79 protein-coding genes and 15 pseudogenes are annotated in these 83,033 nt (G+C 65.7%); 54 read left to right on the forward strand and 40 right to left on the reverse strand.

Annotated elements, in window-relative coordinates; genetic code table 11:
- From ACNQVK_RS03300 to ACNQVK_RS03310, 3 genes and pseudogenes are all read left to right on the forward strand, one after another.
- Positions 1-196 (forward strand): annotated as a pseudogene (locus ACNQVK_RS03300) (dihydrolipoamide dehydrogenase); the annotation flags it as partial.
- Between the two features lie 117 nt (positions 197-313).
- Positions 314-1,267, forward strand: a complete 954-nt coding sequence (locus ACNQVK_RS03305; RefSeq protein WP_017682183.1) for a tyrosine-type recombinase/integrase — start codon at positions 314-316, stop codon at positions 1,265-1,267.
- A gap of 77 nt (positions 1,268-1,344) precedes the next feature.
- Positions 1,345-2,082: pseudogene (locus tag ACNQVK_RS03310) on the forward strand (transposase); the annotation flags it as partial.
- Positions 2,083-2,304: 222 nt separating this feature from the next.
- Here the strand turns inward: ACNQVK_RS03310 and ACNQVK_RS03315 are convergent.
- Positions 2,305-2,544, reverse strand: coding sequence for a hypothetical protein (locus ACNQVK_RS03315; protein WP_224866092.1), 240 nt, complete (start codon positions 2,542-2,544; stop codon positions 2,305-2,307).
- On the opposite strand from ACNQVK_RS03315, the pseudogene ACNQVK_RS03320 reads away from it, so the two are divergent.
- Positions 2,434-3,686 (forward strand): annotated as a pseudogene (locus ACNQVK_RS03320) (IS256 family transposase). The gene ACNQVK_RS03315 and the pseudogene ACNQVK_RS03320 sit on opposite strands and share 111 nt — an antisense overlap.
- Positions 3,687-3,977: 291 nt before the next feature.
- Here ACNQVK_RS03320 and ACNQVK_RS03325 read toward each other — a convergent pair.
- Positions 3,978-4,727: an IclR family transcriptional regulator gene (locus ACNQVK_RS03325; protein ID WP_047040843.1), complete on the reverse strand. Its 750-nt coding sequence runs from the start codon at positions 4,725-4,727 to the stop codon at positions 3,978-3,980.
- Positions 4,728-4,797: 70 nt separating this feature from the next.
- On the opposite strand from ACNQVK_RS03325, the gene pcaH reads away from it, so the two are divergent.
- The 7 genes from pcaH to ACNQVK_RS03360 all read left to right on the forward strand — a co-directional run bounded on the left by pcaH (position 4,798) and on the right by ACNQVK_RS03360 (position 10,485).
- Positions 4,798-5,595, forward strand: coding sequence for a protocatechuate 3,4-dioxygenase subunit beta (gene pcaH, locus ACNQVK_RS03330; protein ID WP_043416460.1), 798 nt, complete (start codon positions 4,798-4,800; stop codon positions 5,593-5,595).
- The gene (gene pcaG / locus ACNQVK_RS03335; protein WP_043416462.1) at positions 5,595-6,164 is read left to right on the forward strand and encodes a protocatechuate 3,4-dioxygenase subunit alpha; all 570 of its coding nucleotides are present in this window, start codon (positions 5,595-5,597) and stop codon (positions 6,162-6,164) included. The genes pcaH and pcaG overlap by 1 nt, the downstream gene beginning before the upstream one ends.
- Positions 6,161-7,366, forward strand: a complete 1,206-nt coding sequence (locus ACNQVK_RS03340) for a lyase family protein (RefSeq protein ID WP_043416463.1) — start codon at positions 6,161-6,163, stop codon at positions 7,364-7,366. Before pcaG ends, ACNQVK_RS03340 begins: the two co-directional genes overlap by 4 nt.
- A complete protein-coding gene (gene pcaC / locus ACNQVK_RS03345; RefSeq protein ID WP_047040849.1) occupies positions 7,363-8,544 on the forward strand; it encodes a 4-carboxymuconolactone decarboxylase in 1,182 nt (393 codons plus the stop codon). The genes ACNQVK_RS03340 and pcaC overlap by 4 nt, the downstream gene beginning before the upstream one ends.
- Positions 8,541-9,239, forward strand: coding sequence for a 3-oxoacid CoA-transferase subunit A (locus ACNQVK_RS03350; RefSeq protein WP_047040851.1), 699 nt, complete (start codon positions 8,541-8,543; stop codon positions 9,237-9,239). The genes pcaC and ACNQVK_RS03350 overlap by 4 nt, the downstream gene beginning before the upstream one ends.
- Positions 9,236-9,925, forward strand: coding sequence for a 3-oxoacid CoA-transferase subunit B (locus ACNQVK_RS03355; RefSeq protein WP_047040853.1), 690 nt, complete (start codon positions 9,236-9,238; stop codon positions 9,923-9,925). Before ACNQVK_RS03350 ends, ACNQVK_RS03355 begins: the two co-directional genes overlap by 4 nt.
- A gap of 71 nt (positions 9,926-9,996) precedes the next feature.
- Positions 9,997-10,485, forward strand: coding sequence for a cupin domain-containing protein (locus ACNQVK_RS03360; protein WP_047040871.1), 489 nt, complete (start codon positions 9,997-9,999; stop codon positions 10,483-10,485).
- A 224-nt stretch (positions 10,486-10,709) separates the two neighbouring features.
- On the opposite strand, the gene ACNQVK_RS03365 is transcribed toward ACNQVK_RS03360, so the two are convergent.
- Genes ACNQVK_RS03365 through ACNQVK_RS03380 form a run of 4 tightly spaced genes read right to left on the reverse strand, consistent with a single transcriptional unit; the run spans position 10,710 to position 13,627 of the window.
- A complete protein-coding gene (locus ACNQVK_RS03365) occupies positions 10,710-11,180 on the reverse strand; it encodes a hypothetical protein (protein WP_047040856.1) in 471 nt (156 codons plus the stop codon).
- Between the two features lie 24 nt (positions 11,181-11,204).
- A complete protein-coding gene (locus ACNQVK_RS03370; RefSeq protein ID WP_074414912.1) occupies positions 11,205-11,420 on the reverse strand; it encodes an IclR family transcriptional regulator domain-containing protein in 216 nt (71 codons plus the stop codon).
- Positions 11,421-11,440: 20 nt separating this feature from the next.
- Entirely contained in the window at positions 11,441-12,754 is a 1,314-nt protein-coding gene (locus ACNQVK_RS03375) for an IS256 family transposase (RefSeq protein ID WP_019344575.1), read from the reverse strand.
- Positions 12,755-12,793: 39 nt separating this feature from the next.
- Positions 12,794-13,627 carry an MFS transporter gene (locus ACNQVK_RS03380; RefSeq protein ID WP_052773276.1) on the reverse strand — a complete coding sequence of 278 codons (834 nt, stop codon included), beginning with the start codon at positions 13,625-13,627 and terminating at the stop codon, positions 12,794-12,796.
- Positions 13,628-14,339: 712 nt separating this feature from the next.
- Between ACNQVK_RS03380 and ACNQVK_RS03385 the strand changes: the two genes are divergently transcribed.
- Entirely contained in the window at positions 14,340-15,251 is a 912-nt protein-coding gene (locus ACNQVK_RS03385) for an alpha/beta fold hydrolase (protein WP_157894438.1), read from the forward strand.
- 582 nt (positions 15,252-15,833) lie between these two features.
- Here ACNQVK_RS03385 and ACNQVK_RS03390 read toward each other — a convergent pair.
- Positions 15,834-15,983, reverse strand: a pseudogene (locus tag ACNQVK_RS03390) (IS1634 family transposase); the annotation flags it as partial.
- A gap of 77 nt (positions 15,984-16,060) precedes the next feature.
- Here ACNQVK_RS03390 and ACNQVK_RS03395 point away from each other — a divergent pair.
- Positions 16,061-16,387 (forward strand): annotated as a pseudogene (locus ACNQVK_RS03395) (transposase); the annotation flags it as partial.
- 523 nt (positions 16,388-16,910) lie between these two features.
- On the opposite strand, the gene ACNQVK_RS03400 reads toward ACNQVK_RS03395, so the two are convergent.
- Together ACNQVK_RS03400 and ACNQVK_RS03405 are read right to left on the reverse strand one after the other, a co-directional pair.
- Positions 16,911-17,795 carry an IS3 family transposase gene (locus tag ACNQVK_RS03400; RefSeq protein WP_082901982.1) on the reverse strand — a complete coding sequence of 295 codons (885 nt, stop codon included), beginning with the start codon at positions 17,793-17,795 and terminating at the stop codon, positions 16,911-16,913.
- A gap of 5 nt (positions 17,796-17,800) precedes the next feature.
- Positions 17,801-18,106, reverse strand: coding sequence for a transposase (locus ACNQVK_RS03405; protein ID WP_418028588.1), 306 nt, complete (start codon positions 18,104-18,106; stop codon positions 17,801-17,803).
- Between the two features lie 59 nt (positions 18,107-18,165).
- Between ACNQVK_RS03405 and ACNQVK_RS03410 the strand changes: the two genes are divergently transcribed.
- From ACNQVK_RS03410 to ACNQVK_RS03430, 5 genes and pseudogenes are all read left to right on the forward strand, one after another.
- Positions 18,166-19,485, forward strand: coding sequence for an IS256 family transposase (locus ACNQVK_RS03410; protein ID WP_016894482.1), 1,320 nt, complete (start codon positions 18,166-18,168; stop codon positions 19,483-19,485).
- Positions 19,486-19,749: 264 nt separating this feature from the next.
- Complete coding sequence (locus ACNQVK_RS03415) at positions 19,750-20,127, forward strand: hypothetical protein (RefSeq protein WP_047040757.1); 378 nt, start codon at positions 19,750-19,752, stop codon at positions 20,125-20,127.
- A gap of 94 nt (positions 20,128-20,221) precedes the next feature.
- Positions 20,222-20,440, forward strand: a complete 219-nt coding sequence (locus ACNQVK_RS03420) for a hypothetical protein (RefSeq protein ID WP_047040755.1) — start codon at positions 20,222-20,224, stop codon at positions 20,438-20,440.
- Positions 20,437-20,859 (forward strand): hypothetical protein, encoded by a 423-nt coding sequence (locus ACNQVK_RS03425; RefSeq protein WP_156525812.1) that lies wholly within the window; start codon positions 20,437-20,439, stop codon positions 20,857-20,859. Before ACNQVK_RS03420 ends, ACNQVK_RS03425 begins: the two co-directional genes overlap by 4 nt.
- 126 nt (positions 20,860-20,985) lie before the next feature.
- Positions 20,986-22,047 (forward strand): annotated as a pseudogene (locus tag ACNQVK_RS03430) (ISL3 family transposase); the annotation flags it as partial.
- Between the two features lie 267 nt (positions 22,048-22,314).
- On the opposite strand, the gene ACNQVK_RS03435 reads toward ACNQVK_RS03430, so the two are convergent.
- From ACNQVK_RS03435 to ACNQVK_RS03485, 11 genes and pseudogenes are all read right to left on the reverse strand, one after another.
- Positions 22,315-23,106, reverse strand: coding sequence for an IclR family transcriptional regulator (locus tag ACNQVK_RS03435; RefSeq protein ID WP_047040750.1), 792 nt, complete (start codon positions 23,104-23,106; stop codon positions 22,315-22,317).
- A gap of 56 nt (positions 23,107-23,162) precedes the next feature.
- Positions 23,163-23,582 (reverse strand): annotated as a pseudogene (locus tag ACNQVK_RS03440) (class II aldolase/adducin family protein); the annotation flags it as partial.
- Positions 23,583-23,688: 106 nt separating this feature from the next.
- Positions 23,689-24,108, reverse strand: a pseudogene (locus ACNQVK_RS03445) (class II aldolase/adducin family protein); the annotation flags it as partial.
- A gap of 106 nt (positions 24,109-24,214) precedes the next feature.
- Positions 24,215-24,961 carry a class II aldolase/adducin family protein gene (locus tag ACNQVK_RS03450; protein ID WP_047040748.1) on the reverse strand — a complete coding sequence of 249 codons (747 nt, stop codon included), beginning with the start codon at positions 24,959-24,961 and terminating at the stop codon, positions 24,215-24,217.
- Complete coding sequence (locus ACNQVK_RS03455) at positions 24,961-26,193, reverse strand: NAD(P)/FAD-dependent oxidoreductase (RefSeq protein ID WP_047040745.1); 1,233 nt, start codon at positions 26,191-26,193, stop codon at positions 24,961-24,963. Before ACNQVK_RS03455 ends, ACNQVK_RS03450 begins: the two co-directional genes overlap by 1 nt.
- Positions 26,193-26,387, reverse strand: a complete 195-nt coding sequence (locus tag ACNQVK_RS03460; protein ID WP_047040743.1) for a ferredoxin — start codon at positions 26,385-26,387, stop codon at positions 26,193-26,195. The genes ACNQVK_RS03455 and ACNQVK_RS03460 overlap by 1 nt, the downstream gene beginning before the upstream one ends.
- Positions 26,388-26,405: 18 nt before the next feature.
- Entirely contained in the window at positions 26,406-26,738 is a 333-nt protein-coding gene (locus ACNQVK_RS03465) for a hypothetical protein (RefSeq protein WP_047040740.1), read from the reverse strand.
- Entirely contained in the window at positions 26,735-27,334 is a 600-nt protein-coding gene (locus tag ACNQVK_RS03470) for a 3-phenylpropionate/cinnamic acid dioxygenase subunit beta (RefSeq protein ID WP_095795377.1), read from the reverse strand. The genes ACNQVK_RS03465 and ACNQVK_RS03470 overlap by 4 nt, the downstream gene beginning before the upstream one ends.
- Before the next feature lie 8 nt (positions 27,335-27,342).
- Positions 27,343-28,806 carry an aromatic ring-hydroxylating dioxygenase subunit alpha gene (locus ACNQVK_RS03475; protein WP_047040736.1) on the reverse strand — a complete coding sequence of 488 codons (1,464 nt, stop codon included), beginning with the start codon at positions 28,804-28,806 and terminating at the stop codon, positions 27,343-27,345.
- Positions 28,807-28,976: 170 nt separating this feature from the next.
- A complete protein-coding gene (locus ACNQVK_RS03480; protein WP_047040733.1) occupies positions 28,977-30,290 on the reverse strand; it encodes an IS256 family transposase in 1,314 nt (437 codons plus the stop codon).
- 158 nt (positions 30,291-30,448) lie between these two features.
- Entirely contained in the window at positions 30,449-31,690 is a 1,242-nt protein-coding gene (locus tag ACNQVK_RS03485; protein ID WP_047040730.1) for an IS110 family transposase, read from the reverse strand.
- Positions 31,691-31,921: 231 nt separating this feature from the next.
- On the opposite strand from ACNQVK_RS03485, the gene ACNQVK_RS03490 reads away from it, so the two are divergent.
- Positions 31,922-33,259, forward strand: a complete 1,338-nt coding sequence (locus tag ACNQVK_RS03490) for an integrase catalytic domain-containing protein (RefSeq protein WP_131721949.1) — start codon at positions 31,922-31,924, stop codon at positions 33,257-33,259.
- Between the two features lie 125 nt (positions 33,260-33,384).
- On the opposite strand, the gene ACNQVK_RS03495 is transcribed toward ACNQVK_RS03490, so the two are convergent.
- Positions 33,385-34,251 (reverse strand): aldo/keto reductase, encoded by an 867-nt coding sequence (locus tag ACNQVK_RS03495; protein ID WP_047040723.1) that lies wholly within the window; start codon positions 34,249-34,251, stop codon positions 33,385-33,387.
- Positions 34,252-34,311: 60 nt separating this feature from the next.
- Entirely contained in the window at positions 34,312-34,452 is a 141-nt protein-coding gene (locus tag ACNQVK_RS03500; protein ID WP_156525811.1) for a hypothetical protein, read from the reverse strand.
- 258 nt (positions 34,453-34,710) lie between these two features.
- Between ACNQVK_RS03500 and ACNQVK_RS03505 the strand changes: the two genes are divergently transcribed.
- The 6 genes from ACNQVK_RS03505 to ACNQVK_RS03530 all read left to right on the forward strand — a co-directional run bounded on the left by ACNQVK_RS03505 (position 34,711) and on the right by ACNQVK_RS03530 (position 40,095).
- Complete coding sequence (locus ACNQVK_RS03505; RefSeq protein ID WP_080989707.1) at positions 34,711-34,932, forward strand: helix-turn-helix domain-containing protein; 222 nt, start codon at positions 34,711-34,713, stop codon at positions 34,930-34,932.
- A gap of 107 nt (positions 34,933-35,039) precedes the next feature.
- Positions 35,040-36,353, forward strand: coding sequence for an IS256 family transposase (locus tag ACNQVK_RS03510; protein WP_019344575.1), 1,314 nt, complete (start codon positions 35,040-35,042; stop codon positions 36,351-36,353).
- A 76-nt stretch (positions 36,354-36,429) separates the two neighbouring features.
- Entirely contained in the window at positions 36,430-37,554 is a 1,125-nt protein-coding gene (locus tag ACNQVK_RS03515) for an alpha/beta hydrolase (protein ID WP_418028589.1), read from the forward strand.
- Positions 37,555-37,589: 35 nt separating this feature from the next.
- A complete protein-coding gene (locus tag ACNQVK_RS03520; protein ID WP_047041144.1) occupies positions 37,590-38,378 on the forward strand; it encodes a DsbA family protein in 789 nt (262 codons plus the stop codon).
- Positions 38,375-39,007: a vitamin K epoxide reductase family protein gene (locus ACNQVK_RS03525; RefSeq protein WP_003889255.1), complete on the forward strand. Its 633-nt coding sequence runs from the start codon at positions 38,375-38,377 to the stop codon at positions 39,005-39,007. The genes ACNQVK_RS03520 and ACNQVK_RS03525 overlap by 4 nt, the downstream gene beginning before the upstream one ends.
- A 116-nt stretch (positions 39,008-39,123) precedes the next feature.
- Positions 39,124-40,095, forward strand: a complete 972-nt coding sequence (locus tag ACNQVK_RS03530) for an IS481 family transposase (protein WP_047328144.1) — start codon at positions 39,124-39,126, stop codon at positions 40,093-40,095.
- Positions 40,096-40,166: 71 nt separating this feature from the next.
- On the opposite strand, the gene ACNQVK_RS03535 is transcribed toward ACNQVK_RS03530, so the two are convergent.
- A complete protein-coding gene (locus ACNQVK_RS03535) occupies positions 40,167-40,712 on the reverse strand; it encodes a hypothetical protein (protein WP_048896585.1) in 546 nt (181 codons plus the stop codon).
- Between the two features lie 360 nt (positions 40,713-41,072).
- Here ACNQVK_RS03535 and ACNQVK_RS03540 point away from each other — a divergent pair, with 360 nt between their 5' ends.
- On the forward strand, positions 41,073-41,789 hold the full coding sequence (locus tag ACNQVK_RS03540; RefSeq protein ID WP_052773283.1) for a hypothetical protein: 717 nt from the start codon (positions 41,073-41,075) through the stop codon (positions 41,787-41,789).
- A gap of 46 nt (positions 41,790-41,835) precedes the next feature.
- Here ACNQVK_RS03540 and ACNQVK_RS03545 read toward each other — a convergent pair whose 3' ends face one another.
- The 3 genes and pseudogenes from ACNQVK_RS03545 to ACNQVK_RS03555 all read right to left on the reverse strand — a co-directional run.
- Positions 41,836-42,033 (reverse strand): hypothetical protein, encoded by a 198-nt coding sequence (locus tag ACNQVK_RS03545; RefSeq protein WP_064914460.1) that lies wholly within the window; start codon positions 42,031-42,033, stop codon positions 41,836-41,838.
- 18 nt (positions 42,034-42,051) lie between these two features.
- Positions 42,052-42,357, reverse strand: a pseudogene (locus tag ACNQVK_RS03550) (DUF6527 family protein); the annotation flags it as partial.
- Positions 42,249-42,485: pseudogene (locus tag ACNQVK_RS03555) on the reverse strand (transposase); the annotation flags it as partial. The pseudogenes ACNQVK_RS03550 and ACNQVK_RS03555, both read right to left, overlap by 109 nt.
- An 82-nt stretch (positions 42,486-42,567) precedes the next feature.
- On the opposite strand from ACNQVK_RS03555, the gene ACNQVK_RS03560 reads away from it, so the two are divergent.
- Entirely contained in the window at positions 42,568-43,623 is a 1,056-nt protein-coding gene (locus ACNQVK_RS03560; RefSeq protein WP_024637592.1) for a tyrosine-type recombinase/integrase, read from the forward strand.
- A complete protein-coding gene (locus ACNQVK_RS03565) occupies positions 43,620-45,575 on the forward strand; it encodes a tyrosine-type recombinase/integrase (protein WP_047040994.1) in 1,956 nt (651 codons plus the stop codon). The genes ACNQVK_RS03560 and ACNQVK_RS03565 overlap by 4 nt, the downstream gene beginning before the upstream one ends.
- A 7-nt stretch (positions 45,576-45,582) precedes the next feature.
- On the opposite strand, the pseudogene ACNQVK_RS03570 reads toward ACNQVK_RS03565, so the two are convergent.
- The 3 genes and pseudogenes from ACNQVK_RS03570 to ACNQVK_RS03580 form a co-directional block, all read right to left on the reverse strand.
- Positions 45,583-46,641: pseudogene (locus ACNQVK_RS03570) on the reverse strand (IS256 family transposase); the annotation flags it as partial.
- 65 nt (positions 46,642-46,706) lie between these two features.
- Positions 46,707-46,907, reverse strand: a complete 201-nt coding sequence (locus tag ACNQVK_RS03575; protein ID WP_047040998.1) for a hypothetical protein — start codon at positions 46,905-46,907, stop codon at positions 46,707-46,709.
- Entirely contained in the window at positions 46,904-47,305 is a 402-nt protein-coding gene (locus ACNQVK_RS03580; RefSeq protein WP_131811434.1) for a hypothetical protein, read from the reverse strand. Before ACNQVK_RS03580 ends, ACNQVK_RS03575 begins: the two co-directional genes overlap by 4 nt.
- A 63-nt stretch (positions 47,306-47,368) precedes the next feature.
- On the opposite strand from ACNQVK_RS03580, the gene ACNQVK_RS03585 reads away from it, so the two are divergent.
- Positions 47,369-48,001, forward strand: a complete 633-nt coding sequence (locus ACNQVK_RS03585; protein ID WP_048896588.1) for an ImmA/IrrE family metallo-endopeptidase — start codon at positions 47,369-47,371, stop codon at positions 47,999-48,001.
- Positions 48,002-48,148: 147 nt separating this feature from the next.
- Here the strand turns inward: ACNQVK_RS03585 and ACNQVK_RS03590 are convergent.
- The 4 genes and pseudogenes from ACNQVK_RS03590 to ACNQVK_RS03605 form a co-directional block, all read right to left on the reverse strand.
- Positions 48,149-49,341: pseudogene (locus ACNQVK_RS03590) on the reverse strand (alcohol dehydrogenase catalytic domain-containing protein).
- Between the two features lie 145 nt (positions 49,342-49,486).
- Positions 49,487-52,099, reverse strand: a complete 2,613-nt coding sequence (locus ACNQVK_RS03595) for an excinuclease ABC subunit UvrA (protein ID WP_047041000.1) — start codon at positions 52,097-52,099, stop codon at positions 49,487-49,489.
- Between the two features lie 315 nt (positions 52,100-52,414).
- Positions 52,415-52,843, reverse strand: a complete 429-nt coding sequence (locus ACNQVK_RS03600; protein WP_225507950.1) for a hypothetical protein — start codon at positions 52,841-52,843, stop codon at positions 52,415-52,417.
- A 67-nt stretch (positions 52,844-52,910) separates the two neighbouring features.
- Positions 52,911-53,705, reverse strand: coding sequence for a cupin domain-containing protein (locus ACNQVK_RS03605; protein WP_157894412.1), 795 nt, complete (start codon positions 53,703-53,705; stop codon positions 52,911-52,913).
- A gap of 325 nt (positions 53,706-54,030) precedes the next feature.
- On the opposite strand from ACNQVK_RS03605, the gene ACNQVK_RS03610 reads away from it, so the two are divergent.
- The gene (locus tag ACNQVK_RS03610; protein WP_043416436.1) at positions 54,031-54,603 is read left to right on the forward strand and encodes a recombinase family protein; all 573 of its coding nucleotides are present in this window, start codon (positions 54,031-54,033) and stop codon (positions 54,601-54,603) included.
- Positions 54,600-55,439: a DUF5677 domain-containing protein gene (locus tag ACNQVK_RS03615; RefSeq protein WP_047041003.1), complete on the forward strand. Its 840-nt coding sequence runs from the start codon at positions 54,600-54,602 to the stop codon at positions 55,437-55,439. The genes ACNQVK_RS03610 and ACNQVK_RS03615 overlap by 4 nt, the downstream gene beginning before the upstream one ends.
- A 114-nt stretch (positions 55,440-55,553) precedes the next feature.
- Here the strand turns inward: ACNQVK_RS03615 and ACNQVK_RS03620 are convergent, their stop codons facing one another.
- Positions 55,554-56,957: an IS1380 family transposase gene (locus tag ACNQVK_RS03620; protein WP_025997282.1), complete on the reverse strand. Its 1,404-nt coding sequence runs from the start codon at positions 56,955-56,957 to the stop codon at positions 55,554-55,556.
- 350 nt (positions 56,958-57,307) lie between these two features.
- Between ACNQVK_RS03620 and ACNQVK_RS03625 the strand changes: the two genes are divergently transcribed.
- The 13 genes and pseudogenes from ACNQVK_RS03625 to ACNQVK_RS03685 all read left to right on the forward strand — a co-directional run bounded on the left by ACNQVK_RS03625 (position 57,308) and on the right by ACNQVK_RS03685 (position 68,507).
- Positions 57,308-58,114 carry a ParA family protein gene (locus ACNQVK_RS03625; RefSeq protein WP_047041181.1) on the forward strand — a complete coding sequence of 269 codons (807 nt, stop codon included), beginning with the start codon at positions 57,308-57,310 and terminating at the stop codon, positions 58,112-58,114.
- Entirely contained in the window at positions 58,111-58,524 is a 414-nt protein-coding gene (locus tag ACNQVK_RS03630; RefSeq protein ID WP_043416443.1) for a hypothetical protein, read from the forward strand. Before ACNQVK_RS03625 ends, ACNQVK_RS03630 begins: the two co-directional genes overlap by 4 nt.
- Positions 58,525-58,631: 107 nt before the next feature.
- Positions 58,632-59,156 carry a hypothetical protein gene (locus ACNQVK_RS03635; protein WP_043416444.1) on the forward strand — a complete coding sequence of 175 codons (525 nt, stop codon included), beginning with the start codon at positions 58,632-58,634 and terminating at the stop codon, positions 59,154-59,156.
- Between the two features lie 352 nt (positions 59,157-59,508).
- Complete coding sequence (locus ACNQVK_RS03640; RefSeq protein ID WP_234713725.1) at positions 59,509-59,874, forward strand: hypothetical protein; 366 nt, start codon at positions 59,509-59,511, stop codon at positions 59,872-59,874.
- A 928-nt stretch (positions 59,875-60,802) separates the two neighbouring features.
- Positions 60,803-61,582: pseudogene (locus ACNQVK_RS03645) on the forward strand (transposase); the annotation flags it as partial.
- A gap of 404 nt (positions 61,583-61,986) precedes the next feature.
- Positions 61,987-62,265 carry an immunity 63 family protein gene (locus ACNQVK_RS03650; RefSeq protein WP_224863913.1) on the forward strand — a complete coding sequence of 93 codons (279 nt, stop codon included), beginning with the start codon at positions 61,987-61,989 and terminating at the stop codon, positions 62,263-62,265.
- A 111-nt stretch (positions 62,266-62,376) separates the two neighbouring features.
- Positions 62,377-62,679, forward strand: a complete 303-nt coding sequence (locus tag ACNQVK_RS03655; RefSeq protein ID WP_224865614.1) for a hypothetical protein — start codon at positions 62,377-62,379, stop codon at positions 62,677-62,679.
- Between the two features lie 818 nt (positions 62,680-63,497).
- On the forward strand, positions 63,498-64,370 hold the full coding sequence (locus ACNQVK_RS03660; protein WP_224863914.1) for a ParA family protein: 873 nt from the start codon (positions 63,498-63,500) through the stop codon (positions 64,368-64,370).
- Between the two features lie 18 nt (positions 64,371-64,388).
- Positions 64,389-65,114 (forward strand): hypothetical protein, encoded by a 726-nt coding sequence (locus ACNQVK_RS03665; RefSeq protein ID WP_047041163.1) that lies wholly within the window; start codon positions 64,389-64,391, stop codon positions 65,112-65,114.
- A 625-nt stretch (positions 65,115-65,739) separates the two neighbouring features.
- Positions 65,740-66,117 carry a hypothetical protein gene (locus tag ACNQVK_RS03670; protein ID WP_074328210.1) on the forward strand — a complete coding sequence of 126 codons (378 nt, stop codon included), beginning with the start codon at positions 65,740-65,742 and terminating at the stop codon, positions 66,115-66,117.
- Between the two features lie 20 nt (positions 66,118-66,137).
- Positions 66,138-66,488: a hypothetical protein gene (locus ACNQVK_RS03675; RefSeq protein WP_330221145.1), complete on the forward strand. Its 351-nt coding sequence runs from the start codon at positions 66,138-66,140 to the stop codon at positions 66,486-66,488.
- A gap of 103 nt (positions 66,489-66,591) precedes the next feature.
- The gene (locus ACNQVK_RS03680) at positions 66,592-67,995 is read left to right on the forward strand and encodes an IS1380 family transposase (RefSeq protein WP_011768002.1); all 1,404 of its coding nucleotides are present in this window, start codon (positions 66,592-66,594) and stop codon (positions 67,993-67,995) included.
- Between the two features lie 296 nt (positions 67,996-68,291).
- Positions 68,292-68,507: a hypothetical protein gene (locus ACNQVK_RS03685; RefSeq protein ID WP_053079399.1), complete on the forward strand. Its 216-nt coding sequence runs from the start codon at positions 68,292-68,294 to the stop codon at positions 68,505-68,507.
- Positions 68,508-68,523: 16 nt separating this feature from the next.
- On the opposite strand, the gene ACNQVK_RS03690 is transcribed toward ACNQVK_RS03685, so the two are convergent.
- Positions 68,524-68,730 (reverse strand): hypothetical protein, encoded by a 207-nt coding sequence (locus ACNQVK_RS03690; RefSeq protein ID WP_418028590.1) that lies wholly within the window; start codon positions 68,728-68,730, stop codon positions 68,524-68,526.
- Positions 68,731-69,278: 548 nt separating this feature from the next.
- Here ACNQVK_RS03690 and ACNQVK_RS03695 point away from each other — a divergent pair.
- Positions 69,279-69,749, forward strand: coding sequence for a hypothetical protein (locus ACNQVK_RS03695; RefSeq protein WP_418028591.1), 471 nt, complete (start codon positions 69,279-69,281; stop codon positions 69,747-69,749).
- 333 nt (positions 69,750-70,082) lie between these two features.
- Here ACNQVK_RS03695 and ACNQVK_RS03700 read toward each other — a convergent pair whose 3' ends face one another.
- Complete coding sequence (locus tag ACNQVK_RS03700) at positions 70,083-70,487, reverse strand: hypothetical protein (RefSeq protein ID WP_043416455.1); 405 nt, start codon at positions 70,485-70,487, stop codon at positions 70,083-70,085.
- A gap of 116 nt (positions 70,488-70,603) precedes the next feature.
- A complete protein-coding gene (locus ACNQVK_RS03705) occupies positions 70,604-70,957 on the reverse strand; it encodes a hypothetical protein (RefSeq protein WP_052773282.1) in 354 nt (117 codons plus the stop codon).
- Positions 70,958-71,458: 501 nt separating this feature from the next.
- Between ACNQVK_RS03705 and ACNQVK_RS03710 the strand changes: the two are divergent.
- The 4 genes and pseudogenes from ACNQVK_RS03710 to ACNQVK_RS03725 form a co-directional block, all read left to right on the forward strand.
- Positions 71,459-71,635, forward strand: a pseudogene (locus tag ACNQVK_RS03710) (IS1380 family transposase); the annotation flags it as partial.
- A gap of 116 nt (positions 71,636-71,751) precedes the next feature.
- A complete protein-coding gene (locus tag ACNQVK_RS03715) occupies positions 71,752-73,155 on the forward strand; it encodes an IS1380 family transposase (RefSeq protein ID WP_065204061.1) in 1,404 nt (467 codons plus the stop codon).
- Between the two features lie 133 nt (positions 73,156-73,288).
- Positions 73,289-73,795 (forward strand): annotated as a pseudogene (locus tag ACNQVK_RS03720) (IS1380 family transposase); the annotation flags it as partial.
- Positions 73,796-73,942: 147 nt separating this feature from the next.
- Positions 73,943-76,954, forward strand: coding sequence for a Tn3 family transposase (locus ACNQVK_RS03725; RefSeq protein WP_418028592.1), 3,012 nt, complete (start codon positions 73,943-73,945; stop codon positions 76,952-76,954).
- 68 nt (positions 76,955-77,022) lie between these two features.
- On the opposite strand, the gene merB is transcribed toward ACNQVK_RS03725, so the two are convergent.
- From merB to merA, 3 genes are all read right to left on the reverse strand, one after another.
- Positions 77,023-77,667, reverse strand: a complete 645-nt coding sequence (merB, locus tag ACNQVK_RS03730; RefSeq protein ID WP_010596911.1) for an organomercurial lyase MerB — start codon at positions 77,665-77,667, stop codon at positions 77,023-77,025.
- A gap of 71 nt (positions 77,668-77,738) precedes the next feature.
- Positions 77,739-78,182, reverse strand: a complete 444-nt coding sequence (locus tag ACNQVK_RS03735) for a MerR family transcriptional regulator (protein ID WP_010596912.1) — start codon at positions 78,180-78,182, stop codon at positions 77,739-77,741.
- Positions 78,183-78,200: 18 nt separating this feature from the next.
- A complete protein-coding gene (gene merA / locus ACNQVK_RS03740) occupies positions 78,201-79,640 on the reverse strand; it encodes a mercury(II) reductase (RefSeq protein ID WP_010596913.1) in 1,440 nt (479 codons plus the stop codon).
- Between the two features lie 128 nt (positions 79,641-79,768).
- Here merA and ACNQVK_RS03745 point away from each other — a divergent pair, with 128 nt between their 5' ends.
- The 5 genes from ACNQVK_RS03745 to ACNQVK_RS03765 all read left to right on the forward strand — a co-directional run.
- Entirely contained in the window at positions 79,769-80,158 is a 390-nt protein-coding gene (locus ACNQVK_RS03745; protein WP_026138108.1) for an ArsR/SmtB family transcription factor, read from the forward strand.
- Positions 80,158-80,457: a hypothetical protein gene (locus ACNQVK_RS03750; protein WP_010596915.1), complete on the forward strand. Its 300-nt coding sequence runs from the start codon at positions 80,158-80,160 to the stop codon at positions 80,455-80,457. Before ACNQVK_RS03745 ends, ACNQVK_RS03750 begins: the two co-directional genes overlap by 1 nt.
- On the forward strand, positions 80,454-80,960 hold the full coding sequence (locus ACNQVK_RS03755) for a TlpA family protein disulfide reductase (RefSeq protein ID WP_010596916.1): 507 nt from the start codon (positions 80,454-80,456) through the stop codon (positions 80,958-80,960). Before ACNQVK_RS03750 ends, ACNQVK_RS03755 begins: the two co-directional genes overlap by 4 nt.
- Positions 80,957-81,853, forward strand: a complete 897-nt coding sequence (locus ACNQVK_RS03760) for a cytochrome c biogenesis CcdA family protein (protein ID WP_010596917.1) — start codon at positions 80,957-80,959, stop codon at positions 81,851-81,853. The genes ACNQVK_RS03755 and ACNQVK_RS03760 overlap by 4 nt, the downstream gene beginning before the upstream one ends.
- The coding region (locus ACNQVK_RS03765) for a dihydrolipoyl dehydrogenase family protein (RefSeq protein ID WP_418028593.1) at positions 81,850-83,033 on the forward strand (1,184 nt) is incomplete at its 3' end. The genes ACNQVK_RS03760 and ACNQVK_RS03765, both read left to right, overlap by 4 nt.

An 83,033-nucleotide genomic window follows, 5' to 3' on the forward strand; every position in this document is an offset into this window, starting at 1 on the left:
CGACGCCGCCACCGACCGGATCCTCGGCTGCCACATCGCCGGACCCGACGGCGGCGACCTCGTCCACGAAGCCGTCATCGCCATGACCTGCGGCGCCACCTACGGCCAACTCGCCGCCGCCATCCACATCCACCCCACCCTCGCCGAAGCCGTCAACGCCGCCGCCGGCGGCGTCCACCGACCCGCCGCCGACTGATCCCACAGATAACACCCTGTTATCTGTGGCACCATGAAACCCGGCCTGCGACGACTCCGCTCCGGCGGTGCGCGAAGCGGCCCTGTTATCTGTGGCAAGCAGGCCAGGGAGGTCACAATGTTGTCGTCCGGGATCACCGTCCGCGCCGCCGGCGACGGCTTCCTCGACTCGATCCGCTCCCCGAACACCCGCCGCTCCTACGCCATCGCCGTCGATAAGACCACCGCCAGGCTCGGCGAGGCCCGGCCGCTGGCCAATGTCGCCGACGACGAGATCGGCGAAACCCTGGAAACTTTGTGGGGCGAGGCGGCGGTCAACACCTGGAACGCCCGCCGCGCCGCGGTCGCGTCTTGGCTGGCGTGGTGCCGCGAGCACGGACACCTCGCCCCGGCGGTCCCCGCGTGGGTGAAACGCTCCACCCCGCCGGACTCGGCCACCCCGGTGCGCTCGCGCACCGCGATCGACCGGCTCATCACCCGCCGCGACATCGACCTGCGGGATAAGACGCTGTGGCGGATGCTCTACGAAACATGCGCCCGCACCGAGGAACTGCTCCAGGTCAACATCGAAGACCTCGACCTGGCCGGGCGGTGCTGCCCGGTGAAGTCCAAGGGCGCCAAGCCCCGCACCCGCCGCCGCGGCGCCGCCCATCACGAGTACGCGCACGAGCTCGTGTACTGGGACGCGGGTACCGCCCGGCTCCTGCCACGCCTCACCAAGGGCCGCACCCGCGGACCGCTGTTCGTCACCCACCGCCGACCCGGACCCCGCAAAGCCGTCGCCGACCGCGACATCTGCCCCGACACCGGCCTGGCCAGGTTGTCCTACGGCCAGGCCCGCGCCCTGCTCGATGCCGCCACCGCCACCAACGGACCCGGCACCGGCTGGGACCTGCACGAACTCCGGCATTCTGGCCTGACGCATCTCGGCGAGGCCGGAGCCAGCCTGCTCGAGCTAATGGCCAAGTCCCGCCACCGCAAACCCGACAACCTGCGCCGCTACTTCAAACCCTCACCGGCGGCCATGCGCGGCATCACCAGCCTCCTCGGTCCCGACCGCGGCCACCGATAGCGGCCACCAACAACGACTCGTCCGTCTACCCGGACCAGGCGCTACGCGAACCTCGTTGTTTTTTGCGCCATTACTGCCGGGACCCCGGCGTCACCGGGCAGATCATCGTGCGCGGTGACAGCGCCTATGGATCGCGGGCGGTGATCCGGGTATGCCGCCGCTACGGGGCGGTGTTCTCGCTGGTGCTGACCCGCAACGCCGCGGTGCAACGCGCCATCGACAGCATTCCCGAGAACGCCTGGACCCCGGTGAAATACCCGGGTGCGGTGCTCGATCGCGAGACCGGGGCCTGGATCTCTGATGCCGAAGTCGCTGAAGCCGTCTACACCATGGCCAAAACCGGCACCTATGAGGCGGTCACCGCCCGGCTGATCGTGCGCCGGGTCAAAGACGCCAACCAACCCCAAGACGGGCTGTTCCCGATCTGGCGGTATCACCCGTTTTTCACCAACACCACCGAGTCGGCCACCGACGCCGACATCACCCACCGCCGCCACGCCATCATCGAAACCACCTTCGCCGACCTCATCGACGGCCCCTTGGCCCACATTCCCTCCGGGCGCTTCGGCGCCAACAGTGCCTGGGCCGTCTGCGCCGCGATCGCCCACAATCTGCTGCGCGCCACCGCGACCCTGGCCGGGACCCGTCACCGCACCGCGCGCGGGGCGACCCTGCGCCGTCACCTGGTCAATATCCCGGCTCGTCTGGCCCGACCCCAACGACGACCGATCCTGCACCTACCCCGGCACTGGCCCGCCGAACCAGCATGGATGACCCTGTGGCACAACACCATCGGCCACCGATCCAGCGCCTGAACCACCGACCACCCGACCCGACAACCAGGAACCCGACAGGAAAAGCTGGACAGACCAGCGGCCTCGTCATGCCCACCACCAGCCCGGATCAAGACCATCAGCTCAACCGGCCACCACACCGTCGGTCGGTGGAATCAGGCTTAGTGAGAGGAATGATCAGAACCTGTGGATGAGCCTCGGCGTGGGGGCGTGAAAATGAGCGCACCTTCCCGAGGATGATCATCACGGAATCAGGTATTCGATCAAGACCGGCGTTGGCGCGCTGGTTGGGAAGGTACGCCCATGCTCACCGTAGTTCACGACGGCGCGGAGGCCAACGACAACACCGACAGTGGTGCTGGTCGGTCGTTGTTGGATGAGATTGTCCGTGATGGCGCTCGGCAGATGCTGGCCGCGGCGTTGCAGGCCGAGGTCGCCGCCTACGTGGCGCAGTTCGCTGACCAGCGCGATGACAACGGCCACCGATTGGTGGTCCGCAACGGCTACCACCAGCCGCGCGAGGTGCTGACCGCAGCCGGTGCGGTGCAGGTGAGGGCCCCGCGGGTCAACGACAAACGTGTCGATCCCGACACTGGTGAACGCAAGCGGTTCTCCTCGGCGATCCTGCCGGCCTGGGCGCGCAAGTCCCCGCAGATGTCCGAGGTGTTGCCGCTGTTGTACCTGCACGGGTTGTCGAGCAGCGATTTCACCCCGGCCCTGGAGCAGTTCCTCGGCTCCGGTGCCGGGTTGTCGGCATCGACGATCACCCGGCTCACGTCGCAGTGGCAAGATGAGGCCGCCGCGTTCGGTCGTCGCGATCTGTCGGGCAGCGACTATGTCTACCTGTGGGTCGACGGCATCCCCCTCAAGGTCCGCCTGGACCAGGAAAAGCTGTGTCTGCTGGTGATGCTCGGTGTGCGCGCTGACGGCCGCAAGGAGCTGGTGGCGATCAGCGACGGCTACCGTGAATCGGCCGAGTCGTGGGCCGATCTGCTGCGCGACTGCAAACGGCGCGGCATGACCGCCCCGTGCTCGCCGTCGGTGACGGTGCACTCGGGTTCTGGAAAGCGGTCCGTGAGGTGTTCCCGGCCACCAAAGAGCAGCGCTGCTGGTTCCACAAGCAAGCCAATGTTCTTGCCGCACTGCCGAAATCAGCACACCCGTCGGCCCTGGCGGCACTCAAGGAGATCTACAACGCCGAGGATATCGACAAGGCCCAGCTCGCGGTCAAGGCCTTCGAGGTCGATTTCGGCGCCAAGTACCCCAAGGCGGTCGCCAAGATCACCGACGACCTCGATGTGCTGCTGGAGTTCTTCAAGTACCCGGCCGAACATTGGATCCACCTGCGCACGACGAACCCGATCGAAAGCACCTTCGCCACAGTGCGACTTCGGACCAAGGTGACAAAAGGCCCGGGATCGCGAACGGCCGGACTAGCGATGGCCTACAAGCTGATCGACGCCGCCTCGGCCCGCTGGCGCGCCGTCAACGCCCCGCACCTGGTCGCCCTGGTCCGCGCCGGCGCGGTCTTCCACAAAGGCAAACTGCTCGAACGCCCCACCGACATCACCCCACCAACACCGCCCTCAGACGACGATCAGGACGCCGGAACGGAGGTCGCCTGAAACACCCCGATCCACAGGTATTGACAATTCCTCCAAGTGACGATTCGCGAGGTGAGAGTGCGAGGTGGGCAGGATGGATTCCGCCGCTGATCGTTGAACGGCGGACCCTTTGCTGATGCTTTCTCAGCTTCAACTGGGGGATCGGTCGCGTCTATCCCTCCACCGCGGCGCGGACTCCGATTCGCGCCAGATGTCATGGCAGTCACCACTTTTTCGACGGCTAGCGACGGTGTCGCGTTTTGTCAGAAGCCGCCCGACAGCACAGCGATCGCTGCTGCGGCGGCCCGTGGGTCACAGCAGCCGGACGATGCCGCGGGCAGCCACCTGCAGGGCGCCGAGCAGTCGCTGGCGACCTCGCTTCAACGACGGAACTACGACGGCGATCGCGGCCACCACAGCGTCGTCGGACTGCCGGACGATCGGCACGGCCAGTGAACAGGCGCCTAGCGACATCTCTTCCACGGTGGTAGCCAACCCCTCGCGCCGCACCCCCTCCAACTGTCGGGACAGCACCGCAGGCTGGGTGATTGTGTAGGGAGTAATCGGAGTCAGATTGGCAAACACCTGATCCTGGACTTCGCGTGGCGCGTGCGCCAACAGCACCTTGCCGACGCCGGTGCAGTGCATCGGCAACCTGCTGCCGACGGTGCTAACGATCGGCACGGATGCCCTACCCATCATCCGCTCGAGGTACAATACTTCGTTGCCGTCGCGTACCGCGAGGTGCACGGTGGCGAGCGTTGCCGCGTAGACATCGTGCAAGAACGGCTCTGCGACCTGCCGTAATCCGCCTCCGACCGGGGCGAGCAGCCCAGCGCTCCACATCAGTCGGCCGACCTCGAAACGACCGTCCGTGCGGCGCTGCAACGCCCCGCCCGCAACCAGTTCGGCAGCCAGCCGGTGGGCCGTGGCCATCGGCAGGCTGGCCCTACCCGCCAGTTCGGACAGCGTCAGTGTCCGGTGCCACTCATCGAAGGCGGCGACCATGCGCAGCAAACGAGAAGCGACGCTGGTGCCGGGCGTTGAGGTATTTCCCGCCACTCACGGATCCTTTCCGCTCAGTGGTAATCTAGCGTAGGTCAGTCGCCGAGGAGCCAATAGTGTCAAGGCTATGACAGCAGTGATCGACCCCGATCCCGACGGCGGGTTGCCGAGGCAGCAGGCGATCAGCGCGGAGATCGAGGCGATCGAGTCCGAGTATCAGCGCGCTGGCATCGAGGAGACGCAGCCGCGGCTCGGCTACGCGCCCTACCGCAGCAGCCTGCTGCGTCATCCCACGAAGGACCTACACCACGCTGACCCGGAGGGCGTCGAGCTGTGGACGCCCTGCTTTTCCGAACGCGACGTGCATCCGCTTGAATCGGACCTCACCATCCAGCACTCAGGCGAACCCATCGGCGAACGGATAGTGGTGACCGGCCGGGTGGTCGACGGCGACGGACGGCCGGTGCGACGTCAACTCGTCGAGATCTGGCAGGCCAACGCCGGCGGTCGCTACATCCACAAGCGTGATCAGCACCCGTCCGCGATCGACCCCAACTTCACCGGCGTCGGCCGCTGCCTGACCGATGACGACGGAAGCTACCGCTTCACCACGATCAAGCCAGGGCCGTATCCGTGGAGGAACCACCGCAACGCTTGGCGCCCAGCCCACATCCACTTCTCGGTGTTCGGAACGGAATTCACGCAACGGCTGATCACCCAGATGTACTTCCCCGGCGACCCGTTGTTCGCGCTGGACCCGATCTATCAGTCGATCACCGACCGAAAGGCCCGAGACCGACTGATTGCCAACTACGACCACGACGTCACCACCCACGAATGGGCCACCGGATACCGGTGGGACATCATCCTCACCGGCGCGACGCGCACTCCGACCGAGGATCCCCACCGCGGAAGCGAACACTGATGAATACCCTGCTCACCGCCACCCCGGGGCAGACCGTCGGACCCTTTTTCGGTTACGCACTCCCGTTCGACCGGTGCGACCAGCTGGTTCCGGCCGGCTCACCGGGTGCCGTCCAGCTTTCCGGCTTGGTCCTCGATGGTGACGGCCAGCCTGTTCCCGACGCCCTACTTGAGATCTGGCAGGCAAACGCCGACGGCACCATCCCCACGTCCACCGGCTCGCTACACCGGGACGGCTGGACCTTCACTGGGTGGGGCCGCGCCGGCACCGACGATGGCGGACGGTACAACTTTTCCACCGTCATCCCAGGTCCCTGCGATCCCGGTGCGGCACCGTTCTTTCTGATCACCGTGTTCGCCCGCGGGCTGCTCAACCGGCTGTTCACCCGCGCCTACGTGCCCGGGGGGCAGCTGGCCGGCGATCCACTGCTGGCGTCCCTGCCGCCCGAGCGTCGCGACACGCTCATCGCCACCCGCGAGGGCGCCGGACTACGCTTCGACATCCAATTGCAGGACGCGCCAGGCAAACCCGAGACGGTCTTCCTGCGCTACGCGGGACACCAGCGATGACTGACCTCTTCTGGCCGGGCGACGACCTCGCAGGCGACCTGATGAGCGGCCCCGCATTCCTCGAGGCCATGGTGGCCGTGGAACGGGCGTGGCTGGACAGCCTCGTCGACGCCGGTATCGCACCGCAAGAGGCGCGTGCCAGCTTGGCAGACCTCATCGCCGACGCCGACACCGAGTCGATCGCCCGCCGCGCCGCCACCGACGGCAGCCCCGTCAGCGCTCTGGTCACGTTGTTGCGTGAGCGCTCAACGGCGGCGACAGCCCGCTGGTTACACCGCGGGCTAACCAGTCAGGACGTCGTCGACACAGCGCTCGTCATCTGCGCCCGTGATGTCCTCATGCGCATCGGCGACGAGTTCACCGTCCAAGTCCGGGCGCTGTCCGAGCTCGCTGAGAGGCACCGGAGCACACCAACACTCGCGCGTACCCTGACCCAGGCCGCCCTACCAAGCACCTTCGGCGCCAAGATGGCACGTTGGCTTACCGGCATACTGGACGCCGCCGAACCGCTGACCGGGCTGCTGCCCTCGCTGCCGGTGCAGGTCGGTGGCGCGGTGGGAACGCTGGCGGCGGCTACCGAATTGACCGGTTCGGTGGACGGCGCCATCGCGTTGAGCGACGCGCTCGCCGGCGCACTGCGGCTGGCGCCGGCTCCGCCCTGGCACACCACCCGCTCGGCGATCACCCGCATCGGGGATGCGTTGGTGAGCTGCTGCGACGCCTGGGGGCACATCGCCGCCGACATCGCGACCGGTAGCCGGCCCGAGGTCGGCGAGCTGGCCGAGGGGACTGGTGGCGGCTCATCGACGATGCCGCACAAGAACAATCCCGTCCGCTCTGTGTTGATCCGGCGCACCGCGCTCACCGCGGGCACCTTGGGCGCCACCCTGCACCTGGCCGCAGGAGCGAGTGTCGACGAGCGCTCCGACGGCGCGTGGCACGCCGAATGGGCCACACTGCGCACGCTCGCCCGCCACACCGTCGTGGCGGCCATCCAAGCCTCCGAACTGCTCTCCGGGTTGCAGGTGGACACGGCGCGGGCGGCCGCGAACCTGGCCGACGCGGGCGGGCTGCTCACCGAACAACGTGCAATGACCGAGTTGACCGGTAGCCCAGCACGGCCCGACTACACCGGTGCCGCCGATCGGCTGATCGATTCGACCTTGAGTCGGGCCCGCCGCTTCATCAAGTCTGCGTCATGACCATTCCGGCCTTGGCCACAATCGACTTCGGCGGACCCGACGGTGCGCCTGTCCTCGTGCTGGGGCCTTCACTGGGTACCTCGGCAGCCACGCTGTGGAGCGCTGCGGCTGGATGGCTGAGTGCGCACGCCCGCGTCGTCGGGTGGGACCTACCCGGTCACGGTCGAGGCGGTCCTGGCGAGCCCTTCACGATCGCCGAACTCGCGGTCGCCGTGCTGGCACTCGCCGACGACATGCACGCCGAGACCTTCCACTACGCCGGTGATTCGCTCGGTGGCTGTGTCGGTCTGCAGCTGATGCTCGACGCGCCGCAACGGGTGGACTCGGCGACCCTACTGGGCACCGGTGCGTTGATCGGCACCCCAGCTGGCTGGCTCGAGCGCGCCGCCACCGTCCGCGCCGAGGGCGTCGAAACCTTACTCTCGGGCGCGGCCCAGCGGTGGTTCGCGCCGGGCTTCGTCGACCGGCAACCAGGTGTCGGCGCGGCGCTGCTGGACACCCTCAGCCACACCGATCCGGAGTCCTATGCGCAGGCCTGCGAGGCCCTCGCGGCATTCGACGTCTCCGACCGATTGCGCGAGATCGTCACTCCCGTCCTGGCCGTGGCAGGCAGCGCCGACGTGCCCACACCGCCGGAGTCATTGCGGCGCATCGCCTCCGGTGTCCAGGACGGTGACCTCGTAGTGCTCGACGGTGTCGGCCACCTGGCACCCGCCGAAGCCCCGGACCGGGTCGCCGGCCTCATCGCAGAGCAGGTGGGTATTCCGCAGCCTGCGACTAGGACCGTCGAGGATGTGTGTCGCGCGGGAATGGCGATACGGCGCCAGGTGCTCGGCGACGGGCACGTCGACCGGGCAATCGCCGGTACCACCGACATGACCGCCGATTTCCAGCACCTGATCACCCAGTACGCCTGGGGAACCATCTGGACACGCCCAGGTCTAGACCTTCGCAGCCGCTCGATGATCACCCTGACGGCGCTGGTCGCGCGCGGGCACCGCGAGGAACTGGCGATGCACCTGCGAGCGGCCCGCCGGAACGGTTTGAGCAACGACGAGATCAAGGAGCTGCTGATGCAGACTGCCATCTACTGTGGCGTCCCCGACGCCAACTCCGCGTTTCGCATCGCCGCCGAGGTATTGCCGGAATTCGACGAGGACGAGCGGGCGTCGTCATGAGCCGCACCGCCGTCTGCGCCGCCGCCCACGAAGCCGTCGCCGGAATCGCTGACGGCGCCACAATTCTCGTCGGCGGATTCGGCATGGCGGGCATGCCCACCACACTCATCGATGCGATCATCGAACAGGGCGCCGCCGAGCTCACCATCGTCAGCAACAACGCGGGCAACGGCGACACCGGTCTGGCCGCGCTGCTGGCTGCCGGTCGGGTCGCGAAGGTCATTTGTTCCTTCCCCCGACAGGCCGATTCGTACGTGTTCGACAGGCTCTACCGGGACGGCATGGTCGACCTCGAAGTGGTCCCGCAGGGCAACCTGGCCGAGCGGATCAGAGCGGCAGGCGCGGGCATTGGCGCGTTCTTCTGCCCGACCGGTGTCGGCACCCCGCTCGCCTCGGGCAAGGAGATCCGCACGATCGACGGCCGCGACTACGTGCTGGAGTATCCGATCCGCGGCGACGTCGCACTCATCGCAGCACACCTGGCCGACCGGGCCGGAAACCTGTTGTACCGCAAGACTGCTCGCAACTTCGGTCCGGTCATGGCGACCGCCGCCACGCTGACCGTCGTTGAGGTCTCCCGCGTCGTCGAGACCGGAGGCATCGACCCCGAGACGGTCGTGACGCCGGGTATCTTCGTCGACCGCATCCTCGACCTGTCCTCGATTCCCGCCGCCCGCACCGAGGCCGCCTCGTGACGGGAACGCTCGATGCAAGGACACGGCGTCGTGTCGAGCATCTCGACCGTGGCCCGTTGGACCGCGGGGAGATCGCCGCGATGATCGCCCGCGACATCGCACCTGGGTCGTACGTCAATCTCGGCATCGGCCAGCCCACGATGGTCGCCGACTACCTCGACCCCGCCGCCGAGGTGGTGCTGCACACCGAGAACGGCATGCTCGGCATGGGAGGCGCCGCGACAGGAGACGCCATTGACCCGGATCTCACCAATGCAGGCAAGGTTCCGGTCACCGAAACCCCTGGGGCGTCCTACTTCCACCACGCCGACTCCTTCGCCATGATGCGCGGCGGCCATCTCGACGTGTGTGTGCTCGGGGCGTTTCAGGTCAGCGAGCGTGGAGACCTCGCCAACTGGCACACCGGAGCACCGGACGCCATTCCCGCGGTCGGGGGTGCGATGGATCTCGCCATCGGAGCGAAGCGCGTATTCGTGATGATGACGCTGTTCGGCAAGGACAGGACCGCGAAGTTGGTTCCGGAGTGCAGTTACCCGCTGACCGGGCTTCGGTGCGTCAGCCGGCTGTATACCGAGTACGCGATCTTCGACATCGACAACGCCGGAGACGGACGCGTGCGCGTACTCGAGACCTTCGCCATCAGTATCGCCGCGCTCGAGAAGCGCTTGCACATAGCTCTGTCGTGACCCTGGCGCTTGGGTCGCCGAAAAGTGACTCCATGCTCGCTCAGCGACGAAATTCCCAGAGGAGTGGATTGATGACCCTATCCCGTGACGAGCTAGCCGATTTCGCCGAAAGTATGGCGCGCGCAGGGGATCGCGACACCCAGCACGTGACCGAGGAGCACCTCGTCGTGAACTCCACCGAGGCACACTGGATCCAGACCGGAAGCCCATCAGAAATTGGATTGCTTCTGCGGATACCCGCCCGCTCCATTGAGTTCTTCCTGCAGAAGATCCCCGCCGGTGCGGGCAGTGACCTTCATCGACACGTACACGAGTCAGTTCACTTCGTGCGACATGGCTCGGGCTGGTCGGAGATTGGCGATCAACGCGTAACGTGGAGCGCAGGCGACTTCGTGTATACGCCGCCGTGGGTATGGCATCGCCACTATGCAGATGACCAACAGGACGTCGAGATGATAGTCATCGAGAACTCCCGCCTCCTGGCTGCCGTGGACGCAACCCAGAGGGAAACCAGGGGCAACGTTAGCTTCGCCGAGGCTTTCGGCGTCGGCGACACGTAAGCAGTGGAGAAATTGTCAAGGTAATCGCTTCGAAGGGCGCTTGACGACGGCGGTCAAACACACGGCGGCCGGTCAACCCATCCACGGCGCTAATGTCCAGCCGCCCTGCAACTTTCGTGGCCGCGGCGTCTCCCGGCGAAGCAGGCGGCCTGATCTGCACCCGTGTTGTCGGCCCACGGGTTGTGCGAGTAAAGCGCAAAGTGATCACGATGCGGTCACATGCGTTATTCGTCGAACCCTTCATCTGGGATAGCAAACGCCGCCCTGGCGTTGTCGTTGAGATTTGCAAATCCATCGATAACCACCCGGGCCACGCGGGTCTCATGGTCGACAATGCGGATCAGCCACGTGTGAAAGGCCGCACCGGTGAATTCTTCGCTGACCGGCGAAGGAGCTCTCCAGCGACGGAAGAAGAACTCGAGTCGTGTCGTCAGCTCGATGACATCCTCCTGCACCGGAACGTAGGAAAGTACTTGACGCAGTTCGAGGCGTTCGTCGAAAATCCCGTCCCGCTGCGTGAGATACAACCGCAGACCATTGAGTCCCTTCCATTGGTGGCCGCCGCGAAAGCCGATTTCGAAGTCGTCTGTGAGGACGGTTGCGAACATTTGCTCGGCCGGCGAGTGGCGCTGTTCTAAGCGCAGGTAGTCATCGATCGTCGAAACGAACGCCGGCAGGTCGGGGGTACTCGACACAGAACATCTCCTTTGCCAATGTAGTTAGACCAGCTTAGTAGCAAGCTCTGCGGCAGCTTCGCCGATGATGCCAGCTACTTTGCGGACATGTGATGGCCGTAACCGATAGCTCGGCGCTGATGCATTTAGTGCCAGCCTCACGTCGGGACCTCTTGCAGGTATGGCGACAGCAACGGATGCGACACCTTCTTCGCTTTCCTCCCTACTGGTCGCGAAACCGCTCTTTCGAGAAATAGTCAAATCCTGTGGATCGAGGGTCGTCAGGCGACCTCGGACACTGGGGTGTCGGGCGATGGTTCCGGGGTGATGTCGACCGGACGTTCGAGGAGCTTGCCCTGGTGGAACACTGCGCCGGCCCGCACCAACGCCACCAGGTGTGGTGCGTTGACCGCCCGCCACCGCGACTGCGCTGCTTCGATCAGCTTGTAGGCCATCGCCATGCCCGCCGCCCGTGATCCCGGGCCCTTGGTCACCCTGGTCCGAAGCCGAACCGTCGCGAAGGTCGATTCGATCGGGTTCGTGGTGCGTAGATGCACCCAGTGCTCGGCGGGATACCGGAAGTACTCGAGCAGCACGTCGGCGTCATCGACGATTTTCTTCACCGCTTTCGGGTACTTCGCGCTGTAGTCACGTTCGAACGCTGCGATCGCCAACTGCGCCTTGTCGATGTCCTCGGCCCCGATGATCTCCTTCATCGCCGCCAACGCACCCGGATGCGCCGATTTCGGGAGTGCAGCAAGAACGTTGGCTTGTTTGTGGAACCAGCAGCGTTGTTCGCGGGTGGCGGGGAACACCTCCCGCAGTGCCCGCCAGAATCCCAAAGCTCCGTCCCCGACCGCGAGCGCCGGCGCGCGCATCCCGCGGCGGCGGCAATCCCGCAGCAGGTCCGCCCAGGACTCGGTGGACTCTCGGTAGCCGTCGGCCAGGGCGACGAGTTCCTTGCGGCCGTCCGCCCGCACCCCGAGCATCACCAACAGGCAGAGCTTTTCCTGCTCGAGCCGGACTTTCAGGTGGATGCCGTCGACCCACAGGTACACGTAGTCGACCTGCGAGAGGTCCCTGGTGCCGAAGGCCTTCGCCTCGTCCTGCCACTGGGCCGTGAGCCGGGTGATCGAGGATGCGGACAGTCCGGCGCCGGTGCCGAGGAACTGTTCGAGCGCCGGCCCGAAGTCACTGGTTGACAGGCCGTGCAGGTACAGCAGCGGCAGCACCTCCGATACCTGCTCGGACTTGCGAGCCCAGGCGGGCAGGATCGCCGAGGAGAACCGCTTGCGCTCGCCGGTATCGGGGTCGATCCGCTTGTCGTTCACGCGGGGCGCCTTCACCGCCACCGCACCCGCCGAGGTCACGACCTCACGTTCGGCGTGGTATCCGTTGCGGACCACCAGTCGGTGGCCGTGTTCGTCGACCTCACCGGCATACCGGGCTACATAGTCGGCGACCTCGGCCTGCAACGCCGCGGCCAGCATCTGCCGGGCACCGTCGCGGACGATCTGGTCGAGCAACGACCGGCCCGCACCGGCCGCATTGCGGGTCTCGTTGGAGTCGTCGTTGTTGTCTACTACCGTGAGCACGGGCGTGCCTTCCCGCCAGCGCGCCAACGCTGGTCTTGATCAGAATTCGGATTCCTTGCAGATCATCTTCCGGGAAGGCACGCCCGCCCGGGATCCACAGGTTCTGATCATTGCTCTCGCGACCCCGATGGTCACGACTATCTCTCTCCAGAATTTTTTGATGCTAACCATCAATGGGTTGTGCACAACTGCATCACTCTTTTCGAGTGCCTCAAACGTGGGGGTCTCCTCGACTCCGAGGCGCAGCCACAGGGCTCCGAGAGTTGTGAATATGGCGAGAAGGAAGGGGATCCTCCATGCCCAAACGAAAATTTCTTCCTGAGTGAATACGGCTGACAGGACACCAATCGCTCCCGAGCTAAGCAATAGACCTCCAGCTGTACTTACCTGCTGCCAGCTTCCGTAGAGGCCGCGGTGCGCGGGCGGGGCCGACTCAACCATAAAGATGGCCGAGCCAGATGATTCGCCTCCAGCTGCGATGCCCTGGAGCAGGCGGAGAATTGTAAGTAGGATAGGCGCAGAAATTCCGATGGAGGCCTGGGTTGGCAGCACACCAATAAGTACCGTGCAAATACCGATGAGCAGGACTGAAGTAACGAGAGCCAAGCGCCGGCCGTAACGGTCTCCAATGTGGCCAAACAGCACGGCGCCCAGTGGCTTCGTGAGGTAGCCGGAGGCGAAGACGGCAAAGGTTAAGATCAACGCGCCGGTTCCGTTGTCAGAAAAGAAGAGCTTGGCGAGGATAACCGCCGAATAGCCATAAATCCCGATGTCATAACCCTCCAAGACATTACCGGCTGCGGCGGCGATGGCGGCACGGCGAGAGTGGGTACGTACCGACTCAGACTCGAATTTGGACAGTGTTTGTTTCATTGGTCAGTCTTCCTTCTCTAATAGGCGGAGGGTGAGAATGTCGAACTTCTCCATGTGTCTAATTCGCGATCACTGATGCATCCGACCACTTGAAGCGAAGTTGTGTCGAACACGCGACGGCATGTCGCGTCGCAGAAGCTTTTTGTCTCGCTCGAGAGCATTTTCACGTCGAAGGTCAATCTCTCTTCCTGGGGGAGATTGACCTGGCGCTGCATTCCAGTTGGAGCATGATGGCCTGTGGGCCACTGCCCTCTGTTAGGCAGAGAGTGACTCTGATGGGTGCTATCCACTCGCTCGTCGTTCGTCAATGGTTCCGCTCAATCCGGGCTTCGCAGCTCGTGGCGGTCGCCCGCCTACTCGATCGCGTTGACGCTGGCCAGGCGGCCCAGTGGAGCCGTGGAGAGCCAATGTCGAGTAGGCGCACGGATGTTGGTATGGCGCCTGGCAGCCAGCCGGTTGTGGTTGCTGTTGTATCGGCGTGTATTCACGTCAACCAAGGCGTACCAATCGGGATGGGCTCGGCGGGCCCCATCAGCAGCTGGCGCACAACGAGCGTCAACCGACGACCGGGATGTCGACGGCGATCGCGGGCGTTCAACTTGTCACCGGCGTTGAATCACGGATCCCTCTTGACAGAAGGCTTCTCTGTGTGACAGAAATGGCAGATACTCGCCCCATAGGCGAGCCAGTTGCTTTGATCAGGAGGCTTGAGTTGAACACAGACCTGTCCGTGAACTACATATCCGTCGGCGGAATCAGGACGCGCTATATCGATCAGGGCGAGGGTCCGGTCATCCTCCTGATCCACGGTGGCCACTCGGGTATGAGCATGCCGGGCGGCGGGGATGGTTGGGCTCCCGTCATCGCTCCTCTGGTCGACAAGGGCTTCCGCGTCGTGACCTTCGACAAGCTGGGGCAGGGAGAGACTGACCTCGCGCCGACGCATGCCGAGTGGACGTTCGATGCGGTGGTCAAGCACGCCAGGGGCTTCATCGACGCTCTGGGACTCGAGGACATGATTCTGGTCGGGCACTCGCGCGGTGGCCTGCTGGCGAGCAAGCTCGCTCTTGACATGCCGGAGTCGACCAAAGGTCTCTTCATCGTGTCGAGCGCGACGCTCGCTGGCACCGACGCTAAGTTCCGCGACGTTGAGTTCTACGACGCGATCACGCGTTCGCTTCCGGCGGACGCGTCTCCGGAGGAGATCTGCGGAGCCTACTTCCGTGCGCTGTACGTGACCCCGGTGCCGCAGGAACAAATCAATGCGGCCGCCGCTAAGTACGTCAAGGAGAACCACCAGAACGCCCTCAAGACCTACCCGATGGTTGAGAAGAAATACTGGGAGCCGAGTCTTCAGGCGGCGAAGGACGACATCCGCGCTCGCCTCTTCGCCGGCGAGGTCAATATTCCCGTCGAAGTCGTCTGGGGCCGCGACGATCGCTCGGCGCCGGTTGACCTGGGCATCGCCTTCTACCAGAAGCTCGCCCTCGTCTCGGAGACCACGAGCCTGCACATCCTGGGAACCGCGGGCCACAACGTCTTCGCGGAGCGAACCGAGGACTTCGTTCGAATCCTGGCGGACTACGCAGGCCGTCGCAGCGCCAGCTATGCGACGCGTCGTTGATGGTGATCCTGGGGAACTATCCCGCTTGACGGGGTCTTCGAGTCCGTGCCGGATTGGCGCAGCGCGCCCAGATCGTGCTGCTGGCTTCGGCGTGCGAGTCGAACACCGCGATCGCGGACAAACTGGCCTGTATCTCTTGAAGTGGCCCCCCTGTTCGTGTCCGGTTTCCGGCGACCACGGTGGGCTCTGGGAGAGGGGCCGAAGACAGCGGCGGTTTTCGGCTGGGCGTGATGTGCCCGTGAAAGAGATCGCGGCGCCCGTGGCTCCGTCCTCCCCGGACGAACCCGGTTGAGGGAATTGTTGCCCGGGCTGGTGTGCCGGTTGCGCTCAGCGCGCCGGGCCCGGCGCAGGCGCCGGATGACGCACAAGCGCGGGATCCTTCGGCGGGCGACAGCCGCAGGGCGGCCCGCATTGGGGCATGGCGGTCCTCCCGCGGGGTGGATTCTACCCCTGATTCCGCTCCCCCTTCCACGGGCCACTGGCTGGCCCCGCCAGAGGGGGCGGAGGAAGAAGCGGTCCCCATCGTGGAAGCCCTCGGCTGCGGCCGGTTCTGGGTCTGAGATCGGTGCCGGGCGGGGCTCACACTGGCCGGGCCTTCAGATCGGACTTGGTCATGCGGAAGGACGCCTCAACCTGCCACAGGTCGTGATACGCGCCGATCACCGCTGCTGCGGACATCTTCTCGGCGCCGGTGACCTTCAGGAACCTCGCCTTCTTCAGCGGCGTGCTGCCCGGGCAGGGACTGGGGAATTAACGGTGTATCCGGCTCGACACGCCGGGGCGGCAAGCCTGGCGGGAAGGAGCCCGATATGGCCGCAACACTTGAGGCTGTGCCGAGTACGAAAACCGTTGACGAACTGACAGAGAAATCCGAGGCCGAGGCTGCCCGCGAGCTGGTCAGGATGGCGAGGGAGCAGGGGCTGTCCCTGGCCGGTCCTGACGGACTGCTCAAGCAGCTGACCAAGACCGTCATCGAAACCGCCCTGGACGAGGAACTGACCGAGCACCTCGGTTATGAACGGCACGACACGGCGGCGAAGGATACTGCCAACTCGCGCAACGGAACGCGGTCCCAGACCGTGCTGACGGAGACGACAGGCCCGGTGCAGATCGACGTTCCGCGGGACCGGGAGGGGTGCCGATAGGCCCTGCTGCGAAGGTCCCGTGCTGCGTTGGCGCCGAGGATCAGCCCCCGATATACGGGGCGGTTTCTAGTGAACGTTGCGAATTAGATGTGTTTGCATCCGGTGTCCTAATCGTTGCATGGCTGCCCGTGGCGAGCGGTCGTTGAGACATGCTCGGGGCCTGTCGTTGAGTCCGTCGCAGACGTCATCGAGCTGGTCTAACTCCACACGTTCAGGTCCGTGCCCTTTGGAAAGTACTGCCGGAGCAGTACGGGGTCGCTTTAAGGGCCCTTCGCAGTTAAGCATGGTTGATGTCTCGGCCGGGCAGGGGCACTGACGGTCGGTGTTGTTGAAACCAAAGACCGGGCCGTGGAGAACGCGGCCTTGAAAGCTGCCGTTTCGTATTTGGCTGCGTCGATCGGGAGGTGCGCCCGGGCTTGTAGAGCCGCAGACCGTCCGTGCCGCAGGCCCATTCCGGTGGCGGACGGTGTGAGGTGTGTCAAGGATGTGAGACAGTCGGGTAGTTTCTTTTCGGTCAGGCAGCAGCGGGAAGCGGCTGGTTTCTGGTTGTGAAGTTGGCCATTGCTGTCGCGGGCGGCAGACCCTCGTTGTTGGTGTGAGGGCGCCAGCGGTTGTAGAACACTTCGATGTAGCGCATGGTCGCCCGTCTGGCGTCCTGGCGGGTGGTGAAGCTGTGGTGATGGTAGAACTCGTTTTTCAGGGATGAGAACAGCGATTCTGCGACTGCATTGTCCCAGCACACCCCGGTGGCGCCCATGGATTGGCGGATCTTGTTTCCTGCGCACCAGGCGCCCATTTCCCGGGAGGTGTACTGCGTTCCGTGGTCGCTGTGAAAAATGGCGTTGGGGCTCAGGTGGCCGCTGTCCCTGGCCATCGTCAGGGCTCCGGTAACCAACGAGGCGCGCATGTGCTCAGCCATGGCCCAGCCGACGACCATGCGGGTGCACAGGTCAATGACAGTGGCCAAATACAGCCACCCTTCGCCGGTGCGCAGGTAGGTAATATCGCCCACCAGACGCGTTCCAGGGGCTTCTGCAGTGAAGTCCCGGCCGATGAGGTCCTCGAAGACTTTATCCGGATCCGAGGCGATCGTGGTGCGCTTGAACGCTCTCATCCGCTTTGCCGCCCACCCGTTTTCGGCCATGATCCCCGCGACAGTGCCCACCGAAACCTCGATGCCGGCGGCGGCAAGTTTCGCATGGACCATGCGGTGCCCGAAGATCCCGTCGGAGGAATCGAAGACGGTCTTCACCTGATCCGTCAGTTCCCGGCGGCGCAGCGCAGTCGGGGTGTCGCCGGCGTCCAGCCGCCGGTAATACGTCGCCCGTGGGAGACCAAGCTGGCGGCACATCCAGGCCACCGGGAAGTCGGCGTTCTTCTCCTGAACAACTCGGTACAAGTCCTCTACCGTTGTTCTTTGGCGAAGAACGCCGAAACTTTTTTCAGGAAATCGTTCTCCCTCTCCAGCTCACGCATCCGTGCTTCCAACGCCTTGTATTTCGCAGGATCCACCGGATCATCCGGTTTCCCCCCACCGCCTGGTTGCCCCTCACGGGACACCCGCACCCAGCGTTTCAACGCGGTGACGGAAATGCCGAGCTCCGGAGCGACAGAAGCCGGCGAACGGCCAGATGGAGCAATGATCAGAACCTGTGGATGAGCCTTGGTAGGGCGGCGTGAATGTGGGCGCGCCTTCCCGGGGATGATCACAAGTCCAGTTCGTTTCTGATCAAGACCGGCGTTGGCGCGCTGGTTGGGAAGGCACGCCCGTGCTCACCGTAGTTCACGATGTCGCGCAGGCCAACGACACCCGCAGCGGTGCCGGTCGGTCGTTGTTGGATGAGATTGTCCGCGACGGTGCCCGGCAGATGCTGGCCGCCGCTTTGCAGGCCGAGGTCGCCGCCTATGTCGACCAGTTCGTCGATCAGGTCGACGAGAATGGGCACCGGCTGGTGGTCCGCAACGGCCACCACAACGTCCGGGAGGTGCTCACCGGCGCTGGGGCGATCGAGGTGAAGGCGCCGCGGGTCAACGACAAACGGGTCGATCCGGAAACCGGTGAGCGGCAACGATTCTCGTCGAAGATACTGCCGGCGTGGGCGCGTAAGTCCCCGCAGATGGCCGAGGTGCTGCCGTTGCTGTACCTGCATGGCCTGTCCAGCAGCGACTTCGGTCCGGCGTTGGAGCAGTTCCTCGGCTCGGGGGCGGGGCTCTCGGCTCCGGCGATCACCCGACTGACCGCGCAGTGGCAGGACGAGGCCGCCGCGTTCGGCCGCCGGGACCTGTCGGGCACCGATTATGTGTACCTGTGGGTGGACGGCATCCATCTCAAGGTCCGCCTGGAGCAGGACAAACTGTGCCTGCTGGTGATGCTGGGGGTGCGCGCCGACGGCCGCAAGGAACTGGTCGCGCTGACCGACGGGTACCGCGAATCAGCGGACTCGTGGGCGGATCTGCTGCGGGACTGCCGGCGCCGTGGCATGCGCGCCCCGGTGCTCGCGGTCGGGGACGGTGCTCTGGGGTTCTGGAAAGCGGTCCGTGAGGTGTTCCCCGATACCCGTGAGCAGCGGTGCTGGTTTCACAAGCAGGCCAATGTCCTTGCCGCACTACCGAAGTCGGCGCATCCGGGGGCGATCGCGGCGATGCGGGAAATCGCGGGCGCCGAGGACATCGACCACGCGCAGGTCGCGGTCAAAGCCTTCGAACTGGACTACGGCGCCAAGTTCCCCAAGGCCGTGGCCAAGATCGTTGACGACCTCGATGTGCTGCTGGAGTTCTACCACTATCCCGCCGAGCACTGGGTACATCTGCGCACCACCAATCCGATCGAGTCGACCTTCGCCACGGTCCGGTTGCGCACCAAGGTCACCAAGGGGCCGGGTTCCCGCGCGGCGGGTATCGCCATGGCCTACAAGCTCATTGACGCCGCACAAGCCCGCTGGCGGGCGGTGAACGCCCCGCACCTGGTCGCCCTGGTCCGGGCCGGAGCGGTGTTCCACAAAGGCAAACTGCTCGAACGACCCGTCGACATCACCCCACCCGAACCGGCCGACAACCCGGCCACCCCGACCGGAACGGAGGTCGCCTGAAAAACACCAATCCACAGGTATTGACAATTACTCGGCCAGATGAAACCACGAGCTCAACGGCATCAGCCTTGAACTCATCGGAATAGGTAGGTCGAGCAGACATGAGCACAATCCTTTCAAACTGTGTCTCACATCAGTAGTACACCTCAGTGTGCCTGCGGCGCGGACGATCTGCGGCGGGACGAACCACCCGAGACTCCCCTTCCGTCGTACCGGAAGCACTCCGAAAAGACCAGGACTTTGAACAACCTGAAGGACAGACCCATGACCACAAACTCCTCAGATCTGGCCCTCACGGTCGCCGTCACCCACCGTGGCGCTGGAAAAGAAGCCTTCGCGCACCTAACGCGGGGTGAATCCCTGGCCATGATTCCGCCGTTGATCCTCGAACTTTCCGGCAGGATCAGCCGCCGGGCTGCGCTCCTAGAGGCGTCATCAATCGACGCGGCCCACAGTTCCGATGACCTGGCCGCCCTCGCCTGGATTCAGCAATCCCTGGAAGATGTTGAAGCCACCATCATGGGACTGTCGGAGGTAAACCGCCGCCGTTCTGCAGCGTTCCACGGTCCTGCCCCTTCTTCTGCCGGAAGCCTTGGTCCCCTAGGTTCCGCCGGGGCCGCCGGGATTTGGGCCCTGGCTTGATCATGCCGGCGGGCTGCCGCTCCTCCGTTCCGTCCCAGGGACATTTGGCGTGTCCCAAAGTACTGATCACCGCCCTCAGATTAAGGATTTGACCATGCACGCAGCACCCGGTTGTCTCGTCGTCGCCGTTCACACCCGAAAAGAACTGGACGCCGCCCTGGATGAAGCGGTGGATCTGCTGAAGCCGGCGGCGATGGCTGAACACGTCGGCATCTCGGTGGCCCGCCTCGCCCCGGGCCGCTATGAAGCGCGCCTGGACAGCGACGTTCCACGCGGTGTGACACTCGAAAGGTGGGGGAGCGGGCTGCGATGAACGGACAGCAGAGCGATCTCTCCGGCGCGCCGGCTGGCAGCGTTTTTAGCATGGTCTGCCCCGCCGCCCGCCAGGCCGGCTGTTCCCTGCGTACGGCGGCTCTCGGCGCAGCGCCGGGGAGGAATGGGTTGAAAGAGTCGCTGACAGAATGCGAAATCGAAGTCTTCCTGTCCCTGGCCCGCGGGCACCGCATCGCTGTGAGGGATCATGAAACCGGGGCATTGTGGTACGGGCGGGTTGACATGACGTTTCCGGAACACGGATTTGTCTGGGTCATCACGGACGTCGGTGAGCGGAAGTTGCTCGACGTTGGCGTGCACACAATCTGGCGGCCGGAGGAGTCCGGCGCCTGCGGCCGCGTTCGCCGGGAAGCCGGTCGCCTTGGGCCTTCGACGATGAGCAGGGTGAGGGCCGTCTGACGCCGGGGGCAGGGCGTGGCCGCATGCAGCTGCGGCGTGGTGCGGCAGGAAAGAGGTCAGGGCCTCTTTGAATTGGTCGCGACCAAGCAACCAATACCCAAAAGAGACCCTGACATGAATAACTCTATGTCGTGTTCCGGTGGCCGCTGGTGCACGCGCGCGGATGCGCTGCTCGGTGTCGAGGGCGTCCGCGTCAGCTCCGTCACGGCAACCGGTACCGGCCTGCTTCTGGGCGTCGAAACCGGGGAGAACGTCACCGGCTGCGCCGACTGCGGCGTCATCGCGGTCGGGCATGGACGCCGCCAGGTCCGTCTCCATGACATTCCCTGTTTCGGCCGCCCGGTGCGGCTGCTGTGGGCCAAACGTGTCTGGCGGTGCCCGGACCCGGACTGCCCGAGAACGACGTTCACAGAGGAGCACCCGCTGGCAGGACCACGGGCGAAGCTCACCGCCAGGGCCGCCGGGTGGGCGACCGATGCGCTCCAGCATTTCGACACCTCGGTCTCCGCCTTGGCCCATCAGCTCGGCGTCTCCTGGCACACCGTCTGGGACGCGGTCAGGATCGAAGCCACCCGGCGGATCGCATCGACCGGCCGGCTGACCGGGGTAGATGCGCTCGGGGTCGATGAGCATGTCTGGTCCCACACCGGCCCGCCCGGAACCGGCATGGTCACCGGGATCGTGGACCACACCCGCGACCCCGCGGGGGTGGTGCACGCCAGGTTGCTTGACCTGGTTCCGGGCCGGTCGGGGAAGGCCTATGCGGACTGGCTCAAAGAACGCGGCGCAGGGTTCACTGCCGGGATCAAGACCGCCGCGCTGGATCCGTTCCGCGGCTACGCGAACGCGATCCGTGACGAGCTGCCCGAAGCCATCGCCGTTCTGAACGCGTTCCATGTCGTGAAGCTCGGCTCGGCCATGATCGACGAGGTCCGCCGCCGGGTCCAGCAGGACACCCTGGGACACCGCGGCCGCAAGGGCGACCCGCTCTACGGAATCCGTCGAACCCTGCAGATCGGCGCCGAACACCTCACCGACAAACAAGCCGCCCGGCTCGATGCTAAGCTCAGCGCCGGGGATCACGGCCACGAAGTCACCCTGGCCTGGCAGTGCTACCAGAAGCTCCGCAACATCTACCACGCCCGCCCGGAGCGGGGCCGGGAACTCGTCAACGAAGTAATCACATCATTCCCGACCTCCCCATCCCGGAAGTCGCCCGACTCGGGCGGACACTCAATGGAAGACAGCGATCCTAGCCTACTTCGACACCCACGGCGCTTCCAACGGACCCACCGAAGCGATTCAATGGCGTCATCGAAACCACCCGCCGAATCGCCCGCGGCTTCCGCAACTTCACCAACTACAGACTCAGATGCCTACTGGCCGCCGGCGGCCACCGCCCCTACCGGAACAAACAGACCAACCATGCCTAAACGCGAAGCCGCTTTAAGTCTTCTAGACCAGGCGCCCCTGGAGTTCTTCTGCGGCTGCCCGGAGCATGCCCCCGAGGTCGCTGCGAAGCTCCTCCGACATGCGGTGGGCCGGCACAGATACGTTGATTCCGTAGACAGTGCCGCTTGGGCCGGCAACCGCGGCGGCGACCGATGTCACCCCGTCTTCGCTCTCTTCGCGGCTATTTGCGTAACCCCTGTGCCGGATTTCGTCGAGCTCCCTTTCAAGGTCCGACCTGGAGGTAATTGAGTTGGTAGTCAGCTTGGGGAGTTCCTGCCCTGGGTACAGATTCCGCAGCTGCTTCTCACCGAGGAGGCTCAGCATCGCTTTACCAGTCGCAGTGCAGTTTGCTGGCAAGGTGAGGCCCTGGCGGGAACCGACGCGGACCGCTCGCCTGCTTTCGATGGCGTCGATGAATTGGACGTCAGTCCTCTCAAGCCTGGCGAAGTGGACGGTTTCTCCCGTTTGTTCGAAGATCCGCTCGAGGACCGGCCGGGCCAGTGTCCGGATGTCCACCTGCCGTCTGATCGCAAAGGCAATCGAGCTCAGCGCCTGCCCAGGTTCGTAGGCCCGGGTCGCCGGGTTCTGCCGAACGAAGCCACGGTAGAGAAGCATGCCCATCAGCCGGTGCGCCGTCGACGACGCCACGCCCAAGTAAGTGCTGGCATCGGTCAGCCTGATGCTGGGCTGGGTTTCGAACAGCAGGAGCAGCCGCAGGGCGTTATCAACAGACTCGATGGGGTATTGCGGCGGCGGACCGTATTTGGATCCGTCTTCTGTCTCTGTCGATCGCATGCCTTGTATCGTACCCAGCGTCGGCGGGACTGTCGGCACTGCCGCGCTGGCCGGCTTCATGGGCTGACGCTCAGCCGGGCGAGCTCGTGTCGCCAGGCGGTCGCGATGTTGAACGGCCCTCCGAGATCTGGCAGCTCCGCCATGTCGGGACCGGGAAGGTCGTGCAGCTGCCCTCCGGCTGCTGTGATCTGAAGCGACAGGCCTGCCAAGGTGTTTACGCTGATGGCTTGGAGGACCGCCTGCTCCATCGTCGGCGCCGCGCTGGTGAGGCCGTGTCCGCGCAGCAGCACCACGGGCCGATCGCCCATGGCGTCGAGCATTTCCGCTGCGAGCTCGCGGTTTCGCACGAGCACTCCTCTGGGGTAGACGGGTATTCCGTCTGCCGCCAGGCGGGTGCCCGGGATGTCGAACGCCCCGACGATCGGCCGGATAGCGAGCCCTGCCAAGTCGGCGGCCACGACCTGCGGGGGGGGTATTGCGGCGGCGGACCGTATTTGGATCCGTCTTCTGTCTCTGTCGATCGCATGCCTTGTATCGTACCCAGCGTCGGCGGGACTGTCGGCACTGCCGCGCTGGCCGGCTTCATGGGCTGACGCTCAGCCGGGCGAGCTCGTGTCGCCAGGCGGTCGCGATGTTGAACGGCCCTCCGAGATCTGGCAGCTCCGCCATGTCGGGACCGGGAAGGTCGTGCAGCTGCCCTCCGGCTGCTGTGATCTGAAGCGACAGGCCTGCCAAGGTGTTTACGCTGATGGCTTGGAGGACCGCCTGCTCCATCGTCGGCGCCGCGCTGGTGAGGCCGTGTCCGCGCAGCAGCACCACGGGCCGATCGCCCATGGCGTCGAGCATTTCCGCTGCGAGCTCGCGGTTTCGCACGAGCACTCCTCTGGGGTAGACGGGTATTCCGTCTGCCGCCAGGCGGGTGCCCGGGATGTCGAACGCCCCGACGATCGGCCGGATAGCGAGCCCTGCCAAGTCGGCGGCCACGACCTGCGGGGGGGGTATTGCGGCGGCGGACCGTATTTGGATCCGTCTTCTGTCTCTGTCGATCGCATGCCTTGTATCGTACCCAGCGTCGGCGGGACTGTCGGCACTGCCGCGCTGGCCGGCTTCATGGGCTGACGCTCAGCCGGGCGAGCTCGTGTCGCCAGGCGGTCGCGATGTTGAACGGCCCTCCGAGATCTGGCAGCTCCGCCATGTCGGGACCGGGAAGGTCGTGCAGCTGCCCTCCGGCTGCTGTGATCTGAAGCGACAGGCCTGCCAAGGTGTTTACGCTGATGGCTTGGAGGACCGCCTGCTCCATCGTCGGCGCCGCGCTGGTGAGGCCGTGTCCGCGCAGCAGCACCACGGGCCGATCGCCCATGGCGTCGAGCATTTCCGCTGCGAGCTCGCGGTTTCGCACGAGCACTCCTCTGGGGTAGACGGGTATTCCGTCTGCCGCCAGGCGGGTGCCCGGGATGTCGAACGCCCCGACGATCGGCCGGATAGCGAGCCCTGCCAAGTCGGCGGCCACGACCTGCGGGGGGTGGGCATGCACAACGGAGTTGATATCCGGGCGCCGCCGCAGCAGCTCGGTGTGCAGAGGCAGCTCGTTGGGGACCGTGTAGCCGCTGTCGAGCTCGCCTTCGGCGGCGGGATTGCCGTCGAGGTCGACCAGCCGGATGTCGTTGGCTTCGGTGTGCGCGAGGCCACGCTCCTTGGGACCCCTGCAACGGACCAAGAGCTCGTTCTCCCCCGTTCGCGCACTGATGTGGCCGAGGATTCCGTCGGCGAGGCCGCGGCCGGCCAGGACCCGGCAGGCCATTGCGATGGCCTGCCGTTGCTCTTCGTGGACCACCGGCGGCTGACTTCCCCGCATCAGAGTGCCGCCGTCGGCCGGGGCTCGAGCAGGAGCTCGAGTTTGTCGCGCAGTTCCTGCACGCCGATCCCTGATCCCATGCCGCGGCGGCAGGCAAGCAGGGCCTTCGGCCAGTTCACGATCGCGGCACCGTACAGTTCCACTCCGTCGGTGGTGTAGAGCGCTGCGAACCGACCGTGCAGCTCAGGGTCTCCGATGAGGACATGGTCGGCGTTGCCTCCCACGCGACCGACGACCTGGATTTTCCAGTCGTGCTGGTCGCTCCAGACGTATTCAACCGGTGTGTACTCGCGGGGACTGTCCGGATGGGTGATGTTGTGGGCGACGCATGAGGCTTGCTCAACCGCGTTTGTCCAGTGCTCGATCCGGATGTCCGCACCGTGCTTCTGATGCCGCCAGCGCGCCACGTCGCCGACGCCATACACGTTCGGGGCGTCCACAGCCCTGCAGAACTCGTCCAGCACGACGCCGTTGTCCACCAGCAGTCCCGAGGAGGCCAGCCAGGCGTCGTTGGGAACCGCGCCGATCCCGATGAGAACGGTGGCGGCTTGTACTGTCTGGCCGTTGGTAAGCCTGACGCTGAAGGACCCGTGCTCGCCCTCAATGGCCTCGACTCCGGTGCCAAAGATCGTGGTGACGCCGTTGTTGCGGTGGAGTTCTCCAAACAGCTGTGCGATTTCGGCGTTGAAGATGCGGCTCATTGGTATGGGCATCGGGTCGATGACTGTCACTTCCAGACCGAGCGTACGTGCCGTCGCGGCTGCTTCGGCACCGATGAAACCGGCGCCGATCACTGCCAGTTCCCCGCCTTTGAGGAGGTCGGCGCGCAGTTTCCGGGCATCGTCCAGGGAACGGAGCACGTGGATCCCGGGCCGTTGGCCCCAGGGTGAGGGTCGGGCAGATGCGCCCGTGGCGATCACAAGGTTGTCGAAGTGTAGGGGTTCGTGGTCCTGGAGGTACAACAGGTTTCCGGCGACATCGATGCCTGTGGCGGCGTGCCCGAGCAGCAGCCGGATGCTGGCTTCCTCCGCCTGCTCGCGGGTAAGGAGGCGGATGGACGACTCCTCTGCTTTGCCGGAGAGGACGGATTTGGACAACGGCGGCTTGTCGTACGGGAGTTCCGTCTCAGCACCGACGAGGACGATGTCGCCTTCATACCCCTCCAGGCGCAGGGACTGGGCAGCACGCACGCCGCCGGTTGAGGAGCCGACGATAACTGTGGTCGTGTTCATCAGTCCTCCACTACTAGGGCGGACACCGGGCAGCTGCGGGCAGCCTCGGTGACACGGGAACGCTCGGCCTCGGGAACTTTGGTCCTGAGGAGAACAACGATTCCGTCGTCATCCAGATCAAAGTAGTCGGGTGCCCCAACGACGCAGTTGGCGTAGCCCTGGCAGGCTTGCAGATCTGCTTTTACGGTAGGCATTGTCAATCTCCTTGGCCTCTAGATGTTGTTTTTGTTCTGGGGCGGCTGCTCGTCCTCGGTGACAAGCGGCCCGAACGGATGCCCGATCATGGCCGAGAAGGTTGCCGGCGCCTGCCAGGTGAGGGCTTCCAGCTCCAGGGGGCACAGGGACACCCACTGGCCGGAGCGCGGGGACTTGATCATCAGCCGCGAGCCGTTCCGCGTCTCGACGCGGCTTACCTGGACTTCGGAGAATTCGTTGGCGATCACGATCGGAGCGCCGTTGACCCGTGCTTCCAGCCGGTCGCGCTCCTCCGCCGCTCGAATGGCGGCAAGGCGGTCCTCCTCTTCGCCTTCCCATTCGAGTTTCATAGGAATATGGCCAGATTCTGCATCCGGATGACCGCCTCGTCGACCATGATGGTGCGGCGGGCGAGCTGCCAGCCGGAGCCGGTGCGGCGCAGCAGATCCTCCCTGCCTGCCGACACGGTCGCGGCCTCGCGGACGTCGCCCCGGCTGCGGAACAGCAGGACCGCCGAATCCACGATGATCTCATCCGGGTTACCGGTACGGAACGTCCGGACGTTGGTGACGTAGTGGCGCAGCCGCGACGGAGGGTCTTCGGTCCAGGCGTGTTCCGTGGCGAAGCGCGCCGCCCTGCGGCTCAGCGAGTACTTGTTTTCATCCATGTGCGCCATCCCGGGAGACGTGCTGTAACCGGCCCCGAGGGCAGTGGTCACCCTCACCGGCATGAGATAGTGCACGTCGTCCGTGAGGCGGCTCAGCCACTCGTCGTACTCCTGTGCGTCGAGCAAATAGGATTCATCGACAAGCCACTTGTGGGCTTGCAGATGAAGTTCATCATTGAACGGCAGGGAGTCACCCGTCCTCTGAGTACGGGGGGCGTGCCCTCCCAGCACCGACTGCTCCGAGAGAGATTTGTTGCTGCGTTCGGTTACGGCTTCAATACCCACGGCTAGCCCTCCTTCGAAACGGTCATTGCCGGGGCGTGCCCGTTGTGCTCAGCGGGAGCCGGGAAAGAATCCGGGGTGTCAGACGGACAGTCCTGCACCGGATTGCTGCCGACGTGCACCTGGGCCGCTTTTTCCATCGGTCGTTCAAGATGGTTGGCCCATCGCAGGAGCAGTTCACGCTGGTTGTATTCGCTGTATCCGACGCGGGTCGAGCCGGGGCCGGAGTACTGCTCGGGGGTCAGGGGTTCGACGACGTTCTGTCCGTTTTCCAGCATGCCCATGCGGCTGTTCAGCAGCAGGCGCCGTGCCATCGGGCCGCCGGCGGTGCTGGTCAAGGAAACCCAGTTTTCCACGTCGTCCTGCTCGAACATGCCGCCGCTGCCAAAGCACATGAGATAGGCCTTGTAGGAAAGTGCCTTAAACTCTTCGGGCGCGTTCTTGTCGACGGCGAACCACGATACGATCTCGGTCTCGTCTTCACTGATTGGCTGCCACTGCCGGATGGAGATGAACGGGAGCACTTCATCGGAGTCTTCTTCGACCCGTGGCCAGTTGTGCACGAAGCTCATGTTCGGGAACACCGACGCCGCCGACACCATGAACCCGTCCTTGCCCACGACGTCGAGCTGCTCCTGGCTCCACTGCTCTTTCATGCGGGCGATCATCTCGTCCGGGTAGCCCACGTAGCGGAGGCGGTCCTCCAGGCTTCCTTCGGGAAGCTTGTAGGTAGTTCCGCCGCCGTTGCCGGCCCAATAGGTTGTCCCGTCCTTGCGCTTTTCCGCCTTTGGTTCGCGGAACAAACCAATTTCGACGACGGAGGTGTGGGTCTGGGGGGTGTGATACATGTCGCCGGCGAAGTTTTCGGCTCCGATTTTCCAGTTGGCCTTGACCCGCCACCGCTGCGGCCCGCGCAGTTCAATCCCGCCGGAGCTTTGCTTCGTGTAGTAGTCCATGTAGAACTTGAAGTCACCCAGGAAGTCCTCCAACGGCTCTGCGTCAGGATCCAGGCTGACGAAGATAAGGCCGTTGTAGATGCCCAGGGAAGGAGCAGGCAGCAACGTCTGCCCCTGCTTCTTGAAGCCCTCTTCGCCGCCGTATGCCTCTTTGTGGAAGGGCAGTCCGACTATGCGGCCGTCGTTACGGTAGGACCACCCGTGGTACGGGCAACGGAAGTGGGAAGCGTTTCCCATCTCCGTGCGGCAGACCTGCATGCCGCGGTGAAGGCACATGTTGAACAGTGCCCGGATTTCTCCATGTTCATCACGGGAAATGATGAATGAGTCTTCCAGGACGCGGCGCACCACGTAGTCGCCAGCTTCGGGCACCTCGGATTCGTGGGCGACGAAAAGCCAGCTGCGACCAAAGACCCGCTCCTTTTCAAGCTCGAAGATCTCTTTGTCGTTGTAAATGTGTGCAGGGATCATGCCCTGCCGTACATCCTGAATCACGCCGCTGTGGTCAGTCATTGATGGATCTCCTTGTCCGGGCCGGCAAGACGCCAGTCATCTCTGGTAATCAGAGATAGTTTCTTTTAGAAAGAGAATGACTTAAAGTGTGGCGTTCGTCAAGCCCCCGACGAGACTCATCTAAAGTGCTCGCGAAAGAGGAATAGTCAAATCCTGTGGATCGGGGGTCGTCAGGCGACCTCGGACACCGGAGTGTCGGGCGAGGGTTCCGGGGTGATGTCGACCGGCCGTTCGAGGAGCTTGCCCTTGTGGAACAGCGCGCCCGCTCGCACCAGTGCGACCAGCTGCGGTGCGTTGACCGCCCGCCACCGCGACTGCGCGGCCTCGATCAGCTTGTAGGCCATCGCCATCCCCGCCGCTCGTGAACCCGGACCCTTGGTCACCCTGGTCCGAAGCCGCACCGTCGCAAAAGTCGATTCGATCGGATTCGTCGTACGCAGATGCACCCAATGCTCGGCCGGATACCGAAAGTACTCGAGCAACACATCGGCGTCATCGACGATCTTCTTCACTGCCTTCGGATATTTCGCACCGTAGTCCTGTTCGAACGCCGCGATCGCGATCTGCGCCTTGTCGATGTCCTCGGCTCCGATGATCTCCTTCATCGCCGCCAACGCGCCGGGATGCGCGGACTTCGGGAGTGCTGCAAGGACGTTGGATTGCTTGTGGAACCAGCAGCGTTGTTCGCGGGTGTCGGGGAACACTTCCCGCAGTGCCTTCCAGAATCCCAGCGCGCCGTCCCCGATCGCGAGCACCGGGGCCCGCATTCCGCGGCGGCGGCAGTCCCGCAGCAGATCGGCCCAGCATTCGGTGGATTCGCGGTAGCCGTCGGCCAGGGCGACGAGTTCCTTACGTCCGTCGGCCCGCACCCCCAGCATGACCAGCAGACAGAGTTTCTCCTGCTCGAGCCGCACCTTCAGGTGGATGCCGTCGACCCACAGGTAGACGTAGTCGACTTGCGAGAGATCCCGCTGTCCGAAGGCTTTCGCCTCGTCCTGCCACTGCGCGGTCAGCCGGGTGATCGAGGCCGGCGACAGGCCGGCACCGGAGCCGAGGAACTGCTCGAGGGCGGGCCCGAAGTCGCTGGTCGACAGGCCGTGCAGGTACAGCAGCGGCAACACCTCGGACACTTGGGTGGACCTGCGGGCCCAGGCCGGCAGGATCGCCGACGAGAACCTCTTACGCTGGCCTGTCTCGGGATCGATGCGCTTGTCGTTGACCCGTGGCGCCTTCACCGTCACCGCACCGGCGGCGGTCATCACGTCGCGTTCGGTGTGGTAGCCGTTGCGTACGACGAGGCGGTGGCCGTTGTCGTCGACTTCACCGGCGTGCCGGGCGATGTAATCGGCGACCTCGGCCTGCAGGGCTGCGGCGAGCATCTGCCGGGCACCGTCGCGAACGATCTCATCGAGCAGCGACCGGCCTGCACCGGCGGCGTCGCCGGCCTCGTTCGGGTCTCGGCCTTCGTGTACTACCGTGAGCACGGGCGTGCCTTCCCGCCAGCGCGCCAACGCTGGTCTTGATCAGAATCCTGTTTCGTCAAAGATCATCATCCGGGAAGGTGCGTCCTCCCGGGATCCACAGGTTCTGATCATTGCTCCTCGCGAAATGGGGTGCGTGCCTAATACGAAAGTAAGGTGGGTCAGGCTGCCTCCTGGTTACTTAAGGTGACGTTGTAGCCGAGTTCTTGGAGGCGGCGGATGGCGTTGTTCTTGGTGCGGGTGGGGTCCTTTTTGGTAAAGAAGTCGGATCCTGGGTCGTGGTAGCACTCGCCGTCCGCGAGCATGTGCCAGACGGCGGTGAGGATGGAGTGTTGGGTGGCGACGATGGCTTTCATCTTGCCGCGGCGCACAATGAGTCTCTTATAGCGTGCCCCGAGGTAGCTGTTCTTGGGGTTTCTGGAAATCGACAAGGCCGCGACGCCCAGAGCGCCCTTGAGATAGCGGTTCCCAGGTCGGGTCCTGGTGGACTTTGCCCGGCCGGCAGACTCGTTGGATCCTGGGCTTAGGCCCGCCCAGGATGCGAGTCGGCCCGGGCTCTGGAAGGAGCTCATGTCTGCCCCGGTTTCGGCGATGATGACATCGGCCACGAGGGTGGAGACCCCGGGAATGGTAGCTAGAAATTCCCGTGCCGTTTGAAAGGGTTCCATCGCCTCGTTGATGCGGGTGGTGAGTTCCTCGACGCACCGAGTGATGGAATCGATGCGTTCCAGATGCATGTTGCAAAGATAAGCATGGTGCACCTCGAAGCGTCCGGTCAGCGCCTCTACGAGCTCGGGAACCCGCACGCGCATGCGCCCCCGAGCCAGGTCAGCCAACACCTGCGGATCCCGCTCACCCTTGATAAGTGCCTTGAGCATGGCCCGGGAGGAGACACCCATCAGGTCCGAAACATGGTCCGAGAGCTTAAGGCCGGTAGACTCCAGAAATTTCTCCAGTCGTTGGACTTCCCGGGTCCGGTCCTGGGTGGCGATGGTTCGTGCCCGGGTCAAATCCCGAAGTACGCGGATCGGTTGAGGCGGGACAAAACAAGGGCGCAGCAGCCCGTGCGCACCGAGCTGAGCTAACCAGGAAGCGTCGGACACGTCAGTTTTTCGCCCGGGAATGTTGCGGGCCGCCTTCGCATTGACGAGCATCACTGGCAGGAGGTCCTCCATCAGGTAGTAGAACGGCTTCCAGTAATCACTGGTTGCCTCCATGACCACCGTGGTGACCTTCGCGGCGACCAGCATGTCCCGCAGGGCGAGGATCTGATTGGTGGTGGAACCCCAGGTGGTGACCTCGGTGGAAAAAGTCCCGGCACGCTTGCCCGGGGACCGGATGGCGACCTTCGCGTCACCCTTGGAAATATCAATGCCCGCGGCACGTTCATGAACCAAGTCCACGGGACACCTCCTAACCTGCTTGTTTCAATGGGTGGTGATGCCTGCCATGTAGAGGGTGGAATTAAATCAGGACTCTAATACTCGTGCTCACAGCAACAATCCACGGTTCCCGTGGAACCCTCCGCACCACGCTCATTTACGGGCCAAACAACAGCACCAAGGAACGACCGGCGTCGGACACGGCAGACACCACCATCATCCCGCTGAGCCATCCGATTCACCAGAGGCAAGGTGCGTCAAGAGGGACTTTCGACACCCACGGCGCGCAGCGGCGCTGGCACGCTCATTTGGGAAATGCTCGCGAAATCTCTGGTGCATGGTCGGGTGCTTTGGTGTGCTGGAGGGATGTATGGGTTGACGTTGTCTGCGCGCAGGGAAATCACTAAGAAGGAAGCCGGCGCGTATGTGGCGGCGTCGAAGAAGGCCAAGGGCGAGATCCTGGACCGGTTGGTGGCGGAGGTGGGCTGGTCGAGGGCGAATGCCCGGCGGCAGCTGGGCAGGGCCTTCAAGCGGCGGGGCCCGGCCCGTATGGAGGTGCGCAAGCCGAGACCGCCGACGTATGGCTATGACACGGTGAAGGTGCTCCAGCAGGTCTGGGTCGTGGCTGGGCAGCCCTGCGGGAAGTACCTGGCCGCGGTCATGGGCACCACACTGGCCAACATGGACGCCCATATCCGCGCTGGCGCTTTCGGGAGGGTGCGGGCCCGTTACAGCCCCGCAGTGCATGACCAGTTGCTGGCGATGAGCGCGGCAACGATCGACCGGCTGCTGGCACCGTTCAAGCTCTCGATGTATCCGGACGGGAAGTCCACGACCAGGTCGCGGCGGAACCAGTACACCGAGTCGATCCCGATCATGTCCCGCATCCCGGATATTGACTGGCAGCCTGGCCTGGTTGCCATCGATACGGTCGCGCATTGCGGCAACAATGCCAAAGGCCAGTACGCATTCACACTGACCGCCACGGACGTGTACACCGGCTGGACCAGCAACCGGGCGATCAAGAACAAAGCCGCCAAATGGGTGGTCAAGGCGATGGATGAAATCCTGGACGAATTCCCATACCCCATCGACCACATCCATAGCGACAACGGCTCTGAATTCCTCAACGATCCGGTCACTACCTGGTGCAATGCCCATAACATCCGCATGACCCGGTCCCGGCCCCACCACTCCAACGACAACCCGTTCGTGGAGCAGAAAAACGAGGCCGTCGTCCGCCGCTCGGCGTTCAACTACCGCTACGACACCGATGCTGAATTGGGGCTCCTGAACGAGCTCTGGCCGCTGGTGAACCTGCGCAAAAACCTGTTCCTGCCCACCAAGAAAGTCACCGGATATCACCTGAGCCGCAAGGGGAAGTCAGTGCGCAGCTACGACGACCCGCGGACCCCGGCAGACCGGATCAAGGACACCGGGATCATGCTCGAACCCCAACGTCACTACCTGGACGAGCTCTACGCCAGTCTGGACCTGGCCGGCCTGACGAACCGGATCAACGAGATCCAGCAGCGACTCATCCGGCTGGCCGCCGCCAAGACCTACTCCCAAGCACCCCACGCAGCATGAGACTTTCGCGAGCACAATAGATGAGGCACGCAGGAATCATTTGGCGAGCATCTTGACATGAGGCACCACGGCCCCAGTCGGCCGAGTGGCCGAGGCCCCGCCGGACCGCGTCCGTTGGCCGGGATTCAGTGACCGTTTTCCGCAGCATCTGAGTCCCGCGCAGCAGTTTCGCCCATATCCAGGCGGGCCAGATCGTTCATGTCGTCGGCGGTCAGGGTGAAATCGAACGCAGAGATGTTCTCTCTCAACCAGACGGGGTCCGAAGCCTGCGGGATGGGCACCAGGTCCTGCTGAATGTGCCATCGCAGCAGGACCTGGGCAGGTGACCTGTTCAGACGGTCGGCGATGGCCACCACAAGGGGGTTCGCACGCAGTCCGGATTCACGGCCGATCGGGCTCCAGGATTGGGTGAGGATTCCCAGCTCCCGGTGGACCGCACGCGGTTGTGTGCGCGCCAGAGCAGGACTTAGCTGAATCTGGTTGACGTCCGGAACGACTCCGGTCGCTTCGATGATTTTCCTCAGGTGGGCCGGCTTGAAGTTGGAGACGCCGATGGCCTTGACGGCGCCTTCCTCTAACAGGGTTACAAGGCCTTTCCATGCCTCCGCATACGCGCCAAGCGCCGGCACCGGCCAATGGCACATGAACATGTCCAGATAGTCGACCCTAAGCTTCCGCAGGCTTTCGTCGTACGCCCGACGGACGCCGTCGACGCTGTGGGACTCCTTGTTGAACTTGCTGGAAATAAAGAGTTCCGCCCGCGGGACGCCGGCGGTTCTGATGCCGCGGCCCACGGCTTCTTCGTTGCGGTATTGAACGGCCGTGTCGACCAGCCTGTAGCCGGTCTGCACGGCACAGCGGACGGCTTGCTCGCATTCGGCGTCCAGCATCGGCCATGTTCCGAGGCCGATCCGCGGCATACTGTGTCCGTTCAGCAAGGGCAGCCTTGAGGTCGCACCTGGTCTCGGAGCCGTACTCGTTTCATTTATCATCGGAGGGCCTCGTCTTTCGGATCTGTCGATAGTTTGCTAAACGGCTGAAGCCTCAGCTCTTTATGTTTGGGCCATCACGGGTGCGGTCAGCTCAAGGTAGGCGTTTGCCTCCTGCAAGCCAACGCCGCCGCCACACTTGTTGTCGATGTCGAACAGACTGGCCAGATGCGGCAGCTCGGCACGGTCGCCGTAATCCAGCAAGTGAAGCACAACGCATAACTGCTGTCCAGATGTTAATTCCGTTCAGCAGAGAACTGGCGAGATCTGCCGGTGTGGCAGTGGTAGCCGCCCGCCCAGCGCCGTCTGGCCTGTAATCCTCGCCAGTGGGGGCCATTAAACGCATCGCCATGAGATAGCTTCGGATAGGGCCAAGCCTCCCGGAGACCGCCTCCCTTTTGAAGAAGAGCGACCCGGGCCATGTCGAGGCGTTGGCCCGGGCTTTGTCCGTGCTGAAGGCCTATCAGCAGCCAGGACAGGCCATTGTCGGTCTCGGATGTTGCCGAGTTCGTCGGGATCGCCAGGACCGCGGCGGGGCGATTCATCCTCACCCTGGAATACCTGGGTTATCTGTCCTACGACGCCAGTGGCTATTCCTTGCGGCTAGCAGTGCTGGAGATCGGGGATGCCTATCTGCTGAGCCATAAGCTGCTGGCGGTGGCCCATCCGCACCTTGAGCAATGATCAGAACCTGTGGATCCCGGGCGGGCGTGCCTTCCCGGAAGATGATCTGCAAGGAATCCGAATTCTGATCAAGACCAGCGTTGGCGCGCTGGCGGGAAGGCACGCCCGTGCTCACGGTAGTAGACAACAACGACGACTCCAACGAGACCCGCAATGCGGCCGGTGCGGGCCGGTCGTTGCTCGACCAGATCGTCCGCGACGGTGCCCGGCAGATGCTGGCCGCGGCGTTGCAGGCCGAGGTCGCCGACTATGTAGCCCGGTATGCCGGTGAGGTCGACGAACACGGCCACCGACTGGTGGTCCGCAACGGATACCACGCCGAACGTGAGGTCGTGACCTCGGCGGGTGCGGTGGCGGTGAAGGCGCCCCGCGTGAACGACAAGCGGATCGACCCCGATACCGGCGAGCGCAAGCGGTTCTCCTCGGCGATCCTGCCCGCCTGGGCTCGCAAGTCCGAGCAGGTATCGGAGGTGCTGCCGCTGCTGTACCTGCACGGCCTGTCAACCAGTGACTTCGGGCCGGCGCTCGAACAGTTCCTCGGCACCGGCGCCGGACTGTCCGCATCCTCGATCACCCGGCTCACGGCCCAGTGGCAGGACGAGGCGAAGGCCTTCGGCACCAGGGACCTCTCGCAGGTCGACTACGTGTACCTGTGGGTCGACGGCATCCACCTGAAAGTCCGGCTCGAGCAGGAAAAGCTCTGCCTGTTGGTGATGCTCGGGGTGCGGGCGGACGGCCGCAAGGAACTCGTCGCCCTGGCCGACGGCTACCGAGAGTCCACCGAGTCCTGGGCGGACCTGCTGCGGGATTGCCGCCGCCGCGGGATGCGCGCGCCGGCGCTCGCGGTCGGGGACGGAGCTTTGGGATTCTGGCGGGCACTGCGGGAGGTGTTCCCCGCCACCCGCGAACAACGCTGCTGGTTCCACAAACAAGCCAACGTTCTTGCTGCACTCCCGAAATCGGCGCATCCGGGTGCGTTGGCGGCGATGAAGGAGATCATCGGGGCCGAGGACATCGACAAGGCGCAGTTGGCGATCGCAGCGTTCGAACGTGACTACAGCGCGAAGTACCCGAAAGCGGTGAAGAAAATCGTCGATGACGCCGACGTGCTGCTCGAGTACTTCCGGTATCCCGCCGAGCACTGGGTGCATCTACGCACCACGAACCCGATCGAATCGACCTTCGCGACGGTTCGGCTTCGGACCAGGGTGACCAAGGGCCCGGGATCACGGGCGGCGGGCATGGCGATGGCCTACAAGCTGATCGAAGCAGCGCAGTCGCGGTGGCGGGCGGTCAACGCACCACACCTGGTGGCGTTGGTGCGGGCCGGCGCAGTGTTCCACCAGGGCAAGCTCCTCGAACGTCCGGTCGACATCACCCCGGAACCATCGCCCGACACCCCAGTGTCCGAGGTCGCCTGACGACCCTCGATCCACAGGATTTGACTATTTCTCGGGGATCGCATTACCGTCATTCAGCGTGATCAAGGGAGATGCCATGACTGCGAGTCTGCCAGCTGACGGCGCGTACAGCCCGGGACGCAAGGAGGCGCTCGTCACCGCGATGGCGGGTGTCACCCTGCGCGCGTTGCCGCGCATCCCCGACCCGGTGAAACGCCTGCTGCTGGCGGGCCGCACGGTGACGGTGGACGGCAACACCCTCGACACCACGGTGCAGCTGATGCTCGCCGGGCAGAAGCTGGTCGGGATCGACGGTGGCACCAACAACGTGGCGGCGGCGCGGGCGCAGCTGCGCGACCTGTCCGGCGGGTTCCGGCAGGCGATCCCGGTGGCCGCGGTGAGAGATCTCACCGTGACCGGCGGGGACGGTGAGATCCCGGCCCGCCACTACGTTCCGCCCACATCCACCGCCGACACGGCCGCCCCGCTGCTGGTGTTCTTCCACGGCGGCGGCTTCGTGATCGGCGACCTCGACAGCCACGACGACCTGTGCCGGCTGATCTGCCGCGACGCCGGGGTGCACGTGCTGTCGGTCGACTACCGGCTGGCCCCCGAGCACAAGGCGCCCGCCGCCGCCGACGACGGGTTCGCCGCCTACCGCTGGGCGCGCGAGCACGCCGCCGAACTCGGTGCCGACCCGGACCGCGTCGCGGTCGGCGGGGACAGCGCCGGCGGCAACATCGCCGCCGTCGTCGCCCAGCGCGCCCGCGCCGAAGGAGTGCCGCAACCGGCGCTGCAACTGCTCATCTACCCGTGGACCAACCCCAGCGGCGAGACCCGGTCGCAGACCCTGTTCGCCTCCGGCTACTTCCTGACGAAGGCCGACATCGAGTGGTCCGCCGACAAGTACGTCACCGGTGCGTCGGTGCAGATCACCGATCCGGTCGTGTCACCGCTGCTGGCCGACGACCTGTCCGGGCTCGCGCCTGCACTGGTGCTGACCGGCGGCTTCGACCCACTGCGCGACGAGGGCGTGGCCTACGCCGAGGCACTGCGCGCCGCCGGGGTGGCCGTCGACCTGCGGCAGGCCGGTGCGCTGATCCACGGCTTCGCCAACATGTTCCCGATCGGGGGCGGTTGCGCGGCCGCGGTCGCCGACATGATCAGCGCGCTGCGCACCCGTCTGCGCACCCGTCTGCGCACCCGTCTGCGCGGCGTCTGACGGGCCGCGAAAACGCCGCCGGTACGCTTGTCCCCGTGGCCTCGAAACCGAAGAAGACCCCGAAGTACGACCTGAAGGCGGCCGACAAGAAACGCAATCTGGCCGTACAGATCGGGTTGACCGCGATCGTCGTGATCTTCGCCGTCGCGCTGGTGCTCTACATCGTCATGACCAAGGAGGACAAGCCCGGCGAGGGTGAGGCCAAGCCGATCCGGGTGGCGTCCAGCGACGTCATCACCGGTGACGACGGCGAGCCCAAGGCCGTGCTGTCGCTCTACGAGGACTTCCTGTGCCCGGCGTGCGGCAACTTCGAGAAGGCCTTCGGCCCGACGATCAACCGGCTGATCGACAGCGGCGCCGTGGCGGCCGACTACTACATGGTCTCGATCCTGGACCGGGCCGGCCAGGGGTACTCGACCCGCGCCGCGAACGCCGCCTACTGCGTGGCCGAAGCCGACACCGAGGCGTTCCGCCGCTTCCACGCCGCGCTGTACGCCCAGCAGCCGCCCGAGGGCGTCGGCCCGTTCCCGGACGAGGCCCGGCTGACCGAGGTGGCGCGCCAGGCCGGCGTCGTCGGCGACGTCCCGAACTGCATCGAGAAGGGCCGCTACGACGACATGGTCAAGGGCATGGCCAAGGCGACCGAGGTCAAGGCCACCCCGACCATCCGCATCAACGGCAAGGACTACAAGCCGACGACCCCCGACGCGCTGATCGACGAGATCAGGAGCATCGTCGGTGACCTGCCCGTGCTCGACGCCGGTGCGCCGCCGCCGAATCCGGATCCGACGACCCCGGCGCCCGCTCCCGCTCCCGCTCCATGAGCGTGAGCGCGCCAGGGGAGGTGTCCCCGGCCGAGCCGGACAGCCCCGAGCACGGTGGGGTGCACGTCGGGAGGCTGAGCGCGCTGTGGGTCCTGATCGCCGGCGTGGTGGGCCTCTCGTCGGCGCTGGCGCTGACCATCGAGAAGGTCGAGCTGCTCAAGAACCCGGCCTACGTGCCGACGTGCAGCCTCAACCCGGTGCTGTCCTGCGGTTCGGTGATGGTCACCCCGCAGGCCGCCGTGTTCGGTTTCCCGAACTCGCTGATCGGCATCGTGTCGTTCACCGTCGTGCTGGTGACCGGGGTGCTCGCGGTGGCCCGGGTTCAGCTGCCCCGCTGGTACTGGGCCGGGCTGGCGGTCGGCACGCTGCTGGGCACGGTGTTCGTGCACTGGCTGATCTACCAGAGCGTGTTCACCATCGGCGCGCTGTGCCTGTACTGCATGGTGGTGTGGTCGATGACCATCCCGCTGCTGGTCGTGGTGACGACGATCGCGGTGCAGCCGCAGCGCGGCAACGCCGTGCTGCGCGGGCTGCACACCTGGCGCTGGTCGATCGTGGCGCTGTGGTTCACCGCGGTGATCCTGTTGTGCCTGGTGCGGTTCTGGAGTTACTGGTCCACTCTGCTCTGAGGATCTAGGTGTAACTCCCAGACAGGTTGTGAACGGCGTGGTGAGCGGAAGTAGGTGAGGACCTCCGGTATCGGTGTGGTTACCAAATACGCACATCCGATTACCGAGAGGTCCTCATGGTCCACGCTAATGCTTCGTTGACTCCTCGTGGGCGGTTGCGGCTTGCGCAGGCGGTTGTTGATCAGGGCTGGAGTTTGCGGCGCGCGGCTGAGCGGTTCCAATGTTCGGTGGCCACAGCCAAGAAATGGGCCGACCGTTATCGCGACGGTGGCGAAGCAGCGATGGTAGACCGGCCCAGCCGGCCGCATCGCAGTCCGTTGCGGTTGCCGAAACGACGTGAGCGGCGCATCGTCAACCTGCGCTTCACCCGGCGCTGGGGCCCACATCGCATCGCCGCTTACCTGCACCTGCCACGCTCGACCGTTGAGGCGGTGCTGCGCCGCTACCGGATGCCATTGCTGCGGCACCTGGACCAAAACACCGGGTTACCGGTACGCCGGCCCAAACCCCGCCGCTATGAGCACCCGGCTCCCGGCGACTTGGTCCATGTCGACGTCAAGAAACTGGGCCGCATCCCCGACGGGGGCGGCCATCGCAAGCTGGGTCGCCAAGCCGGCCGGCGCAACCGCTGCGGCATGGGATACACGTTCTTGCACCACGCCGTTGATGACCACTCCCGGCTGGCCTACTCCGAGGACCTCACCGACGAACGCAAAGAAACCGCCGCGGGATTCTGGAAACGCGCCAACGCGTTCTTCGCCGACCACGGCATCACCGTCAAACGAGTGTTGACCGACAATGGATCCTGTTACCGGTCAAAGAATTTCGCTGAAGCGCTCGGCCCCGACATCACCCACAAGAGGACCCGGCCCTACCGGCCACAGACCAACGGCAAAGTCGAGCGATTCAACCGCACCCTGACCACCGAATGGGCCTATGCGCAGACCTACCGCTCTGAGGCCGAACGCGCCGGAACCTACCAGCACTGGCTGCATCACTACAATCACCACCGACCCCACACCGGCATCGGCGGAATGACACCAATCGAGCGCCTACGCGTTCACAACCTACCCGTGAAGAACAACTAGCGCTAGGAATCGAACTGCATTCCAGGCCGACACAGTGCTCACCGACCAGCGGCTCGGTGACCAGCGTCCCCTCAACAGATCGCTATCGGGTGAAAACTCGCTGATCGACTCCCATTAGGCCCGACACCGGACACGCAGGGCCACCCGGACCACCGCCGTGCAGACGCGGCGTCCGGTATCGCCTGCCAAGGAGTCTGTCGGCATGCCAACAGCACGGCGGTGACCGCATCCCGCTCGCCACCAGACGATGCGAAGGTGCGGACGTCGGGAAAGCACCGCCGCCGGTCACGGCCGGGGTGCCCCGACAGCCACGCCGCAGCGCGATACAGCACGCCCAGATCCACCGACCCACCATTACGTGACGTGTCGGCGTCCACGCCGCCATCGACGTTCCCGATGAGATCCGCACGGCGCAGATAGCCGACGCCATGATCGGTGGGCAGGCCGTCGACATCGCGGCCGACGATCCGGGTGGGGATCGCGTGCCGAGCCAGACGGGCATTCCACCACTCCAGATCCACCTCGGCCATGTCATCGCACACACTCACCCCGACGTCCTGGCCACGACACCACGCCACACACTCCGCCGGCACCACCAGGTCCCCACCGTCGTCCACCCGTCAATGCTCACACCCACCACCGACACACCCCCGAAGACGTCTGGCACATTGGCACAACGTGCACGCCGGTCGCGGTCGCGTCCGGGAGCCCAACACCGGCCGGTCACCCGCGCCCTCGCTCCGCCACCCTCCACCGCTGCTCACAAGCCCATTCGTGTCCGTTCGAACCGGTCCACCGTGTCCTTGCCACCCCGTCCCCGGCCTGACCGTCTGCTGCCGCCCATCCCCGTCCACGCCACGGGCCTTCCCGAGCTCACCGCCGAACCACACACCTTTTGCATTCAGGTCGCGAAACCATCACATAGCGTCCCAGACGAAATAGAATGACGGTCACAACTGGGAACGGAAGGGGGCGGCGTGGACGGCACGAACACCGACGCGGACCCGGCGGCTCTGGCCGCCAGAGTCGACACCACCCGGACCTGTCCGCGGTGCGGAACGGTCTTCGACATGCCCGACCGCGGGCGGGGTCGGCGCCCGGTGTGGTGCTCGGGGGCGTGCCGCCGGCTGGCCTCCGCAGAGCGGGTCGCCGCCCGCAACGCCGGGTCGGCAGTGACGGTGGTGGAGGTGCCGCGATCCCATCGCCCCGACTCCGATGCCCGGCTGGCGATCCCGTCAATGGGCACCCTGGCGCGGTTGTTCTTGAGCTCCCCGGTGCACTGCCGCCAGCTCTTGGACACCCTGATCTACAGGTACACCCACGACACTTTGCACACCGAACTGCGCGCCGACATGGAGGACTTCGCCGTCTCGATTGCCCGCCAGCACGCCCTGGACCAGGAACCCGAATACCGGGCTGCCCGCGGTGACGTCCAGCGGCTACGCCGCCACCTTCAGGCCGACGCCGACAGGGCCGAGGAGCGCCGCCGCGAGGTGGCCACCCTGCGCGCTGAGTCGTTGGCCCAAACAACCCTCATTGCCGAGTTGCGGGCGGAATTGGCGCACCCCACCATCCCCATGCTGGAGACCAGCGACGGCGGCACCCGCGACGCCCCTTGGGGTGGTGATCCGGGCGTGCGGATGAGTCGCCAACAACGCCGCGCCGCCGCCCGCGCTGCACACAAGAACGAGTAGCGACAACGCGATCCGCGCGGCCTCGGGCATGCCCGTTACGAGATGCTCAGCGGCCCCTGATCGTGGCGATGAGACCTTTGATCGCCACGGTGACCCGCTGCCGAATGTGGCCGTGTCCGCCGACGGGCGTGGTGTCGTTCTCCGGGGTGACGCGGGGTGGGGTTGGGGCGTCGAAGAGTTCGTCGCGGGCTGTCTTGGCCCGTCGATCGCGGTGGCGTCCGGCGGCGATGTCCGCGTCGCTCATGGCGGGCATCCAGCGCACCTGGCCGCGTCGAATGACGTAGTGGGATCGGCAGTGAAAGTTCCAGTTGCCGATCGAGGGGGACAGGCTGATGGTCTCCCCGTCGAAAGTGATGGCGTAGTCAGTCGGGTCGAGTGCGGACGCGACCTTCGTTGCGCATCGGTCAAGTCCACGGACGTGGTGTACGACGTCGTCGTGTGATTCTTCGTGGTGATGGTTCAGGCGGTCAGTGCCGCGGGGGTGTCCTCCTGTTCTGTCGGGGCGTCGTTGACGGTGCGTGATTTGCTCAGCACGTCTAGGCCGAGGTAGCGGCGGGATTCGGCCCATTCGTCGTGTTGTTCGGCCAGCACGGCGCCGACCAGGCGAATGAGGGCGTCGCGGTCGGGGAAGATGCCGACGACGTCGGTGCGGCGTCGGATCTCCTTGTTGAGCCTATCGGTTAACCGGCCCTCCCACGACACGACCGTGGATGCGGCGTGAGGTTCGAGGCCGCCGGTCATGCGGGGCGCATGCTGACAGGGCCGAGAGGGGTAGGCGATGACTGTTCGGGTGCGTACCAGCAGCGAGGGCTATGCGATCGACGGCCCGTGGGAGGGGTGCGCAGCGGCGAACGCATTCCTGGTGCATCTGGTCGGACGCGGGTTCAGTGCGGCGACGGTGCGGGCGTATGCCTTCGATGTGCTCAATTTGGCTCGGTTCCTGCTCGACCGTGATCTCGCGGTGGCGGCGGTGACGCCGGTGGAGGTGTTCGAGTGGATCGACTGGCAGGACGTGCGCCGTGACCCCCGGTGCAACCCGGCGAGAAGGAATGGCGGGAGCGCGGCGGCATCGACGATTAACCGGCGGGTCGCGGCGGTGCGGGCATTGTTCGAGTACCTGGTGATGACTGGGATACGTACCGACAACCCGGTGCCCTCACCGCGGCGCGGGCAGGGACTGCGACCGGTGGCGCGGGGGCCGCTCGGGCATCTGGGCCCGGGTCGGCCTCGGGCCGGAGGCCGACTGGTGCGGCAACCGCGATTGCTGCCCGAGTCCCTCGACGCGGATGCAGTCGAGCGGTTCGTGGCGTCGTTGCGAACCCATCGGGATCGGGCGATGGTGTGGGCGATGCTATTCGGGGGCTTACGCAGCGCCGAGGTGCGATCCTTGCGGTTGGCCGACATCGACTTCGGCCGGCGACGAGTGCGGGTGCTCGGCAAAGGCTCAAAGGAACGGGTGGTGCCGGTCGATGCAGCATTCTTCACCGAACTGTCGGCCTATCTGCGCCTGGAACGCCCACCAGGGTTGGCGACCGAGGAGTGTTTCGTGGTGCTGCGCGGACCCTCCGCGGGGGCCCCGGTCAGCGAGGCCGGACTGCGGTCGCTGTTTCGGCGGCACCGAGACCACTCCGGTGCGACGAGGGTACGTCCGCATCGGCTCCGTCATACCTACGGCACTGAACTCGCCTCTGCTGGCATCGATCTGATGGTGCTGCGGGAGTTGATGGGCCACGTGTCCCCGGAAACCACCGCCGGCTACGTGCACCTGTCGGTCGAACAACTCGCCGCCGAATACGGTGCGGCTCGCGCCAGCCTCGCTGGGACACGACGATGACCAACCGGACGCTCGCATCGATCGACCTACTGGCCGACTCGGATGCGGTGCTGGACGACTATCTCGAGTACGTTTCCGGCCTAGGTCTCAGTGGCAGGTCGGTGCGTGGTCGCACCCGCAGCGCGAGCACCTTCCTGACCGAGCACCCGGATCTGCAGGACTGGATGACTCGACCGGCGGCCGAGCGGTTGGCCGAGCTGCGCCACAGCGGGGCGTGGCCATTGCTGTGTCATGTCGTTGGCCGGGGCGCGTTACGGCTCGACCTCGAACTCGCGGCCGTCAAGAACCTCACTGGCCTCGGCCGGGCCGTCGAGGACCGCGACCCGGACGGATTCGCCGCCGTGCGCACGGCCGGGCTGGCCTTGGGCTGGACACCGCAATGGATCGAGACGGTCCTGGGTGAATGCCTGGCGGTGCTGCTCGCCTGGCACGGCGGACTCGTCCACGATGTCACCAACGGCACGGTCGACAAGTTCGATGCCGCACTGGCTGCCACACAGTCGATCCCGGCATCGTCGAGGCGCGCCTACCGCAACCGGATCGCCGGGCTGCGGCAGATGCTTTTTCACGCCCGCATCGTCGACACACCACCACAGCGTCGGCGGTGGGCCCGCAGCTACGCCCAACGCTTCGCCGACGTGGCGATGACCGGCCCGATCCGGCAGACGCTGCTGCGTTACGTCACCGTCAGGGCATCGGTGCTGCGGCCGAAATCCGTCGAATCGTTGATCAACGATCTGCTGCCGTTCGCGGACTATCTCAGCACCACTCATCCCGAACTCACCTCATTCGAGAATCTGGATCGCCGTCACATCGAGGGTTTCCTGGTCTGGAATCGCACCCGCACCTGGCGTGGGCAACGCGCCGCCGCCGGCGCAGGACGCACCATCTCCAAGGCCGTGATCCAATCGACGGTGCTGAGCGTGCGCAACCTCCTCGATGACATCACCGAATGGGGTTGGGAGCAGGCACCGCCGCGTCGTCTGGTCTTCGCCGTCGATATCCCGAAACTCGATCAACCCCTGCCACGCGCCCTGCCACCTGATATCGACGCCGCGGTGATGAACGCGGTTGCCCAGCTGGAGGATACGTTTACCCGCGTCGGGTTGACGGTGCTGCGCGGGGCCGGGCTGCGAATAGGGGAACTGCTCGACCTCGAACTCGACAGCGTCATCGACTACGGACCCGCCGGCACCTGGTTGAAAGTTCCGTTGGGCAAGCTCGCCACCGAACGCATGGTTCCACTCTCGGCCAACACCATTGCCGCGTTGGACCAGTGGACCAGCAGACGTGGTGTTTGCCGCCCACTGCCGCATCCCCGTACCGGAGCGCCTACCGATTTCCTGTTCGTCGCGCACGGCCGCCGCCTCGGGCAGACGCGGTTACGCAAAGGCCTGCTCGCCGCCGTCGAGTCCTGCGGGCTGCACGGAACTGGCGGCGCACCGTTGGTGGTAACCCCGCATCAGCTACGCCACACGTGGGCCACCGAACTCGCGAACGCGGGCATGAGCCTGCAGGCTTTGATGGCACTGCTCGGACATGTCACCCCGCAGATGACGCTGCGTTACGCCACCCTGGCCTCCCCGACGCTGCGCGATGCCTACGACCAGGCCATGGGAAAGATGCGACGACAGTTCACTCTCACTCCGGTCGGCAAACCCATCGTCCCCGATGCGGTCAGCTGGCTCGGTAGTGAGATGCTCAAAACACGTGTCGCCCACGGCTACTGCGCCCGCCACCAGAGTGCCGGCGCCTGTCCCTATGCCAACATCTGCGAAACCTGCGACAACTTCGTCACCGGCCCCGAGTTCCAAGGCGCACTCAAGGCACAACGCAGCGACATCCAAACCCTCGAAGCAGATGCCCGCGCCCGTGGCTGGCTCGACGAAGCCGCCCGCCACCACCGTGTCGCCGACGCGTTGACCGACCACCTGCACCGCCTCGACCGCTGACCGAATCGACCACCTGGGGTTGATGCGCCCCCGAGGGCCGGATAAGTTCCTGGGGGTTGTTGGACCAGATCTGGCGCCAGATCTGTTTGGGGAACGCGGTGAACGCCAGCAGATCCGCCCGTGCGGCTTCCAGGTGCTCGGCGGTCTTGGGCAGCTTGTCGGCCAGGGCGTCGATGATCCGATCATATTGAGCCTCAACGGATTCTGCGTCGGGCTGGTCGAACACCGAATGCAACAGCGTCTTGACCCACGGCCACGAGGCCTTCGGGGTGACGGCCATGAGGTTGGTCGTGTAGTGGGTGCGGCAGCGCTGCCAGGCCGCCCCGGGCAAGGTGGCGCCGATCGCGGCGACCAGCCCGGCGTGCGCATCGGAGGTCACCAGCTTGACCCCCGACAGGCCGCGGGCGGTCAGCGACCGCAGGAACGTCAGCCAGCCGGCCCCGTCTTCGGCGGTGGTGACTTCGATGCCGAGGATCTCCCGATAGCCGTCGTTGTTGACACCGGTGGCGATCAGGGCGTGCACGTTGACCACCCGCCCGCCCTCGCGGACCTTGAGGACCAGCGCGTCGGCGGCCATGAACGTGTAGGGGCCGGCATCGAGTGGGCGGGTGCGGAAGGCCTCCACGGCGGCGTCGAGTTCCTTGGCCATCACGCTGACTTGGGACTTCGACAGCGACGTGATCCCCAGGGTCTCGACCAGTTTGTCCATCCGCCGCGTCGAGACTCCGAGCAGATAGCAGGTGGCCACCACGGTGGTCAGGGCCCGTTCGGCGCGTTTGCGCCGTTCCAGCAGCCAGTCCGGGAAGTAGGAGCCCTGGCGCAGCTTCGGGATCGCAAGATCCAGACTGCCGGCACGGGTGTCGAATCGGCGATGGCGGTAGCCGTTGCGGGAGTTGGTGCGCTCGGTACTGCGTTCGCCGTATCCGGCGCCGCACAGGGCGTCGGCTTCCGCGCCCATCAGGGTGTGGATGAACGTGGCCAGCAGCTCGCGCAGCACATCGGGATGGGCGGTGGTGAGTCGTTCGGCGAGCACCGCGGGCAGGTCGATATTGTGGGCAGTGGTCATCGCGTCGGTTCCTTTGCTCGAGTGACTTTGGACGGTCCCTCGAAGAATCACGCGATGACCTTCAATCAGTCGGCTACGACACGCCGGTACCGCTGATCAGGTCCGACTCGTACACCACTCTGCTGGACGCAACCTGCGCATCCGCAGGCGCAGAGATGCATCACGGTGGCGTACGGCAGCGACACGTAGAGGACACCGGCGTCGAGGTCGGCGGGGATGAAGTCGACGAACTCATGGGTGAAGCGATCCGTGGGTAGCACCGTCACTGGTCCTCGTTGGTGATGTCGTTGCCGTCGCTGGCGTAGAGGCTGAAGTGCTCACCTTCGAGGTCGGCGTAGATGCCGACGTGACGCTTCCACCGGTTGACCGCCAGGGCAGCGTTGAGTGCGTTCATGTCGACGATTTGCACGTTCTGGCCGTAGAGATCGGCGGCGGCGACGGAGGTGGGGAGCCGCTTGCGGTCGTCCCAGAGGTGATCTCGGTGGCCGGGAAGGCTGCTGGTGATGCGGACCTGTCCGCCGATGCCGCGCTCGGCCAGGTACAGGCCCATCCCGACGTCGAGCTGGAAGGCGAGCACCTCACCTGGCTGCGAGATCTTCCGATCACTGCTCTCCAACTCCGCGGTTACCTGCCCACCACCAATGACCGGCGGGAGCTTTACCACGCCGCCTTGGCCTTTTTCGGCGTCGCCAACCTGGCCGCGTGGCGCCGCATATGGAGTCGCCCAGTGGCCTCGTTCAAGCGGGCGAACACATTCACCAGCCACGCCGAGTCGGTGGCGTCGTGGATTCGGATCGGGGAGCTCACCGCCCAGCATCTTCACGCCGAACCCTTCGACAAGGACGGATTCCGCACCGCACTCCATCACGCCCGCACACTCACCAGAACCGACGACTTCCTGCACGAACTGCAAGGCTTATGCGCTGCCCAGGGTGTTCTCGTCGTCTATGTCGCAGAGATCGACAAATGCCGCATCAGCGGAGCCACCTGGTGGTCCAGCCCCACTAGAGCGGTCATCGCTCTCAGCGATCGCTACAAGACCGAGGATCAGTTCTGGTTCTCGTTCTTTCACGAGGCCGGACACGTTCTCTTGCACTCGAAGAAGGAGACCTTCATCGACGACGGCTCCGAGAGCGACGACATCGAAGACGCGGCCAACCGATTCGCGGCCAACACCCTCATCCCCCCGCGGGAGCAACACCACCTCGCCGCACTGACCACGACCACCGAGGTGGAGGCCTTCGCCACACGCATCGATGTCAGCGAAGGGATCGTCGTCGGACAGCTCCAACACCGCGGCCTATGGGAATGGCGAAAAGGCAACGGGCTCAAACGCCGCTTCGACTTGACACCCACCTAAGACACGCAGCGAGCTCGCAGTCGAAGAATCCCTGGTAGCGGACGTCAACCGACGACGAGTCGATCATGCGTGCCTCCTACCGGTGGGCGGAGTGCTTACCGGGTGCCACCTCAACCCTGAGGAAGCGGTGGCACCCGGCATGCTCGCCTACGCCGAGATCATTCCGTGCGGGTCGATGATGAACTTGTTGGATGAGCCCTGGTCGAAGATCGCGTAGACGTCCGGCGCCTCGTCGAGGCTGATGACCTTGTTGTTGAGCATGGGGCTCAGGTAGGGCATGCGGTCCCACAGGATCGCCATCATCAGTTCGCGGTGATAGTGCATGATCGGCGCCTGCCCCGCCGACACGCGCGGCGACTTGATCCACGCCTTGCCGAAGTCGAGCGGGAAAGTGCCTTCTTGCCGGCCTCTGTCGGCGCCAGGGGGTCAGGTCCGTAGACGCCGATGACGCCCGTGGCGCCGCCGGCGCGAGTGGCCTCCAGCACCTGGTTGATGGCAGCCTGCGGCTGAAGGTCCTCCGCCTCCTTACCGATGCCGTGCGCTTCGGAACCGACATAGTCCACGGCACAATCGACTTCACGCTCGCCCAGGATGGCCTCGATCTGGTCGGGCAACGGAACGTCCTTATTCAGATCGATCGTCTCGCACCCGTTGTTCTTCACCAGATCAAGCCTGTCCTGGTAGTAGTCGCCGACGATGATGCAGGACGCACCCAGCAGCCGCGCCGCCGCCGCACCACAGCGGCCGACCGGACCGGCACCGGCGATATACACCGTCGAGCCAGGCTTGGCGCCCGCCTCCATCAGGCCATGAAAGGCCGTGGGCAAAATGTCCGAAAGCAGGGCGAGATCAAGGATCTTCTCCATCGCCTGGTCTTTGTCCGGGAACCGCAACAATTGGAAGTCGGCGTACGGGACGAACAGGTACTCGGCCTGACCACCCTGCCAGTCGCCGAGGTTGAACCCGTACGCGCCGCACGCGACGTCGGCATTCGTGGTCTCGCAGACATCGGTACGGCGCGCCTTACAGTTGCGACACCGCCCGCAGGCAACGTTGAACGGGACCGAGACGAGATCACCCTCGGTGAGGAACTCGACGTCGGAGCCCACTTCGACGACCTCACCGGTCATCTCGTGGCCCATGACCATCCCCTCGGGCACAGGAAAAGAGCCTCGGAAGATGTGCAGGTCGCTGCCGCAGATGTTGGTGGCGACCATTTTCAGGATCGCGCCATGGGGAGCCTTCTTGCCGTTGGGCATGACCAGTTTCGGATACTCCAGCGAATCGACCCGCATGTCCCCCGGATTGTGGAAGACGACTGCGCGATTACCTTCAGCCATGGTTGTGAACCTCCTTGCAGCACAATTGATGTGCTGATGTGACGGTCAGTCGGCCTGGTGGCGAACTGTCCTGTCAGCGTATGCAGGACCATGCATCGTGTCGGTGACCGCGCGCGCCACCGTTATGACAATCCGTGCCAAGGCGTCAGTCGGCGAGTTCAGCGGCAAGATACGCGGCGGTGGCGCTGTCCCGGTATGCCGCGACCTCCCGCGGGGTACCGGCGACGACGATGCGGCCACCGGCGCCCCCTGCGCCGGGTCCCATGTCGATGACGTGATCAGCCTGGGCGACCACCCGCATATCCAGTTCGGCGGCGACCACGGTGTTGCCGGCGTCGACGAGCCGGTGCAGGTGTGCCAGCAGCCGGTCGGTGTCGGCGGGATGCAGTCCGGCGGTGGGCTCGTCGAGCAGGTAGAGCGTGTCACCGCGGTGGGCACGCTGCAGTTCACCGGCGAGCTTGACGCGCTGCGCCTCGCCGCCGGACAGTTCAGTGGCCGGCTGCCCGAGCCGCAGGTAGCTTAGCCCGACATCGCACAGCGCCTCCAGAGCTTGCAGCACGGCGGGTTCGCCGTCAAAAAACTCCCGGGCCGCCGACACACTGAGTTCGAGTACCTCAGCGATGTTCTTGTGCCGCCAGCGGATCGCGAGAGTCGCGGGGTTGTAACGGGTTCCGTGGCAGTCGGGGCACGGGCTATAGACGCTGGGCAGGAACAGCAACTCCACCATCACCCAACCCTCCCCTTCGCAGGTCGGGCATCGTCCGCCGCTGACGTTGAACGAGAACCGTCCGGGTTTGTAGCCGCGCTTCTTGGCCCCGGGGGTGTCAGCGAAGAGCCGGCGAACGTGGTCGAACAGCCCGGTGTAGGTGGCGATGTTGGATCGCGGTGTGCGGCCGATCGGCTTCTGATCGATGCACACCACCCGCCGCACACCGTGGGGGTCGCCGAGCACCTCGCCCGAGGCGGTGACCTGCGTGGCCTCAGTGAGCAGGTCGTCGTCGCGGGCGTCGTCGAACCGCACCGGACGGCCGAGGTGCTCACCGACGATCTCGGGTAGGGCCTGGGCGACGAGGCTCGACTTGCCCGACCCGGACACCCCGGTGACCGCGGTGAGGCAGCGCAACGGCACCGATACCGACAGATCATGCAAATTGTTGCGTTGCACACCAGCGAGTTGCAGCCAGTCACTGCGCTCCCGCGGTGTGCGCGAGGCGACGCGGGTCTCGTCGCCGAACAGATAGCGGCGGGTGACCGAGTCGGTGACATCGGCCAGCCCGGCCGGGGGACCGCTGTAGAGGATCTGGCCGCCGTCCAGCCCGGCGCCGGGCCCGATATCAACCAGCCAGTCCGCCGCGGCGATGACATCCAGCGAGTGCTCGACGACGAAGACGCTGTTGCCGCTGCGTTTGAGGCCGGCCAAGATGTCCAGCAAGGCGTCCCGGTCGCGGGGGTGCAGACCGGCCGACGGCTCGTCGAGGACGTAGACGACGCCGAACAGTTGTGACGAGAGTTGCGTCGCGAGCCGCACGCGCTGCAGTTCCCCGCCCGATAGCGTCGGCGTGCTGCGGGCCAGGGAGAGGTATCCCAGTCCCAGATCGATGAGCGGTTGCAGCCGCTCCTGCAGCTCTGCGACCAATCGCTGTGCAGCGGCGCGCTTTTCGTCTGACATGTTGGGTGTTTGCCGGACATCTGGTGCCGCGGCATGCGCGGAACCCCCGGCCACGACCCGCGCGTTGACCGCCGACTTTCGTGTCTTCTGGTTCAGGGCCGCACCGGAGGTGGCCGGCTTCCACCGCGGGCTGAGCACCCTGGCGCACAGCGCGGCGAGCTGGTCGAGGGTGAGCCGCGACAGCTCGGCGATGTCCAGACCTTCGAATGTCACCGACAGCGCTTCGGGTTTGAGCCGCTTTCCGTGGCACGCCGGGCATGGGCCGCTTCCGACGAATTGAGAGACCCGTTTCTTGACCGCAGCGCTCTTGGTGTTGGCGAACGTGTCGAGGACGTAGCGGCGGGCACCGATAAAGGTGCCCTGATAGCTGGGCTCCATATCGGCTTTCACGGCGCGTCGAGTTTCCGCCGGGGTGAAGCCCGCGTACACCGGCACCGTCGGACGCTCCTCGGTGAACAGAATCCACTCGCGGTCCTTGCGCGACAGCGTCTTCCACGGAGCGTCGACGTCGTAGCCGAGCGTGGTAAGGATGTCGCGCAGATTCTGCCCGTACCAGGCCGGCGGCCATGAGGCGATGGCACGCTCACGGATCGACAACGACGGGTCGGGCACCATCAGTGCTTCGGTCACCTCATACACCCAGCCCATACCGTGGCACGTCGGGCAGGCACCCTGCGGGGTGTTGGGCGAGAAATCCTCCGCGTAGAGCATCGGCTGGTCCGCAGGGTAGGTGCCCGCACGCGAATACAGCATCCGGACCAGACTCGACAGCGTGGTGACGCTGCCCACCGACGAACGGGTACTGGTACCACCGCGCTGCTGCCGCAACGCGACCGCAGGTGGCATCCCTTCAATCGAATCGACATCCGGGACACCCACCTGATCAATCAGACGCCGCGCGTACGGCGCCACCGATTCCAAGTACCGCCGCTGGGACTCGGCGAAGAGCGTGCCGAAGGCCAGCGATGACTTGCCCGAACCCGACACCCCGGTGAACGCGACGAGGGCATCACGCGGCACCTCCACGTCGACGCCGCGCAGATTGTGCTCGCGGGCACCGCGCACCCGAACTCTATTATCTGGCTCCACTACTCATCTCCTCGTCCGACGAGGCTAGCAATGGCGGCGGGACATCCCACTGTCGATGCGTGCCACAACCCTGACGTCCCGTGCCAGTTTGGCCCGCAGAGGATGGCCGGGCTGCGCATTCCTTTTGAAGGATGCTGCGGGCCCCTCCACAAGATGCACGCCCGGCGAGGTGCTGCGCTCGGTGGTGCTGATCTGACGAAGTTACGGCGACGGATCGAGCCGGTCCTGCACGTCGCGCTACGAGGTGCCTCACCTAATTGTGAGCGCGAAGGGTGAGCTGGTGCCTCACGCATAATGAGCGCGTGGGGGCTTGCGTTACTTCGCCGTGGCCAATCGGTTGATTGACGGTTGCAATGCTTCCAGGTCGAGGTGGCGGGCGGCGGTGAGGGCCTCGGTCTTGGCCTGGGCCAGATCCAGGAGTTGCATTTGGATGGTGTTGATCTGCCGGGTCAGATCGGCCGGGTTGATGCCCTCGATTCGGTCGGCAACGTTCGAGAGTTGTTGTGCTTCAAGGAGTCCTGATGCTTGCAGGCGTTGCCACGGGGTGGCCGGCTTGTCGTAGATGCGCTTGCGGCGACCGTTTGCGGTGGTGGTGTAGCCAACGGGTTTTTTGGTCGGGGTGAAGAAGTTCAGGCGCAGCGACACCAGCTTCCACAGCCGGTTGAGCAGCTCTAGCTCGTCGGGGGTGTCGTAGCGCCAGTAGAACGCGTGTTTGCGCACCACATGGTGGTTCTTCGACTCCACATGCGCCTGGTCGTTCTTCTGGTACGGCCGCGAGCGAGTCTGGGCGGCATGGTGCGCAGATGCGCGGTCACGGTTTGTCCGGTGCCCTCGAACAATCGGTGCAGAGTGCGGCGGGACACACGTGGCAGCCGACGGCGATCCGGTCCACATCGAGGTCTGGGTAGCCGAGGTGGTGGCGCAGGTAAGCAAGGGCCCGCTCGCGCTGCAGCAGGAGCGAAAGGTCTTGTACACCTCGAGTTCTCGCTGCGTAGGCGAGCAAGGAACTGGCCAGGTTCGCCCCGTACGGGGCCAGCAGGCCGGCTCCCTCCGGGTCGGTGGTTTGCGTAGCAGCCAAACTTTGGAAGAACGCGGACACTGACGAGAGCGCCCCGTCCACGGGGATCTCCACCGCGAGCAGATCAGTACTAGGCCGCAAGCCGGCGTCAGCGAATGCACGCTCGGCCGGTAGATGAACCACGACCTGCTCGTACGGATCGCGGTAGTCCAACGAAAACGGCCGCGCGCTGGCATAGATCACCACCCGGCCAGGTCGGACTTCCGCGCTGTGGCCAGCCTGCGTGACGACTCCCGTGCCACGGCTCTGAAACAACGCGTATAGGTACTCCGCTTCGGCCCCCCGGGATATCAGAGTGCTGCTTCGACTGACCTTCTCGCCGCTGGCCCGCTTGACGGACAGCGCAAAGTCACCGTAGTCGGCATAGCTAATCTCGCCGGAGAAACTCCGATCATAGGGGCTCGGCGCAACATCGACGTAAGCCTGGCGTCGCACCGAGCGCCAATAGTCGACGGCGGCGTCAGCGTCGACCGCGTGGGTGGACCACGTCGCAGTTTCTGGAGACGTGGCCGCATCGCGCTCAGGCACTTTGTCGCCTCCCTCCATCGCTGAATCTATGCGATAGCGCCGCCAGACGCGTTCAGGATTGCGCCCACATTGTGTGGGAGTGCCCCGCCGGATGTGCGCAAAACCTCTGTTCAAAGGTGCGGGGCCGTAGCTGCTGCGCCCCCACCACGAAGAAGATCGAGGTTTCCCCGGGTGCAGTTCCAGCGCGTCTCGCTTCTAAAGAAACGAGACACGGTTGAGGCGCCCACTCCCCCGTCGCATCGCCCCAGGTGGAACCGTCTCATATCTCGTCTCACACAGCGTGTCTCGCATCTTCCCTGTCGCCGCCAGGTGAGACAGTGAACGAATGACAGCCATTCTCGGCTACGCCCGAATCAGCACCACCGGCCAGGACCTCACCGCTCAACGCAACGCCCTCGCAGCAGCCGGCGTCGACCCGGAACGGGTTTTCACCGACGAACTCTCTGGAGCGGTTGGCACCGCCCGTCCTGGTCTCGCTGCGCTGCTCGACTACGCCCGAAGCGGAGACACCGTTGTGGTGGCCGCTATTGACCGTCTCGGGCGCTCCGCTGCCGAAGTCACTCGCACTATCGCCGACCTCGACAAGCGAGAAATCGTGCTGCGCGCCCTCCGCGAGGGCATCGATACCGCAACTCCCACCGGCCGTGCCGTCGCTGCCATCATGGCGACCCTGGCTGAACTGGAACTTGAACTCGGCCGTGAACGACGCGCCGCCTCACGTGAAGCCCGCCGATCGCGCAGCCTGCCAGCCACTAAACCGCCGAAGCTCAGCGCCGCACGCCAGGAACAGCTATGCCGGCTGGCAGCCACCGGTGAACCGGTCGACGAGCTCGCCGCTGCATTCGGCATCGGGCGTGCGACCGCGTACCGATATTTGAGCCGGAGTCGGGCCACGTGAACGAGATCCCGCGTATCCCAGCACCAGGTGGTGACGATCCTCGCATCGAGCTGATGCACAAGGTGGCAAGGCTCGAATCTCAGTACGCCGATCGAGTGGACGAGACGGAGACCGGCTGGATGACGGTGGTCAACGTGGCACTTGATCGGTGGCGCACGTCGTGGCAGGAGCAGACGTCGACACCGGAACTAAACCCTGAGCTGAGCAGGAAGTTTCGAGTCTGTTTTCCGCTGGCCGCTCATGCGTTGAACCACGTCGAGGCCGCGGTAACTCTGCATTCATCATCTCCCTGGGTGGCCATGTCTTGTGTTCGGATCGCGTTCGAGCACGCTCTGACTGCGCAGTGGGTCTTATGGACCAAGGACGGGGAAGACTTGCTCGCACAACAGATGTCACTACAGGATCACCGACGGTCGAGTGAGTTCATTGACGCAGTCGTACGGGCCGCCGCCGATACACCCAACCTGGCCGAGTCCGCCGCTCTGGCCGAAGAGTTGAGTGAGTTCCTCGGCGAGAAACCAGTCTCGGTCTGGTCGGTCTTCAACCTTTGCGAGAGGTTCTCATCCACTCGCTTGCTCTATGGAATTTACCGCGATCTATCGCAGGCAGTCCATCCGACGTATGGACTCGTCCGGGCGCACTTCGACATCACGCCTCCCCCGGAAGTTGTTGTGGGCCCTATAAGACCGTTCGGGGCCGAATTGGATTCGCCGGAACTGATTCGCGGTATGGCTGTTTCAAGTTTGTGGGCGCTCTACGTCCTCGAAGTATCGAGAGCTGGGCACCCGGACGCAGCCGAGGTGCTCCGCTTAGCCTCGATCCGTGGACTTGAGTGATTGATGTGTCTGCCGTGGCTGGTTGTCGTTTGGTGGGCTTGTGAGCGTGACGTAACCGCTGGTCTGCCCAGCTTTTCCCTGTGCGCTCCGGTAGGGGCCTATTCGGCCAGGTGGTCAGGTGGTGGCGGTGAGTGGTGGGCTGTGGCCGATGGTGTTGCGCCACAGCGTAAGCCAGTGGTCAGCCCAGGGCCAGTGGCTCGGTAGGTGCAGAAGGGGTCGGCGTTGCGGTCGGACCAGGCGTGCGGGGACGGTGATGAGCTTGCGGCGCAGTGTGGCGCCCCGGGCGACTGCGTGGGCTCCACCGGCCAGGACGCCGGCGGCGCGCAGCAGGTTGTGGGCAATAGCGGCGCACAGGATCCACGCCGAGTTCGCTCCGAAACGTCCCGAAGGCATGTGAGCCAGGGGTCCATCGATCAGGTCGGCGAACACGGTTTCGATGATCGCGTGGCGGCGGTGGGTGATGTCGGCCGCAACGGTGGGTTCGTCGGTGTCGGTGAAGAACGGGTGATACCGCCACACCGGAAACAGCGCATCAGGAAAGCGGGCATCTTTGACCCGACGCACGATCAACCGGGCGGTCATCGGGTTGTCGGTGGAGGTGAAGGCGGTGTAGGTGGTCTCGGCGACTTCGGCATCGGAGATCCAGGCTCCCGTGTCGGGATCACGGACCGCTCCGGGGTATTCCACTGCAATCCAGGCGCTCTCGTCGATGGACTCGATGGCTGCAGCGACGGCGCGGGTCTTGGTCAGCACCAACGAGAACTGGGCACCGGCGCGGCGGCAGGCTGTGGCCACGGTGCTGTTGCCGTAGGCCGAATCGCCGCGCACCACAATCTGGCCGGTGACCCCGGCGGTGCGGGCGGTGGCGACGGCTTGGGCGATCATCCGGGCCGCACCCTTGCCGGAGTTGGCCTTCCCGGCTCGCAACCGGGCGCCGGTGATCACCGGCGCACTCGTGGCGGTGCTGATCGTGGTGACCAACGGCGACAGGCCCTTGCGCAGGATCTGCTTGCCCGCGATTTTGGTGTGTCCGTAGGAAGCACCTTGTTTGGCGTGGCCATAGACCGGACGCAGCAGTGAGTCGATGTCGAGGAACGCGCGCTCGTCGGCGCCAGGCAACAGATCGACCCGCGCGCAGAGTCCGGCCAGGTGCTCGCGCAAAACCGATTCGAGCTGGCGGGCGTGTCCGAAAGTAAACTCGCGCAACAAAGTTCCGATGGTCGAGGGTGCATACACGCCGCCGAACAGTGTCTTCATCCCACCTGCCCGCACCAGGTCGAGATCGTCAATGCAGTCCGCACCGGCACACATGCCCGCGATGACTGTGCTCAGCTTCGGTGCCGGGTTGGCCGCCCCGGACTTGATCCTCGGCTCGGCAATGACCACCTTGTCACGTAATAGCTGCGGCAAGGCAGTCTGGGCCGCCAGGGTCATCACCGGGACCAATCCAGCACAGGACACGAGATGGTCATCATCGAAGACCGCCGACGACACAGCGAAACTATGGGACACTTTCACCGGAAGTGCCTTTCTGACCTGGACTGATTAGTGCGTCGAGAACACCAATCTTCCCAGTTCAAAGGGCACTTTCCTCATTCCGACACCCTGCGACCAGCCGATACATCGGTGGATCGAGGCTTAGGCGAAGAAGCCGGGTTGCCCGTCGACCTGCGCGCCAGTGATCTCCACCCGCACCTCCAACCTGATTACGTGGCGGTCTTCATGCCCGCGGGTAGCCCTGGCGCACGCCGGATTAAGTTGACGCCGCCTTGAGCGGACCTCCGGGTAAATACATACATGTTAACTTACATACATGTTTCCTTACATGTAAGTGCACATGTAGACATGTAAGTAGTAAGATCGCAGCCATGAATGTTTCCGCCGCTGGGCAGTGTGAAATCGTGGCAGTGGCGCTGCAAAAGGGAGGCGTGGGAAAGACCACAACCACGATCAACCTGGGTGCCAGCCTCGCCGCGATGGGGTTCCGCGTTCTCCTGATCGACATGGATCAGCAGGCCCACAGCACCAAAGGCCTCGGCGTCGACCTCGGCGCCGACGATGCCTCGATGTACGAGGTGCTGCACCCGGACAGGGCAATGCGGGTTCCGCTGCCAACTGTCATCAGGCCGAGCGAGTTCGGCATCGACGTCGCGCCCGGCCATCTCGCGCTCAAGGAGCTGGAGCGCACAGGGCTCGGTTCAGGCGGTCAGCTGCGGCTAGCCCGCCAGCTCGACGACCTCGAGGGCTATGACTTCGTGCTGATGGACTGCCCGCCGGCCTTAGGGGAGTTGACGACGGCGGCACTGGCGGCTGCCGATTACGTCTTGGCGGTCCTCAAGGCCGGCCCCGACGAAATCGACGGCCTGGTCGAGTTGGGCAACGCCGTTCTCGATGTCCAAGAGACGCTCAACCCTGACGTGGAAATCCGTTACGTGCTGCTAGCTGACTTCGACGGCAACCCGAAGGCCAGCAAGGACGTGCGCAGGCAGTTACGCACCGATTGGGGGGAGTGGTCCGCAGGCGGGGCGTACCTGGGTGAAATCCCGCATACCGTGCGGGTGGTGGAGGCCAAGGGGAAGCGCATCCCGGTCCAGGTGCATGCCCCCACCTGTACGGCAGCAGTGGCATACCGAGAAATCGCCGAACGGATCGTGGCGAGGCGGCAAGCAGCATGAACGCCGCATCGAAACCCAGTGGCTTGGAGGTGGGCTCCACCAGGCCCTTGTCTCGCGCAGAGCGCCGGGCACAGGCCGCCCGGGTCCAACCCGAACAAACCCCTGCGGCACCGGCAGCAGAGGCCACATCGCCGCAACCGGACGATGAAAATCCGCCTCCCCGACCCGCGTCGGCGGCACCGACACCGAACCAGGACCAGGAGTCGGCAGAGCTGGCAGTGCGGTTGAAGCCCCGGCAACGCAAGGCGAAGAACCCGTTCGCGACGCAGCTGCACTCAGGGACGTTGGCGCGACTGGAATGGATCAAAGCGCGCGGATACGTCATCACCGACACCGTGGACGATGCGATCAACACCTACCTGGACGGTGCGGGCATCCCCAGGCCAGACCACAACGACCGCATGCCGTGATCAGGTGAGGTGTCAGGACCCTTCATCAGCCCGTAATTGCGGTGAACGTGCTGGTAGCAGCTGTTCACCCCTAGGGACTGCACGGTAGGTAACTACCGTTTCTGCCCATGCACATCTACGTCGATGAGACCAAGCAGCGCGACTACCTGCTCGTGGCCAGCGTCCACGTCTCGACGGATCTCACTGGACTGCGCCAGATGGTGCGTGGGCTACTCCTGCCTGGGCAGCGCTACCTGCACATGAAGGATGAGAAAGACGGCCGCAAACGCACCATCGCTCAGGCCTTCGTCGATGCCGGCGTGCAAGCCACTGTCTACCGCGCCGGTCCTCAACACCGTAACGAACGCCAACGACGGTCAGCATGTCTACAAGCCCTCGTTGACGACCACGCCGGGCTGGGCGAGGCGCACATCATCCTCGACGAGGACGAAACGATGGTGAAGTTCGACAACCAGAAACTCATCGAATACACCCGTGCCGCCGGCTGTCGAGACACCTTGCGCTACGAGCACCAACGCTCCCACGTCGAGGCCCTGCTCGCCGTCCCTGACGCGATCGCCTGGTGCTGGGCGAAAGGCGGGCCCTGGCGCACTCTGATCGCTCCAGCGGTCACGGCCATCCGCGACGTCTGACCAGGCCCGAGAAAGCGCAAAGCCCGAGCGCCACGGTCGTCCGGCCGGGTCTCGGGCTTACTTCCTGAAGCTCAACGCAACAGGCACCACGAATAATACGGGCACAAACGTCCGTCTGACAACAATCAGCGCTTTTGAAGCAGTCGCGTCCCAAAGCGCAATTTGAACCAGTCGCCACAAAAACAGCCATTTTGGCCCACCCGAAACGAACAAACCGGCCCGAGTCGGTGCCGTTCAACGCTGTTCTAGAAACAGGCCGGGCACCCTAGGCGTGTCGCGCGTTTCCAAAACGGGTTTCGATGCGAGGGTGTGCAGTATGGCTCGCCCAAGCAAAGGTGACCGTGCAGCTCACATGGTCAAAACCCATCCGGCCGTCACCCAGCGCCTCGTCGAGAAAGCCGCCGCCGCGGGCTCCTCTTCGGCGACGCAGTATGTCGCGGACGTACTCGCCCTGTATGCCGGGCTGCCTCAGCATGTCCGCGAACTCACCAGCTCCTCAGCGCTAACCGTCCCGCGCGCGCTCCAGGCGCTTCGTGGCGATGTCTACGGGCGAATCATGGTCCGCCCGCATCGCGAGGTTTCTGAACGCCTCACAGCACAAGCACCCGGTCACAAAGTGCCGCCGCACATTGCCGACATCCTCTCCGTACACGTCGGGCTGCCCGAATACGCCCGCACCCTCGACCACGGCGAGGAGGTCTTGCCGCTGGCGATGTGACGACACCAGCGCCAGGCCTCAAATTTTGGCGACGACAAGGCCTTGGCAAATGTGACATCTGAATAGCCGGTGTGCGGACTACCCCGCTGACATGACGAAGGCCTCGCCGTAGCGAGGCCCTGTCGAGGTTTTGAAGCGAGTTAGCAGCTCGGTTCTGGGTCCGCACCCATCTCCCCGAAGGGACTGTCTTTGCCGGACAGCTCTCACGGTAGCGCACGCCTCGAAGCTGCACCAGATTCGCCGCGCGATCGGTGCGCAAACCGTGACCTCTCCATTGCCCGATCACGTCGGGCGAGCCGTGCGTGGCCCACGTCGCTCGGCGCATCTGTAGCTCCTACCGCTCCCAGCCCGCACGTAGTGCGCGCACTGGCCAACGAGCGACGCCGCGAATGGGTGCAGCGCGCCGGGGCGTGCGCACCGCGTGCACCGATGTGGACTAGTCGCGCCGGTTGGCTTGACGGTCTGCGCAACTGGGCGCACTCAGCGGCCTTGGGCCAGCTGTGCGCCGAGGAACGGGTGTCGATCACCGCGGCCACGCTGTTGTCGATCGCTGCGGTGATGGCCGAGCACGCCGATCACGCTACTGGCCGCCACGTCGCCGTCACACGGGCGACGATCGCGTCCCGGGTGGGTTGTGACGTACGCACGGTGACTGCTGCCTGGCGCGTCCTACGGGTGTCCCAGTGGGCCGTGGAGGCGCAACGTGGCCACGGCTCACCAGGCACCCCCAGCATCGGCCGGCGACCCTCGGTGTACCACCTGGTGCCGCGCCGCGATCCCCGTCCTGTCACGCGCCCAGTTGTGCATGATTTCCACCTACCGCCGTCAGGCGGCGTTGGTTCTTTTTCTCCCGTAGGGAGTTACTCACCAAGCGGGCGCGCAAGCGCACCCGCCCACAGAATTTCCGACAACACACACCGGCAAGCCCGGCCGTGGCATGATCGCTCAAGCGGCCGCTACCGCCCGTGCTGCCGGGGTCACCGGGCAGATCCTGGTGCGTGGCGATTCGGCCTACGGCAATAGCACCGTGGTCACCGCCTGCCACCGAGCAGGTGTCCGGTTCTCGCTGGTGCTGACCAAGACCGCCGCAGTTGCCGCCGCCATTGACGCAATTCCCGAGACCGCGTGGACCCCGGTGAACTATCCCGGTGCTGTGCGTGACCCCGACACCGGCGCCTGGATCTCCGATGCCGAAGTCGCCGAAACCACCTACACAGCCTTCGGTTCCACCAAGACTCCGGTGACCGCCCGGTTGGTCGTGCGCCGGGTCAAAGACGCGCGGTTCCTCGATGCGCTGTTTCCGGTGTGGCGGTACCACCCGTTCTTCACCAATTCCGACGAACCCGTCGACGCCGCTGACATCACTCATCGCCGCCACGCCATCATCGAAACCGTGTTCGCCGACCTCATCGACGGACCTTTGGCGCACATGCCCTCGGGGCGGTTCGGCGCGAACTCGGCCTGGATCCTGTGCGCCGCGATCGCCCACAACCTGCTGCGCGCCGTCGGCGTCCTGGCCGGAGGTGCCCACGCGGTCGCCCGCGGGGCGACACTGCGCCGCAAGATAATCACTATCCCGGCCCGCCTGGCCCGTCCGCAACGCCAACCTATCCTGCACCTACCAGCGCACTGGCCCTGGACAGAGCACTGGCTCACGTTGTGGCGCAACACCATCGGCTACAGCCCACCAGAAATCGCCACCACCTGACCATATGCCGAAAGGCCCGACCGGAGCGCACAGGAACAGCTGGACAGACCAGCAGATACCCCCTGCCCGCGACCAGGACCAGCCCTCAACAGCCCAGCGAGGCACACCTACCCCAATTCATCAGTGGATCGAGGCTAAACCACTCCGCACAGCACTCCCCCACACCCCTACCTTCATGGCCCGACCTGGAGGACCTCGAACCAGGCATCCGCACTGTCGGCGGCCCGCCACCCCACGAGGGCCTAGAACACCGCATTGAGCACGCCTTGGCGCAACTGAGCGCGGTCGCCAGGATTGCGGCAAGGCGGACCCTCCCCCGGCCACAGTTCCAAGCATTTCCCGCAGTCGATGCCCCCGGCGCCGCCTATACCCTCGACGCGGAGAACTCTCTCCACTATCGGTGCATGGATGTACTGACCGGTCAGCCAGGCACGCGTCAAACTGTCGACGCCGACGAGCTGGTGTACTGGATCGTCGACGACGCGGCTCGCGCGGTCGCCTGGAGTTTTGCCTACCGCTCCCCCGCCGCGCGCGGCACCGGCGCCGACACGCTCAAAGCGACCGTGGCCCTGCCATTGTGGGCCGCCTTCGTCAGTGCGCTCGACCCGCGATGGGGCTCGAAGACGCAGGCCACGATTGACGCTCTCCTGCACAACTCCAAACCCACCCGACGCGCGAGCTAACCACTAAATGCGCAGGTGAGGGCCGCGACGACTCAATCGCTGCACTGTCGTTTTCTAGGGTTCCCTCAGCACGAAAGTCGTGCATCAGAGGGAAGGAAACCCGACGTGACCATGAAGATTCGCAGCCCGAAGATTCTCGTTTTTGATGTCGCCCCCAGCCGCTTGATGGAGATGAGCGTCGACTACTACCGCGAGTGCCAGATCGCGGGAGCCGGCAGTGTCGAGGTCGACGTGGCCGACGATGACACCACCATCGTCTCAGCGACCCGCTACCTGCCCGCCGACGCCGACGTCGCCGCGGTCGTCCGCGACGGGGTTCTCCAAGTGCTCTGCACGCGCGCCGGCCGCGACCCGATCATCATGTGCGAGTTCCCTGCGTGGACGAACTACACCGTGCACCGCTCGCGCCGGTGAGCCGTGCACGCTGACTCGTTGTGGCGGCGCCCGGTCCTGTTCAGCGCTTCGGAACTTCGCGGCCATCCATAGCGATGAAGGCACACTCCGAGGTGGCCGGCGGGTCGTAGACCGTCCTGTCGCAAGTTCCTACACGTATACGAGCGGTGCGGGCCCATCCCCCGGTTGGCGCACGTTGAGCACTGCTGCGTCCCTACAAGCACCAGCTGCGGCCCACGGAGCGGATGCCCCCCAGGACAATGCTGCGGCGGGCCGGGTTCCGCATACCCGCGCCGGGTCCGCCGTAGCCTCGTCACAGCTCCACATTCTAGGTGCGTGCTCGAACATATGTGCGCATGCTTGGGTCTGCATCACGTGGTTCGCCGGCCCCTTCGGAGCCCCCCGGCCTCGGGCGGTGGGGGTTGAAGATCACCTGGGAAAACGCCGCGTAGGGCCCGCTGACGCGCTTTCGACACGTCCGCCATATGCCTGGCGCTGCGAGCGGCTACCGTTGGTCAGCAGCGACTACAGGCCGCAGTTTGTAATGTTGCACCTCCGAGCAGGGCTAATGTCACCTGCAACATTGCGCACAACACTGCCGACAACATCACGTCCAATATCAAGGATTACATTGCACGCGGCACGGTCTTGCGCTATTGGCTGTGATAGTGGCTCTGGTACATGCTGACACGCAGGCAGGTAATAGTCAGGGTGCTATCGGCTGTGCGGCGCGCCGCGATACAAGTTGTGCACGCACACACAGCGTGGTCGACTAATATCGAACGCAGCACATATGCACCTTGTCAGCGGTGCACACACGCACAGAAGGGGTGCGCGATATGCCAGACAGCACTGCAGGTGTTGCGACACGCAATGTCAGCGGCAAGCGGCGGGCAGGCGGCGCTGAGGCGCAGCAGCCCGGCATCGCGCTAGAGCGGCTCGGTGTCGCCTCGTCGCCGGCGCTGATGGAACTCCTGCCCCGCCTAATCGTCACGGTTGCGGCGTGGAAGGGGGGAGTGGGCAAGACCGAACTCGCCAAGGAGTTGGCGTTCCTGCTCGGCGGAGTCCTCGTCGACTTGGACTGGGACGAGGGAGGGGCCACCCGCGCGTGGGGGTACCGCCATGAGACAAGAACCACCGCACCTCTTCTTGACGCGCTGGAGGCTGGCCGCGTGCCACGCCCTCTCTCGGGCGGGGGAGTGCGCGCTGACCTCATTCCGTCGCATCCCGACTTCGCCATCCACCAGCCACCGGCTGACCAGATGGCCTCGACACTGGAGAAGTGGTCGCAGTCGCTAGGCCGACCGCTGGTGGTCGACACACACCCGGGCGGAGTGAGCTCCACGATGGGGGCGGTCGCGGCCGCACACGTCATCGTGGTCCCGGTCAACCTTGAGACCCGGGCGCTGAAGGCGACCGAGAGCATGGCCAAGGAATTGCAGGGAGGCTATCCACTGCTGTTTGTCATCAACCGCGTGGAAGCAGCCCCAGAAGCCGAACTTCGCCAGCTGGAGAAGCTGAGCGACACCTTCGACATCCCGGTTGGCCCCGTGGTTTCCAGCCACACCTTCCTCAAGCGGCGCAAGCTCACGATGGCGGTATGCGCCCCTGGTCGTTCCGGCGAAATACCCGCTCGGGCAGCTGGTTTCGTTGAAGAAATGCACGAGGTGGCGCGCAGCGTCCTTGACCTCGCGCTCAAGGCTCAACAGTAACGGGGGAGAGGAACACCCATGTCCGACGGAATCGCATCCCTGCGCAACCGCAAAGCAGAGCGGGCAGGGCGCCAAGCGCCCCCTCCCCGTCACCCGAAGCCGGCCGCCCCGGTCAGTGCTGATGCGGGCCCAGCAGATGACAGGCTCCCCAGCTCGTCGACCGCTGCTCCGGCCCCCGCCGAGGAGCCGGCAGTAACTGTCAGCGCGACGCCGCCGCGGGCTGCGCCGGCGCCTGCGCCCGCCGTCACCGAGACCGAGACCGAGGTGACAGCCGACGTGGATCACTCGCCCTCCCGGCGGGATCTGCCCGCGCTGGAGATTGATTGGACCGACCCGCTAATGCATGTCGCCTCACCGACGCGGGTCAGCGTCGCCAACTCCGTGGCAGCGCGATTCAAGGCCGTCGCCGACCAGCCAGGGTCGGCACCACAGACCGAGCTCATCATGGAAGCAGTGAGCAGCCACCTCGCGGATCTCCCCGAACTCGTGCTTGCCCGCCGACCCGAAGAGAACGCCACGCAGCCCCCTGGCTTTTTCGTCAGGCGCGCACCTGTCCAGAAGGCGGAACCTGTTGTGCCGGTGTACATGCGGCCCATTGCGGGTGAGGTTGAAGCGCTGCGCCGCATTGTGGACTGGGTGAACAGCATCATCTTGGCGGGCCACCCCGGGCGGCCAAAGTCGACGCGTTCGGAAATCGTCACTGCCGCCCTAGACGCCAGCTATCCGAGCACGCGCAGCCGCTAGCGCAACCCCACGCGCAACATCACCCCTGACAGAGGTAGTGATATTACCTATGACACCACCCCAGTGGCCACCCTACTATCCGACTGCCAAGCCGTCGCGGCGCTGGCTTCCGGTCGCCATCATCGTCGCGGCCATCATCATCGCCACCTCGGTAATCGCAGCTGTCCTACTGAGCCGCGGCTCCGACACCGCAGCACCCGCTAGCCCCGCTCCGACAGCTGCCCAGAATGCCCCAGCACAGGGCAACGCCACCGAGACCAGCTCGACGTGCGAGGCGTGGCCTTCCACTAAGGCCGCCCTGACGGCTATCCCTCAGCTGCCTCCGGGCTGGGATTGGTCGACGCCGAATATCGACACCTACATCGGGAATCGGACCGCTGCGATCGCCAAGGCCTTGACCTGTTTGAGCCGCAGATTTCAGCCGAGCCAGCCACTACTGCATCCGTCGCGCGGCAGTATGTCGCGGAGCGGCGTACTGAAATCGAGTTGCTGCGCAATCGCACGTACACGCAGGCCGATGGTGTGGCAGCTACGGCCGCGTCCGCACGGCTCGATGAGCTGTGTGGTGCCAGCTAAGCGATAAATTGTGCACGAGGCGCATCGGCGGCGCCCATAGGCTCGATGCATGAGTCTCCAGGACCAATACGCGCCTGAGCGGCCTCCGGTTGGCGGTGCCCCAGCAGAAGGCGACCGTCGCCGCGCCGGCACCTTCTTCATGGGGTGGTTGATTCTTGCGGCCTCGATGTCGTTGGCCGGCAATGTTGGACACGCGCTGCTCATCGCCCCGTCCGAAACACGATGGCTGGCCGCACTTGCAGCTTTGGTACCGCCGATAGTTCTTCTGGCAGCGACTCATTCGGCAACTTGGCTGGTGCGAGCCCGTTCCGTCGGCTGGGTGTATTGGGTAGCGCTCGCGCTCACGGCAGCATTGGCACTGGGCTCGTTTGCGCTCTCGTTCGACGCTTTGCGCTCTCGTTCGACGCTTTGCGCTCCTTCGCAGTGATGCTGGGTATTCGCGAGTCCATGTCGTGGATCTGGCCGGCGGTGATCGACGTCGCTATCGCGCACGCGACTCTGTGCCTGCTGTCACTCACTAGACCCAAGCGGCCCAACGCATTTGCCCACGGCCGCGAGCAATTGGCTACGGCGTCGGCCACGACGACGACCGCGGCCGTGAAGGCCGGCCCCCGGCAGGCCCAGCCGGTTACGGCGGGCGAGGACCGGGCGCAGCAGGTGCCGCCACGGCCTTCGGTGCCATCGCCCAGTTCGGTGCCACAGCCCATTGAGAGCCTCACCGAGCACGCATCCGACAGCCCTGCGCGCGTCAGGAATGCGGTCCCGGACACATCGCATTTAGCCTCGATCCACCGATGAATTGCCTGTGTAGGTGGGTGTCGATATAAGGAAAGTGCCCCTTGAGCTGGGAGGATTGGTGTTCTCTACGCATCAATCAGGCCAGTTAAGAAAGGCACTTCCAGTGCAAGTGTCCCACGGGTTCGCTGCGTCGTCGGCGGTCTTCGATGAGGATCATCTCGTGTCGTGCGCCGGACTGGTGCCGGTGATGACACTGGCTGAGCAGACCGGCCTGCCGAATCTGTTGGCTGACAAGATCTTCATCCCCGCGCCGAAGATCAAATCCGGGTCAGCGAATCCGGCACCGAAGCTGGCCACGGTGATCGCCGGGATGTGCGCCGGCGCCGACAGCATTGATGACCTCAACATCGTCCGGGCCGGGGGCATGAAAACACTCTTCGGCGATGTGTACGCACCATCAACCATCGGAACCCTGTTGCGGGAGTTCACCTTCGGACACGCACGCCAACTCGAATCAGTCCTGCGCGAACACTTGGCCGCCCTCTGCCGGCGCGTTGAGTTGCTACCCGGATCCGACAGCGGTGTGTTCATCGACATCGACTCCCTGCTACGACCGGTCTACGGCCATGCCAAACAAGGCGCCTCCTACGGACACACCAAAATCGCTGGCAAGCAGGTCCTGCGCAAAGGACTCTCGCCGTTGGCGACCACGATCAGCACCCCCGGTGCGGCGCCGGTGATCGCCGGGATGCGGCTGCGGGCCGGCAAGACCGGCTCCGGTAAAGGAGCCGGTCGAATGGTCGCCCAGGCCATCACCACGGCCCGAGCGGCCGGGGTCACCGGCCAGATCCTGGTCCGCGGCGATTCGTCCTACGGCACCCGCGCCGTCGTCGGCGCCTGCCGACGCCATGGTGCGCAATTCTCGGTGGTCATGGGCCGCAACAGCGCGATCAACCGGGCCATCAACGCCATCGACGACGCGGCGTGGACACCGGTGAAATACCCGGGCGCGGTGCGTGATCCCGACACCGGAGAGTGGATCTCTGATGCCGAAGTCGCCGAAATCAGCTACACCGCATTCGCGGCCACCACAGACCGCTTCACCGCCCGACTGGTGGTACGTCGGGTCAAAGATGCGCGCTTCCGCGACGCCCTGTTCCCGGTCTGGCGGTATCACCCGTTCTTCACCAACACCGACCTACCAACCGCCGACGCCGACATCACCCACCGTCAACACGCGATCATCGAAACTGTCTTCGCCGACCTGATCGCCGGCCCCTTGGCCCACATGCCCTCCGGGCAATTCGGCGCCAACTCCGCGTGGGTGCTCTGCGGGGCCATCGCCCACAATCTGCTGCGCGCCGCCGGTGTGCTTGCCGGTGGAGCGCACGCAGTGGCCCGGGGAGCCACCTTGCGACGCACGATCATCACCGTCCCGGCACGGCTGGCCCGACCGCAACGCCGACCCATCCTGCACCTACCCAGCCACTGGCCCTGGACCGAGCACTGGCTCACCCTGTGGCGCAACACCATCGGCTACAGCCCACCCGCTACCGCAACCGTCTAACCGTCGCCGAACAGGCCCCACCGAAGCACACAGGAAAAGCTGGGCAGACCAGCGGCTACATCCTGCCCACCCCACAAACCGCCGTCAGAATCACCGTCGAACCACACCACTCAAGTCAGTCCACGGATTGAGGTTTAGAGGGGCCGCCGGAAAGCGCGGCGCTGGCCACCGACGGCGCGGCAGGGGCCCCGCGGCGGCCGGAGCGCGCGTTGAGCGTGGTTCCAGCTAGGGATTCTGTGCCGCAGCTGGATACCTCGTCGCGGCCTGCGGAACCGGACTCAGACACCGAATGCGCTGTGTCTGTTGAGCGTTGGCAACCGGTCGCCGAGTCGCTGGTTCGCGACGGCATCACGACCAAAGATCCCGACCTGATTGCCAAGATTCTGGCCGACAGCGCGGCAGGCACCCCGCCGAGCACCATCGGTCGCCGTCACGAGGTCCACCACACCACTGTCAACCGGATTCTTTCGGCCGCCGAGCAGCTCACCGAGGCCAGCACCGCAGCAGGGTAAGCGCCCGACGAGCCGATCACTCCGGCTCCGCGGGTAGGCCTCGCGCGGCGCGGACGGCGGCCTCGCGCCGGGCCGCGTCCTCGGCTGCTGCCGCTGCGCGGCGGTCGGCACTGCGCCGCCGGACGCGAGCGAGCTCGGCGAAGGCTTGCGTGTGCCCCGGACCTCCGCGGGCGCGCCGGCCAGCCTCTCGGGCCCGCCGGCTTTCGGCGAGTTCGGCCTGCATCGCCGCTCGTTGCTGGGCGCGCTGCTGGCGCTCGGCGTCGATACGCGCGGTTTCCGCGGCCGCCGGGCGATCGTCAAGACTGTTGTGGGCCAGGTGCCAGCTGATGATCGAGCGTACGAGTCCGATGGGTTTGTGGGGGTGGGCGGGAAGCCAGTGTCCACCGGCGCCCTGCCAGTCGGTGAGCAGCTGGTTGATGTCGTCACCGGTCCACCGGTGAGCTGCCAGCGCCGCCAGGGCGGGTGCCCAGCCGCGCGGTGAGTGCCGACGTGCCCAGCGCGGCGTTCGGCTGTCACGTAGCCACGCACAGGCCAGTAAGTACGCTTCCCGTGGCGGTGCCGCGCCGGCGAACGGCCCCGCCGGGCTCGTCTGGTCGATGCTGGGCGCGAAGCGCCGCTTTTGGTGTGGGCCGAATGGCCCCCGGCCCCGCCGGATATAACTTTTCTACTCGAAAAGGGGAGAAGAGAATCTAAAAGAGACCCCTTATGGGGGTGGGGTGACAGCAAGGTAATCCGCACGTCGTGCAGTGCCCAGACCGATGCCCAGCCGCGGTGGCGATCCCCGACGCGCCAGGAGGCGAACCGTTCGGTGCGGGTGCGCTGCCGGCCCCGGAGAACCTCGGTGGCCAGTCCGAGCAGTCGCAGCGCTGTGTCGGCACGTTGGACGGTGCGTACGGAGTAACCGGTGTCAGCGGCGAGGCGTTCGTTGGTGGGTCGACTGTTGCGTCCTGTTCCCCAGTCGGCGTAGCGGGCGCGGGCCTCGGCAACGCGCACGAGGGCGCGCAGCGAGATCGGGTTGCCCGGCATCACCGGGCGCACCTTCGTGTCGTAGTGGCTGTAGTAGGCCACCGGAACCGCGACCCGCGCCCAGCGCTGCTCGCCGGCAAGCCAGCAGGCGACTCCGGCGTAGGCGTCGTCACCGAGGTCGAGGTGAATGGCCGCGGGAGCTCGTCCGTTGGCTTCGTCGACGAGCTGGCGCAGCAGGTGTGCCGGCGCGACCGGCGTGGTGAGTCGACGGCGTGATCTGGTGCGGGCGGTGCCGCGGCGCGGCCGGGTGACCGTGCATCCTCGGTAGGCGCGGGGTGCGCGGCCTGGGCCAGAAAAATTGTGAACACGGGGCGCAACGATTGGTGCTACAAGTGGACGTGCGCTACCGTGAGAGGTGTCTTCCACGACAGCTCCCTAGTTAAGAGCGGCAGCAGTACCCGGAGTGGTTCCCGGACAACTTCAGATGGCGTTCACCCTCGGACTGGTACTCCGGGGGTTTCGCCGTTTCTGGGGGCTGCCGCGCGTTATTCAGATGTCAATAGGGCGGAAGCTGAGTCGGGGTGGTTAGTCCCTCGTCGGCATCGCGTCCTATGCGCTGGTCTGCAGCGGCAGCACCTCCTGGCGATCGAGTTCGCGGACGTGTTCGGGCAGGCCGACGTGCAGGGCTAGGAAGTCGGCAAGGTACTGCGAGATCGACGTGACGCCGCTGTCTTGCTGTAGTCGCCGAAGTCGTTCGGAGACTTGGGAATGCGGGCGCACCATGAGTCGCTCGTAGCGGCGTGCCACGACCCGCGGCTCGGTGGCTACCAGAGTCTGGCGGTTGAGTTCGCGGACGTGTTCGGGGAGGCCGACGTGGAGGGCGAGCACGTCGGCGACGTATTGCGAGACGGACGAGACTGCGGACTTGGCGACCAGCTCGTCGAGCTTGCGAGAGACTTCGGGGCGCGGGAGACACATGTGCGCGCCGCGGGGACCTTTGCTTGGCCGTGCCATGCGTCGCACTCTGCCAGGATGCGTCGTTACAGTAACCTCGACACGCCGAAGCTTTGTGATACTTCTGTGACTGGTGTGCAAGCAGGCAGTGATCGGACGCGCGTCCCGCCGCCGTGTCATTGCGGGCGACTCTGGACGCCGGCGAGGGCGGCGATGTCGAACAGGGGTCGGTGTGCGGCGCGCAGCGTAGCGGCCTGAGACACCATCGCGCGGGTGATGTCGGCGATGGCGGTTTCTACGGCCTCGATCTGCTCGCAATTCAGCGCGTGATAGTTGAGCTGGATGCGCAGTGTGGCGCCGTAGCCGTCGTGGGTAATGACGGCGCGGCAGCGATCGATGCCCACCCGGCCGTAGGTCAGGATTGTCGACCCTGGCGTGGATTTTCGGACGGTGATGGTGTCCGGCATGGTTGTCGCGGGTGGTCCGGAGGGCTTGTTCTCGCGGGCCGTGCTGATTGCTGAGGTGTCCATCGCGTCCAGTGATCCCCCGTTAAGATGCCGGGCGGTTCATTCGCCCGGCGGTGGTGGGCGCCGCTGACGTGTTGTCGCGGTGCTGTTGGCGGACAATGGTTTTGGCTGCGGGCAGTGCCCAGAGAACATGTCTTCCTGCTGTTGATTCCCGGACAACATCGCCGGTTCGTTCCAGGCCGACGAGCTGCCGGTAGACGTGTTCGTGGACTGCGGGGTAGCGGCGGTCACCTCCCCCGGCCAAGGGCAGGTCGGGAAGTGCTCGGCAGAGCTGCGCCGTCGTTTGCGGGACGTTAGCTTGCCCGAGTGCGCTGATGATGGCTGCCCGCAATGGATTTCGCCGACGCCGGCGGTTGCCCATCTGTGCTGACGACGCTGCTAAGCCTTGATCCACCGATGAATGGGCTGGTTGTTGGGGTGTCGGAATGAGGAAAGTGCCCTCTGAGCTGGAAAGATTGGTGTTCTCTACGCAACAATCCGACCAGCACAAGAAAGGCACTTCCAGTGCGAGTGTCCCACACGTTCGGTCCCGACTCCGCGGTGTTCGACGAGGACAACCTCGTGTCGTGCGCCGGGCTGGTCCCGGTGATGGCCCTGGCCGAGCAAGCTGGCCTGACACGGTTGTTGGACAACACAATTCACATCAGGTCGTCTCGGGTCAAGTCCGGGGCGGCTAACCCTCGATCCACCGATGAATCGCCTGTTCGGAGGGTGTTGATGTAAGGAAAGTGCCCTTTGAGCTGGGATGATTGGAGTTACCACACTTCGATCAGCCCACGTTCAGAAAGGCGCTTCCGGTGCAAGTGTCCCATAGGTTCGCCGTGTCGTCGGCGGTCTTCGATGATGCACATCTCGTGTCGTGCGCCGGGCTGGTGCCGGTGATGACCCTGGCCGACCAGACCGGTCTGTCGCAGCTATTGGCCGACAAGATCCGGTTCACCTGTGAGCGGATCCGTTCGGCCGCGGCCCATCCGTCACCGAAGCTGACCACGCTGATCGCCGGGATGTGCGCCGGCGCGGACAGCATTGATGACCTAGACGTTGTGCGCTCGGGTGGGATGAAGACCCTCTTCGGTGGTGTGTACGCCCCGTCGACGATCGGAACCTTATTGCGGGAGTTCACCTTCGGGCATGCCCGCCAGCTCGAATCTGTCCTGCGCGAACACCTGGCCGCGCTGTGCGGGCGTGTCGATCTGTTGCCCGGCGCCGACGGACGGGCGTTCATCGACATCGACTCACTACTACGCCCGGTCTACGGGCACGCCAAGCAGGGCGCCAGCTACGGACACACCAAGATCGCCGGCAGGCAGATCCTGCGCAAAGGCCTCTCACCGTTGATCACCACGATCAGCACCGACCACGGTGCGCCGGTGATCGCCGGGGCGAGGTTGCGGGCGGGCAAGGCCAACTCCGGCAAGGGCGCAGCCCGCATGATCGCTCAAGCGGCCGCTACCGCCCGTGCTGCCGGGGTCACCGGGCAGATCCTGGTGCGTGGCGATTCGGCCTACGGCAATAGCACCGTGGTCACCGCCTGCCACCGAGCAGGTGTCCGGTTCTCGCTGGTGCTGACCAAGACCGCAGCAGTTGCCGCCGCCATTGACGCAATTCCCGAGACCGCGTGGACCCCGGTGAACTATCCCGGTGCTGTGCGTGACCCCGACACCGGCGCCTGGATCTCCGATGCCGAAGTCGCCGAAACCACCTACACAGCCTTCGGTTCCACCAAGACTCCGGTGACCGCCCGGTTGGTCGTGCGCCGGGTCAAAGACGCGCGGTTCCTCGATGCGCTGTTTCCGGTGTGGCGGTACCACCCGTTCTTCACCAATTCCGACGAACCCGTCGACGCCGCTGACATCACTCATCGCCGCCACGCCATCATCGAAACCGTGTTCGCCGACCTCATCGACGGACCTTTGGCGCACATGCCCTCGGGGCGGTTCGGCGCGAACTCGGCCTGGATCCTGTGCGCCGCGATCGCCCACAACCTGCTGCGCGCCGTCGGCGTCCTGGCCGGAGGTGCCCACGCGGTCGCCCGCGGGGCGACACTGCGCCGCAAGATAATCACTATCCCGGCCCGCCTGGCCCGTCCGCAACGCCAACCTATCCTGCACCTACCAGCGCACTGGCCCTGGACAGAGCACTGGCTCACGTTGTGGCGCAACACCATCGGCTACAGCCCACCAGAAATCGCCACCACCTGACCATATGCCGAAAGGCCCGACCGGAGCGCACAGGAACAGCTGGACAGACCAGCAGATACCCCCTGCCCGCGACCAGGACCAGCCCTCAACAGCCCAGCGAGGCACACCTACCCCAATTCATCAGTGGATCGAGGCTAAACCAGCACCGAAACTGGCCACTCTGATCGCGAGCATGTGCGCCGGCGCGGACTACATCGACGATGTCGACGTGGTCCGAGCCGGCGGCATGAAAACCCTCTTCAACCGGGTGTATGCCCCCTCCACCGTGGGAACCCTGTTGCGCGAGTTCACCTTCGGTCACGCCCGCCAACTCGACTCGGTACTGGCCGAGCATCTGGCCGGTCTGTGCGAGCGAGTGGACCTGCTGCCCGGAGCCGATGTGCGTGCCTACCTCGACATCGACTCCCTGCTGCGCCCGGTGCACGGACATGCCAAGCAGGGCGCCTCCTACGGACACACCAAGATCGCTGGCAAGCAGGTTCTGCGCAAAGGGCTGTCCCCGCTGGTCACCACCTTGAGCACCGACACCGCCGCACCGGTGATCACCGGCATCCGACTGCGTGCGGGCAAGGCCAACTCCGGTAAAGGGGCCGCCCGCATGCTCGCCCAAGCCCTGCAGACTGCGCGTGCGGCCGGCGTGGGGTCCCGGTAGTAATGGCGCAAAAAACAACGAGGTTCGCGTAGCGCCTGGTCGGCGGTGATTTCTCGGTTCGGGCTGCGGGCCGGGGTGGTTGGTGCTTGGCTTGGCTGCCGATGAGGTTGGTCGGCGTTTTGGAGGCTGGGGTTCGTGGCGACGCGGGTATTCGCGGACGAGGAGTTGCAGCGCCTGCGGGAGTTCCCGGAGATCAGTCGTGAGGAGTTGTTCCGGTACTTCACGCTGACCCCGGCGGATCTGGCGTTCGTTGCTCCGCAGGGCAGGGGCCCTGCGGTCCGTCTGGGCCTGGCGGTGGCGTTGTGCACCTTGCCGTGGCTGGGGTTCGTGCCGGACAAGGTGTCGTCGGCGCCGCCGGTGGCGGTGGCCCGGTTGGCGGATCAGCTGAATGTCGATGCGGTGCAGCTTCGTTCGTATGGCAAGCGGGCGCAGACGCGGACCGAGCATGTGCGGCTGGTGGCCCAGTATCTGGGGTGGCGGCCTGCCGGGTCGATGGAGTTGAAGGAGCTGGATGAGTTCCTTCTGGCGCGGGCGATGGAGCACGATTCGCCGACGCTGTTGTTCCGGCTGGCGTGTGAGTACCTGATCTCGGCGCGGGTGATCCGGCCGGGCCCGGACACGGTGGTCCGCCGGGTCGCGCATGCTCGCACGCAGGCGCAGCGGGAGACCTATGACCGGTTGGCGCGCGAGTTCACGCCGCAGCGGTGTAAGGAACTGGATGCGTTGCTGGTCGCCGACCCGTCTATCGGGATGTCGCGGTTGCGGTGGTTGTCGACCGGCCCGGTGGAGGCGTCGGCGACCGCGGTGAAGGCCGAGGTCGAGAAGCTGGTGTTCCTGCGCAACCTGGGCGCGGATGAGCTGGATATGTCGGTGCTGCCGGCGGAGCGGCGGCGGTTCCTGGCGACTGTGGGCCGACGCTTGACGGGCCAAGCCTTGGAACGCCGGGATCCGCAACGCCGCTACCCGATCCTGCTCACGGTGTTGGCTCAGTCGGCCACCGATGTGCTCGACGAGGTGGTGCAGCTGTTCGATCAGGCGATCTCGGCCAGGTTGAGCAAAGCCGAACGCCGGATGCGCGACGAGCTCGCCGAGCGCGGTAAGGCCGGAGAGGATCGGCAGGGGTTGCTCGACGACTTGCTGGCCATCATCACCGACACGCAGATCCCTGACGAGGAGATCGGCGGCCTGATCCGGGGCGATCGGATCGGATGGGAGCGGTTGCGGGCCGCGGTCGCGCAGGCCAAACCTCGGCTGCCGCGCGATCACGGGCACCTGGCCGCTCTGGACAGCTCGTACTCCTATCTGCGGCAGTTCACCCCGCAGGTGCTGTCGACAGTCCGGTTCGCCGGCGGCACCGCGGCGATCGAGCTGCTGATCGGGGTGCACATGCTGCGGGAGCTGAATGCGACCGGTACCCGCAAGGTGCCCGACGACGCGCCGACGGGGTTCGTGCCGACGAAGTGGCGCGGCTACCTCGACGAGGCCCGCAAAGCCGGCAACACCACCGCCTATCGGCACTACTGGGAGCTGTGCGTGCTGCTGGGGCTGCGGGACGGGTTGCGCAGCGGCGACGTGTTCGTGCCGGGGTCGCGCCGCTACGCCGACCCGGCCGCTTACCTGCTGACCCCGCAGGCGTGGGAGCCGCAGCGTGACGAGTTCTGCCGCCTGGTCGGCAAGTCCGCTGATCCGGCCCGCGCCCTGGCGACCGCCACCGACGAGCTGCACGACGCTATGAGCGAGTTGGAGAAGGTGCTCGCCGACGGCGACGGCCCGGTCCGTCTCGATGAGGCCGGTGACCTGGTGGTCTCGCCGCTGTCGGCAGAAGACGTTCCGGCCGAAGCGGTGGCGTTGAAGCAGGAGTTGACGGAGATGCTGCCGTTCGCGCCGATCGTGTCGCTGTTGATCGAGCTGGACAAACGCACCGGCTACCTGGACTGCTTCACCCACGCCGGCGGTAAGCAGTCCCGCACCCCGGAGTTGAAGCGCAACCTCATCGCGGTGCTGCTGGCCTACTCCACCAACCTGGGTCTCACCCGTATGGCGGAGGCCTCCGGCATCTCCTACGACATCCTGGCCTGGACTTCGGAGTGGTATGTGCGGGAGGAGAAGCTGCGGGCGGCGAACCTGACGATCATCGACTACCACCAACGCCTGCCGCTGACCCCGATCTTCGGGGCCGGCACCCTGTCCTCCAGTGATGGGCAGCGGTTCCCGACCCGTGGCAAATCGGTCACTGCCAGAGCGTTGAGCCGCTATTTCGCGAACGAAGGACTGAGCACGTATACCCATGTCACCGATCAGCACGCCACCTACGGCACGAAGGTCATCGTCGCGACGAGACGTGAAGCTCACTACGTGCTGGACGAAATCCTCGGCAATGCAACGGATCTGCCGATCACCGAGCATGCGACCGACACGCACGGCGTCACCCTGGTGAACTTCGGGCTGTTCGACCTGCTCGGGTTGCAGCTCTCGCCCCGCATCCGGGACCTGGGCCGGATCACCCTGTACCGGGCGGCGCCGCGAGCCCAGGTCGAGTCCGCGTTCCCGCACGCGGGCCCGCTTTTGACCCGGCGGTGCAATCTCGATCTGATCGCCGAGCACTACGACGACCTGCTCCGGCTGGCCGGGTCGCTGAAGTTCGGGCACGCCACCGCGTCGCTGCTGGTCGGCAAGCTGTCGGCGTCGGGCCGGCAGAACGCCCTCGCGGCGGCGCTCAAGGAGTACGGGGCGCTGCGGCGCACGATCTACGCCGCCCGGTATCTGTCCGACCCGGGCTATCGACGCAAGATCTCCCGCCAGCTCAACAAGGGCGAATCCCTGCACGCGCTCCGCCGCGACCTGCTCTACGCGCATGAAGGAACCGTGCGCGCGAGGCACCTGGAGGGACAGACCGAACAGGCATGGTGCCTCACGTTGGCGACCAACGCCGTCATCGCCTGGACCACGGAGTATTACGGTCTGGCGACCGAACAGATGCGGCGGGCCGGGCGGCGCATCGATGACGAGGTGCTGGCGCACATTTCTCCGGCGCACAGCGAGAACATCAACTTCTTCGGCGCCATCGAGGTCGACATCGACGCCGAACTGGCCCAGCTCGGCCCCACCGGGTACCGGCCGCTGCGGGTCCGCGACACCCTCTTCTGACCGCCGGCTACCACCTTCCGGGAGAGGGTGCTGGGGCGTAGCTGGGCACATCGGTGGCCTGGGTTGGGTCAGCGACAGCGTGGTGGTTCGGTGGCGGTGAGGACGCGGTCGCTGATCGGGCGCAGCTGGGCGTAGGCGTCGGCGACGGGCAGCACGAGCCCGGTGGGGTGCCGGCTCTGCCAGTCGGCGGCCGCCACGGCGGTGGCGAAGTAGCGGCCGGGGTTGCAGGTGGTGGCGCGGACCCGGGTCGGGTCGAGTTCGTCGGGGCCGGGTACAGAGATGACCGCGGTGGCCGGGTCGAGGCCGCTGACCCCGGAGGCCGGGTCAACGGACAGTCGGATGGTGGTTCCGGTTGCGGCGCAGGTGGATTCGACGGTGGCGGGGCGACCGATGATGGCGGGGAACAGCAGGGTGTCGGCGGCGCACCAGGTGTAGAGCTGGTGGCCGTCGACGGTGAACCGGTGCGGGGTGGGATTGAGGGTCAGGCCCCAGCCGAGGATGCGGTGCCGGTCGTCGTATTCGATGTCCGCGGCGGCGGGCGCGTTCTCGACGTCGGCGACGCTGGCGCCGGCGGCGGTAGCGAGCTGTTCGATGGTGATCGGTTCACCGGCCGCGAGCAGCCGCATCGCGGTGCCCATCAGGTTCGTTCCCGTATTGGCGGTGGAGTCGAACAGTGTGTCGACGATGGTGGTGGCGAACGGGTTGGTCGTCATCGCTGGTGTCCCCTCGGAGCGTGTAGTCACGGGTGTGGGATCGAGTGTCGGGCTTGCCACCGCAGGGAAGGTCAAGCGCCGCAGCCGCATGTCCTCGGATCCGGCACCCACGGCGGGGCGGCGGCTCGGTCGTGGCTGGTCGCCCGGGTCAACGCGTCGTGGTGGTGGTGTTCGAACTCGTCGATGCGGCGGCGCTGCTCGTCGAGGTCGCGGATGCGGTCCTCGATCCGGGTCCGGGAGCGGGCCAGTAGTTCGGCCAGCTGCGGTCCGACCGGCCGGGCGCTGTCGTCGCAGGTGGCGGCGAGCTGACGGATTTCGGCCTCCGTGAGGCCGAGGCCGCGCAGGGTGGCGATGACCTCGACGCACCACAGCGCGTGTTCGTCGAAGAGCCGGTATCCGGCCCGGCTGCGGCCGAGGCTGTAGATCAGGCCCAGGTCGTGGTGGCGGCGTAGTACTTTCGCCGGCACTCCGGTGCGGCGGGCCAGGTCTCCGATGGTCATCACCGGTGTGTTCATGACGGCTCGATCCGGTCCTCAGCCCGCGCAGCAGGACAGCTTGGCGACATCGGCGGTGAAGGTTTGGGCGGTGAGTTTCAGCGCTTCGGCCATGGTCAGATACGGCGCCCAGGTGCGGGCGAGCTGGTCGACGGTCATGCCCGCGGTGATCGCGTACCCGGCGGCGGTGATCAGATCCCCGGCACCCTCGGCGACGGCGTGCACGCCTAGCACCCGCCCGGTCCCGGCCTCGGCGACGAGTTTGACCACACCACGGGTGTCCCGGTTGACCAGGGCACGCGGCACGTTCGCACCGGTGAGCAGCCGCGACTCGGTCCGTAATCCGGCTGCGGCGGCTTGGCTGTCGGTGTGGCCGACCGCGGCGATGGCCGGGCTGGTGAATGTCACCCGCGGCAGCGCCGTGTAGTCCAGGGTGCGGCCGGCGTGCCCGAGGGCGTTGCCGGCGGCGAGTGTGCCCTGCGCCGCCGCGACGTACACGAATTGGGGGCCGCCGGCCACGTCGCCCGCGGCCCAGATCCGCGGGTTGCTGCTGCGCTGGTGGGCGTCGACGACGACGGCGCCGCGGTCGTCGGTGCGTACCCCGACCGCCGCCAGATTCAATCCGGGGGTGTCGGGGCGGCGGCCGGTGGCGATGAGCAGCTGGGCGGCCCGCAGTTCGGTGGTGGCCCCGTCGGCGGTGCGGACGGTGACGAGTTTCTCGCCGCCCTCGGCCAGTGCCTTGTCGAGGGTGGCGCCGGTGAGCACGGTGATGGCTTCGTCGGCGAACACCTGCGCGATGGCCCGGGAGATCTCGGGTTCCTCGAACGGCGCCAGCCGATCCAGGGCCTCGATCACCGTGACCCGGGTGCCGAGCCGGGCGAACAACTGTGCCTGTTCGAGACCGATGGCGTTGCCGCCCACCACGATCAGCGACCCCGGCAGGACGTCGAGCTCCATCGCGGTGGTCGAGGTCAGATACCCCGCCTCGGCGAGCCCGTCGGTCGGCGGCGCCCACGGCGCGGCGCCGGTCGCGATCAGGTACTGATCGGCGTCGATCACCCGCGGGCCATCGGCCCCCTGCTCGACCCGCAGCACCGGTGCGTCGGTGGTACCGGTGAAGACGGCGGTTCCCGAGACGATCTCCCAGCCGTAGTCGGCGGCCAGGTCGAGGTACTTCTCGCCGCGAAGCCGGTCGACCAGCGCGTTCTTGCCCGCGATCAGCTCGGCGAAGTCCACCGGTGCCCCGGTCGCCGCCAGCCCCGGGAACCGGTCGGCGCTCGCCGCGGTGTGCCGGGCCTCCGCGGCGGCCAGCAGCGCCTTCGACGGCACGCAGCCCACGTTCACGCAGGTGCCGCCGATCGCGGCGCGCTCGACCATCACCACCCGTTTGCCGAGGTTGACCGCGGCGATGGCGGCGGCGAACGCCGCCGAACCGGAACCGATGATCGCCAGATCGGCGCGCGGGGATGTCGTGGTCACGGCGGGTTCTCCTTGCTGGGGGACTCCGGTCACGGAACAGGTTGCTATTCGCGTTGACGAATATCTCCGGACATCATACTATGCGCTTATCCGAATAGTTCAACTTTCTTCTTGTGGAGGCGATCCCCTTGCCCCGGTCCACGACCGCCGCCGTCACCGCGCCCGGTGGCGAGACGGCCTGCACGCACCTGGATGCGACGGCGAAGTTCTTTCGCGCGCTGTCGGATCCGACGCGGTTGAAGCTGCTGGAGTTCATCTTGGCCGCCGAGCGCACCTCCGCGGAGTGTGTCGAGCATGCCGGGATCTCCCAGCCGCGGGTGTCGGTGCACCTGTCCTGCCTGGCCGACTGCGGTTATGTGACCGCGCGCCGTGACGGCAAGAAGCTGCGCTACTCCGTCGGCGACCCACGCGTCGCGGACCTGGTGATGCTGGCCCGCTCCCTCGCCGCCGACAACGCCGCCGCGCTGACCTGCTGCACCCGCATCGACACCGCTCGTGTGAACGGAGCAGGACATTGATGAACGTACGCAACAACTCCACGGGGATCGGCGGCCCGCTCGCGGTGGTGGGTGCCGCCGTGGCCATGATCGTGTGCTGCGCCGGACCGGCCTTGATCGCGGCCGGTGCGCTCACCGCCCTCGGCGGTGCGCTGCGCAGTTGGGGACCGATCGTGGCCGCCGCGGTGATGGTCCTCGCCGCCGTCGGCTACACCGCGCGCCGTCGTAAGCCGCCGCAGCGAGGGACAGTCCGCGGACTGCTGGGCACCCGCCGATCGCATCAGCCCAACGCGTCGACCGATCGGAGTTCCCAGCCGTGACCACGCCGATCACCCGACGCACGGTGAGCGCGGCGCTCGCCGCCCTGGCGGTCACGGTGCTGGCTGCCTGCGGCACCGACACCGCCTCGCCCCGCGCCGCCACCGACCCCGTCACGGTCACCGCGCTGTCCGGGGCGCCGGTGACCGTGCCCAGCGGCAAGCCGACGGCGATGTTCTTCTTTTCGGTCGGCTGCGGTGAATGCGTGGGCGGCGCGAAGTCGCTGTCGCAGGCTGCGCGACAACTCGGTGACACCGCCGCTTTCGTCCTGGTCGACATGGATCCGGCCGAACCTGCCCAGGTCGTCACCGACTTCCAGCAGCAAACCGGGACCGACACCGTGCCCGCGGTCATCGACACCGATGCGACCCTGACCAAGCGGTACTCCGTGGCCGCCCTGTCGACCCTGCTCGTCGTCGACCCCGGCGGTGCGGTCGCCTACCGGGCCGCCGACCCGTCCGCCGATCAGATCACCGCCGCGCTGGCGAAGGCCGGGGACCGGTGAACGGGCTGCTGGCCTTGGCGTTCACCGCGGGCATGCTCGCCCCGGTCAATCCGTGCGGTTTCGCGCTGCTGCCGGCCTGGATCACCCACACCCTCGGCGACACCGCCACCGAACCGCTCGGGGTACGCACGGCGCGGGCGCTGCGAACCGGCGTCGCTTTTACCCTCGGGTTCGCGGGCACCCTGGCCGTGGCGGGGCTGGCCATCAGCGCCGGTGCCCGCGCGCTGATCAGCGCCGCGCCGTGGCTCGGTCTGGTCGTCGGTGTCGCCCTGGTATTGCTCGGTGTCGTCATGTTCACCGGCCGCGTGCTCGGTCTGCGACTGCCCACCCGAGCGCTGCGCCCGGCCACCGGGCCGGGCGGCACAACCGGGATCGTCCTCGCCGGGATCGGCTACGCCGCGGCGTCGCTGTCGTGCACGTTCGGGGTGCTGCTGGCCGTCATCGCCCAGGCCCAGGCCACCGCGGGCTGGGGTGCGCTGCTCGCGGTGTTCGTCGCCTACACCCTCGGCGCCGCGACGATCCTGCTGCTGGTCAGCCTCGCCGCCGCGGCCGCCGGTACCGCGCTCACCCACCATCTCGCCGCCCTCGCCCGGCACGGCACCCGCATCACCGCGACCGTGCTCATCCTCACCGGCGCCTACCTGGCCTGGTACTGGCTGCCCGCCGTCACCGGCGACACCACCGGCACCAACGGATTCGCGGCCCTGTCCACCACCGCCAGCACCTGGCTGCAGAACCACACACCACTGATGGCGACGATCGCGGCACTGACCGTGCTCACCGCCGCCGTCACCGTCCTCGCTCACCGCATGATCCGGCGCCGCGTTACCGATGCCGCACCCGTCGACTGCTGCACCCCGACGACCGTCATCGAGGAAGGGCGCCCGCAATGACCGAACGCTACGACACCCTCGTGCTCGGCGGCGGAATGTCCGGGCTGCCACTGGCGCTGCGCGCCGCCCGCCACGGCCGGGTCGCCTTCGTCGAGAAGGAACTGCTCGGCGGGACCTGCCTGAACCGGGGCTGCATCCCCACCAAGACGATGATCGCCTCCGCCGCCGTCGCCCATCAGGCCCGCCGCGCCGCCGAGTTCGGCGTCCGCGTCGGCGGTCCGGTCACCGTCGACCTGGCCGCCGTGGTGGAGCGTAAGAACACCCTCGTCGATTCCATCCGGGCCGGATCGTATCGGGCCGTCGAAAAATCCGCCGACCTCGACTTCTACCACGCCGCAGGACAATTCACCGGTAACCGGCGCCTCACCGTCGACGGCACCACCCTGACCGCGGACCGGATCATCCTCGCGACCGGCACCCGCACCACCCTCCCGGCCATCGACGGCTTGGATGCCGTGCCCTACTACACCTCCCGCACGCTGCTCGACCTCACCGAACTACCCGCCCACCTGCTCGTCGTCGGCGGCGGCTACGTCGGCTGCGAATTCGCGCAGATGTTCCGGCGATTCGGCGCCGAGGTCACCATCGTCCAGCGCGCCGACCGGCTGCTGCCCGGGGAAGACCCCGACATCAGCGCCGCCGTCGCCGACGGCATGACTGCCGACGGCATCACTGTCGCGACCGCCACCACCTGTACTCACGCCGCCGGGACGGCCGGCAACATCCGGATCGGCTGCACCGGCACCGAGACCGCCGAGATCACCGGCAGCCACCTGCTGCTCGCCACCGGGCGCACCCCCAACACCGACGCCCTGGGCCTGGAACACCTCGACCTGCAACCCGACCCGCACGGCTTCCTCACCGTCGGCGACACCCTGAACACCTCCGCCGACAACGTGTGGGCGATCGGCGACCTGCGGGGCGGGCCGATGTTCACCCACACCGCCCGCGACGACGCCGACATCGTCTACCGCACCGTCTACCGCGACCAGGACCGCACCACCACCGGACGTGTCGTGCCGCACGCGGTGTTCACCGACCCCGAAGTCGGAGCCGTCGGCCTGACCGAACCCGCCGCCCGCGCAGCCGGCTACGACGTGATCATCGGCCGCCAGAACTTCACCGGCGTTGCCAAAGCACGCGCCATCGGCAACACCCGCGGCCTGGTCAAATTCGTCGC

The organism is Mycobacterium sp. 134, from assembly GCF_048282715.1.
Taxonomy (GTDB): domain Bacteria; phylum Actinomycetota; class Actinomycetes; order Mycobacteriales; family Mycobacteriaceae; genus Mycobacterium; species Mycobacterium septicum.

Excerpts from the sequence above, each read along its gene's own strand:
- ACNQVK_RS03625 (WP_047041181.1), top strand. The coding sequence starts at position 57,308 with ATGAATGTTTCCGCCGCTGGGCAGTGTGAAATCGTGGCAGTGGCGCTG.
- ACNQVK_RS03750 (WP_010596915.1), top strand. The coding sequence starts at position 80,158 with ATGAACGTACGCAACAACTCCACGGGGATCGGCGGCCCGCTCGCGGTG.
- ACNQVK_RS03560 (WP_024637592.1), top strand. The coding sequence starts at position 42,568 with ATGACTGTTCGGGTGCGTACCAGCAGCGAGGGCTATGCGATCGACGGC.
- ACNQVK_RS03495 (WP_047040723.1), bottom strand. The coding sequence starts at position 34,251 with ATGATAAATGAAACGAGTACGGCTCCGAGACCAGGTGCGACCTCAAGG.
- pcaC (WP_047040849.1), top strand. The coding sequence starts at position 7,363 with ATGACCATTCCGGCCTTGGCCACAATCGACTTCGGCGGACCCGACGGT.
- ACNQVK_RS03305 (WP_017682183.1), top strand. The coding sequence starts at position 314 with ATGTTGTCGTCCGGGATCACCGTCCGCGCCGCCGGCGACGGCTTCCTC.
- ACNQVK_RS03660 (WP_224863914.1), top strand. The coding sequence starts at position 63,498 with ATGCCAGACAGCACTGCAGGTGTTGCGACACGCAATGTCAGCGGCAAG.
- ACNQVK_RS03735 (WP_010596912.1), bottom strand. The coding sequence starts at position 78,182 with ATGAACACACCGGTGATGACCATCGGAGACCTGGCCCGCCGCACCGGA.
- ACNQVK_RS03425 (WP_156525812.1), top strand. The coding sequence starts at position 20,437 with ATGAACGGACAGCAGAGCGATCTCTCCGGCGCGCCGGCTGGCAGCGTT.
- ACNQVK_RS03640 (WP_234713725.1), top strand. The coding sequence starts at position 59,509 with ATGGTCAAAACCCATCCGGCCGTCACCCAGCGCCTCGTCGAGAAAGCC.
- merB (WP_010596911.1), bottom strand. The coding sequence starts at position 77,667 with ATGACGACCAACCCGTTCGCCACCACCATCGTCGACACACTGTTCGAC.
- ACNQVK_RS03700 (WP_043416455.1), bottom strand. The coding sequence starts at position 70,487 with ATGGCACGGCCAAGCAAAGGTCCCCGCGGCGCGCACATGTGTCTCCCG.
- ACNQVK_RS03340 (WP_043416463.1), top strand. The coding sequence starts at position 6,161 with ATGACTGACCTCTTCTGGCCGGGCGACGACCTCGCAGGCGACCTGATG.
- ACNQVK_RS03475 (WP_047040736.1), bottom strand. The coding sequence starts at position 28,806 with ATGACTGACCACAGCGGCGTGATTCAGGATGTACGGCAGGGCATGATC.
- ACNQVK_RS03360 (WP_047040871.1), top strand. The coding sequence starts at position 9,997 with ATGACCCTATCCCGTGACGAGCTAGCCGATTTCGCCGAAAGTATGGCG.
- ACNQVK_RS03670 (WP_074328210.1), top strand. The coding sequence starts at position 65,740 with ATGAGTCTCCAGGACCAATACGCGCCTGAGCGGCCTCCGGTTGGCGGT.
- ACNQVK_RS03465 (WP_047040740.1), bottom strand. The coding sequence starts at position 26,738 with ATGAAACTCGAATGGGAAGGCGAAGAGGAGGACCGCCTTGCCGCCATT.
- ACNQVK_RS03350 (WP_047040851.1), top strand. The coding sequence starts at position 8,541 with ATGAGCCGCACCGCCGTCTGCGCCGCCGCCCACGAAGCCGTCGCCGGA.
- ACNQVK_RS03565 (WP_047040994.1), top strand. The coding sequence starts at position 43,620 with ATGACCAACCGGACGCTCGCATCGATCGACCTACTGGCCGACTCGGAT.
- ACNQVK_RS03455 (WP_047040745.1), bottom strand. The coding sequence starts at position 26,193 with ATGAACACGACCACAGTTATCGTCGGCTCCTCAACCGGCGGCGTGCGT.
- ACNQVK_RS03525 (WP_003889255.1), top strand. The coding sequence starts at position 38,375 with ATGAGCGTGAGCGCGCCAGGGGAGGTGTCCCCGGCCGAGCCGGACAGC.
- ACNQVK_RS03705 (WP_052773282.1), bottom strand. The coding sequence starts at position 70,957 with ATGGACACCTCAGCAATCAGCACGGCCCGCGAGAACAAGCCCTCCGGA.
- ACNQVK_RS03530 (WP_047328144.1), top strand. The coding sequence starts at position 39,124 with ATGGTCCACGCTAATGCTTCGTTGACTCCTCGTGGGCGGTTGCGGCTT.
- ACNQVK_RS03460 (WP_047040743.1), bottom strand. The coding sequence starts at position 26,387 with ATGCCTACCGTAAAAGCAGATCTGCAAGCCTGCCAGGGCTACGCCAAC.
- ACNQVK_RS03435 (WP_047040750.1), bottom strand. The coding sequence starts at position 23,106 with ATGCGATCGACAGAGACAGAAGACGGATCCAAATACGGTCCGCCGCCG.
- ACNQVK_RS03380 (WP_052773276.1), bottom strand. The coding sequence starts at position 13,627 with ATGAAACAAACACTGTCCAAATTCGAGTCTGAGTCGGTACGTACCCAC.
- ACNQVK_RS03450 (WP_047040748.1), bottom strand. The coding sequence starts at position 24,961 with ATGCGGGGAAGTCAGCCGCCGGTGGTCCACGAAGAGCAACGGCAGGCC.
- pcaG (WP_043416462.1), top strand. The coding sequence starts at position 5,595 with ATGAATACCCTGCTCACCGCCACCCCGGGGCAGACCGTCGGACCCTTT.
- ACNQVK_RS03630 (WP_043416443.1), top strand. The coding sequence starts at position 58,111 with ATGAACGCCGCATCGAAACCCAGTGGCTTGGAGGTGGGCTCCACCAGG.
- ACNQVK_RS03665 (WP_047041163.1), top strand. The coding sequence starts at position 64,389 with ATGTCCGACGGAATCGCATCCCTGCGCAACCGCAAAGCAGAGCGGGCA.
- ACNQVK_RS03675 (WP_330221145.1), top strand. The coding sequence starts at position 66,138 with ATGTCGTGGATCTGGCCGGCGGTGATCGACGTCGCTATCGCGCACGCG.
- pcaH (WP_043416460.1), top strand. The coding sequence starts at position 4,798 with ATGACAGCAGTGATCGACCCCGATCCCGACGGCGGGTTGCCGAGGCAG.
- ACNQVK_RS03610 (WP_043416436.1), top strand. The coding sequence starts at position 54,031 with ATGACAGCCATTCTCGGCTACGCCCGAATCAGCACCACCGGCCAGGAC.
- ACNQVK_RS03655 (WP_224865614.1), top strand. The coding sequence starts at position 62,377 with ATGAAGATTCGCAGCCCGAAGATTCTCGTTTTTGATGTCGCCCCCAGC.
- ACNQVK_RS03420 (WP_047040755.1), top strand. The coding sequence starts at position 20,222 with ATGCACGCAGCACCCGGTTGTCTCGTCGTCGCCGTTCACACCCGAAAA.
- ACNQVK_RS03415 (WP_047040757.1), top strand. The coding sequence starts at position 19,750 with ATGACCACAAACTCCTCAGATCTGGCCCTCACGGTCGCCGTCACCCAC.
- ACNQVK_RS03515 (WP_418028589.1), top strand. The coding sequence starts at position 36,430 with ATGACTGCGAGTCTGCCAGCTGACGGCGCGTACAGCCCGGGACGCAAG.
- ACNQVK_RS03650 (WP_224863913.1), top strand. The coding sequence starts at position 61,987 with ATGGATGTACTGACCGGTCAGCCAGGCACGCGTCAAACTGTCGACGCC.
- ACNQVK_RS03545 (WP_064914460.1), bottom strand. The coding sequence starts at position 42,033 with ATGAGCGACGCGGACATCGCCGCCGGACGCCACCGCGATCGACGGGCC.
- ACNQVK_RS03690 (WP_418028590.1), bottom strand. The coding sequence starts at position 68,730 with ATGCAGGCCGAACTCGCCGAAAGCCGGCGGGCCCGAGAGGCTGGCCGG.
- ACNQVK_RS03635 (WP_043416444.1), top strand. The coding sequence starts at position 58,632 with ATGCACATCTACGTCGATGAGACCAAGCAGCGCGACTACCTGCTCGTG.